This window comes from Pseudomonas sp. TE6283 (assembly GCF_054060555.1).
In genome coordinates this window covers 56,310-171,652 of sequence record NZ_JBSSDH010000008.1, presented here as the reverse complement: position 1 = coordinate 171,652, position 115,343 = coordinate 56,310, and the positions used below count along the sequence as shown (strand labels likewise).

The window sequence follows — 115,343 nt, the reverse complement described above, 5'->3', positions numbered from 1 at the left end:
TGTTCGTGATGTTCACCGGCGTGCTTGGGGCGATGTTCGGCGGCATCCTGCTGCGCTGGTTGCCACTGCGCACGCCGTTGGCGCGGGGCGCGCTGTTCGGCGTCGGCGCCCATGGCGCGGGCGTCAGCCGGGCCCAGGAGGTTGGCCGCGAGGAGGGCTCGGTGGCTGGCCTGGTCATGGTCCTGACCGGGCTGCTCAACCTGCTGGCGGCGCCGCTTCTGATGAAGTTGATCTGACCGTTCGTGCCACTGACTCGCACGGTCATCAGGCTGGCTGCCAAGGCGACTTATCACCTTCGTATAGGCTTCTAGACTGAGCCTCTACATAGAGAGCACATGTATGTGCCGAGGTGACATGCAATGAACGCAGCCTTGCCCTCTTCCGACACTTATCAACCGGGACGACCGTGATGCCACTGGCCGAGATTCCATTGTGCGTCTGGCGCACCCGGAGCCAGGGTTTCACCTTCCGGGGCCAGAGCATCCGCTACTGGACGGCAGGGCAAGGAGAGCCCCTGCTATTGCTTCACGGTTTCCCCACGGCCAGCTGGGATTGGCACTACCTGTGGGCACCCCTGGCCCAGCGTTTTCGCGTGGTGGCCTGCGACATGCTCGGCTTCGGCGATTCGGCCAAGCCCGCGGACCACGACTACAGCCTGCTCGAGCAGGCCGATCTGCAGCAGGCGTTGCTGGCGCACCTGCACATCGACCAGCCGGTGCACCTGCTGGCTCATGACTACGGTGGCAGCGTCGCCCAGGAACTGCTGGCCAGGCACCATGAGCAGCGGCTCAAGGTGGCCAGTTGCGTGTTCCTCAACAGCGGGCTGTTCCCCGAGAGCTGCGGCGTGCTGCTGGTGCAGAAGCTGCTGCTCAGCCGCCTGGGCTGGCTGGTCGGGCGCTCGTTCGGGCGCGACGACCTGGTGCGCAACGTCACCCAGGTCTACGGCCCCTGCACCCACCCCAGCGAAAGCGCCCTGGACGACTACTGGAGCCTGATTGCCTCCAATCGCGGCCCGCGCATCCTGCACCGGCTCATCAGCTTCCTGCCCGAGCGCAGGGCCCAGCGCGAACGTTGGGTCGCGGCGCTGCAACGCCCGGGCGTGCCGCTGCGCTTCATCAATGGCGCGGTGGATCCGCTGTCCGGCGCGCACATGGTCGAACGCTACCGCGAGCTGGTGCCGGAGCCGGACACCGTGGTGCTGCAGGGCATCGGCCATTACCCGCATACCGAGGCGCCGGTGCAGGTGCTGCGCCACTACCTGGCCTTTCGTGAACAACCGATGAGCTATGTGCCACTGAAGGTCGCCTGGTCCTGACCGGGCGATCATCGCCGGGCGTTATCGGGCGGCATTCGCCACGGTGCGCTTGATTGCCCGGCCCCGGCGGCTGGCGGAGACTGCGTTGCATCCTTTCATTGCCAGGAGCCTTGAGCATGAGCGAACCAGTATGTCTGCAGGATCGAGTGGTGATCGTCACGGGGGCCGGTGGCGGCCTGGGCCGGGCCCATGCGTTGCTGTTCGCCGCGCGCGGCGCGCATGTGGTGGTCAACGACCTGGGCGGGTCGACCCACGGCGAAGGTGCCAATGCCTCGGCGGCCGACCGCGTTGTGGAGGAGATCCGCGCCGCAGGCGGCTCGGCGATCGCCAACCATGACTCGGTCACCGACGGTGCGCGCATCGTCGAGCAGGCCCTGGACACCTTCGGCCGCGTCGATGTGCTGGTCAACAATGCCGGCATCCTGCGCGACAAGACCTTCCACAAGATGGAAGACAGCGACTGGGAGCTGGTCTACCGCGTGCACGTCGAGGGCGCCTACAAGGTCACCCACGCTGCCTGGCCGCACCTGCGGGCGCAGAACTGGGGGCGGGTGATCTTCACCTCGTCCACCTCGGGCATCTATGGCAATTTCGGCCAGGCCAACTACGGCATGGCCAAGCTCGGCCTCTATGGGCTGACCCGCACCCTGGCCATCGAGGGTCGCAAGCACGGCATCCTGGTCAACGCCATCGCCCCGACCGGCGGCACGCGCATGACCGAGGGGCTGATCCCGCCGCAGGTGTTCGAGCGGCTGCAGCCCGAGCTGATCAGCCCGCTGGTGGTGTACCTGGGGAGCGAACAGTGCCAGGACAGCGGCGAGCTGTTCGAGGTGGGCGGCGGCTGGGTCGGCAAGGTGCGCTGGGAGCGCAGCCAGGGCGTGGGATTTGACCCGCGCGAAGGGTTCACGCCCGAGCAGGTGGCGGACAACTGGGCGCGCATTGGCGACTTCGAGGGCGCCGGGCATCCGCAGGACAGCCTGCAGGCGTTGCAGCAGATGATGGCGAACCTGCAGAAGTATCCGTTGGGTTGAACAATGCCGGGGCCGCGCTGCGGCCCTTTCGCCGGTCTTGCGAATCCTGCACAAATAAAAAAGGCCGCTGCAATCGCAGCGGCCAATCGAGACGTTAGATCAAGGAGCTTCAAAATCAACGTCGGTGAACCTGGGCGGGCCCGAAAGGCAGGGGGGAGAGCCCTTCGTGCCGGCCAGTGAGATCAGAATAAGCGCTTGATCCCGTGGGAAAAATAGCGGCTTATGACATTCACCTTTACGTTTCGGGTAAAAGTGCCAGGCGGACTATAGCCAGCCTGCACAGTGAAAATCCGTAATGCTTTGTAAACCCTTTCACTGATCCGCGCCGTAACCCATCCGCCAGCTGGTGGCCTGGGTGGCGGCGAGCAGGCGCCGGGCGGCCGGGCCGTGCTCGTCGGCATGGAAGATCGAGGTCGGCCCGACCACGGTCATCACCGCGGCGACCTGGCCCATGGCGTTGAACACCGGCGCGGACAGCGCATCGACCCCCGGCATCAGCAACCCGTGCACATGGTGCAGGCCGCGCTGGCGGATCTGCTCCAGCAGGGGCACGTAGTCGCTCGCCTTCTGGCCGAGCGTGGCCAGTTCCTGGTCGCGCAGCTCCACGGTCTCCCGCTCGGGCAGATGCGCCGCGAACACCAGCCCGGTGGACGAACTCAGCAATGGCAGCACCGAGCCGATCTGGGTCACCACCGTCACTGCCCGCACCGCCGGCTCGATGCTCACCACGGTCGCGCCCTGGTTGCCCCACACGGCGATGAAGCAGCTTTCGTTGAGCTCGTCGCGCAGTTGCGACAGCGGCAGCGCGGCCACCTTCAGCACATCGATGCTGCCCAGTGCCGCCATCCCCACCCGCAACGCCTCGCGCCCCAGCCCGTAGTGGTTGGTGGCCGGGTCCTGTTCGGCGAAGCCGCTGGCGATCAGCGCCTGCAGGTAGCGGTGCACCTTGCTCGCCGGCATGTCCACGTGCTCGGCCAGGCGCGACAGCGAGGTGGAGGGGGAGAGTTCGGCCAGGGCCTTGAGGATGTCGGTGCCGACTTCCGCCGAGCGGACCTTCTGTTTGCCGTTGTCGGCGCTGCTGCTGGCTTTGGCCATGGGGGAGCTTCTATGCGGATTTCTTAGGATGGCGCCTTTATAGCTTGACGCCTGCGCGTGGGCAAATTACGTTATTCGTAATCTGATTACGATAAAAACAATGCAGACGCGCTGCCGCCCTTGGTGCCGGTTTCAGGATCGGGCCCGCAGCCAGCTGCCCCGCAACGGCTCCCAGCGCCCGGAGGCACCGATGACCCGCGACACTTCCCCTGAACTCGAGTACCTGAGCGGCTTCGGCAACGAATTCGCCAGCGAAGCCTTGCCCGGCGCCCTGCCGGTCGGGCAGAACTCGCCGCAGAAAGCCCCCTACGGGCTGTACGCCGAGCTGCTGTCGGGCACCGCCTTCACCATGACCCGCAGCGAACTGCGCCGTACCTGGCTGTACCGCATCCGCCCGTCGGCGCTGCACCCGCGTTTCGAGCGCCTGGAGCGCCAGCCGCTGACCGGCGCGCTGGGCGCCATCAACCCCAATCGCCTGCGCTGGAGCCCCCAGCCGATCCCGTCCGAGCCGACCGACTTCATCGATGGCTGGCTGCCGATGGTGGCCAACTCGGCATCGGAAAAGCCGGCCGGGGTGAGCATCTACATCTACCGCGCCAACCGTTCCATGGAGCGGGTGTTCTTCAATGCCGACGGCGAGCTGCTGCTGGTGCCGGAACAAGGTCGCCTGCGCATCGCCACCGAGCTGGGCGTGCTCGAAGTCGGGCCGCTGGAGATCGCGGTGATCCCGCGGGGCATGAAGTTCCGGGTCGAACTGCTCGATACCCAGGCCCGTGGCTATATCGCCGAGAACCACGGCGCGCCGCTGCGCATCCCGGACCTCGGCCCGATCGGCAGCAACGGATTGGCCAACCCGCGTGACTTCCTCACCCCGGTCGCCCATTACGAAGAGAGCAGCGGCCCGGTGCAGCTGGTGCAGAAGTTCCTCGGTGAACACTGGGCCTGCGAGCTGCAGCATTCGCCGCTGGATGTGGTCGCCTGGCACGGCAGCAACGTGCCGTACAAGTATGATCTGCGCCGCTTCAACACCATCGGCACGGTCAGTTTCGACCACCCCGACCCGTCGATCTTCACCGTGCTGACCTCGCCCACCAGCGTGCACGGCATGGCCAACATGGACTTCGTGATCTTCCCGCCGCGCTGGATGGTGGCCGAGAACACCTTCCGTCCACCGTGGTTCCACCGCAACCTGATGAACGAGTTCATGGGCCTGATCCACGGTGCCTACGACGCCAAGGCCGAAGGCTTCCTGCCCGGCGGCGCCTCGCTGCACGGGGTGATGAGCGCCCACGGCCCGGACGCCGAGACCTGCGACAAGGCCATCTCGGTGGACCTGGCGCCGCACAAGATCGACAACACCATGGCCTTCATGTTCGAGACCAGCCAGGTGCTGCGTCCGAGCCGCCAGGCCCTCGAAAGCCCGCAATTGCAGGCCGACTACGATAGTTGCTGGGCCACCTTGCCGAGCACCTTCAACCCGAACCGGAGATAACCGATGAACCACACCGCCATTGCCCGCAGCTGGGTCGAGCACGCCAACGGGCACCGCGACTTCCCGCTGCAGAACCTGCCCCTGGGCATCTTCAGCCGCCCAGGGCAGGCGCCACGTTGCGGCGTGGCCATCGGCGACGCGATCCTCGACCTCGAGGCCGTGCTGGCCGCCGGCCTGTTCGACGGCGCGGCCAAGGCCGCCGTCGAGGCCACCGTCGGCGGCGCGCTGAATGCCTTCTTCGCCCTCGGCCGTGCGGCCCGCGTGGCTCTGCGCGAGCGCCTGCTGGTACTGCTGGGCGAGGGCAGCGAGCACCAGGCTGCGCTGAAGGCTGCGCTGTACCCGGCCAGCGAATGCCAACTGCACCTGCCGGCGAAGATCGGTGACTACACCGACTTCTATGTCGGCATCGAGCATGCCAAGAACGTCGGCAAGCTGTTCCGCCCGGACAACCCGCTGCTGCCCAACTACAAGCATGTGCCGATCGGCTACCATGGCCGCGCCTCGACCATCCGTGCCTCCGGCGCCGATGTGCGCCGCCCCAAGGGCCAGACCCTGCCGGCGGGCCAGACCGAGCCGAGCTTCGGCCCTTGCGCGCGGCTGGACTACGAGCTGGAACTGGGCATCTGGATCGGCCAGGGCAACGACATGGGCCAGCCGATCCCGGTGGGCGATGCCGCCGAGCACGTGGCCGGCTTCTGCCTGCTCAACGACTGGTCGGCGCGGGACATCCAGGCCTGGGAATACCAGCCGCTGGGCCCGTTCCTGTCCAAGAGCTTCATCACCACGGTGTCGCCGTGGGTGGTAACCGCCGAAGCCCTGGAGCCGTTCCGCTGCGCCCAGCCGGCCCGTCCGGAGGGTGACCCGCAGCCGCTGTCGTACCTGCTGGACAAGCGCGACCAGGCTGCCGGCGCCTTGGATATTGAACTGGAAGTGCTGCTGCTGACCGAGCGCATGCGCGAGCAGAACCTGCCGGCGCATCGCCTGACCCTGAGCAGCACCCGCAGCATGTACTGGACCGTGGCGCAGATGGTTGCCCACCACAGCGTCAACGGCTGCCAGCTGCAACCGGGCGACCTGTTCGGTTCGGGTACCCTGTCGGGCGCCGCGCCGGGGTCGTTCGGCAGCCTGCTGGAGATCACCGAGGGCGGCAAGCACCCGGTGGAACTGGCCAGCGGCGAGGTGCGCAAGTTCCTCGAGGACGGCGACGAGATCATCCTGCGCGCCCGTTGCGTGCGCGAGGGCGTGGCCAGCATCGGCTTCGGCGAGTGCCGCGGCACCATCGTCGCGGCCAGCTGAGGGGGCAGGGCGATGGAACTGTTCACCTACTACCGCTCCACCTCGTCGTATCGGGTGCGCATCGCCCTGGCGCTCAAGGGCCTGGACTACCAGGCCCTGCCAGTGAATCTGCTCAAGGGCGAACAGCGCGGCGCGGACTACCTGGCGCTCAACCCCCAGGGCCGGGTGCCGGCCCTGCGCCTGGAGAGCGGCGAGCTGCTGGTGCAGTCGCCGGCGATCATCGAGTACCTGGAGGAAGCCTTCCCCGAAACGCCACTGCTGCCCCGTGCGCCCGAAGCCCGGGCCAGGGTGCGCGGCGTGGCGGCGATCATCGGCTGCGATGTCCATCCGTTGCACAACGTCAGCGTGCTCAACCAACTGCGTCAGCTGGGGCACGACGAGGCCCAGGTCAACCAGTGGATCGGCCACTGGATCAGCCAGGGGCTGGCGGCGGTGGAGCAACTGATCGGCGATGACGGCTTCTGCTTCGGGGCGACGCCGGGCGTGGCCGACGTCTACCTGATCCCGCAGCTGTACGCGGCCGAGCGCTTCAACATCGACCTCGGCGGCTACCCGCGCATTCGCCGGGTGGCCGCCCTGGCCGAGCAGCACCCGGCCTTCCACCAGGCCCACCCGGCGAGGCAGCCCGACACGCCCGACTGATCGCCACCGCCCGCACCTGCACTCATAACAACAAAAGACAGGGACCTTGCGATGCACAACCAGATAGCCAGCTTTCGCGCGGCGCTCGACGCGCGCCCGGTGTCACCCTACCAGTGGCGCCTGCTGCTGCTGTTGATCCTGCTGTTGGTCACCGATGGTTATGACGCCCAGGTGCTGGGCTATGTGATCCCCGCGCTGGCCCAGGACTGGGGGCTGGAGAAGGCCGCCTTCGGGCCGGTGTTCAGCGCCAACCTGCTGGGCCTGACGGTCGGCTCGCTGGCGGTGACGCCACTGGCCGACCGCTTCGGCGTGCGCCGGGTGCTGCTGTGCTGCGTGCTGCTGTACGCCAGCCTGACGGTGCTGATGGTGTTCGCCTCTTCCCTCGACAGCCTGATGCTGGCGCGCTTTCTCTGCGGCATCGGCATGGGCGGCGCCATGCCCAGCGCCATGGCGCTGATGGCCGACTATGCGCCGCCTCGGCTGCGTACCCTGATGGTCACCCTGGCGGCCTGCGGATTCTCCCTGGGCGGCGCGGCGGGCGGCTTCGTCGCCGCGGGCTTCATCGATCATCACGGTTGGCAGGCGGTGTTCCTCGCCGGCGGCGTGGCGCCCTTGCTGCTGTTCCCGTTCCTGATGCTGTTCCTGCCCGAGTCGCTGCCGCGCCTGCTGCGCGACGCCCCGCCCTATGCGCGGTTGCAGCGGGTGACTGCCCGGTTGTTGCCCGGTTGGCAGATACCAGTGGCGCGGATCGCCAGCGACGAGCCGGCGGACAGCAAGCTCACCGTGGTGGCGCTGTTCCGCGACGGCTTCGCCCGCCCGACCCTGCTGCTGTGGAGCACCTTCTTCGTCAGCCTGATCCTGCTGTACTTCATGATCAGCTGGCTGCCGTCGCTGCTGCAGGAAAGCGGGCTGGCGCTGAACCAGGCCAACCTGGTCACCTCGCTGTTCCTGTTCGCCGGCACCTTCGGCGCCGTGTGCCTGGCCTGGTGCGCCGACCGCATGGCCAACAAGGCCTATCTGCTGGCCGCCGTGCTGCTGGGGGCGGCGCTGTTCAGCGTGCTGGTCGGCCTGAACCATGATGACCCGCGCTGGCTGGTGCCCAGTGTGTTCGCCGCCGGCTTCTGCATCATCGGTGGCCAGCTGACGCTCAATGCCTTCGTCAGCAACTTCTACCCGGCCCAGGTGCGCGCCACCGGCACCGGCTGGGCCCTGGGCGTCGGGCGCTTCGGCTCGATCCTCGGGCCGCTGCTGGGCAGCCTGCTGCTGACGTTGCACATGCCGGTGGAGCAGATCTTCTTCTTCTGCGCCGTCCCGGCCGTGCTGGGGGCGTTGTTGATCAGCCGGGTGCGGGCGCCGCGGCCGCGTGAGCCGAAGGTCGCGGGCGAGGCCTTAATGGATTGAGCGCTTGGCGCTGGGCAGTTGGCCGAGGCGTTCGCTGAGTTTCAGGCGCTGCAGTGGGTCGTCGGTGAGCAACAGGGCGTGCTCCAGGTCGAAGCGTTCGGCCTGGGGGCAGTCCAGGTGCTGGTACAGCGTGGCGCGGGCCAGGTAATCGCTGACCTGCACCGGGCCCAGTTGCATGACCCGTTCGGCATCGATCAGGGCGGCCAGGTTGTTGTCGTTGCTGGTATGCAGCTGGCGCAGGTTACGCGACAGGCGCTGGAGCATCTGCCTCGGCGAAGCGCCGCGCAGGTGCTCGACGGTCAGCGGCAGCTGCGGGCCGTACTGGCGGGCGAGCAGTTCGCGGCAGTCGTTGGGGTAGAGGCGCCGGCCACCGCAGGGGTCGAGCAGGTGATCGGCGCCGGGTACGCGCAGCAGGAAATGGCCGGGGAAGTTGACGCCCTCCAGCGGGATCGACAGGCGGCGGGCCAGTTCCAGGGCGAGGATGGCCAACAGCAACGGCTGGCCTCGGCGGCGCTGCAGCACCTTGTCCATCAGGGCCGCCTGCGGTCGCAACGGGTGGTATTCGTCCTGCTGGAAGCCCAGGGCGTTGAGCTGGCGCAGCAAGGGCTGGGCCAGCTCGTTGAGCGGCAGCATCGGTAGGCTGGTGCTGACGTCGCGTTGCAGTTCGTGCAGTCGGGCCAGGCCGGCTGCGGGCTCGACACTGGCGTCATGCTCGGCGGCAATCCACAGGGCAGCTTCCAGCAGGGCGACCGGCTCGCGTTCCAGGCAGGCCAGGCAGGCTTGGCGTGGGTTCATGGGACCTCTCCATCACGCTTAACTTGTAGCCCTGGCGCGGCTTTTCGTCCAGTGGTCCGTCCGTGCGGTGTCCGGCCTCGACCTGTTTATACTGGTAGGAGCACCTCTTTGGGGAGCCCGTCTATGTTCGAGCTCATGCAAAGCACCCGCGCCCAGTCACTGCACCTGTTCATCGACCCGCCCACGGGCCTGAAGGCCGTGGTGGTGATTCACAGCGAACAACTGGGGCCGGCCATGGGCGGCTGCCGCTACCTGCCCTATGCCGACGACGAGAGCGCCATGGCCGACGCCATCCGCCTGGCCCAGGGCATGAGCTACAAGGCGGCCCTGGCCGGGCTGCCGATGGGCGGTGGCAAGGCGGTGATCGTGCGCAATCCGCACGTGGAAAACCGCGCGGCGCTGTTCGAGGCCTTCGGCCGCTTCGTCGACAGCCTCCAGGGGCGTTTCATCACGGCGGTGGACAGCGGCACCTCTACCCTCGACATGGACTGTATTGCCCAGTCCACTCCCTACGTGACCAGCACCACGGCCTCGGGCGACCCGTCGCCCCATGCGGCCATGGGTGTGTTCGCCGGCATTCGCGCCACCTCCATGGCCCGCCTGGGCAGCGACAACCTGGAGGGGCTGCGGGTGGCGGTGCAGGGCCTGGGCAATGTGGGCTACGCCCTGGCCGAGCAACTGCATGCGGCGGGCGCCGAGTTGCTGGTCAGCGACCTGGACCCGGGCAAAGTGCGCCTGGCGGTGGAGCAGTTCAGTGCCCATCCGGTGGCCCATGAGGCCTTGATCAGCACCCCGTGCGACATCTTCGCCCCCTGTGGCGTGGGGCCGGTGCTCAACGGGCAGAGCGTGATGCAACTGCGCTGTGCGGCGGTGGCGGGGTCGGCGAACAACCAGCTGACCACGTTGCAGGTGGCCGACCAGTTGGAGAGCCGGGGGATCCTGTACGCGCCGGACTACGTGATCAATGCGGGCGGGTTGATCTATGTGGCGTTGACCCATCGGGGGGAAACCGTGGGTAGCATCACCGCGCACCTGGCGCGAATTCCCACGCGGCTGACCGAGGTGTTCGCCCATGCCCAGGCGGAGAAACGGTCGCCGGCGCGGGTGGCGCAAATGTTGGCGGAGCGCTTGCTGTATGGCTGAGGGCCTGGTCGCGGGGCTTGCCCCGCGATGCGGTCATTCGGCCGCGTCACCTTCGAGCAGCTCCGCCAGCGCATCCGGCTGGCTCTTGAACGCCCGGGCGAACACGTCGCGGTTCTTGGCCATGTAGATACCGGCTTCCTCGACCTGCTGTTCGCTCAGCGACGGCACGGCCTTTTGCAGCACCTCGGCCAGGCGCTCGGCCAGTTCGAGCATCTTGTCGTGACGGTCTGCTTCGGCCTTATCCATGAACAAGCGCTCCGGGTCGCGGCTGCTGCGGTACACCACTTCGACGGCCATTCATCACCTCTGTGCCTTTTTGCTGGTTGGGTTGCGGGTAACTGTATTTTTATACAGTACATCGCCCGGCCATCATCCTGCAACCGCAATGATGGCCCGGCAAACTGAAAATCAGCGTAGCCCACAGGTGCCCTGCGGCAATCGGCCGCCTTCCAAGACAGGGGCCGTGGCCCTTTAACTGCATGGCACAAGACCTTCAGCCGTATCTAGGAATCGAACATCGTGAACATCAAATGGGCAGAAAGACTGCGCAAAGGCCTGCACGGCTCCGCCGACTCGCTGGGCAACCTGTGCGTGGAAGCCTTCCACTACCTGGCGCTGTTCGGCATCGGCGCGATCACCGCCTATGCGGCGGTGGCGACCTTCATGGACATGCTGGGCAAGGGCGGGGTCAGCGTCGATGACATCCTGCTGCTGTTCATCTACCTGGAGCTGGGGGCGATGGTGGGGATCTACTTCAAGACCAACCACATGCCAATCCGCTTCCTGCTCTATGTGGCGATCACTGCATTGACCCGCCTGCTGATCGGCGATGTCTCGCACCACAAGGCGCCGGATGTCGGGCTGCTGTACGTGTGCGGGGGCATCCTGCTGCTGGCATTCGCCATCCTGGTGGTGCGCTACGCCTCGTACCGTTACCCGTCGACCAAGGCGCTGGATGCCAGCGGCAAGGAAGTGGACGAGGGCAAGTAGCGCTTAGTTGGCACTGCCGGCGGCAGGAAAGCGCTGCTCGCCGTGCCAGGTGCGGGTCAGGGCCGCCAGCACTTCCAGTGGGTTCTGCCCCAGCTCGATGGCCAGGCCCAGGCGGATGCTGTCGATGACCCGTTGCAGGCGCACTGGGTCGTTGCGCTGGGCCTGGCTGATCAGGCGCCTGGCGACCACGCCGCTGTCGTCGGACAGGGTCAGCATGATGCTGCCGTCCAGGCGCTCGATGCTCAGGTTGACCCGGTACTCGGGGGCGAAGGCGGCGCTGATCTGATCGAAAGGGTTGTTCATGGTCGGGGTCTGCAGTGAATGACTGCAGGGGTTGACCGGAGGCGGCCGGGGTTGGTTCAGGCCCGCTGATCGGCCAACAATGAAAACGCCCGGCGCAAGGCCGGGCGTGCTTGTCTGAACCCTTGTCGGTCAGGCGTCTGGATCGCTCAGTTCCAGGGCGCCGCGCTTGCTGCGCAACTTGCCATAGAAGTGTTCCAGCGCGTGGTTAAGCTTGCTGGCGGCGCCATCGACGGCATGTTCCAGCGAAGTGGCGGTGTGGGTCACGGAGATCGGCTGGTGGCCTTTCGGGCGAGCCTCCATCTGGCAGCGTTTGTCGTGGGGACCGGGCTTGGCGCCGTTTTCGTCACGCAGGTGGACTTCAATGCGGGTGAGGTCGTCCTCGTAACGTTCGAGGCTGCTTTGCAGGGTACTGCGGACCCATTGGTCGAGACGGATGTTGCCTTCGATGTGGTTGCTGCTGTTGACCTGGATTTGCATGATTCAATCCTTATTCAGCTTGCTCGCGAGAGGCGTGCCTAGGCCACTGAGGGCGTTGGGTTTTCTGCGCCTCTTGACTCTAAAGTCAGGCAACCGACGGACGAATTCAAGCCCTTTTGCAAAATAAATTTCCTGTTGCAAATCGGTCCGCCCACAGCGATACCTGCCGATCACTGCAATCAATGATGCTGTGACACGCACCTGGCGGCCCCTAAGCTCGGGCGCATCCATTTCATCCCTCGGGAGCGCCGCATGTCCAGCAACCCTCTGTTCCAGCCCTTCACCCTCGGCTCCCTCGACCTGCCGACCCGCGTGGTCATGGCGCCGATGACCCGTACCTTCTGCCCCGGCGGCGTGCCCCACGACGGCGTGATCGAGTACTACCGCCGCCGCGCAGCCGCCGGTGTCGGCCTGATCATCACCGAGGGCACCACGGTCGGGCACAAGGCCGCCAACGGCTACCCCAACGTACCCCGCTTCCACGGTGAGGACGCCCTGGCCGGCTGGAAGCGCGTGGTCGAGGCCGTGCACGCCGAGGGCGGGCGCATCGTGCCGCAGCTGTGGCATGTGGGCAGTGTGCGGCGCCTGGGCACCGAGCCGGACGCCGCGGTCCCGGGCTATGGCCCGAGCGGCAAGGAAAAGGACGGCCAGGTGCTGGTCCACGGCATGAGCCGGGAGGATATCCGCGAGGTGATCGCCGCCTTCGCCCAGGCGGCGCGCGATGCCCAGGCCATCGGCATGGACGGCGTGGAGATCCACGGCGCCCACGGCTACCTGATCGACCAGTTCTTCTGGGAAGCCAGCAACCGTCGCGATGACGAATATGGCGGTGACCTGGCCGGGCGCTCGCGCTTCGCCATCGAACTGATCCAGGCCGTGCGCGCGGCCGTAGGCCCGGACTTCCCGATCATCCTGCGTTTCTCGCAATGGAAGCAGCAGGACTACAGCGCGCGCCTGGTGGATACCCCCGAGGCCCTGGCGGCGTTCCTCAAGCCCCTGGCCGAGGCGGGCGTGGATATCTTCCACTGCTCCACCCGGCGCTTCTGGGAGCCGGAGTTCGAGGGCAGCGAGCTGAACCTCGCCGGCTGGACCCGCCAGCTCACCGGCAAGCCGACCATCACCGTGGGCAGTGTCGGCCTGGATGGCGAGTTCCTGCAGTTCATGGTTGCCACCGACAAGGTGGCCAAGCCCGCCAGCCTCGAAGGGTTGCTGCGCCGCCTGCACGACCAGGAGTTCGACCTGGTGGCCGTGGGACGCGCTTTGCTGGTGGATGCCGAGTGGGCGCGCAAAGTGCGGGACGGGCGTGAGGACGATGTGCTGCCGTTCAGCCGTGAGGCGCTGACGACCTTGGCTTGATCACCAGTGGCGGGGCCTGCGGCTCGCGGCAGGCGCCGTACAGGTAGCCCTCGAACTGCTCGACGATCGCCGGCCAGCCCTGGCGGCTGGCGTGCTGGCGGGCGTTCAGGCGCACCCGGCGCAGGGTTTCGCCTTCCTCCAGCAACCAGCAGGCGGCGTCGATGAACGCCGCCTGGTCCCCCGGCATGGCCAAGGCGCCACTGTGGCCGTGGCGGATATGCTGGGCGGCGGCGGCTTCGTCGTAGGCGACCACGGCCAGCCCCGAGGCGAGCGCTTCGAGCACGACGTTGCCGAAGGTTTCGGTCAGGCTTGGGAAGAGGAAAAGGTCGCCGCTGGCGTAGTGCTCGGCCAGTACCTCGCCGCGCTGCGCGCCACAGAACACGGCATCGGGCAGTTGCTGTTCGAGCTGCCCACGCAGCGGCCCATCGCCGACGATCACCAGGCGCAGCCGCCGCTGCGGATAGGCCTTGCCCAGGGCCTCCATGCAAGGACGCAGCAGGGCCAGGTTCTTCTCCGCGGCCAGGCGCCCGACATGCAGCACGGCAATATCGTCCACACCCAGCCCCCACTGCTCGCGCAGGGCCTGGCTGCGGCGTGCCGGGTTGAACAGGCTGGCATCGACCCCGCGGGCCATCAGGCCGAGCCGTTCGAAGCCGCGGCGCTCCAGCTCCAGGCGCTGGCTGACGCTGGGCACCAGGGTGATGGCGGTGCGCCGATGGAACCAGCGCAGGTAGTGGGTGAGCATCCGCGACAGCAGGCCCAGGCCGTACTGCCCCGAATATTGCGGGAAGTTGGTGTGAAAGCCGCTGACCACCGCCACGCCCAGGCGCCGGGCGGCGCGCAGGGCGCTCAGGCCCAGCGGGCCTTCGGTGGCGATGTAAAGCACGTCCGGGCGTTGCCGGCGCCAGCGGCGCCACAGCTTGTGCATCGACACCTCGCCCCATTGCAGGCCTGGGTAGCCCGGCAATGGCCAACCCCGGCACAGCAGCAGGGTCTCGTCGTTGCCGGCCCCATTGTCGGTGGCCTGGCGCGGGCGGATCAGTTCCACCTGGTGGCCGCGCCGGCGCAGCCCTTCGCTGAGGCGGCCAAGGGTGTTGGCCACGCCATTGATCTCGGGTGGGAAGGTTTCGCTGACCAGGGTAATACGCAGGGACGGTGTGCTCATGGGAAAAAGTCTGGGCCGCCCCGGTTGCGCCCATGTGACGCCTTTGTGACGGGTGCATGACGCCTGATTTCCGGCACTTGCATCCGTTTGAATATTTCCTTGCAAGGTACTCAAGAACCCTCGCCACGCAGCCGATGCAGAGGCATTCGACTCTATGAATTCGCTCCGGGAGAGCGGCCATGTTCAACAGCAAATTGAAGAAAGAAATCCAGCAACTGCGTGAAGAGCTGATGTCCATCGAGCAGGTCAAGAACAGCCTCGACAGCGAGATGCTGGTGCTCCAGCTCGATCCCCAGGGGCGCATCGAGTCGGTCAACGGCAACTTCGAGGCCGAGATGGGCTATCGCGCCGAGCAACTGATCGGGCGCAACATCGAGGAGATCGTGCCCGCGCATGTGAAGAAGCTCGATTTCTACCAGCGCATGAAGCAGGCCATCACCCGCGGCGAGCACCTCAACGGCGCCTTCCGTCTGCTGCGCGGCAACGGTGACGAGGCCTGGCTGCGTTCGATCCTGCAGCCGGTCAAGAACAGCGAAGGGCGCATCAAGTACTTCTCCCTGCACTCCAGCGACCTGACCCGCACCATCGAGACCTCCCGCGAGCACGAGAGCCTGATCAAGGCGCTGATGCGCTCCACCGCAGTAATCGAGTTCAACCTCGAAGGCCAGGTACTGACTGCCAACGACCGCTTCCTGCAGACCATGGGCTACAGCCTGGAGCAGGTGCGCGGCAAGCCGCACCGTATGTTCTGCGAGCCGGAAGAAGCCAACTCGCCTGGCTACCAGGAGTTCTGGAACCGCCTGCGCCGCGGCGAGTTCGTCGCCGAGCGCTTCAAGCGTATTGATTCCCATGGCCGGGTGGTCTGGCTGGAGGCTACGTACAACCCGATCATCGACGCCCATGACGTGCTCTACAAAGTGGTCAAGTTCGCCACCGTGATCACCGACCAGGTCAACCAGGAACTGGCCGTGGCCCAGGCCGCCGACATTGCCTACACCACCTCGCTGGAGACCGACGACAGCGCGCGCAAGGCCACCGACGTGGTGACCCAGACCGTCGAGGTGATGCGCGGCCTGGAAGGTTCGATGCAGGACGCCGCCGATGGCATCCAGGCGTTGGACAAGCAGTCAAAGGTGATCGGCGCGATCATCAAGACCATCAGCGACATCGCCGGTCAGACCAACCTGCTGGCGCTCAACGCCGCCATCGAAGCCGCCCGCGCCGGCGAGCAGGGGCGCGGCTTCGCCGTGGTCGCCGATGAAGTACGTCAGTTGGCCTCGCGCACCAGCAGCGCCACCGAGGAGATCGCCAAGGTGGTGCAGCAGAACGAACAGCTGGCCCAGGCCGCGGTGGACATCATCGACACCAGCAAGCGCCAGGCCGAGCAGGGCCTGGCCCTGGCCGCCGATACCGGCGGGGTGATCGTCGAGATCCAGGAAGGGGCGAAGAAGGTGGTGGATGCGGTGGGGCAGTTTTCCAGCCAGTTGAACCACTGACCGGACTTAAGCCATCGCGGGGCAAGCCCGCTCCCACGCATTGCGCGTGGGAGCGGGCTTGCCCCGCGATGGCTTCATTCAGGTACGCTCACGCACCCAGAACAGCGTCGCCCCGGCCACCGCCGCCGGCATCATCAGCACGTTGACCCCCGGAATCATCAGCGCAAGATAAGTGATCCCGCCAAACCCCATCGATTGCCAGCGCTTCTGCCGCAGCCAGGCGAGCATGTCCTGCCAGCTCATCTTGTTGTTGTCCGCCGGGTAGTCGATGTACTGGATCGCCATCATCCAGATCCCGAACACCAGCCACAGTGGCGCGGCGATCACGTTCACCACCGGGATGAACGAGAGGATGAACAGGCCGATGGCCCGAGGCAGGAAGTAGCCCAGCTTGCGCATCTCACGGCTGAGGGTGCGTGGCACCATGGCCACCAGCTCGGCCCAGCTGAAGGGCGGGAAGTTGTCCTGGCCGCGCACCACCACCTCTACCTTTTCCGCCAGGAAGCCGTTGAACGGCGCGGCGATGACGTTGGCCAGCAGGGTGAAGGTGAAGAACACCATCAACAGCACCAGGGCAACGAACAGCGGCCACAGGATGTAGGTGAGAAAGCCCAGCCAGTCGGGCAGGGTGGGCATCAGCGCATCGACCCACAGGCTGAACTGATGGCCGGCGAAATAGATCAGGCCGCCGAACAGCAGCAGGTTGACCGCCAGGGGCAGCAGCACGAACAGGCGCAGGCTCGGGCTCAGGACCAGTTTCAGGCCTTCGCGCAGGTACTGGGGGCCGGACAGGACGGGGGCTTGCATCGGAATGCTCCGCTTGAGGAAAACGCGCTGACCTTACCGAGTTTGGCGCGCGGACGAAAGGCACCGCGCCTCTGGGAAACGGTGTGTAACAAAGCACTGGGACAATGGCTGCCGGATAGAGACTGTCTATAAGGTGGATTGTCGAAGGATATTTCCTTAATCTCTGCGGCCTCGCTACAGTGCGCTCAACTTTTTCGGTTTTGGACCAACGCGTTGTAGCCTTCCCCAAGTGCTGCGTGGGTCCTTTTTAATTCCAGCTGGCGCAACCGGCACCTAGATGCCCCGTGCGGCCCGCTCGACAGGAGTTCGACATGTCTGAAGTACGTCATTCGCGCGTCATCATTCTCGGTTCCGGCCCTGCCGGTTACAGCGCCGCGGTGTACGCCGCCCGTGCCAACCTCAAGCCACTGCTGATCACCGGCATGCAGGCCGGCGGCCAGCTGACCACCACCACCGAAGTCGACAACTGGCCGGGCGACCCCCACGGCCTGACCGGCCCGGCCCTGATGCAGCGCATGCAGGAGCACGCCGAGCGCTTCGAGACCGAGATCGTCTTCGATCACATCAACGCCGTCGACCTGGCCAACAAGCCGTTCACCCTGCGCGGTGACAGCGGCACCTACACCTGCGACGCGCTGATCGTCGCCACCGGCGCCAGCGCCCGCTACCTGGGCCTGCCGTCGGAAGAAACCTTCATGGGCAAGGGTGTGTCGGCCTGCGCCACCTGCGACGGTTTCTTCTACCGCAACAAGCCGGTCGCCGTGGTCGGTGGCGGCAACACCGCCGTGGAAGAAGCACTGTACCTGGCCAACATCGCCAGCAAGGTGACCCTGGTGCACCGCCGCGACACCTTCCGCGCCGAGAAGATCCTGATCGACAAGCTGCACGCCCGTGTCGCCGAAGGCAAGATCGAGCTCAAGCTCAATGCCACCCTGGATGAAGTGCTGGGTGACAACATGGGCGTGACCGGTGCGCGCCTGAAGAACAACGACGGCAGCTTCGACGAAATCAAGGTCGACGGCGTGTTCATCGCCATCGGCCACACCCCGAACACCTCGCTGTTCGAAGGCCAGCTGACCCTGAAGGACGGTTACCTGGTGGTCCACGGCGGCCGTGAAGGCAACGCCACCGCCACCAACGTCGAGGGCGTGTTCGCCGCTGGCGACGTGGCCGACCACGTCTACCGCCAGGCCATCACCTCGGCCGGTGCCGGCTGCATGGCGGCCCTGGACGTCGAGCGCTACCTGGACGGCCTGGCCAACGCCGCGCACTGATCCAGCCTTTGCGGGCCAGCCCCGCGATAAAAAAACCGGCCATCTGGCCGGTTTTTTTTGTACCCGCGTTTCAGCTCACAGGCTCAGGCGCATCGACAGGTCCACCGCCTTCACGTCCTTGGTCATCGCGCCGATCGAGATGTAGTCCACCCCCGTCTCGGCAATCACCCGCAGGGTGGTCTCGTTGACGCCGCCGCTGGCCTCCAGCTTGGCCTTGCCGGCGGTGATGCTTACCGCTTCGCGCATCTCATCCAGGGTCAGTTCGTCGAGCATGACGATGTCTGCCCCGGCCGCCAGCGCCTGACGCAGTTCGTCCAGGCTTTCCACCTCGATTTCCACCGGCTTGCCCGGGGCGATGCGATGCGCCGCCGCCACGGCCTCGGCCACGCCACCGCTGGCGGCGATATGGTTTTCCTTGATCAGGAAGGCGTCGTACAGGCCGATGCGGTGGTTGTGGCAGCCGCCGCAGGTGACCGCGTACTTCTGCGCCAGGCGCAGGCCGGGCAGGGTCTTGCGGGTGTCGAGCAGGCGCACCTGGGTGCCTTCCACCAGGTCGGCCAGGAAGCGCGCGCGGGTGGCCACGCCTGAAAGCATCTGCAGGAAGTTCAGCGCCGTGCGTTCGCCGCTGAGCAGCGAGCGCGCCGGGCCTTCGAGGTGGAACAGCACCTGGTTGGCCGTGGCCCGCTCGCCGTCGGCCACCTGCCAGTGCACCGCCACCCGCGGGTCGAGCTGGCGGAATACCGTATCGACCCAGGCGGTGCCGGCGATCACGCAGTCCTCGCGGGTGATGATGGTCGCCTTGGCCAGGCGCTCGGCCGGGATCAGCTGGGCGGTGATGTCGCCGCTGCCGATGTCCTCGAGCAGCGCGCGGCGCACGTTGGCTTCGATTTCGGCGGTCAGGTCGGCGAGGCGTAGGTTCGGCATGGTCGGCTCCACAAGCTAGGTGCCGCGATTATAGGGCAGGGGGGCGGCGTGTACAGCTGCCGGGCGGATGACCTTTGGTCAGGCGGGTTGAGCATTCCTGCGAACGCACTGTCAGTTGAGGCGCACGAATGGGGTGCTGGCAGCTGTCGGTATTTTCACCGATAATGGCGACCAGTATTTGGCGTCATAGCTTTGACGATTCCCTTCCAGTCGAAAAACGCAACATCCAGCAAGGAGTCCGGGATGCATGATGAAGGCAAGGTGGTGCCCCTGGCGGCCGCCATCGACCGGGGTGCGCGCGCGCCCTCGCCATGCCTTCCCGTGCTGCTCCTGCAGGTGCGCGACAAGGCCGCCCTGCAATTGCGCCAAGGCTTGCAGGCGTTGTTCGACAATGCCGATGACACCCTGTTCGAAATGGCCGACAAGGCCAGCGGCCGCCTCGACCAGAACCTGTATTTCGAAGCCATGCGCGACTTGCGCCTCAAGCGCAAGAGTATCGAGCGGGGCTTCCTCGACACGTTCTACGAGGCCTTCGCCCGCATCGGCCAGGGCGACGGGCTCGAGTCCCTGGTCAGGGCGCAGACGCAGGACAAGCCGTCGCTGGAGCGCTCGGTGGCCGTGCAGGCCATGGTCGACCGGGTGCTCTCCCGCGACGGCTTTCTGCTTGAGCAACTGAATCTGCGCTTCACCACGCTGCTGGAGCTGCCGGTGGCCAGCGCAAGCAATCCCCTGGGGCCCGGCAACCTGTGTGGCTATTTCCTGGATGCCGGGCGCAACCTGGGAGTCGGCGCCAGCGTCAAGATGGTGTTGCTCAAACTGTTCGAGCGCTACGTGCTGCGCGACCTCGACCTGCTCTACGGCGAGGCGAGCCAGTTGCTCGCCAGCGCCGGCGTGCTGCCGGAGCTGATGCCCGCCCCGCGGCGCCGCGCCGAGGACCGCCGCAGCATCGCCCGGCGCGTCCCGACCAGCCCGGCGCAGGGCGGCTTGTCCGACTCGGCCGGGCAGGCTTTCTTCGCCTCGGTGCAGGCGTTGCTGGCGCCGGTGCGTGGGCGTGTCGCGCCGCGGCTGCAGGCGGCCGGATCCGCGCAGCCGACCAGCACCGGCGACCTGCTGCGCCTGCTCACCCACCTGCAGCACTATGTGCCGGCTCCCGGCGAGCCGGATGACTTCAACCTCGGTCAGCAACTCGAGCAGCTGTTGCTGCGTGTCAGCGTGCGCAGCGGCACGCGGCGACGCATAGCCACCGACGACGAGGACACGATCAACCTGGTCGACCTGCTGTTCGACTACATCCAGGGCGACGACAACCTGCCGGCCAGCCTCCGGGCGCTGATCGTCCGCCTGCATATCCCGGTGCTCAAGGTCGCGCTGATCGACAAGGGCATGTTCAGCCGTGCCAGCCACCCGGCGCGCCGCCTGCTCAACGAGATCGCCGCCGTGGCCATCGGCTGGGAGAGCGATGCCGAGGGACTGCGCGACAACCTGCACCTGCGGGTCGAGCGTATTGTCCAGCGCCTGCTCAATGATTTCTCCGACGACTGCGCGGTATTCAACGAGCTGCTCGATGAGTTTCTGGCCTTCAGCCAGGACGAGCGCCGACGCAACGAACTGCTCGAGCAGCGCACCCGTGACGCCGAGGAGGGCCGTGCCCGCACCCTGCAGGCCCGCCAGCGGGTGCAGCAGGAGTTGAACGACCGCCTGCACGGCCGGGTGCTGCCGCAGGTGGTGGTGCAGATGCTGGTGCAGTCCTGGAGCCAGGTGCTGCTGCTGGCCTGGCTGAAGCAGGGCGAGGGCTCGGCGGCCTGGGCCGACGCCTTGGCGACGGTGGACGACCTGCTGGTCAGTATTGCCCCGTACCGTGAACCGCAGCGCCTGCTGGAGCAGGTGCCGGGCCTGCTCAAGGCCCTGCGCGACGGCCTGGCGGGGGTAGTGCTGGACTCCGCCGCCACCCGTGATTTCTTCCTGCAACTGGAGAAACTGCACCTGCGTGCCTGCGGTGGCACGCAGGAGCCGGATGCCGCGCTGGACGAGGTGTGGATTGAGGACGATATCGTGCTGGCGGTCAGCGACGAGTCCGCCCTTGCCCCTGGCCTGCCTTTCGACGATCAGGAGCCGGCATTGCGCCAGGTGCAACGCTTGCAGGTCGGTACCTGGGTCGAAGTGATGGACGACGACGAGCCGCTGCGTTGTAAGCTGGTGGCGCGCATCGACAGCAATGATCGCCTGGTCTTCACCAACCGCACCGGCATGAAAGTGCGTGAATGGAATCGCATGGGCCTGGCCCTGGCCTTGCGTCGTGGCGAGGTGCGCCTGCTGGACGGCGGCCTGCTGTTCGAGCGGGCGCTGGAGGCGGTGCTGGAGCAGTTGCGCGGACAGCAGGCGCAGTAACGCTGACTTTCCCTACACAATCATTTACATGCAAGCGTCGGCTGGTCACGGCATACTGGGTACCTGTCTCGGGCGTCATTTCAGGATCTGCACCATGCAATTGGACCGTGCGACCGGCTGGTTCACCGGCGTCAGCCACTGCCCCTCGCCGAACTTCAACGCCCGCCCCGACGGCGAGGCCATCGCGCTGCTGGTCATCCACAACATCAGCCTGCCACCGGCCTGCTTCGGTACCGGCAAGGTGCAGCAGTTCTTCCAGAACCGCCTGGACCCGAACGAGCACCCCTATTTCGCGACCATCAACCACCTGACCGTTTCGGCGCACCTGTTCGTCGAGCGCGATGGCGCGGTGACCCAGTTCGTCTCGTTGCTCGACCGCGCCTGGCATGCCGGCGTGTCGCGCTTCGGCGAGCGCGAGGGCTGCAACGATTTTTCCATCGGCATCGAGCTGGAGGGCACCGACGAGCTGCCCTACACCGATGCCCAGTACGCCACCCTGGAGCGGCTGACCCGCGAGATCCGTGCGGCCTGGCCGGTGATCGACGCCCAGCGCATCTGTGGCCACAGCGATATCGCCCCGCAGCGCAAGACCGATCCGGGGCCTGCCTTCGACTGGCCGCGCTACCGGGCCGCGCTGCAATGCAACGAGGACAAGGCATGAGTTTTCTGGTGTTGGTGCTGGCGCTGTGGGTCGAGAAGTTCTCGGCCCTGCGCCAGCGGTTGCAACGCGACGGCTTCTACCTGGGCGAACTGGTGCGCCTGGAGCGCAGCGGCAAGGTCCATCCCTGGTGGACGCTGGGCATCCTGGTCCTGGCGCCGGTGGCGCTGCTCGTGCTGCTGCTGCATGTGCTGGAACCGGTGGCCTACGGCTTGCTGGCGTTGCCGGTGCACCTGCTGGTGCTGGTCTACAGCCTGGGGCGCGGCGATGTGAAGGCGGCGCTCGGGCCGTTTCGCGACGCCTGGCGCCGCGGTGACGACCAGGCCGCGCTGCATGTGGCCGAACGCGACCTGGGGCTGGCCGCCGACGATGCCCAGAGCCTGATCAAGCGGGTTCAGGGTCACCTGCTGTGGCAGGCCTACCAGAGCTTCTTCGCGGTGATCTTCTGGTATTTCCTGCTCGGCCCGGGGGCGGCGCTGGCCTACCGCCTGCTGGCGCTGACCATGGACCACAGCCGCCAGCCGGCGCTGCAGACCCTGGCCGGGCAATTGCGCCATGCCATGGACTGGTTGCCGGTTCGGGTGATGACGGTGAGTTTCGCCCTGGTCGGCAACTTCGTCGCGGTGACCCGGGTGATGTTGCACGAGCTGCTCGACTGGCACGTCAGCGCCGGGCACCTGGTAGCCAAGGTCGGCCGGGTGGCCGACGATATTCCCGAGGAGGAGGACCGCCAGCGTGGCCTGGAGCGCCTGGACAGCCTTTGGGAGCTGCTGCTGCGTTGCGCCGTGCTGTGGTATGCCTGCTTCGCGCTGTGGACCGTGCTGGTCTGAGTCGTTCATCAACATGTTGGTTGCTTAACCATAAGTTACAAACCTTGATTCCAATCTGCGCTATACAAAGCCACTGGCCCTAGATGGCTTTGTGCTACCCCGCAGAACAACAAGAATTCAAGGAGGTGACCTGTGAAGCGTCTGCTCTATCCGGCCATCGCACTGATGAACCGGCTGAGCTTCGGCATGAAGTTCAGCCTGATCAGCGTCCTGTTCTTCCTGCCCATGCTGGTCACCAGCTTTTACCTGGTCCGCGATGCCTACAACCAACTGCAGGCCACCCGTGGCGAACTCCAGGGGCTGGCGCCGCTGTCCGAGAGCCTGGCCCTGCGCGGCGACCTCGAGACCTTGGGCAACCTGCTGCAGATCAACGCCGTGCTGGGCCAATCGGGCCAGGCCGGCGATGTGGAAAGCCGCATCGGTGCCCTTCAGGACAAGGTCCAGGCCCGGCTCGAGGGTCTCAAGGGCAGCGATCCGGCGCTCGAAGCCAAGCGTGCCGAGCTGGCCGAGGCCTTTGCCCGCGCCCGTGAGGAAAGCTCGCTGCAAAACAAGGCGGCGCTGTTCGACAAGCTGCTGGCCCAGGCCCAGGTGCTGGGCAAGCTGGTCGCCAGCCAGTCGGGCTTGAACCAGGACAGCCAGGCTTCGGTGCGCCAGCTGAGCGAGCTGGTCGGCAACGCCACGGCGCAGGTCACCCAGGTCCTGGGCGAAGGCCGGGCGATGGGCGCGGTGGCCCTCGGTCGCGGCTTCATGGATTCCTCGGGCAGCGCGCGCTTCGAAGACCTGCTGCAGCGCCTTGAGCGGCTGTCTGCCGACTATGCCATCCGTCTCGACGACGTCCTTGCCAGCGATGCCGGGCTCAAGGCCGCGCTGGCCAGCGATGCCCAGGCCAGCCAGGCCACGGTCAAGCAGGCCGCGACCCTGTTCGAGGACCAGGTGGTGGTGGCCGAGACCCTGGATGCGCCCTGGAGCGGCTTCTACCAGCAGACCAGCGACCTGATGGCGCAGACCTACCGCTTCAACGACGCTGTCCTCGCCCACCTGCATGGCCAGCTGGAAGAGCGCCTGGGCGAGCACCGCCTGCGTACGACCGCGTTGGTCGCGGCCCTGGCCATGGTGTTCGCGCTGATCCTCTACCTCTACGGCGGCTTCTACGTCTCCACCCGGGAAACCCTCGGCAACCTGGGCAACGCCATGGACAAGGTCGCCGCCGGCGACATGACCATCAGCTTCAAGGCCAACAGCCAGGACGAACTGGGCGAGCTGGGGCGTGGCTTCAACGAGACGGTGCGGCGCATTCGCGGGCTGATCGAGCAGGTCGGCAAGACCGTGACCACGGTCGAGGAACAGGCCGGGCAGGTGCTGTCGGTGTCGAGCCGCAGCAACCAGGCGGTCAGCGGCCAGCGCGAGCAGATCGAGCAGGTGGCCACGGCCATGAACCAGATGAGCGCCACCGCGCTGGAGGTCGCCCGCAGCGCCGCCCTGGCCGCCGAAGGCGCGCAGCGGGTCAACCACGAGAGCGCTTCGGGCCGCGACCTGGTGGCAAGCCAGCAGGGCAGCATCGCCCGCCTGGCCGGCGAGATCGACCAGAGCGTGGCGGCGGTGAACCAGCTGGCGGGCGACAGCCAGGCCATCGGCCGGGTGCTGGAAGTGATCCGCAGCATTGCCGAGCAGACCAACCTGCTGGCCCTCAACGCCGCCATCGAGGCAGCCCGGGCCGGCGAGCAGGGCAGGGGCTTCGCCGTGGTCGCCGACGAAGTGCGGACCTTGGCCAGGCGCACCCAGGACTCCACCGAAGAGATCGCGCAGATGATCCAGCGCCTGCAGGATGGCGTGGGCGCGGCGGTGCGGGTGATGGGCAGCAGCCACCAGATGGCCGCTGGCACCGTGGACGAGGCGCGCCAGGTGCAACAGGCCCTGGGCAACATCCTCGGCGCGGTGGGCGGGATCGTCGAGCAGAACCAGCAGATCGCCGCCGCCGTCGAGCAGCAGACTGCCGTGGCCCACGACATCGACCAGAACATCGTGGCGATCAACCGCGCGGCGCAGGACACCACCGAGGGCGCCTGCCAGACCGAGGACGCCAGCCGGGCGTTGTCGGCGCAGGTGGTGGAGCTCAAGCGGTTGATCGGGGCGTTCAGGGTGTGATCATGGCCGGCGCGAATCCGTGTCGGGTTTCCAGCCAAATACCTGGCAGGCATTGCGACTGCTGGCTTCGGCCAGTAGCTCTGGCCCGATCCCCATGACGCCGGCCAGCGCCCCGGCGATCTCGGGCAAGTGCTCGGGGCTGTTGCGCTGCCCCGGGAACATCGCCGGCGCCATGTCCGGCGCGTCGGTCTCCAGCACCACGCTGTCCAGCGGTAGCCGTGGCAGGGTCTTGCGCAGGCGCAATGCCTGCGGCCAGGTGCCGGCGCCGCCGAGTCCCAGCTTGAAGCCGAGCTTGATGTATTCCCGCGCCTCTTCGTAGCTGCCGGCAAAGGCATGGATGATCCCTGCCCGCGCCGGCTTGTAGCGTTTGAGCGTGGCGATCACCTGGGCGTGGCTGCGGCGCACGTGCAGCAGCGACGGCAGCTCGAATTCGCAGGCCAGTTGCAGCTGGGCCTCGAACAACGCCTGCTGGCGCGTCGGGTCCAGCTCGGGCAGGTAGAAATCCAGGCCGAACTCACCCACCGCGCACAGCCGCGGATCCCCGCGCAAGCGTTCCAGCCAGTCGCGCAGTTGCGCCAGGTGTCCGGGACGGTGCTGCTCGAGGTAGATCGGGTGCAGCCCCAGCGCCGCGTACACGCCTTGGTTGGCGCAGGCCAGGTCCCAGACCCGCTGGAAGTTGTCCTGGTACACCCCCAGCACCACCATGCGCTCCACCCCGCGCGCCGCCGCGTTGGCCAGCAGGCGCGGGCGGTCGGCGTCGAAATCGGGGAAGTCGAGGTGGGTGTGGGTGTCGATCAGGCGCATGTTCAGGCCTTGGCGATCCGTTGCTTGAAGGTGCGGCCGATGGCGTGCACACCGGGCTCGTAGCGCTTGTCCTCGATGGCGGCCAGGGCCAGTTCCAGCGCGGTGGCGGCGATCAGGCCGTGCTGCTGGGCCATCGCATTGACCGGCAGCGGCAGGAAGTCGAGCAACTGGTTGTCGCCGAAGGTGCCCAGTTGCAGCTCACGGGAATCCTCAGGGCGCGCCTGGAGGGTGTCGAACACGCCCTGCAGCAGCACGTAGGAGGTGGTCACCAGGGCATCCGGCAGACCGCCCAGTTCGTCGATCAGTTGCTGCATCAGGCGCTGGCCGCATTCACGGCTGAAGGCCTCGCCCTGGTAGCGCCGCACGTCGCCGTCGAAGCCTTGCAGGGCCTCGTCGAAGCCACCGGCGCGGGCCTGGCTCACCGACAGCTCGGGGCGGGCGCCGATCAGGGCGATGCTGCGCGGGCGGGTTTTCAAAAGGCTCTGGGCCAGCTGGCGGCTGGCGTCGCGGTCGTCGCTGATCACCGAGCAGAAATGCGCCGGGTCCAGGCGTCGGTCAATGGCGATCACCGGCAGGCCCTTGGCCTGCAGCTCGCGGTAGCTGTCGTCCTCCGGCGGCAGGCAGCTGGCGACGAACAGCGCATCGCAGCGGCGGGCGCGGAACAGCTGCTGCAACTGGCGTTCGCTGTCGGGCTGGTCGTCGCTGCTGGCGATCAGCAGCTGGTAGCCACGGGCACGGGCACCTTGCTCCAGTTGCTTGGCGATGCGGGCGTAGCTGGGGTTCTCCAGATCCGGGAGAATGAAGCCCAGGGTGCGCGTGTGGCGGCTGCGCAGGCCGGCGGCCTGGGGGTTGGGCGTGAAGCCGTGGGCCTCGACCACCGCACGCACGCGCTCGACGGTGCTGTTGCTGATGCGCTGCTGTTCGGCCTTGCCATTGATGACGTAGCTGGCGGTGGTCACGGACACACCGGCCAGACGGGCGATATCGCTGAGTTTCACCGAATTTTCCTTGTTGTTTCCGGGACTGGCCACGGGGCTTGACCGGCTAGTTTCACCCATCCGCGGGCCCGCGCGCAGACGACCATTGTCGCAATTGTCCGACAGGATGGGGCTTTTTCGTTGGCAGATTATCGAGTAACGTGGCCGCCTGGTCAGATTAAACGTTTCAGCAAGGCGAAATTTCCTGCCTGGAAATGTGTATTCGCCCGTTGCGCTGATCGTTTTGGCGGCTTTTGCCGTCGAATTCCACAACAATACCTCGGTAGCCAACAGGGCTGCCGCAAAAGGAGAGGGTCATGCTCGAGCTTGCCGTGGAGCAGATTGCCATGGGCCAGCGTGCCGCCGACAAGGGCGAGGCACTGGCGTTGCTGGCCGATCGACTGGTTGCCGATGGCCTGGTCGCCGAGGGCTACCTGGCGGGGCTGCAGGCCCGGGAGGCGCAGGGCTCGACCTTCCTCGGCCAGGGTATCGCCATCCCCCACGGCACGCCGCAGACCCGCGAGCGGGTGTACGCCACCGGTGTGCGCCTGCTGCAGTTCCCCGATGGCGTGGACTGGGGTGACGGCCAGATCGTCTACCTGGCCATCGGCATCGCCGCCCGCTCAGATGAACACCTGCGTCTGCTGCAGTTGCTGACCCGTGCCTTGGGCGAAACCGACCTGGCCGAGGCGCTGCGCCGGGCCAGCTCCGCCGAGGCGCTGCTCAAACTGCTGCAGGGCGCGCCGCGCGCGCTGGCGCTGGATGCCCAACTGGTCGGCCTCAACCTGGCGGCGGAAGATTTCGACGAGCTGGCCTGGCGCGGCGCCCGCCTGTTGCAACGCGGCGGCTGTGCCGACAGCGGGTTTGCCGCCGTGCTGCAGCAGACCGAGCCGCTGCCGCTGGGCGAAGGCCTGTGGTGGCTGCACAGTGAACGGGAAGTGCGTCAACCGGGCCTGGCTTTCGTCACCCCACAACAGCCACTGCGCTACCGCGACCAGCCCCTCAATGGCCTGTTTTGCCTGGCCAGCCTCGGCGCCGCCCACCAGGCCTTGCTCGAGCGCCTGTGCGAGGTGCTGATCGAGGGCCGTGGGCAGATGCTCTACCAGGCCACCAGCAGCCGCGCCGTGCTCGAAGTGCTCGGCGGCGAGGCGCCCGCCGACTGGCCCAGCGCCCGGGTGGTGCTGGCCAACGCCCATGGCCTGCATGCGCGTCCGGCCAAGGTGCTGGCGCAGTTGGCCAAGGGCTTCGAGGGCGAGATCCGCATCCGTCTGCACGATAGCGCCCAGCCCGCCGTCTCGGTGAAGAGCCTGAGCAAGCTGCTGAGCCTCGGCGCTCGCCGTGGCCAGGTGCTGGAACTGATCGCCGAACCTGGCGTTGCCGCCGATGCCTTGCCGGTGCTGCTGGCCGCCATCGAGCAGGGGTTGGGCGAGGAGGTCGAGCCCTTGCCGCAAACGGCAGCTGTGGAGCAGCCACCCATCGAAACCCTCCAGGCTCCGGCGCCCGGCAGCACCCTGCAGGGTGTCGCGGCCGCGCCGGGCATTGCCAGTGGCCCGGCCCATGTGTGCGTCGAGCGCGAGATCGACTACCCGCTGCGCGGCGAATCGCCGGGCCAGGAACGCACCCGGTTGCGAGTGGCCATCGACAAGGTGCACGCCGACCTGCAGGCCCTGGTGCAACGCAGCGACAAGGCCATCGGCGAAATCTTCGTCACCCACCAGGAAATGCTGGCCGATCCGGCCCTGACCGATGACGTCGAGGTACGCCTGGCCCAGGGCGAGAGCGCCGCCGCCGCATGGATGGCGGTGATCGAGAGCGCCGCCCGCCAGCAGGAGGCGCTGCACGACGCGCTGCTGGCCGAGCGCGCCGCCGACCTGCGGGATATCGGTCGCCGTGTGTTGGCCCAGTTGTGTGGCGTGCAGGCGGTGGTCGAGCCCGAGCAGCCCTACGTGCTGGTGATGGCCGAGGTGGGCCCGTCCGATGTGGCGCGCCTGGACCCGGCGCGGGTCGCCGGCATCGTCACCGCCCAGGGCGGCGCCACGGCCCACAGCGCCATCGTCGCCCGGGCGCTGGGCATCCCGGCGGTGGTCGGGGCCGGCGCAGCCGTGCTGCTGCTGGAGAACGGCACGCCACTGCTGCTCGATGGCCAGCGCGGGCAGGTCGAGGTCGCGCCGCCCGAGGCCCGCTTGCAAAGGGCGCTGGCCGAGCGTGATGCCCGCGAGCGGCGCTTGCAGATCGCCTGGGCCAACCGCCATGAGCCGGCCCTGACCCGCGACGGCCACGCCGTCGAAGTGTTCGCCAACATCGGCGAAAGCAGCGGCATAGGCAAAGTCGTCGAGCAGGGCGCCGAAGGCGTCGGCCTGCTGCGCACCGAGCTGATTTTCATGGCCCACCCGCAACTGCCCGATGTGGCCACCCAGGAGGCCGAGTACCGCCGGGTGCTCGACGGCCTGGGCGGGCGCCCACTGGTGGTGCGTACCCTTGATGTGGGCGGCGACAAGCCCTTGCCGTACTGGCCGATCGCGACGGAAGAGAACCCGTTCCTCGGCGTGCGCGGCGTGCGCCTGACCCTGCAACGCCCGCAAGTGATGGAAGACCAGCTGCGGGCCCTGCTGCGCGCAGCGGACAATCGCCCGCTGCGCATCATGTTCCCCATGGTCGGCCAGCTCCATGAATGGCGTGCCGCCAAGGCCATGGTCGAGCGGCTGCGCCAGGAGGTTCCGGTGGCCGACCTGCAGGTGGGCATCATGGTCGAGGTACCGTCGGCCGCCCTGCTGGCGCCGCAGTTGGCCCGCGAGGTGGACTTCTTCAGCATCGGCACCAACGACCTGACCCAGTACACCCTGGCCATCGACCGTGGCCACCCGAGCCTCTCGGCCCAGGCCGACGGCCTGCACCCGGCGGTGCTCAACCTGATCGACATGACCGTGCGCGCCGCCCATGCCCAGGGCAAGTGGGTGGGCGTGTGCGGCGAACTGGCGGCCGATCCGCAGGCCGTCCCCGTGCTGCTGGGCCTGGAGGTGGACGAACTGAGCGTCGCCGCCCGCAGCATTCCTGAAGTCAAGGCACTGGTGCGCCAGGCCGACCTTTCGACGGCCCGCGCCCTGGCGCGCGAGGCCCTGCAACAAGACAGCGCCGAGGCAGTCCGGGCGCTGGTGGAGCGTTACTGATGGCCAAGATCCTCACCCTCACCCTCAACCCGGCGCTGGATATCACCATCAGCCTCGAGCGCCTGCGCCCCGGCGCGGTCAACCGCAGCCTGGCCCAGCACAGCCATGCCGCCGGCAAGGGGCTGAACGTCGCCCAGGTGCTGGCCGACCTGGGCCACAGCGTGACCGTCGGCGGTTTTCTCGGGCTCGACAACCTGGCGCCGTTCGAGGCGCTGATCGCCTGGCGTGGGTTCGCCGACTGCTTCGTCCGCGTGCCCGGCGAGACCCGCAGCAACATCAAGCTGGTCGAGGCCGATGGCCAGGTCACCGATATCAACGGGCCGGGGCCGCAGGTCGACGAGGCCGCCCGCGACGCCTTGCTGCGCCGCCTGGCCGAGGTGGCCCCGGGGCATGACGCCGTGGTGGTGGCCGGCAGCCTGCCGCGGGGGATCAGCCCCGAATGGCTGCGCGAGTTGCTGCTGATGCTCAAGTCGCATGGATTGAAGGTGGCCCTGGACAGCAGCGGCGAAGCCTTGCGTGCCGGCCTCGAGGCCGCGCCCTGGCTGGTCAAGCCCAACACCGAGGAGCTGGGCGAGGTGCTTGGGCAGCCCGTGCTTGACCCGGCCGGCCGGCGCGCCGCTGCGCAGCGCTTGCTGGCCAGCGGTGTCGAGCATGTGGTGGTGTCCCAGGGCGAGCAGGGCGTGACCTGGTTCGCCACCGGCCTGGCGCTGCATGCGCAGCCGTCGAAGGTGCACATCGCCAGCACCGTCGGCGCCGGTGATTCGCTGGTCGCCGGCATGGTCCATGGCCTGCTCCAGGCCGAGGCGCCCGCCGCCACCTTGCGCCGTGCCACCGCCATCGCCGCCCAGGCGGTCACCCAGGTTGGTTTTGGTATCCAGGACCGCGAGCAACTGGCCCGCCTGGAGGCCGCCGTGCACCTGGCAGAACAACAAGAAGAGGGTTGCTGATGAACATTGCCATTGTCACCGCCTGCCCCAACGGGCAGGTGTCCAGCGTGCTCAGCGCCCGCCTGCTGGCCGCCGCGGCCCAGCGTCGGGGCTGGAGCACCAGTGTCGAGGTGCAGGATGCCGGGCACCCCGAGCGCCGCCTGACCACGGCGCAGATTGCACAGGCCGACTGGGTGCTGGTGGTCAGCACCGGGGCGGTGGACCTGGCGCGCTTCGCGGGCAAGCGCGTGTACCAGAGCACGCCGGCCCAGGCACTGGCGGACCGCGAGGGGTTTCTTGACCAAGCCGCCGCCGAGGCTCGGGTGCACGAGGCGGCAGCGGCTCCACAGGGCAGCGCGCCGAAAATCGTCGCGGTGACCGCCTGTCCGACCGGCGTGGCCCATACCTTCATGGCCGCCGAAGCGCTGCAACAGGCGGCGCAGGCCATGGGCTACCAGCTCACCGTGGAGACCCAGGGCTCGGTCGGCGCGCGTAACCCGCTGCCGGCCGAGGCCATCGCCGAGGCCGACGTGGTGCTGTTGGCCGCCGATATCGAAGTGCCGGCTGCGCGTTTCGCCGGCAAGCGCATCTACCGCTGCGGTACCGGCATCGCCCTCAAGCAGTCTCGTGCCACGCTGGACAAGGCACTGGCCGAGGGCAAGGTAGAGACTGCGGGGGATGCGCCTGGCGCGGTGCAGCAGGCCGAGAAGACTGGCGTCTACAAACACCTGCTGACCGGGGTGTCGTTCATGCTGCCGATGGTGGTGGCCGGCGGCCTGCTGATCGCGCTGTCGTTCGTGTTCGGCATCGAGGCCTACAAGGAGCCCGGTACGTTGCCCGCCGCGCTGATGCAGATCGGCGGCGAGGCGGCGTTCAAGCTGATGGTGCCTCTGCTCGCCGGCTACATCGCCTGGTCCATCGCCGACCGCCCGGGCCTGGCGCCCGGGATGATCGGCGGCCTGCTGGCGAGCACGCTGGGGGCGGGGTTCATCGGCGGCATCGTCGCCGGCTTCCTGGCCGGCTACAGCGCCAAGGCCATCGCCCGCTGGGTGCGCCTGCCCAGCAGCCTCGACGCACTAAAGCCGATCCTCATCATCCCGCTGCTGGCCAGTCTGTTCACCGGCCTGGTGATGATCTACGTGGTTGGCCAGCCCGTGGCCGCCATGCTTGAAGGGCTGACCCACTTCCTCGACAGCATGGGCACCACCAACGCGATTCTGCTCGGGCTGCTGCTCGGCGGCATGATGTGTGTCGACCTGGGCGGACCGATCAACAAGGCCGCCTATGCGTTCTCGGTAGGGCTGCTGGCGTCGTCGAGCTATGCGCCGATGGCCGCGACCATGGCCGCCGGCATGGTGCCGCCGATCGGCCTGGGCATTGCCACCTTTCTGGCCCGGCGCAAATTTGCCCAGAGCGAGCGCGAGGCCGGCAAGGCCGCGCTGGCGCTGGGGCTGTGTTTCATCTCTGAAGGGGCGATTCCGTTCGCCGCCAAGGATCCGTTGCGGGTGATCCCGGCGAGCATCGCCGGTGGCGCGCTGACCGGGGCCTTGTCGATGTACTTCGGCTGCAAGCTGATGGCGCCCCATGGCGGCCTGTTCGTGCTGCTGATCCCCAATGCGATCAACCATGCGCTGCTGTACCTGCTGGCGATCGTGGCCGGCAGCCTGCTGACGGCGGTGGTGTATGCCGTGATCAAGAAGAGCGAACAGGTGGAGATGGTGGTGGCGCCCGCCAAGGGGTAGGTACGCCCGCCCGGGCCCTGTGCTGTCCCTGTAGGAGCGGCCGTCACCCCCGGGGCTTGCCCCGCAACGGTTTCAGCAGATCACCCAACCCGTTGTGGTCGATCTCATGCATCAACGCCAGCAACCCGCCCAGCTCTCCGGGCGGGAAGCCCTTGCGGGCGAACCACGCCAGGTAGTCGCCCGGCAGGTCAGCGATGATACGGCCCTGGTACTTGCCGAAGGGCATGGTGCGGGTGACCAGCAGTTGCAGGGATTCAGGTTTCATCGGGCATCGGCCTGTGGCGGGTTGAGCGCGGACCATACTGCAAACTGCACGACGACCCAAGCGGCGATCATGCAGAACGCCGTTTTCAGACTTTTGATTGTTTGTTTTAACTATTTGATTTTTATAGTTATTTTCCTGTTTATCAGCCTGGCACGAAGTCTGCTCCGGTAAAGGTGACTATCACCTGCCAAGGAGTTTGTTGCCATGAGCAATTCCAACAAAGACACGATTGACGTACTCAACGACCTGATCGAGTACAGCAAGGATGGTGAGAAAGGCTTCAAGACCTCCGCCGACGATGTGAAGAATCCCGAGCTCAAAGCCTTCTTCGTGCAGCGCGCCAGCGAGTGCGCCAGTGCCGCCGCCGAGCTGCAGAGCGAAGTGCGCCGGCTGGGTGGTGACCCGGAGACCAGCACCAGCATCAGCGGCGACCTGCACCGTGGCTGGGTCAACCTCAAGTCAATGGTCACCGGCAAGGACGAAGAGGCGGTGCTCAACGAGGTGGAGCGCGGTGAAGACCATGCGCTCAAAGCCTACAAAGAGGCCCGTGAGAAGCTGGTCAAGCTGGGGCGCTCGGTCAATGACCAGAGCTATAAACTGGTAGAGACGCAATTGCAGGGTGTGCAGCGTAATCATGACCAGGTGAAGGCGTTGCGTAACGCGGCTCGCGCCCGGTCTTGAGATCTTTGGGGCCGCTCTGCGGCCCTTTTCTGATTTGACTGGAACATCGTGGGAGCGGGCTTGCCCCGCGATGCAGTGTATGGCACCGGCTTCGCCGGTGATCGCGGGGCAAGCCCGCTCCCACGCTAACCCAGTTGGATCAAAGAATTACATTCAGGCCTGAGGCCCTTCCACCCGATTCCTGCCATTGGCCTTGGCGCGGTACAACGCCTCATCCGCATCGGCCAACAGCGCTGACAGATCCTGCGCGGTGCCCGGTACATGCAGGCCGATCCCCACACTGACCGTCACTGATCGTTCATCATCGCCAAACGGCGGCATCGCCTCGACGCTGGCGCGAATGCGCTCGGCCAGCAGCCGTGCACCCGCCAGGCCGGTCTCCGGCAACACCACCTGGAACTCCTCCCCGCCATAGCGCGCCGCCAGGTCCGCCGGGCGCCGGATGCACAGCTCCAGGGTCGTTGCCACCTCGCGCAGCACATGGTCGCCGCCAGCATGGCCGTGGCGTTGGTTGAATGCCTTGAAGTGATCCACATCCACCATCAGCACCGCCAGTGGTTTGCGGTTTCGCTGCGCCCGCGCCCATTCCTGACGCAGCACCTGATCCAGGCGGCGGCGGTTGGCAAGGCCCGTGAGGCTGTCGGTGGCGGCGAGGGTGGCCAGGCCTTGCTCGGCATCGTGGCGACGGCGCAGTTCACGACCCAGCAGCAGGGTCAGCCAGAGGATGCCGATGCACAGCACGCCGGTGGCTACGCTGACCACGATCGCGGTGCGCCGCCACGACTGGAACACCTCGTCGGCCGAGTGCGCCACCAGCACGATCAGCGGCAGGTCGGCGACCCGGGCGAAGGTGTAGATACGCAGGCCTTCATAGACCGTCGAGCGGGCGGTGAAGCTGCCGCTGCGCTCCTCGAGGATGCGCTTGAAGTTGGGGCGCTCGCTGAAGCTGGTGCCGATCAACGGATCCTGCGGCCGGGTCGGCTGGCGCGCCAGTAGCTGGCCGTCGGTGTTGAGCAGGTTGATGCTGCTGTCCACGCCGATGTCCAGGCGCTGGAACAGTTCGTTGAAGTAGGACAGGCGCAGGGCCCCGGCGGCCAGGCCCTGGAATTCGCCGTTGGCGCCGGAGATGCGCCGGCTGAAGCTGATGCACCAGTCCAGGTCGCCCAGACGCGCCTTGAACGGCGGGCTGATCAGCAGGCCCAGGCCCGGACGGTCGCGGTGGGCCTGGAAGGCCACGGTGTCGGCGAAGTTGGCCTGGCGCGGCACCGCGCTGGTGGAGTCGCCGAGCACGTCGCCCTTGGCGTCGAGCCAGAGGATGTCGCCGCGCACCGGGGCGGAGAAGGCCTGGTTGAAGAGGATCTGCTGGCGCAGCTTGGCGGGCACGTTGAGCAGCTCGGGGTGCTGCACGGCCCAGATCAGGCCCTTGAGCGACTGGTCGTAGAGTTCGACGTTGCGCAGGATGTCGCTTTCGATCAGTTGCACGATGTTGCTCGACGAGCGCATCGCCGACTGCTCGACGCTGTCGCGCTCGCGGGCCAGCAGGTAGCTGACAATGGCCACGATGGCGAGCACGGCAAGGCAGCTGCCCAGGTTGAGGACCAGCTCGGGGTGTGACTTGTACAGGGCGGATCGTGGTGATCGGGTGGGCAACGTCATGCTCGCAACTGCATAAGCCCCGGGATCCATGGGGAGTGGGCCGGAAAGCGGCGGCGGTATTTTAGGCAAGGCGGGATTGTCGGACAAGATCAAAGCTGATTTGGCCGACGGAAATGATTCAGTGGGTGTTTTTTTTGGGGTATCAGAGGCCGCTTTGCGGCCTATCGCCGGCAAGCCGGTTCCCACGAGATGTACGACATTTCCGAATCTGAGACCAAATGCTTCAGTCGGGCTGAGCTTGGGACCTATCCTACGCGTCTGCCGGAAGGGTCTGGATAGGCCGGGAAATACATCAGGGCTAAGGTCGTCGGGTCGCCAGATTTGGTGACCGGGTGTGAGAACCTGACGATATGTCTTTCGGCCACTTCAATGGCAGCCGTGTTCGGGCAGACCTCTGGTCTGGCCGGGTTTCATGTCCTCGGTTTCTCACCCCGTGCACGGTTGCCACCTAATCCCGTGAGAAAGGTTCAAGTGGCGATTTCTTCAATCGACATGAGCGATTCGGAATGAAAAAGCTAGTACCTGACCCACCCATCCCTTACATCTCCATCATCGACCACCTGCCGCTGGCCGAAGTCTGGGAGCATGCCGCCGTCCTGATGACCATGATGACCCGTACCTGCGACGTCTACATGGCCTTTCCCGTGGATGAGCGTCCCGAGATCCTGGTGGATAACATTTCCATCCTCAGCCGGCTGCTGAGCTGCCTGATGGCCCACGCCAGGTCGCTGGAGGTGCAGCCATGAGCGAGCAGCCCGAACCTTGTACCACTGCTGGCGTTTCGACGTTGCTGGAGTGTTTTCGTGTTGAGCCCGATGTGCCTTTCAGCCTGGCGTTCAACGAACTGTCGGTGCTGCAGGGTTGCATCCTGCACCTGACCACGGAGGCGGAAATGGAAGGGGATTTGAAAGCGGGGAGTGCGGCGCGGATTCTCAGCGCCATGGCCAAGGCGCTGATCAATGACCTGGAGATCGGCTTGAACCGTAGCCGTTGAAGCAGTGAGCGCTGTTCATGTGGGAGCGGCCTTGTGTCGCGAAAGGGCCGCAAAGCGGCCCCAGGTTCTGGGCCGTGATGCAGAGATTGCTGGGGCTGCTCTGCAGCCCTTTCGCGACACAAGGCCGCTCCCACAGGGGGGCTGCGTTAGAACACGTTCAACGGATAATCCACGATCACGCGGAATTCGTCATTGTCCTGGATGTCCGAGTACGCCGCGTTGGCCCGGTGCGTGGCATAGCGCAGCAGCACCGACAGGTCCTTCAGCTGGCCTTGCTGGAACACGTACTTCACGTCGAAGTCGCGCTCCCAGTGCCGGGCATTCTCGCCGTCGGCGTTATAGAAGGCGTAGTACTGGGTGTCCTGGCTGGCCTTGGTCAGGTCGGCCTTGCCACGCGAGTACGACAGCGAGGTGCTCAGGCCCGGCATGCCGAGGCCGGCGAAGTCATAGTCGTACTGCAGTTTCCAGGAACGCTCGTTCGGTGCGTTGAAGTCCGAGTACATGCGCGAGTTGTCGAGGAAGATGCTGTCGCCCAGGTTGATGTAGTCGAACGGCGTGTCGCCGTTGACCCGCTGGTAGGCGGCGGTGACGCTGTGGTACCCGGCGGCCACGGTGAAGTGCACGCTCCAGGTGTTGTTGTCGATGTCGCCCAGCTTCGACTGGCCGGTGTCCTGGGTGTGGTAGAAGTGCACGCCCGGGTTCAGGCTGACCAGGTCGTTGACCTGGTAGGTGTAGTCGAAGTCGGCGTAGTACTGGTTCCAGATGTCCTTCAGCTCGGCGGCGTAGATGTTGGCGGTGACGCCTTCGGTGCCGCTCCAGGACGCACCGGCCCAGCTCAGGTTCTGGCTGTCCTGCTCGGGCGTCTGGTTGCTGTAGTAGGTGTTGATGCGGCGGTGGCCGCTCTGGTTGTACGGCTTGGTGAAGCTGACCTTGCCGCCTTCGAGCATCAGCCCGTCGATGCTGCGGTTGGTCACGGCGACGCCGCGGAAGGTCTGCGGCAGCATGCGGCTTTCGCCACCGGCGATCACCGGGTTGGTGAGGAACAGGTCACCGGCCTTGAACTCGGTGTCGAAGCCCTTGAGCTTGATCGCGCCGCCGGCGGTGGAGAAGGCATGGCGTGCCTTGTCTTCTGGCGCGCTCGGCAGGATCGAAGTGCCGGCACGACCGCCGCCGCCGTCCAGCTTCAGGCCGACCATGGCGTGGGCGTCGAGGCCGAAGCCGATCACGCCGGGCGTGTAGCCGGACTCGAAGCGGGCGACGGCGCCCTGGCCCCACTCGCGCTTGTCCTTGATCGAGGCATTCTTCTCGTTGCGGTTGAAGTAGGCATTTCTGAAATGCAGGTTCAGCGTGGAACCCTCGATGAAGCCATCAGCCTTGGCTTCATCGGCCTGTGCGGCCATGGGCATCGTTGCGGCCAATGCAACGAACAGCGGGGTGAAACGAAACGCAAAAGACACCGGTACAAACTCCTTTGGTCAAGCGATGGGGCAGTTTTTTATTGTCGTGTCTGCAAGTTCTTATTAGAGACGTAACAGCCAGGCTGATATTTTCGACGCATAAAAAAAGCCGCTGAAAGGCAGCGGCTTTGAAAGGCTAACATATCGTCACGGGCACTGCCCATGGTGTAGCCAAGGGAAAACTGGAAACCGGCGTGGGGCCGATCAGCTGTCGGCATCGGTGTCGACAGAGACTTTGGAAGCGGTCTGCCGTGCGTCTTTTACCGCATCGGCCTGTTGCGCGGCGTAGGCTTCGCGAGCCTCTTGGTGAACTGCGGCAAATTCTGCGTTACGGGCGACGAAGGCCGGGGATTCTTCCGCCATGGCCAGGGGCGACAACAACAGGGAAGACAGGACGAACACGCTGGCAATACCCATACTGTTGGACATTTGATGCAACCTTCTTGCGCGGCAAGTGCTAATGGAGACAGGGCTAAAGTTAGTCCTGTAAACAGCGGGGAAACAGAGGCTGTTCAGATAAGCACTGTTGCGCAAAAAGTAATGATCGCGGCAAAAATACTCAGACTTTTACCGCAAACCCGCGTAGTTGAGCGTTCGGCAGGTTGATACCGAAGGTATTGGCCCCGGCTTCGCTGTGCACGAAAACACTGCCGCCGTGCATCAGGGCGATCGCCTTGACGATGGCCAGGCCCAGTCCGTGGTTGCCGCCGCTGCTGTTGGCGCGGGCCGCATCCACCCGGTAGAAGCGCTCGAACAGCATCGGCAGGTGCTCGTCGGCAATTGCCGGCCCCGGGTTGCTCACCGCGATGCTGACCTGTTCCTCGCCCGCCTCGATGCGCACCTGGATCACCTGGTGCGGCGCGGTGTGCTGCACGGCGTTGTTGAGCAAGTTGATCAGCGCCCGGCGCAGCTGGGCCTTTTCGAAGCAGGCTTGGGCGTCGCCGCTGACGCTGACGCTGACCTGGGCGTCCTCGAGGATGTAGTCGAGGTAGTCGAGGGTGGTGGCCACTTCCTCGGCCAGTGAGGCGCTGGTCAGCGAGGTGGCCTTGCTGCCCTGGTCGGCACTGGCCAGGAACAACATGTCGTTGATGATGCTGCGCAGGCGCTCCAGCTCCTCGAGGTTCGATTGCAGCACCTCGAAGTAGTGCTCGGCGCTGCGCCCGCGGGTCAGGGCGACCTGGGTCTGGCCGATCAGGTTGGTCAGCGGCGAGCGCAGTTCGTGGGCGACGTCGGCGTTGAAGGCCTCGAGTTGCGAATAGGCCTGGCTGACCCGGTCGAGGGCGGCGTTGAAGGCACCGGCGAACTGCGCCAGCTCCGGCGGCAGATCGCGGGTCTGCAGGCGGCCATCCAGGCGTGGCGGGGCCAGGGCCTGGGCCTCGTCCGACAGCGCCAGCAGGGGCTTGAGGCCGATGCGCGCGACCCAGTAGCCGAGCAGCGAGGCCAGCAGCACGCCGAAGGCGGCCAGGCCGACGATGGCCAACAGCAGGCTGTGCTGGGCCTGCCAGAAGGTCTCGGTGTCGATGCCGATCAGAAAGCGCAGCGGCGGGCGCTCACCCAGCGCCGGCAGTTCGCTGACCAGCACCTTGTACGGGTAGGGGCTGTCGCTCAGGCGCAGGTCGCGCATGCCCGGCGCGCCCTCGGCGAAGCCGCGCACCTGCTCGGTGGGATGGCCGTACTCGAAGGCCGGGTTGCTGCTCACCACCCAGAAACGGATGCGTCGGTCTTCCTCGCTGAGCAGGTTGAGCTTGTTGTTGATCTTGGTCCAGTGCTCGGGGGTGCCGTAGCGGTTGAGGGTGGATTCGAGCACGCTGAAGCGCGCGTCCAGTTCGGCGGCCGGCAGCAGATCGAGGCTGCGGTCGACCTGGCGGTACAGGGCGCTGCCGATCAGCACGAACACGGCCAGGGCCACCAGGGTGAACAGGGCCGAGAGGCGCAGGGCAATGGAGTTGCCGGGTTTGCTTCGGAGAAGGGTCATGGGCTGTCGCACCCTGGGGCTGCTCTGCAGCCCTTTCGCGACACAAGGCCGCTCCCACAAGAGACCGCGAGCCCCTGTGGGAGCGGCCTTGCGCCGCGAAAGGGGCGCGCAGCGCCCCCCGGGCTATCCACGGTGCTCCAGGACATAACCCATGCCTCGAATGGTATGCAGCAGCTTGTTGTCGAACGGCCCGTCGAGCTTGGCGCGCAGGCGCTTGATGGCCACCTCGACGACATTGGCGTCGCTGTCGAAATTGATGTCCCAGACCAGCTCGGCGATGGCTGTCTTGGACAGGATCTCGCCCTGGCGCCGGGCCAGCACGCTGAGTAGCGAGAACTCCTTGGCGGTGAGATCCAGGCGCGACCCCGCGCGAGTGGCCTTGCGCGCCATCAGGTCGATCCACAGGTCCGCCACCTGGATCTGCAAGGGCTCATGAATGGCGCTGCGTCGCGTCAAGGCCTGCAGGCGGGCGACCAGTTCGAGGAACGAAAACGGCTTGCCCAAGTAGTCGTCGGCACCTTCGCGCAGGCCATGGATACGGTCCTCGACCCGCTCACGGGCGGTCAGCATGATCACCGGCGTCTGCTTGCGCGCCCGCAGTGCGCGCAGCACGCCGTAGCCATCCAGGCCCGGCAGCATCACGTCGAGCACGATCACCGCGTAGTCGCCTTCCAGGGCCAGGTGCAGGCCGTCGATGCCGTCGCGGGCCAGGTCGACGGTGAAGCCCTGCTCGGTGAGGCCGCGATGCAGGTAGTCGGCGGTTTTCTCTTCGTCTTCGATGATCAGCACACGCATGGTCTTGTCTCAACTGGCGGTCGGCGCGGGGGCGGCAGCGGCCCGGCGGCGGTGGAACAGGCGCTCCAGGGCCAAGTATATGACCGGGGTGGTGAACAGCGTCAGCGCCTGGCTTACCAGCAGGCCGCCGACCACGGCGATGCCCAGCGGCTGGCGCAGTTCGGCGCCGGTGCCGAAGCCGAACATCAGCGGCACCGCGCCGAGCAGCGCGGCCAGGGTGGTCATGATGATCGGACGGAAGCGCACCAGGCATGCCTGGCGAATCGCCTGCTCGGGCGTCATGCCCTGGTGGCGCTGGGCGTCGAGGGCGAAGTCGATGAGCAGGATGCCGTTCTTCTTGACGATGCCGATCAGCAGCACCACGCCGATCAGGCCCATGATGGTGAAGTCCTGGCCCATCAGCCACAGCAGGATCAGCGCGCCCAGGCCCGCCGAGGGCAGGGTGGAGATGATGGTCAGCGGGTGCACGAAGCTCTCGTAGAGCACGCCGAGGATGATGTACACCGCCACCAGCGCGGCGAGGATCAGGTACGGCTGGCTCGACAGCGAGCTCTGGAACGCCTGGGCCGCGCCCTGGAAGTTGCCGGCGATGGAGTCGGGCATGCCCAGCTCGCGCTGGGTGCGTTCGAGGATCTGCACCGCTTCGCCCAGGGCCACGCCGGGAGCCAGGTTGAACGACAGGTTGGCCGCTGGGAACAGGCCGTCGTGGCTGATCGACAGGGGGCCGGTGCTGGGCGGCGCGACATGGGCCAGGGCCGACAGCGGCACCATCTCGCCGGACAGCGGCGAGCGCAGGTAGAAGTAGTTGAGGCTCTCGGCCTTGCCACGCTGGCGGGCGTCCAGCTCGAGGATCACCTTGTACTGGTTGGTCTCGGTCTGGAACTCGCTGATTTGTCGCTGGCCGAAGGCGTCGTACAGCGCCTGGTCGACGTCGGTGGTGGTCAGGCCGAAGCGCGCCGCGGCCTGGCGGTCGATGTCGATGCGGGTGACGCTGGCGCCCAGCTGCAGGTCGTTGGACAGGTCGCGAAACGCCGGGTTTTCGCGCAGGCGCCCGGTCAGGCGCTGGGTCCACAGGTTCAGCGCCACGCCGTCGTTGCTCTTGAGCACGTACTGGTACTGGGTGCGCGAGGGACCGGAGCTGAGGTTGATGTCCTGCCCGGCGCGCAGGTACAGGACGATGCCGGGGATCTGCATCAGTCTCGGGCGCATGCGGTCGATCCACTCACTGGCCGAGACGTCGCGTTCGCCACGGGGCTTGAGGGAGATCCAGAAGCGGCCGTTGGCGATGGTCTGGTTGCTGCCGGTGACGCCGACCGAGTGGGAGAAGGCGCGCACCGCAGGGTCGGCCTCGATGATCTTTGCCAGGGCCTGGTGTTTCTCGATCATCGCCGGGTAGGAGACATCCGCCGCCGCCTCGGTGGTGCCGAGGATGAAGCCGGTGTCCTGCAATGGGAAGAAGCCCTTGGGGATGGCCACGTAGCCGGCCACCGCCAGCGCCAGGGTCAGGCCGAACACGCCGAGGGTGACGCGCCGGTGCGCCAGGGCCCGGTCCAGGCCCTTTTCGTACCAGCGCACCAGGCGCTGGCCGAGGCCGCCGTGCTGCTCCTCGGGCGGGCGGCGCATGCACAGCGCGGCCAGGGTCGGCGCCAGGGTCAGCGAGACCACCACCGAAATCAGGATGGTCGCGGTGGCGGTCAGGGCGAACTCCTTGAACAGCCGGCCGACCACGCCGCCCATGAACAGCAGGGGGATGAACGCGGCGATCAGCGAGAAGCTGATCGACACCACGGTGAAGCCGATCTCGCCGGCGCCCTTGAGCGCGGCGGTACGGCTGTCGTCGCCGGCCTCCAGGTGGCGGTGGATGTTCTCCACCACGACGATGGCGTCATCCACCACGAAGCCCACGGCGATGACGATGGCCACCAGGGTCAGGTTGTTGAGGCTGAAACCGAACACGTACATCAGCGCGCAACTGGCGATCAGCGACACGCCGAGCACGCTGGAGACGATGAAGGTCGCCGACCACTGGCGCAGGAACAGCGCCATCACCCCGATCACCAGGGCCACGGCGACCATCAGGGTCAGCTCCACCTCGTGCAGCGAGGCGCGGATGGTCTGGGTGCGGTCCTGCAGCACCGAGACATCGACCGCCGCCGGCAGCATCTCCTGCAAGCGCGGCAGGGCGTCGAGCACCCGGTCCACGGTGTCGACGATGTTGGCGCCGGGCTGGCGGAAGATCACCAGGTTGAGCCCCGGCCGGTCGCCGGACCAGGCCTTCACGTAGGCGTTCTCGGCGCCATCGATCACCTTGGCCACATCGGCCAGGTGTACCGGCGCGCCGTTGCGGTAGCTGACGATCAGCCTGGCGTAGTCCTCGGGGTGGAACAGCTGGTCGTTGGCGGCAAGGGTCGACACGCTGTGCTCGCCGTACAACGCACCCTTGGCCAGGTTGAGGCTGGTCTGCTGGATGGCCAGGCGGATGTCGGCCAGGGTCAGGCCGATGGCGGCGAGCTTCTCGGGCTGGGCCTGCACACGGATGGCCGGGCGCAGCTGGCCGGTGATGTTGATCAGGCCGACCCCGTCGATCTGGCTGAGCTGGCGGGCCAGCAGGGTCTCGGCGTAGTCGCTCAGTTGGTTGCCGGGCATCTGCGTCGAGCTGACGGTGAGGATCAGCACCGGGCTGTCGGCCGGGTTGACCTTGCGCCAGGTCGGCGGGCTGGGCATGTCCTGGGGCAGGCGCGCGGTGGCGGTGTTGATCGCCGCCTGGACTTCCTGGGCGGCGGTGTCGATGTTCTTGTCGAGGGTGAACTGCAGGATCAGGTTGGTCGAGCCCAGGGCGCTGCTGCTGGTCATCTGGGTCATGCCGGGGATGGCGCTGAACTGCACCTCCAGGGGCGTCGCCACCGACGAGGCCATGGTTTCCGGGCTGGCGCCGGGCAACTGGGCGGTGACCTGGATGGTCGGGAAGTCGGCCTCGGGCAGGGGCGCCACCGGCAGGCGCGGGAAGGCGATGGCGCCCAGCAGCACCAGGGCGAAGGTCAGCAGCAGGGTGGCGATGGGGTGGTCGATGCACCAGGCCGAGACGCCGTTGCGGGTGTTCATGGGTGGCTCCTGCGGTCGGCCATCTCCGCCGGGCCGGGGGCGTCGGGCGTGACCTCGACGGTGCTGCCGGGCTTGAGCCGCGACTGGCCGTCCAGCACCAGACGGTCGCCGGCCTTGACCCCGGCGATGACGTTCAGCGTGCTGTCCTGGTACACCACCTTGATCGGCACGGCGCTGACCTTGTCGCCGTCCAGGCGGTAGACGAAGTGGCCGTCGAGGCTGCGTTGCACCACTGGCGGCGGCACCACCAGGGCGTCCTCGTCCACTGCCGTGCGCAGGCGCACGGTGACCAGCTGGCCGGGCCACAGGCGGCCGTCCTGGTTGTCGAACTCGGCCTTGACCCGCACCGTGCCGGTGGTGGCCGAGACCTGGTTGTCGATCAGCATCAGGTGGCCCCTGGCGAGCAGGCTGCGTTCGCCGTCGGCGTCCATGTACGCCTCGACCTCAGCGGGCGTGGGCGATTTCAGCAAGCTCTGCAGGACGGGGAGCTGCTGCTGGGGCAGGGCGAACTCCACGGCGATCGGGTCGATCTGGGTGACGCTGAACAGGCTCTGGGTGTCGCTGGTGCGCACCAGGTTGCCGGGGTCGACGTTGCGGATGCCGACGCGGCCGGTGACCGGCGAGCGGATCTGCGTATAGCTGAGCTGCACCGCTGCATTGTCGATGGCCGCCTGGTTGCCCTTGAGGGTCGCCTGCAACTGGTTTACCAGGGCTTGCTGCTGGTCGAGGGTCTGCTTCGACACGCCGTCGTCGGTGCTCAGCAGCTGGTAGCGCTTGAGGTTGACGTTGCCGACCTGCAACTGCGCCTGGGTCTGGCCGAGCTGGGCGCGGGCCTGGTCCAGGTTCGCGCGGATCGCCCGGTCGTCGAGGGTGGCCAGCAGGTCGCCCTGGCTGACCCACTGGCCTTCCTTGACCAACACCTGGGTCAGCACGCCCTCGACCTGGGGGCGGACCTCGACGCTGTGCAGCGACAGCACAGAGCCGATGGCGCTGAGGTAGCGCGGCACGTCCTGCTGGGCCACCGCAACCACCCGCACCGGGATCGCGCTGGCGGTACGGTTGGCCGGGGCCTCTTGGCGTACACCCAGCCAAGTGCCAACGGCGGCCAGCAGGACCAGGGCCAGGGCGGCGAGAACGAGGGAGCGGGACGGACGTCGCATCGGAGCGGGCACCTTGGCCAAGGGGCTGGGGAAAAGATTCGGCTATTGCAGGGTTATAGCGCGCCGAGCGGGTCGGCAGCGTGACGCCTGGCTGTCATGGCTGTCAGTTTCGGCGGGTTGATGGCCAAGTGCCAATACCCTGTCGTGGATCAATATTGCACCGACGTTTGCCCCTAAAGTCGTACGCCCTGCCGAATTCCCGTACAACAACGAGAGCCTCCGATGAAGTGCAATATGCCTGTTACCGGTCGCGAAGTGGATTACCCCGGCGACGCCAACATCCTGTCCACCACCGACCTGGACAGCCGCATTACCTATGCCAATGATGATTTCCTGCGGATCAGTGGTTTCTCCCGCGAGGAACTGCTGGGCAACGCCCATCACATCGTCCGCCATCCCGACATGCCGCCCCAGGCGTTTGCCCAGATGTGGCAGGCGCTCAAGGCCGGGCGTTCGTGGATGGGGCTGGTGAAGAACCGCTGCAAGAACGGCGACCACTACTGGGTGAGCGCCTTCGTCTCGCCGATCAGCAGCGGCGGGCAGGCGCTGGAGTACCAGTCGGTGCGGACCAAGCCCGGTGCCGAGCAGGTCGCGGCGGCCGAGCGCTGCTATGCGCGCCTGCGCGAAGGCCGACGTGGCTGGCGCGAGCGCTTGCCGGTACTGGGATTGGGCACACGTTTGTCGCTGGCGGTCGGTGCCGTGCTGGCGCTGGTAGTGGGTGCCGGGCAGTGGTGGCTGGGGGCGCCGTTGCTGGAATCGCTGGTGGAAGTGGCTGCGGCGGCAGGTTTGAGCAGCCTGGCGATCCTGGTGCTGTTGCGCCCTTACGAGCGGTTGCGCCAGCAGGCCCAGGCGATCGCCGACAACCCGCTGAGCCAGCAGTTGTATACCGGCCGGCGTGACGGCCTGGGGCAGATCGAGTTCGCCATGCGCATGCTCAAGGCGCAACTGGGAGCAGTGGTCGGGCGTATCGGCGATACTTCGTCACGCCTGGCCGGACACTCCGGCTCGCTGGTCGAGGCCCTGCACAGCAGTCACGCCAACAGCCTGGAGCAGCAGAGCGAAGCCGACCAGGTGGCCACGGCGATCCACCAGATGAGCGCCAGCGTCGCCCAGGTGGCCAGCAGTGCGCAGATGGCGGCGATGGCGGCCGACCAGGCCGAGGACGAGACCCAGTCCGGCCACCAGCTGGTCGACCGCAACCGCTGCGCGATCCAGGACCTGGCCGGCTCGCTGGTGGAAGCCAGCGAGGTGATCCAGCAACTGGAGAACCACAGCAGCGAGATTTCCGGGGTGCTCGATGTGATTCGCGGCATTGCCGAGCAGACCAACCTGCTGGCGCTCAATGCCGCCATCGAGGCGGCGCGTGCCGGTGACCAGGGGCGTGGCTTCGCGGTGGTCGCCGACGAGGTGCGCGGCCTGGCCCAGCGCACCGCGCAGTCGACCCACGATATCCAGCGCATGATCGCCGCCCTGCAGGAGGGTGCCCGCGCGGCGGTGCAGGTGATGCAGCAGAGCAGCGCCCATGCCGGGCACAGCGTCGAGCAGGCGCAACTGGCCAGCGACGCGCTGGACAGCATCAGCGTGCGGGTCAACCAGATCAACGAGATGAGCCTGCAGATCGCCGCGGCGGTGGAGCAGCAGAGCCAGGTCAGCGAGAACATCAACCGCAATATCACCAGCATCCGCCAGGCCAGCGAGGCCACGGTCAGCGTCGGGCAGCGCAGCCACAGCAGCGCCAGTGACGTGGCGGACCTGGCCAAGGACCTGCGGCGGCTGGCGGATGAGTTCTGGCGGCGGTGTCAGTGATTGACTGAGTTGTCAGTGCCGGCCTATCGCTGGCAAGCCAGCTCCCACGGGGTGACACAATTGCTTGAGGTTGGCGCGGACAATGTGGGAGCCGGCTTGCCGGCGATGCGCCGCGTCAGCGGCGCCCTACAGTCACCGAGTCTTCATCGTGGGCCTAGAACCCGATGAAGGCGTAATAAAGCGGTGTCTCAGCGGTAATCTGCAATCCATGACCGTGCAACTGGGCCGTCAGCCCGCTGTCCTGCACATGCAGTGACCAAGGGGCGTCGACCGCCATTGGCGACTGTTCCAGCACCGCAGCGAACGCCGCCATGTCCGGCAACCACGCGGTAAACCCGTTGCCCTTCAGCGCGCTGGTGGTCATCCCCAGCGCCTGGCAGATCGCAACCTTGGCGGCGATATCGTCCCGGTCCGCCTGGCGCGAGGCCTCAATCAAGGCGCGCAGCACCTCGTCCACCGGCAGGCTGCCATGAATCAGCTCCGGCCCCTGCTCCCAAGCCTCGGGTGGGCAGTCCTTGTTTTCCGGCCGCAGCGGCAGGTGCGGGTTGATTTCCGCCGGGTAGATGCGACAGACCAGCGGCCGGCTTTCATAGATGCCGCACAAGTCGTTGTCGTCGAGGTTGCGACAACGCCCCGGGTTGAACGCGGCGAAGGTGACCGACACCTGCAGTTGCCCGGCACCACAGGGCACCGGGAATGATCGGCGCAGCACATGCTCGCGCTGGTCCGCCGGCATGCCAGGGCCATCGGCGAGGAACCCTTCGATCAGCACCACCACCTGACCGCCGGAAACCGCCCACTGGTGGGCCTCGGCAAGGGTCAGCGGCACATGATGGCCCGTGCAGCATTTGCCGCAGCCGGTGCAGGCGAAGCGAATACTGTCGCTCATCGCTTGCCGGCTTCCCATTCGGTGGTGAAGGCTTGCTGGCGTTGGCGGTCGTAGAGGCACAGCTCGGTGCCGGTGCGGTTCTGCATGTGCTTCTGGGGGTAGGTGCCCTCGACCAGCAGCACGCTGTAACCGACCCGGTCGTCGAACTCGGCGGGCTTGCCCAAGGCGTGGGCATCCTTGAACTGGCTGGCGGCCAGGCAGGCCTTGAGCATGTGCTGGCGCTGGTCGCTCCAGGCCTGGTTGCTCGAGGCGTGGGCTACGCCGCTGGCAACGGCGCAGAGAATGAGGAACGAACTGAGGTATTTCATACGCGACACCGCCAATGAATCTGCGAAGGGCGCGAATTATGCCCGAACGTTTTCCTTCATCAAGTCAGGAAAATCCTGACTTGATGTGTCAGCGCTCCTCGAACACCACCGTCCGCGCCGCCGTCACCAGGCAGTTGGTCAGCTCCGGCGAGGAGAACTTGGTCAGGATCGCATTGGCCCCCGCCAGCTTGGCCTTGTCGCCGCTCATCGCGCTGTCCAGCGAGGTGTGCAGCAGGATGTACAGGTGTTGGAAGTCGGGTGTTTCACGCAGGGTGCGGGTGAAGGCGAAGCCATCCATCTCTGACATCTCGATGTCGGAGACGATGATGTTGATTTCCCGCTCGGTGCCTTGCAGCTCCAGCAGCACGTTGATCGCATCCTTGGCGCTGCGCGCGGTGTGGCACTCGATGCCGAGGTTGCGCAGGGTGTGCACCGACTGCTGCAGCGCGACCTGGCTGTCGTCCACCACCAGGATGTTGGCGGCGGCCAGCAGGCTGGCGTCTTCCTCGCTGACTTCGCCCGGGTGCGGCTCGTGGGCCGGCGGGGCGATGCCGTGGATGACTTTCTCGATGTCCAGCACCTGCACCAGGGTGTTGTCGACCCGGGTCACGCCGGTGATGAACGAGCGGTTGCCCGATCCGTAGGGCGGCGGCTTGATGTCGGTGCTCAGGCAATGGACGATGCGGCTTACCGCCTGCACGTGCAGGCCCTGGCGCGAGCGGCTGATCTCGGTGACGATCAGGCAGCCGCCGTCGGGGTCGGCCAGGGGCATTTCGCCGATGGCGCGGGACAGGTCGATCACCGACAGCGAGTTGCCGCGCAGGGTGGCGACGCCTTTGACATGCGGGTGGGACTCCGGCAGCTTGGTCAGCGGCGGGCAGGGGATGATCTCGCTGACCTTGAGCAGGTTGATAGCCATCAGCTTGCCGCTGCGCAGGGTGAACAGCAGCAGGGACAGCGAGTCCGCGCGGGCTTTTTGCGTGGCCATGGGCAACCTTCGGTTCGAAATGGGGGAGGATGCCGGGTTATCGGCTTTTTGGCGTCAGGCTTTAGCGTAGTTTGCTATTTGCGATGGTGTATTCAGCGCAAGCCCAGTCGCTTGGCCAGCCGGCTCAGGTTGGCCCGGTCCAGCCCCAGCTCCCGCGCGGCGGCGGCCCAGTTGTCATGGTGGCGATTCAGGCAGGCTTCGACGACCTGCCGCTGATAATCATCCACCGCTTCACGCAGCCCGCCCTCGGGCAACGGCACATCGGCCGACGGCGCTTCGGCTACTACCGGCATGGCCGGCGCCAGGTTGCGCAGGTCGAGGTCGGCCGCTTCCAGGGTGAGGATCTTCGGCCGCTGCCCGTGTTGCCCCAGTGCCTTGAGCGCCGAACGGCCGATCAAGTGCTCCAGCTCGCGCACATTGCCCGGCCAGCCGTAGGCCAGCAGCGCGGCCTGGGCGTCCGCGGACAGCCGCAGGCTGCCCAGCCCCAGGCGCGAGCGGTTCTGTTCGAGAAAATAGCCCGCCAGCAACAGCACGTCGCGACCCCTTTCGCGTAGCGGTGGCACGTGCAACGGATAGACGCTCAGGCGGTGATAGAAGTCGGCGCGGAAGTGGCCACTGCGCACTTCCTCGGCCAGGTCGCGGTTGGTCGCGGCGATCAGACGGACATCCACGCGGTGCTCGCGATCCGAGCCCAGCCGCTGCAGTTGCCCGCTCTGCAGTACCCGCAGCAGCTTGGCCTGTACCGCCAGGGGCAGTTCGCCAACCTCGTCGAGGAACAGCGTGCCGCCGTTGGCCAGCTCGAACTTGCCTCGGCGTTCGCCGTGGGCGCCGGTGAAGGCGCCGCGCACGTGGCCGAACAGTTCGCTCTCCACCAGGGTGTCGGGCAGCGCGGCGCAGTTGAGGCTGACCATCGGTTTGTCGGCGCGCTGGCTGGCGCGGTGCAGGGCCTGGGCCACCAGTTCCTTGCCGACGCCGGTCTCGCCGGTGATCAGCACGGTCAGGTCGCTGCCGCCGACCAGGCGGATCTCCTCGACCAGGCGCTTGTGCGCCTTGCTCTGGCCAATCAGTTCCCGGTCCTGGCCGCTGGCCTGGCGGTACACCTCGGCGCGCTGGTGTTCGTCCTCGGCGCGCGAGGCCAGGTGCTCGATGCGCTCGGCCACGGTCACCGTGGCGGCGGCCAGGCTGGCGAAGGCCTGCAGGGCGTCGAGCTCCAGGCTCTGGAACTGGCCGGGGGTCAGGGCGTCGAGGGTCAGCAGGCCCCAGGGGCGCTCGTCGACCATCAACGGGCAGCCCATACAGTCGTGGACTTCTAGGTCGACATGCTCGGCATTGACCAGGCCGTCATAAGGGTCGGGCAACTGGCTGTCACTGGCGAAGCGGGTCGGCTCCGGGCGACTCAGGAGCACCTGGAAGCGCGGATGCTCGCTGACCTTGAAGCGCCGGCCCAAGGTGTCTGGCGACAGCCCGTCCACCGCCAGCGGCACCAGCCACTCACCGTCCAGGCGCAGCAGTGCCGCGGCATCGCAAGGCAGCAGGCCGCGCATGGCACCGAGCAGGCGGCGGTAGCGCTCCTGGTCGGGCAGGTCGCAGGAGAGGTCGCTGACCAGAGGGAGAAGGGCGGTGAGCAGGGGCTTTGCAGTCATATGGACTCCTGTTGGTCGTAATGACTATACGCCTGAGTGTGTCTTTATGACACTGATGTGCTCAAGAGCCTGATTTTATTGGTATTTAAAGTTGGCACGATTGCTGAAATACCCCAGGCAACCATTCGAAGCCAAAGGCTCAGGAGTTGTCGCAATGCTCAATGCCGAACAACGTGCAATCATCAAGGCCACTGTCCCCCTGCTGGAAAGCGGTGGCGAGGCCCTGACCACCCACTTCTACAAACTGATGCTCAGCGAGTACCCCGAGGTGCGTCCGCTGTTCAACCAGGCCCACCAGGCCAGCGGCGACCAGCCGCGCGCCCTGGCCAACGGCGTGCTGATGTACGCCCGTCACATCGACCGGCTCGAGCAGCTGGGCGGCCTGGTCGGGCAGATCATCAACAAGCATGTGGCCCTGCAGATTCTCCCTGAACACTATCCGATCGTCGGCAGCTGCCTGCTGCGCGCCATCGAGCAAGTGCTGGGCAAGGACATCGCCACCGCTGAAGTGATCGCCGCCTGGGCGGCCGCCTATGGCCAACTGGCCGACATCCTGATTGGCGCGGAAGAAAACCTCTATAAAGAGAAGGAGCAGGCTGCTGGCGGCTGGCGCGGTACCCGTGAATTCCGCCTGGTGCGCCGCGAGCAGGAAAGCCGCGAGATCGTCTCGTTCTACTTCGCACCGCTCGATGGCAAGCCGGTGCTCAAGGCCGAGCCGGGCCAGTACATCGGCTTGCAGGTGTTCATCGATGGCCAGGAGCAGCGCCGCAACTACTCGCTATCGGCCCTGTGCGACGGCGAGCAGTACCGCATCAGCGTCAAGCGCGAAGCGGGTGGCAAGGTCTCCAACTACTTGCATGACGGCTTGATGGTCGGCGATACCCTGCAACTGTTCCCGCCATCCGGTGACTTCACCCTCGCCGCCAGCGACAAGCCGCTGGTGCTGATCAGTGGCGGGGTGGGCATCACCCCGACCCTGGCGATGCTCGAGGCGGCGCTCAAGACCGAGCGACCGGTGCACTTCATCCACTGCGCGCGAAATGGCGCGGTGCACGCCTTCCGCGACTGGATCGACGGGCTGGCGGCGCGCCACCCGCAGCTCAAGCGCTTCTATTGCTACGCCGAGGAAGATGGCAGCCAGGCCGCCGACGCCGTGGGCCTGCTGGACCAGGCGCTGCTGGGCGAGTGGCTGCCGCGTGAGCGTGACATCGACGCCTACTTCCTCGGGCCAAAGGGCTTCATGGCCGCGATCAAGCGCCAGCTCAAGGGCCTGGGCGTGCCGGAAGGGCAAGCGCGCTACGAGTTCTTCGGACCGGCGGCGGCGTTGGAGTGAAACGCTGAGCCCATCGCGGGGCAAGCCCGCTTCCACGCTGAACCAGGTGGCGCTGGCGTGGGAGCGGGCTTGCCCCGCGATTCATCCCAATCGCTGCTGTTCGGCGTTCTGTCGCGCCGACAGCACCCGGATGCTCCCGGCCGTGGGTAATCGAGAACGAAACGGACGATGACATTCGCCGCTATCGATGTGGCCGAGCGCCGAACCGCAGCGATTGGGCCTGTCCCTTCTCTATATAGAAAGAGATGAACGCCTCCACACCGGCGTTCATCTTTAATCCTCCTTTAATCACGGTATCCTTCACTCCCGGGTGTCGAGGGGCCTGCCCCTGTCCGGTGCTCAAGCTGGCACATTTTTCATGTTGGCCAGTGAACCGAAACCGACCCGCTCGGTCCTAGGTCATCAGTGGATAGCCACGCACGCCCCTCCTCGATGCATTCAAAGGTCATCTCCAGCGTGTAGACTGGGCGCCCCTCGGGCGGCCCACGCTGCCACTCTCCATCGAAGGAATCGGCAATGAACGAACTCTCATCGCGCCTGAACCGGGAACGGCGCTTTCTGGTGCTCCTCGGCGTGATCTGCCTGGCGCTGATCGGCGGCGCCCTGTACATGCAGGTGGTGCTGGGCGAGGCGCCGTGCCCGCTGTGCATCCTGCAGCGTTATGCCCTGCTGTTCATCGCGATCTTCGCCTTCATCGCCGCGGCCATGCCCGGGCGCCGTAGCCTGACCTTCTTCGAGGCGCTGGTGGTGCTCAGCGCCATCGGCGGGATCGTTGCGGCGGGCAACCATGTGTATATACTCGCCAACCCGATGGTGAGCTGTGGCATCGACACCCTGCAGCCCATCGTCGACGACCTGCCGCTGGCCAAGCTCTGGCCCCTGGCCTTCCAGGTCGACGGTTTCTGCTCCACCCCGTATCCGCCGATCCTCGGCTTGTCGCTGGCGCAATGGGCGCTGGTGGCCTTCGTCCTGACGGCGCTGCTGGTGCCCCTGGGAATCTACCGAAACCGACGTCGCGGTTAGACCAAAGTCCCGAATTGACCTGGGTCTATTGCACAGCAAGATAAGCCGCAAAGTGCGCCGCACGATTGATCCAGGTCAGCCATCAGACCTTGCGCGGCAAGGGTTTCAGGGCTACTGGAAGGGGTGCGACAAACTGTCGCGAAGTTGATTTTTTGACCAGTATTGTTACGTATTCTGTAAAAGACTGTTGCTCAATAAGTCATAGTCATCGTGGGGCGACCTATCTACAATCGCCCCCAATTTCCGTTCGGCACTGCTTGCAAGTCGCAGGATTGATGGAAGCCGCAGCGCTTTCCATTTGCTGACTTCGTCAAGTTTCGCCCAACGGCGATACCGGGCGGACCCCCCTCCGCGTTTTCCGCACCAAATGGACTTGGTCTGAAGTACAGGCCTGTTGCCTACGAAACCATAAGCACCGCACACCCGCTTGACGCCAAGATCCTGCAGTCGGATCCCTGGCAGGGGCGAGTACGGGCGCCAATTGCCGCACTTGGCAGGACGAAGTGTTGGCTACCAAAACACAAATTGCATTGAAGCAAGCTGATCTAGAGGTCGTGAGATGAGTAAAAAGCGTTACCCCAGACTGTTTGGCATATTGCCCTTTTTAGGCATGCTTTTACTCAGTGGGTGCAACTGGACCCTGCTCGACCCCAAGGGCCAGGTCGGCATTGAGCAGAAGAACCTGATCCTGATCGCCACCGGCCTGATGCTGCTGGTGGTCGTGCCCGTGATCATCATGACCCTGGCGTTCGCCTGGAAGTACCGTGCTTCCAACAAGGCCGCCACCTACACCCCCGACTGGTCGCACTCGACCAAGATCGAGGCCGCGGTGTGGATCATCCCGATCCTGATCATCATCGCCCTGGGTTACTTCACCTACCACTCCACCCACAAGCTGGACCCGTACCGTCCACTGGATTCCGATGTGAAGCCGGTGCAGATCGACGTGGTCGCGCTGGACTGGAAGTGGCTGTTCATCTACCCGGAGCAGGGCATCGCCACGGTCAACAAGATCGTCTTCCCGGCCAACACCCCGGTCAACTTCCGTGTCACCTCCGACGCCGTGATGAACTCCTTCTTCATCCCGGGCCTGGGCGGCCAGATCTACGCCATGGCCGGCATGACCACCAAACTGCACCTGATCGCCAACGAGAACGGTGTGTTTGACGGTATCTCCGCCAACTACAGCGGCGCCGGCTTCACCGGTATGAAATTCAAGGCTGTTGCCACTTCGCAAGCTGACTTCGATGCATGGGTCGCTGAAGTGAAGGCATCGCCGAAGAAACTGGACCAGGCCGAATATGACGCCTTGGCCAAAGCTAGCGAAAACAACCCAGTCGCGCTGTACAGCGAGGCCCCGGCTGACCAGTTCCAGCGCATCGTCGACAAGTACGAAGGCATGAACCGCGGTCGTCCGAACCACGAAGAAGCAGGCAGCAAAGACCTGGCCACCACCAAGGGTGTGGAATCGAGTATGCAACCAGCTGCCGGTGCAGAGGAGTAAGAGATGTTCGGTAAATTAACTCTGGAGGCGATACCGTATCACGAGCCGATAGTCATGGTGACGCTTGCCATGATCGCGCTCGGTGGTATCGCTGTCGTTGGTGCCATCACCTATTTCCGCAAGTGGACCTACTTGTGGACCGAGTGGCTGACCACGGTCGACCACAAGAAAATCGGCGTGATGTACATCATCGTCGCTATGGTCATGCTGCTGCGCGGCTTCGCCGACGCCATCATGATGCGTACCCAGCTGGCCGCCGCCACCGGTGGCTCGGAAGGCTACCTGCCGCCTGAACACTATGACCAGATCTTCACCGCCCACGGTGTGATCATGATCATCTTCATGGCGATGCCGTTCTTCACCGGCCTGATGAACCTCGCGGTTCCGCTGCAGATCGGTGCGCGTGACGTTGCCTTCCCGTTCCTGAACTCCCTGAGCTTCTACCTGCTGCTGGCAGGCGTGCTGCTGGTCAACATCTCGCTGGGCGTTGGTGAATTCGCCAAGACCGGCTGGGTTGCCTATCCGCCGCTCGCGGGTATCCAGTACAGCCCTGGGGTGGGTGTCGACTACTACATCTGGGCGCTACAGCTCTCAGGCTTGGGTACGACACTGACAGGCGTGAACTTCCTCGTCACCGTGATGAAGATGCGCGCCCCTGGCATGAAGCTGATGGACATGCCGATCTTCACCTGGACCTGCACCTGGGCCAACGTGCTGATCGTCGCTTCCTTCCCGATCCTGACCGCCGCACTCGCCCTGCTGACCGTTGACCGTTATCTGGACTTCCACATCTTCACCAACGAGCTTGGTGGGAACCCGATGATGTACGTCAACCTGTTCTGGGCGTGGGGTCACCCTGAGGTCTACATCCTGATCCTGCCGGCCTTCGGCGTGTTCTCGGAAGTCACCTCGACCTTCGCAGGCAAGCGCCTGTTCGGTCACCACTCGATGATCTACGCTTCGGGCGCGATCGCCATCCTGGGCTTTGCGGTCTGGCTGCACCACTTCTTCACCATGGGTGCCGGCGCCAGCGTCAACACCTTCTTCGGCCTGGCGACGATGCTGATCTCCATTCCGACCGGTGTGAAGCTGTTCAACTGGCTGTTCACCATCTACCAGGGCCGTCTGCGCTTCACCGCGCCGATCATGTGGACCCTGGGCTTCATGGTCACCTTCTCCATCGGTGGCATGACCGGCGTTCTGCTGGCTGTTCCAGGTGCCGACTTCGTTCTGCACAACAGCCTGTTCGTGATCGCCCACTTCCACAACGTGATCATCGGTGGCGCGGTATTCGGCTACATCGCCGGCTTCGCCTTCTGGTTCCCGAAAGCCTTCGGTTTCACCCTGAACGAGAAGTGGGGCAAGGCTGCCTTCTGGTTCTGGATCTCCGGCTTCTACGTAGCGTTCATGCCGCTGTACGCCCTGGGCTTCATGGGCATGACCCGTCGTCTGAACCACTCCGACAACCCGCTGTGGGAACCCTACCTGTACGTGGCCGTGGTCGGCGCCGTGCTGATCCTGTTCGGTATCGCTTGCCAGCTGATCCAGATCTACGTCTCGGTTCGCGACCGCAAGGACAACATGGACGTCACTGGCGACCCATGGGGCGGCCGTACCCTGGAGTGGTCGACTTCGTCGCCACCTCCGTTCTACAACTTCGCTCACATGCCTGAGCATGTTGGCCTGGACGCCTGGCACGAAGCCAAGCAAGCCGGTGCCGCGTACAAAGCTCCGGCCAAGTACGAAGCGATCCACATGCCGAGCAACACTTCCACCGGTCTGTTCATGGGTCTGTTCCTGACCGTGTTCGGCTTCGCCTTCATCTGGCACATCTGGTGGCTGGTGGGTGCGAGCCTGGTTGCGACCATCGCCGTCTTCGTTCGCCACGCCGCGCGTGACGACCAGGGCTACATGGTGCCGGCCGAAGAAGTGGCGCGCATCGAAGGCGAGCGCATGAAAGCGCTGGCCAACGCTGGTGCACTGCCTGCCGGCGGCGCACGTGTCGAATCGTTTGAACGGGTGTAATCAATGTCCAGTCAAGTAATCCACGGTGGCGCGCATGGTCATGACCATGCGCACGATGACCACCACCACGACTCGGGCCAGATGACCGTCCTCGGTTTCTGGCTGTACCTGATGACCGACTGCATCCTGTTTGCGTCGCTCTTCGCCACCTACGCGGTGCTGTCCGGCAGTTTTGCCGGCGGCCCGTCGGGCCACGACATCTTCCAGCTCGACTTCGTGCTGGTTGAAACCGCGTTCCTGCTGCTGTCCTCGATCACCTTCGGCTTCGCCATGCTGAAGATGTTCGACGGCAAGAAGGCCGGCGTACTGGGCTGGTTGGCCGTGACCTTCCTGTTCGGTGCAGGCTTCATCGCGATGGAAATCTATGAATTCCATCACCTGATCGCCGAAGGTTTCGGCCCGCAGCGCAGCGGCTTCCTGTCGGGCTTCTTCGCCCTGGTGGGCACCCACGGTCTGCACGTGACCGCTGGCCTGATCTGGATGGCGATCATGATGTATCAGATCAACAAGCACGGCATCACGCCGACCGCCAAGACTCGCATGAGCTGCCTGAGCCTGTTCTGGCACTTCCTGGATGTGGTCTGGATCTGCGTGTTCACCGTCGTCTACCTGCTGGGAGTTCTGTAATGGCTAGCGCACACGACACTCATCACGAGGGTAACCACGGTAGCGTGAAGTCGTACATGATCGGCTTCGTCCTCTCGATCATCCTGACCGCGATTCCGTTCGGCCTGGTGATGTTCCCGAGCCTGCCGAAGAACCTGACCGTCCTGATCGTGGTGGCCATGGCCGTCATCCAGGTGGTTGTGCACCTGGTGTACTTCCTGCACATGGACCGCTCGAAAGAGCAGCGTTCCAACGTGTCGACGTTCCTGTTCACTACCCTGGTGATCGCTCTGCTGGTCGGCCTGTCGCTGTGGATCATGTTCAGCATCCACTTCGAAATGTTGGCCAAGTGAGGTAAGACTGCATGTCCGTGAAGCACTTTATCCAAATCACCAAACCGGGGATCATTTTCGGTAACGTGCTTTCCGTGGCAGGCGGTTTCTTCCTTGCCGCTAAGGGGCATGTGGATTTCGCCCTGTTCCTGGCGGTGGTGATCGGTACTTCCCTGGTGGTCGCATCCGGATGCGTGTTCAACAACTGCATCGACCGTGACATCGACCACAAGATGGAACGTACCAAGAACCGCGTCATGGTCCAGGGCGGCATGTCGCTGCCCCTGGCGCTGATCTACGCCACCCTGCTCGGGGTGGCGGGTTTCAGCCTGCTGTATGTGCAAGCCAACCCGCTGGCGGCGTTCTGCGCCCTGGTTGGTTTCGTTGTGTACGTCGGTTTCTACAGCCTGTGGCTGAAGCGCAAATCGGTGCACGGCACCTTGGTCGGCAGCCTGTCCGGTGCCATGCCTCCGGTGATCGGCTACTGCGCCGTGAGCAACAGCTTCGACCTGGCCGCGGTGACCCTGCTGGTAATGTTCAGCCTGTGGCAGATGCCGCACAGCTTTGCCATCGCCATCTTCCGTTTCAAGGACTACAGCGCCGCCAACATTCCGGTCCTGCCGGTGGCACGCGGTATCCTCGCGGCGAAGAAGCAGATCGTGCTGTATGTGCTGGCCTTCGTGCTCGCCACCCTGATGCTGACCCTCGGCGGCTACGCCGGCCTGGGTTACCTCGCCGTGGCGGCGGCCATGGGCCTGTACTGGCTGTACATGGCCTGGGGCGGCTACAAGGCCGAGGACGACAGCAAGTGGGCTCGCAAGGTGTTTGGCTTCTCCATCCTCACCGTTACCGCCCTGAGCGTGATGATGGGCGTGGACAGCCAGACCGCGGCTGATGTGCTGATGACCTACGCGCGCTGATACAGCAGCCTGTTACACCAAGAACCCCGGCCATGTGCCGGGGTTTTTTTATGTCTTTTTTCCTGTGTTTGCCCGCGAAGGGCCAGTGCTGGAAACATAAATCTCAAATTTTCAAAAAAATAGTCTGAAAAAATCAAACAAAACAGGAAATTATCTTTTGCATTAACTGTGTTTCGGCACTATCTTCTGCTTCAGGCCGCCGCAGCGGCCAGCGTCGCTCGGACGGTTCCGGGCGCTTACGTCTGCAGAGGAACACATGGCCAACCCAGGTTCGCCGCGCCGCTTCGCGCGCATCGATCGTCTCCCCCCGTACGTCTTCAACATCACCGCCGAGCTCAAGATGGCCGCCCGCCGCCGTGGCGAGGACATCATTGACCTGAGCATGGGCAACCCCGATGGCGCCACGCCGCCGCACATCGTCGAGAAGCTGGTGCAGGTCGCCCAGCGCGAGGACACCCACGGCTATTCCACCTCCCGTGGCATCCCGCGCCTGCGCCGGGCCATTTCCAACTGGTACAAGGAACGCTACGACGTCGCCATTGACCCTGAAAGCGAGGCCATCGTCACCATCGGCTCGAAAGAGGGCCTGGCGCACCTGATGCTCGGCACCCTCGACCATGGCGATACGGTGCTGGTGCCCAACCCCAGCTACCCGATCCACATCTACGGCGCGGTGATCGCCGGCGCCCAGGTGCGCTCCGTGCCGCTGGTGCCGGGGGTGGATTTTTTCAACGAGCTGGAGCGGGCGATCCGCGAGTCGATCCCCAAGCCGAAGATGATGATCCTGGGCTTTCCGTCCAACCCCACCGCCCAGTGCGTCGAGCTGGACTTCTTCGAGCGCGTGGTGGCCCTGGCCAAGCAGTACGATGTGTTGGTGGTGCACGACCTGGCCTACGCCGACATCGTCTACGACGGATGGAAGGCGCCGTCGATCATGCAGGTGCCGGGCGCCAAGGACATCGCCGTGGAGTTCTTCACCCTGTCCAAGAGCTACAACATGGCGGGCTGGCGGATCGGCTTCATGGTCGGCAACCCCGAGCTGGTCAGTGCCCTGGCGCGGATCAAGAGCTACCACGACTACGGCACCTTCACCCCGCTGCAGGTGGCCGCCATCGCCGCCCTGGAAGGCGACCAGCAGTGCGTGCGCGATATCGCCGAGCAGTACCGTCAGCGCCGCAACCTGCTGGTCAAGGGCCTGCACGAGATGGGCTGGATGGTCGAGAACCCCAAGGCCTCGATGTATGTCTGGGCCAAGATCCCCGAGGCCTATGCGCACCTGGGGTCGCTGGAGTTCGCCAAGAAACTGCTGGCCGAGGCCAAGGTCTGCGTGTCGCCGGGGATCGGCTTCGGTGACTACGGCGACGATCATGTGCGCTTTGCCCTGATCGAGAACCAGGACCGGATTCGCCAGGCCATTCGCGGCATTCGCCAGATGTTCCGGGCCGATGGGGTGACCCGCAAGTAAGTAGTTCAGCCTGATCGCGGGGCAAGCCCGCTCCCACGCCATTCAGTGGGAGCGGGCTTGCCCCGCGATGCGTTTGCGCCGATCAGCGGCGATCTTTTTTTGCGTGCCCCCTCTTCTCAGCCGTTCGCGCCTGGATTACAAATAGCGCCGCGGGCGCTCGCCCCGATAACAACAACCTCCTTCCCTGGCCATCATGTCCGATCAGAACCCTTGCCTGACCTGCGGCGCCTGCTGCGGCTACTTTCGTGTGTCTTTCTTCTGGGGTGAATGCCAGTCCGCCGGTGGCGTGGTGCCCGACGATCTGGTGGTGCAGATCAATCCGACCCGGGTCGCCATGATCGGCACCGACGCCAAGCCTTGCCGCTGCGTCAGCCTGGGCGGCGAGATCGGCACGCAAGTGGCGTGCTCCATTTATGAGAACCGCTCCAGCCCCTGCCGCGAGTTCGAGGCCTCGTGGGAAAACGGTGTGCACAACCCCAGCTGTGACGACGCACGGGCGGCCTATGGTCTGCCACCGCTGACACCACCGGGCGCCAATGAGCCGCATTGGCCGGAAGAGGGAGCGGAGGTCGCCTGAAAGACGACCTGCCTTCCGAGCGACGGTACGCCGATGGGAATTGCCCCGTGATGGCCGTATGGCCTTATCGCGGGTAGGCTTGCTTTCACACACCGCCGCACATTTTGGCCTCCGCCATTACCGCTCGTCGGTTGGATCCAATGCTCGGGTGGCTGAAACCCGCGAAACACGTGCCGCCTCGACAAAGTATTAACACCATTTGACCGTCCCCTGCGCCGTACCGCCCGCGCCTGAGCGGCTACACATTCCTCAAAGGATATTCGTAGCCATAGATCAGGCGTTTCGGCCGTCGCGTGTTCCACTGCTCTTTACTGCCCTGCTGTGCACGCATTCAAGGACTGAAGTGCCTGATCCACGAAGGAGCTCTCCGTGGACAGACGTGCCGCCCCCCGTTCACCCGCCCGTTTCTCGCAACTGTCGCTGGCTGTCAGCCTGGCTGTCGGTGCGATGGCATTTGGTCTGTCCAGCGAACAGGCGCTGGCCGTCTGCAGCGCGGCCGGTTCCACGATCACCTGCAGCGGCGCGGCCAACCCGCTGGCGCCCAGCTATACCAATGGCGGCAGTGGCCTCACTGTCAACGTCAACCCGGGCGCGAGCCTGGGCACCTTGCTGGGCGTGGGCGGCACCTCGCTGTCGCTGGCCGGCAACAACAACACCCTGAACAACTCCGGCACCATCGACCCGACGTTGCTCGGGCTGCTGAGCATCCAGTCCTCCGCCGTGCTGATCGGCAACACCGGCACCGGCAGCATCCTCAACATCAACAACAACGCCACGGGCGTGATCAAGGGCACCGGCGCCTTGCTCGGCGCCAACCTGCTGAACCTCACCGGCATGGCGCTGGACGCGCGCAACGGCGCCGGCGGCACCACCACCATCAGCAACGCCGGCAGTATCGGCTCCTCGGCGCTGGCCAGCCTCACGCTGGTGAGCGAGGACACGCCGGTCATCGCCGTGACCGGCGGCAGCACGGTGAACTTCACCAACACCGGCACCATCCTTGGCCGTGCCGCGTTCGAGGCTTCCGCGGCGGGCAACACCTTCACCAACGCCGGGACCCTGACCGGCAGCCTGTCGATGGGGGCCAACAGCACCAACCGCTTCAACGCCATCACCGGCTCCAGCGTCGGGGCAGGGCTTGGCGTCAGCGTGGCCTTGCTGGTCACCAGCAACCCGAACCTTGCCTTTGCCGCGGCCGGCAAGATCGACGGTGGCGCCGGTGGCACCAACACCCTGGCACTGCAAAACGCCATTGGTGGCGGCAGTGGGACCAGTGGCAGCGGTACGATCAACGCCACCAACTACATCAACTTCAGCCGCCTGATTGTCGACGCCGGCACCTGGAGCCTGATCGGCCAGGTGCTCAACGGCACCACCCAGACCACCCTCAACGGTGGCCAGCTCAACTTCGACAACGCCAGTGCCTTCGGCAGTGGCGCCATCACTGTCAACGGCGGCGGGCTGGCGGGCACCGTCGGTGGCCTGAGCCTGGCCAACAACTTCACCCTCAACGCCGGCCTGAACGTCGGCGGCGCCACCGACATGGCCCTCAATGGCGTGGTCTCGGGTGTCGGCGGCCTGACCAAGACCGGTACGGGGCTGCTCACCCTCGGCGCCACCAACACCTACAGCGGCGGTACCACCCTGGCGGCCGGCGGTCTCAACCTGACCAGTGCCGCGGCGCTGGGCAGTGGCGGCCTTACGGTCAGCGGCGCCAGCAGCCTGCAGGGCAGCGTGCCGCTGGTGTTGAACACCGCCGTGGCGCTGAACGCGGCGCTGACCCTGCCTGGTAGCAACGCCCTGACCCTGGGTGGCGTGCTCAGCGGCACTGGTTCACTGGTCAAGAGCGGCAGCGGTGGCTTGACGCTGAACGGCGTCAACACCTACAGCGGCGGCACGACCTTGGGCAGCGGTACCCTCACTCTCGGCAACGCCAGCGCCCTGGGCAGCGGCGCGTTGGCACTGAGCGGCAACGGCACCCTGGACACCACGGCGACCATGGTCCTTGGCAATGCCATCAATCTGGGCAGCAGTACCCTGACCTTGCCGGGCAATAACGCCTTGACGCTCAACGGCGTGATTGGCGGCAGCGGCAGCCTGACCAAGAATGGCACCGCCGACCTCACTCTCAACGGCGTCAACACCTACAGCGGCACCACCACCCTGGGCGGTGGCAAGCTCACCGTCGGCAACAGCGCGGCGCTGGGCACCAGCAGCCTGGCCCTGGGCGGCAATGCCAGCCTGGACGCCAGCAGCGCGGTCAGCCTGGGCAATGCGATCAACCTGGGGGCCAACACCCTTGACCTGCTGGGCACCAGCGCCACCACCCTGGGCGGTGTCATCAGCGGGACTGGCGCGCTGGTCAAGAATGGCGCCGGCGACCTGACCCTCAATGGCAACAACACCTTCAGCGGCGGCCTGACGCTCAACACCGGCAAGCTCACCGTCGGGCACAGCAATGCGCTGGGCAGCGGTGCGCTGACCCTGGGCGGCAACGTCAGTCTCGACGCCGGTACCGCGGTCAACCTGGGCAACGCGGTCAACCTCGGCGCCAACACCCTCAACCTGCTGGGCACCAGTGCCACGACCCTGGGTGGTGTCATCAGCGGTACCGGCGCGCTGGTCAAGAACGGCAGCGCCGGCCTGACCCTCAACGGCAGCAATACCTTCAGCGGCGGCACCACCCTCAATGGTGGCGTGCTGACCGTGGGCAACAACAATGCCCTGGGCACCGGCGCGCTGTCCCTGGGCGGCAATGCCAACCTCGATGCGGGCGTGGCGGTCAACCTGGGCAACGCCATCAACCTGGGTGGCAACACACTCACTCTGCCGGGCACGAGTGCCACCACCCTGGGTGGCGTGATCAGCGGCACCGGGGCGCTGGTCAAGAATGGCAGCAGCAACCTGACCCTGGGTGGCGCCAACACCTTCAGCGGCGGGCTGACCCTCAATGCCGGTACCCTGACCCTGGCCACCGCGGCGGCCCTGGGCACGGGCGGCTTGACCGTCGGTGGGGCCTCGACCCTGACCAACACGGCAGCGATGACCCTGAACAATGGCGTCAATCTCGGCGCCGACCTGACCCTCGCCGGCGCCAACAATCTCACGCTGGCCGGCAACCTCGGCGGCAGCGGCGGCCTGATCAAGAACGGCAGCGCCAGCCTGACCCTGAGTGGCAACAACACCCAGAACGGCGCCACGGCGCTGAACGCCGGCACCCTGGTGCTCGGCAGCAACACCGCGCTGGGCACCGGCGCGCTCAATGCCGCAGCCAACACCACCCTGGATACCAGTGTCGCCGGGCTGAACATCGGTAACGCCCTCAACCTGGCCGGCAACCTGAACCTGCCCGGCAGCAACGACCTGACCCTGAGCGGCGTCATTGCCGGCGCCGGCGGCATCACCAAGGGCGGCAACACCACCTTGACCCTGACCGGTGCCAACACCAACAGCGGCTCCACCTTCCTCAACGCCGGCACCCTGGTGGTCGGCAACAACACCGCGCTGGGCAGCGGAACCCTCAACACCGCCGCCGGCGCCCACCTGGACGCCAGCACGGCCGTGAGCCTGGCCAACGACGCCATCATCGCCGGCCCCCTGACCATCGACGGCACCGCCAACCTGGGCTTGAGCGGCGTGCTCAGCGGCATCGGCTCGCTGGTCAAGAACGGCAACGCCAGCCTGACCCTGAGCGGCAACAACGTCTTCACCAACGGCACCCAGCTCAACGCCGGTACGCTGGTCCTGGGCAGCAACACGGCATTGGGCATCGGTAGCCTGACCCTGGGTGGCAACGCCAACCTCGACACCAGCAGCGCTGTCGCGGCCACCAACACCATCAGCCTCGGCGCCAACACCCTGACCGTGCTGGGCAGCAACGCCACCACCCTGACCGGGCAGATCAGCGGTACCGGCGCGCTGGTCAAGAGCGGCAGCGCCGCCCTGACCCTCAACGGCAACAACACCTACAGCGGCGGCACCACCCTCAACGGTGGGTTGCTGACCCTGGGCAACAACAACGCCCTGGGCACCGGCGGCTTGACCCTGGGTGGCAACGCCAGCCTCGACAGCAGCGGCACCCTCAACCTAGGCAACGCCATCAACCTCGCCGGCAATACCCTGACCCTGGCAGGCAGCAATGCCACCACCCTCGGCGGCGTGATCAGTGGCACTGGCGCACTGACCAAGAACGGCAGCACCAACCTGACCCTGTCAGGCGCCAACACCTTCAGCGGTGGTCTCAACCTCAATGCCGGGACCTTGACCCTGGCCAGCGCCGCCGCGCTGGGAACCGGCGCGCTGAACGTCGGCGGCGCCGCCACCCTGGCCAACGCCACGGCCATGACCCTGAACAACGCCATCAACCTCGCAGCCGACCTGTCGCTGCCCACCACCAGCAACCTCACCCTGGCCGGCAACCTCAGTGGCACCGGCGGCCTGGTCAAGAGCGGCAGCGCCACCCTGACCCTGAGCGGCAACAACACCCACAGCGGCGCCACCGCGCTCAACGCCGGCACCCTGGTACTCGGCAGCAACACCGCCCTGGGCACTGGCGCGCTGAATGCCGCCAACAACACCACCCTGGACACCAGCGTCGCCGGCCTGAACATCGGCAACGCGCTGAACCTGGCCGGCAACTTCATCCTGCCCGGCAGCAACGACCTGACCCTGAGCGGCACCATCGCCGGCGCCGGCGGCATCACCAAGAACGGCGCCACCCGCCTGACCCTGACCGGCAACAACAGCAACAGCGGCATCACCCGTCTGAACGCCGGTACCCTGGTGGTCGGCAGCAATACCGCGCTGGGCACCGGCACCCTCAACACCCTGGCCGGCACCCACCTGGATGCCAGCACCGCGGTCAGCCTGGCCAACGACGTCACCATCGCCGGCCCCCTGACCATCGACGGCAGCGCCGACCTGGGCCTGAGCGGCGTGGTCAGCGGCATCGGTTCGCTGGTCAAGAACGGCAACGCCAACCTGACCCTGAGTGGCAACAACCTCTACACCAACGGCACCCAGCTCAATGCCGGCACGCTCACCCTGGGCAGCAACACCGCGCTGGGGATCGGCGCCCTGACCCTGGGCGGCAACGCCAACCTCGACGCCAGCACCGCCGTGGCGGTGACCAACGGCATCAGCCTGGGCAGCAACACCCTGAGCGTGCTGGGCAGCAATGCCACCACCCTCGGTGGCCTGATCAGCGGCAGTGGCGCGCTGGTCAAGAATGGCAGCGCCGGGCTGACCCTCAACGGCAACAACACCTACAGCGGCGGCACCACCCTCAATGCCGGGCTGCTGACCCTGGGCAACAACAACGCCATCGGCAGCGGCGCCCTGAGCGTGGGCGGCAATGCCAGCCTCGAGGGCAGCGCCGCGCTCAACCTGGGCAACGCCATCAACCTCGCCACCGGCGCCACCCTAACCTTGCCGGGCAGCAATACCACCACCCTCGCTGGCGTGATCAGCGGCACTGGCGCGCTGACCAAGAACGGCAGCACCAACCTGACCTTGTCGGGGGCCAACACCTTCAGCGGGGGGCTCAACCTCAACGCCGGCACCCTGACCCTGGCCAATGCCGCGGCGCTGGGGATCGGCGCGCTGAACGTCGGGGGGGCCGCGACCCTGGTCAACAGCGTGGCGATGACCCTGGGCAACGATGTCAACCTCGGCGCCAACCTGACCCTCGGCGGCAGCAACAACCTGACCCTCGGCGGCGTGCTCGCAGGCACCGGCGGCTTGATCAAGAACGGTGTGTCCGACCTGACGCTGACCGGCAACAACACCTTCAGCGGTGCCATCGACCTGCTCGGCGGCAGCATCACCACGGTCGGTACCACGGCCCTGGGCAATACCTCGGCGGTCAGTGTCGGTGCCGGCACCAGCCTCAACCTCGGCGCCAGCGCCACCATCGGTGGCCTGAGCGGTGCCGGTACGGTGAACATCGCTGGCGGCGGCAACCTGACCCTGGGCGGCAACAACCTCAACAGCGTGTTCAGCGGTGCATTGGCCGGCAGCGGTGGGTTGGTCAAGACCGGCACTGGCAGCTTCGAGCTGTCCGGGGTCAACGTGCTAGGTGGCAACACCACGGTCAATGCCGGCCTGCTCAATGTCACCGGCTCGCTGGCCAGCCCCGGCGTGCAGGTCAACAGTGGTGCCAGCCTCGGCGGCACCGGCAGCTTGCTGGGGGCGGTCGACATCGCCAACGGCGCGCACCTGCTGGCCAACAGCGGTGCGACCCTCAGTACCGGCGCGCTGACCCTGCACAGTGGCTCGATCCTCGACTTCGGCCTGGGCTCGCCGGCCACTGGCGGTACCGCGCTGGTCAACGTCAACGGCAACCTGACGCTGGACGGCACCCTCAACGTCACCGACGTCGGCGGTTTCGGCACCGGTATCTACCGGCTGTTCGACTACACCGGCGCGCTGGTCGACAACGGCCTGCTGGTCGGCAACGTGCCAGGCGCCATGCTGCCTGGCGACCTGCAGGTGCAGACCTCGATCGGTAGCCAGGTCAACCTGCTGGTCGGCGGCGCCTCCGGCACCGTGCAGTTCTGGGATGGCGGCCAAAGCGTGCCCAATGGCGTGATCGACGGCGGCACCGGCACCTGGAATGGCAGCAACACCAACTGGACCGATGTCAACGGTGTGCTCAACGGCAGCTGGGCCAGCGACTTCGCGGTGTTCCAGGGCACTGCAGGGGATGTCACCGTGGTCGGCACCCAGGCCGCCACTGGCCTGCAGTTCGTCACCAACGGCTACCGACTGATCGGCGCCGGTGGGCTGGATCTGGTCAACGGCAGCAATGGCGCCTTCGCCGTGCGTGTCGACCCTGGCGTCACCGCGACCCTCAACGTTGGCCTCTCGGGCAGCGGCCAACTGGCCAAGCTCGACAGCGGCACCTTGGTGCTCAATGGCGCCAACAGCTACACCGGCGGCACCCTGCTCAACGGCGGCACGATCGTGGTCGGCAACAACACCGCTTTGGGTAGCGGTTCTGTCAGTACCGCCAACGGCACCACCCTGGACAGCAACACCGCCGTGACCCTTGGCAACGCCTTCAATCTCAGCGGTGTCCTGACCGTCGCGGGCTCCGCCGACCTGGGGCTGTCCGGCGTGGTCTCCGGCCTTGGCAGCCTGGTCAAGGCCGGCGGCGCCAACCTGACCCTGGGTAACGCCAACACCTACAGTGGCGGCACCAGCCTGGGTGCCGGTACCCTGACCCTCGGCAACGCCCAGGCGTTGGGTACTGGCGGCCTGACCGTCACCGGCGCCGCCAGCCTGGACACCTCCGGTAACCTGGCACTGGGCAATACCGTCGCCCTGAATGCCAACCTCACGCTGCCGGGAACAAACGACCTCAGCTTCAACGGAGCGCTCAGTGGCACCGGGGGCCTGGTCAAGACAGGTTCCGGCACGCTCACCCTCAACGGCAGCAACAGCCAGCAGGGCAGCACCAGCCTGAACGGCGGCACCCTCGTGGTAGGCAGCAACACCGCGCTGGGCACCGGTGCGCTGAACGCAGTCGGTGGCACCACCCTGAGCAGCAATGCCAACGTCAACCTGGCCAACCAGCTCAACCTGGCCGGCAACCTGACCATCGCCGGGGCGCAGAACCTGACCCTGGGCGGCAACGTCAACGGCGTCGGCGGCCTGACCAAGACCGGCAGCGGCACCCTGACCCTGAACGGCACCAATGGCAACCTGGGCAACACCAACCTCAATGCCGGTACCCTGGTGCTCGGTAGCGCCAGCGCCCTCGGCCTTGGCCAGCTCAACGCGGCGGCCGGCACCACGCTGGACAGCGCTGCGGCGATCAACATCGGCAACACCGTCAACCTGGGCGGCGACCTCACCATCACCGGCAGCAACGACCTGGGGCTGGGCGGGCTGGTCACCGGTGCCGGTAGCCTGATCAAGAACGGTGCCAGCAACCTTACCCTCAGTGGCGCCAACACCCTGATCGGCGGCGTGACCCTCAATGCCGGCACGCTTACCCTGGGCAACAACCAGGCGCTGGGCACTGGCACCCTGACTGTCGGTGGCGACAGCAACCTGGCCACCACCGGCGCCCTGACCCTGGCCAATCAGGTGACGCTCAACAGCACCCTGAACCTGACCGGCAACAACAACCTGGCCCTCAATGGCGTGATCAGCGGCACCGGCGGCCTGAGCAAGACCGGCAGCGGCAACCTGACCCTCGGCGCCGCCAACACCTACCAGGGCACCACCACCCTTGGCGGCGGCACCCTGACCCTGGGCAACAACGCCGCCCTGGGCACGGGCAACCTGGCGGTGACCGGCAACAGCACCCTGGCCACCAACGGCGTACTGCAGGTGGCCAACGCCATTGGCCTTGGTGCCGGCACCACCCTCGGTATCAACAACACCCAGACCCTGACCCTCGATGGCGTCATCAGCGGTGCCGGGGCGTTGAACAAACTGGGTGCCGGGCAACTGGTGCTCAATGGCAGCAACACCTACGCCGGCGGCACCTCGCTGCAGGCCGGCAGCCTGCTGCTGGGCAATGCCGGCGCCCTGGGCAGCGGAGCACTGACCGTCAACGGCGCCGCCAGCCTCGATGCCAGCCAGGCGCTGGCGCTGGTGAACGCCATCAACCTCGCCGGTGGCAACCTGACCCTTGGCGGCAGCCAGGCGCTGACCCTCAACGGCGTGGTCTCCGGCAACAACGGCCTGGTCAAGAATGGCGCGGCCACCCTCACCCTCAACGGCAACAACACCTACAGCGGCGGCACCACCCTCAACGCCGGCACCCTGGTGGTCGGCAGCGACACCGGGCTGGGCAGCGGTGACCTCAGCACCGGCGCCAACACCAGCCTCGATGCCAGCGGCGCGGGCGTCACCCTGGCCAACAATGTGCATCTGGGCGGTACCCTCAACCTGCCGGGCAGCGTCGACCTGACCCTCAACGGCGTGGTGGATGGCGTCGGCGGCCTGAACAAGTCGGGCGCCGCGACCCTTACCCTCAACGGCGCCAACAACTACCTGGGCGGCACCACCCTCAATGCCGGCCGGTTGGTGGTCGGCAACGACAACGCGCTGGGGCAGGGCGCCCTGACCGTCGCCGGGGCCTCGACCCTGAGCAGCGGCGCCAGTACCATCCTGGCCAACAACGTCACCCTCAACGCCGGCCTGACCGTCGATGGCGGCAACGACCTGACCCTCAACGGCGTGATCAACGGCACCGCCGGCCTGACCAAGATCGGCAGCGGCAACCTGACCCTCAATGGCAACAACGGCTTCCAGGGCGGCACCCAGCTCAACGCCGGGCGCCTGACGGTAGGCAACAGTGGTGCGTTGGGTACCGGCACCCTGTCGGTCACCGCCGATGCCACCCTGGCCAACAGCGCGCCCATGGCCCTGGGCAACACCATTGCCCTGAGCAACGGCGCCAACCTGACCGTTGAAGCCGCCAACGCGCTGATCCTCAGCGGCGACCTCGGCGGCAGCGGCAACCTGGTCAAGACCGGTGTCGACGACCTGACCCTGGTCGGCGTCAAGACCTTCACCGGCAACGTCGACATCCAGGCCGGCTCCCTCACCACCCTCGGCAGCGGTGTGCTGGCCAACGTCGACACCCTCAACGTCGGCGCCAGCGGCCAGCTCAACCTCAACGGCAACGCCAGCCTCGGCAGCCTGACCGGCAGCGGCCAGGTCGATGTCGGCATCGGCAGCGTCCTGAGCCTGGGCGGCAACAACCTCAGCAGCACCTTTGCCGGCGGCCTCAACGGCCTGGGCGGCCTGACCAAGGTCGGCAGTGGCACCCTGACCCTGGCCGGCACCAGCAACCTGGCCGACAACACCCTGGTCAACGCCGGCACCTTGAAAGTCGACGGCACATTGGGCAGCAACCTGCTGACCGTTGCCAGTGGCGCCACCCTGGCGGGTAGCGGCACCGCCAACGCCACGGTGGTGATCAGCAACGGCGGCCACCTGGCCGGGCAGAGCGGTGCCACCCTGGGCCTCGGCAGCCTGGTGCTCGACAATGGCTCGATCGTCGATGTCGGCCTGGCTTCACCGTCCACTGGCGGTACCGCGCTGTTCAACGTCGGCGGCAACCTGACCCTCGACGGTACCCTCAATGTCAGCAGCATCGGCGGCTTCGGCAACGGTGTGTACCGCATCTTCGACTACACCGGCGCCTTGACCGACAACGGCCTGGACTTCGGCACTCTGCCGCTGGGTGTGGGCCTGGGCGACGTGACCCTGCAGACCGCACTGGCCAACCAGGTCAACCTGCTGGTCAGCGCTGCCGGCCTGAACATCCAGTTCTGGGACGGCAGCCAGAGCGTGGCCAACGGCCAAGTCGATGGCGGCACTGGCGTGTGGAACGCCGGCAACACCAACTGGACCGACCTCAACGGCGTGCTCAACACCACCTGGGGCAGCACCTTCGCGGTGTTCCAGGGCACGGCGGGCGACGTCACCGTCGATGGCAGCCAGACCGTCAATGGCCTGCAATTCGTCACCGATGGCTACCGTTTGCTGGCCGGCACCGGCGGTGCGCTCGACCTGATCAATGGCACGAGTGGCGACACCAGCGTGCGGGTCGATCCAGGTGCCACGGCAACCCTCGATGTCGGCCTGACCGGCGTCGGCAAGCTCAACAAGCTCGACAGCGGCACCCTGGTGCTCAATGGCAGCAACAGCTACAGCGGCGGCACCCTGCTCAGTGGCGGTACCTTGATTGTCGGCAGCAACACGGCCCTGGGCGGCGGCGCGCTCGACACCACGGCGGGCACCACCCTCGACAGCAACGCCTCGGTAGCGCTGGGCAATGCCATCACCCTGGCCGGCCCGCTGAACATCGCCGGTAGCAATGACCTGGCCCTCAACGGCAACATCGGCGGCGCCGGTGGCCTGGTCAAGGCCGGCAGCGCGCGGCTGGCGCTGGCCGGCAACAACACCTATGCCGGCAATACCGCGCTCAATGGCGGCACCCTGGTGCTGGGCTCCAACACCGCGCTCGGCACCGGCACCCTGACCACCGCACCTGGCACCAGCCTGGACAGCAGCCAGGCGGTCACCCTGGCCAACAACGTCACCACCATGGGCGACCTCACCGTGCTGGGCAGCAACGACCTGACCCTGGGCGGCACCGTCGGCGGCACCGGCCGCCTGCTCAAGGCTGGCCTGGCCCGCTTCGCGCTGATGGGGGCCAACACCTACAGCGGTGGCACCGAGTTGCAGGCCGGTACGCTGGTGGTCGGCAACAACGCGGCGCTGGGCACTGGTGGCCTGGAGGTAACCGGTAACGCCAACCTCGACAGCGCCAGCGCCGTCACCCTGGCCAACCCGGTCAATGTCAGCGGTGTGCTCAACGTGCTTGGCACCAACGACCTGCACCTGGCCGGCGTGCTCAGCGGCGCGGGCGAGCTGAACAAGAGCGGCCTGGCCGACCTGACCCTGTCGGGCAACAACACCTTCAGCGGCATCCTCAACATCCTCTCTGGCAGCCTGAGCACCCTCGGCACCACTGCCCTGGGTACCCAGAGCCAGTTGAACGTCAGCACCGGCGCCAGCCTCAACCTCGACGGCAACACCAGCCTTGGCGACATCGGCGGCACCGGCGCGATCCAGATCGCCGCCGGCAACAGCCTGACGGTCGAAGGCGGCGTGTTCGGCGGCAATATCAGCGGCACCGGTACCTTGAACAAGCTCGGCAGCGCCACCCTGGCGCTGAACAGCGCCAACAGCCATACCGGCACCACCAACGTCCAGGCAGGCGGTCTGAAAGTGGACGGCTCCCTGGCCAGCGGCGCGGTCAACGTGGCCAGCGGCGCCAGCCTCAGCGGTGCCGGCAGCCTCGGCGGGGCGGTGACGGTGGCCAACGGCGGCAATCTCGCGGCCACCAGTGGCAGCACGCTGAACGCCGGCAACCTGGTGCTCGACAGCGGCGCCAACTTCAACGCTTCACTGGGCACGCCCTCGGGCGGCGGCAGCCCGCTGGTCAACGTCGCCAACAACCTGACCCTGGGCGGCACCCTCAACGTCACCGACATCGGCGGCTTCGGCGCCGGGGTCTACCGGTTGTTCGCCTACGGCGGCAGCCTCACCAACAACGGCATGAGCTTCGGCACCACGCCGGTACCGATCACCGACCTGACCGTGCAGACCGCCGTGGCCAACCAGGTCAACCTGGTGGTCGGCGGTGCCAGCAACGTACTGTTCTGGGACGGCAGCCAGAGCGTCGCCAACGGCCAGATCGACGGTGGCAGCGGCACCTGGGACGCCATCAACACCAACTGGACCGACGTCAACGGCGTGTTGAACAGCACCTGGAACGACACCTTCGCGGTGTTCCAGGGCGCTCCCGGCACCGTCACCGTGAACGGCAGCCACAGCATCACCGGCCTGCAGTTCGTCACCGATGGCTATGTGCTCAACGCCGGTACCGCCGGTGAGTTGCTGGGCAATGGCACCACCAACCTGCGTGTCGACAACGGCGTCACCGCCACCCTCAACGTCGCCCTCAACGGCACCGGCAGCGTCGCCAAGCAAGACGGCGGCACCCTGGTGCTCAACGCCGCCAACGGCTACAGCGGCGGCACCGCCCTCAACGGCGGCACCTTGGTGCTGGGCAACAACAGCGCGCTGGGCAGTGGCACCCTGACGGCCGCGGGCGGCACCACGCTGGACAGCAACACCGCCGTCACCCTGGCCAATACCACCGTGCTCAACGGTGCCCTGGCCATCGCCGGCAGCAATGACCTGACACTCAATGGCGTAGTCAGCGGCACAGGCGGGCTGATCAAGAACGGTGCCGGCCTGCTGACCCTGAACGGGGCCAACACCTACAGCGGCGGCACCCAGATCAATGCCGGCGGCGTAGTGGGCAACAGCACCAGCCTGCAAGGCGCGATCCTCAACAACGGAGCCCTGACCTTCGCGCAGAACGCCAACGGCAGCTACACCGGCAACCTCAGCGGCAACGGCACCCTGGCCAAGAACGGCACTGGCGAGCTGCTGCTGACCGGGGTCAACACCTTCACCGGCGCCACCAGCGTCAACGCCGGCACCTTGCTGGTCAACGGCCGTCTCGACAGCACCAGCGTGCAGGTCGCCACCGGCGCCCGCCTGGGCGGCAGCGGCACCTACGGCGGTGCCGTGCAGATCGCCAACGGCGCCACCCTGGCTGCTGGCCAGAGCGCCACGCCGCTGACCGTCGGCAGCCTCGACCTGGCGTCGGGCAGCGCCCTGGACTTCAGCCTCGGCGCTCCGGCCGCCTCCACCACCGTGGTCAGGGTCAACGGCAACCTGGTGCTCGACGGCATGCTGAACATCACCGATGCCGGCGGTTTCGGCACCGGTGTCTACCAACTGTTCAGCTACGGCGGCACGCTCACCGACAACGGCCTGGTGTTCGGCGCCATTCCGGGCAGCGTGGTCCTGGGCGACCTCAGCCTGCAGACCGCCATCGCCAACCAGATCAACCTGGTGGTGCAGAACTACGGCGAGGAGCTGCAATTCTGGAATGGCGGCAAGACCAATCCCGACGGCAGCATCGGCGGCGGCAGCGGCACCTGGGGCTCGAACACTGGCTGGACCAATGCCGGCGGGACTTCCAGCGAAGGCTGGAGCGGCGGCTACGCGGTCTTCGGCGGTACGCCGGGCACTGTCACCGTGGTCGGCAACCAGTCGTTCGACGGGCTGCAGTTCCTCAGCAGTGGTTACCAGGTGGTCCCGGGAGCCGGCGGCAGCCTGACCCCGGTCAACGATACCGACGGCAGCCTGGCGTCGGTGCGTGTCAACGCCGGCGCCACGGCCACCATCAGCGCGCCGCTGGTCGGCACCGGCGGTATTGAGAAACTCGACGCCGGCACCTTGATCCTCTCAGGCGCCAACACCTACAGCGGCGGCACTACCGTCAGCGGAGGTACCCTGGTCGGCAACACCACCAGCCTGCAGGGCAACATCCTCAACAATGCCAACCTGGTGTTTGCCCAAGGTAGCAATGGCACCTTCAACGGCACCCTAAGCGGAACCGGCACCACCACCAAGCAGGGCGGTGGCACCCTGCTGCTGACCGGTAACCAGCCGTTCAGCGGCGCCTTCAACGTCAACCAGGGCCTGCTCCAGGTGGGCGATGCCGCCCACCCGGGCAGCACCCTCGGCGCCCAGGTCACGGTAGCCAACGGCGCCGCGCTGACCGGCAACGGCACCGTCGCCGGGCTGACCAACAACGGTACCGTGCTGCCGGGGCCGGCCGGCAACCTGAACGTTTCGGGGAACTTCACCAACGGCGCCACCGGCACCCTGGTAATCGACCTTGCCACCTCGCCGGTGAACTACTTGAACGTGGGCGGCACGGCCAACCTCGGCGGCAGCCTGATGGTGGCCAACCTCGCCAGCGGCAACGGCCAGTACACCGTGGTCAGCGCGGCGGGCGGTGTCACCGGCACCTTCGCCACCACCAACCTGGCAAACTCGGCGTTCCTCAACAGCTCGCTGAACTATGGCGCCAACCAGGTGACCTTGTCGGTCAGCCGCAACGGCACCTCCTTCGCCGATGTCGCCGCCACCGGCAACCAGCGTGGCGTGGCCACCGCCCTCAGCAGTGCCGGGGCCCCGGCCGAGCTGGTCAACAACGTGCTGCCGCTTGACCGCCAGGCTGCCCAGGCGGCATTCGACAGCCTGTCCGGCGAGATCCACGCCAGCACCGCGACCGTGCTGATCGAGGATTCGCGCTACGTCCGCGACGCGGTCAACGACCGCCTGCGCCAGGCTGACTGCAGCAACCAGGACGATCCGCGTCGCACCTTGGCGCCGACCGCCAACCAGCAACTGACCAGCGAAGGCTGCCAGGGCCAGGCCGTGGGCTGGATCCGCGCCATCGGCGGCTGGGGCACCTACGACGGCAGCAGCAGCCATGCCAGCGTCGACCGTGACCTGTCGGGCTTCATGCTTGGCGTCGACCGTGCCCTGGATGACCAGTGGAAAGTCGGCGCCGCCGCCGGCTACACCCGCTCGAGCATCGATGCGCACCGTCGCCGCTCCGACGCCACGGTGGACAGCTACCACCTGACCACCTACCTCGGCTACCAGCTGGACGCCTTCGCCGCCCGCATGGGCGTGGCCTACAGCTGGCACGACATCGACACCAAGCGTGATGTCACCGTGGGCAGCTACGACGACCGCCTCAAGGCCAAGTACAAGGCGCGTAGCGCCCAGGTGTTCGGCGAGGTGGGCTACGCCATCGATGCCGGCGGTATCGCTCTGGAGCCGTTCGCCGGGCTGGCCTACGTCAACTACGACAGCGACACCGCCCACGAGAAGGGCGGGGCAGGGCGGCTGGAAGGCAAGGTCGACCAGGACGTGACCTTCTCCACACTGGGCGTGCGGGCCGGCAAGCGCATTCTGCTCGATAATGGCAGCACCGTTACGCCGCGGCTGTCGGTGGGCTGGCGCCATGCCTTCGGTGACGACAAGCCTGATGCCGATCTGCGCTTCGTCGGTGGCGGCGCCGGGTTCAGCACCGAGGGCGTGCCGATCGCCAAGGACGCGGCGGTGGTCGAGGCCGGGTTGGACCTGTCGGTGGGCGCGAGCGGCAAGCTGGGGGTCGGGTATTCCGGACAGCTGTCGAGCGAGAACCGCGACCATGGTGTGGTGGTGAGCTTCAGCATGGGGTTCTGAGGTAGATCGCCGGGGCTGCTTTGCAGCCCTTTCGCGACACAAGGCCGCTCCCACATCTATTTCGGGCCAATTTTTCCTGTGAATGAGGCGGCGCCCGCCTTGGTGCACGCCTCAAGTCGTGCGGGGCGGCAGTGGTACCCATGCTGAAGTTGCGTCGGACCAACAAGGCGGACCAGGTAATGGCACAGGACTGACTGGCCCGAAACAGATGTGGGAGCGGCCTTGCGTCGCGATGCGCCGCGCGGGCGGCGCTCGATCTTGCAGGCGCTGCAAGGCCATCGCCAAGCACCTGGTGGCCATGACGCGATCAAAACCTCGCCCCAAACCCCGTAAGACATTTCCGAATTTGAAACCAAATCCTTCAGCCAGCCAGCGCTTCGGACCTATCCTACGCGCCTGCCGGAAGGCTCTGAATTGGCCGGGAAATACATCAGGGGTACCGTCACGGGGTCGTCACATTTTGGCGACCGGGTGTGAGAAGCCCGTTGTGTGAACCATGTCGATTCCGTCAATGGCGGTCGTGCGCGTGCAGGCTTTGGCCTGACCGTGGATTCATGGTTACACACGGGCTTCTCACCATGCGTACGACTGCCACCCTAATCTGTGAGAAGGATCGAGGTGGTTGTTCCTGAATATCAATTTCGAGGAGTAACCATGAAAAAACTTGTACCTGACCCACCCTACCCAATCCCCTTCGTCACCATCATCAGCGACCTCGACCCCGAGGAAGCCATGGCCCACGCCAACAAGCTGATGCACACCCTCAGCGACACCGTCCATGCCTACACCGTCTGCCAGCGCGATGCGCGCCTCGACGTGATGATGGACAGCGTAGAGATCCTCGGCCAACTGGTCATCTCGCTGGTCCGCCACGCCCGGGCCAAGGGGGCGCCGGTATGAGCGACGACAGCAAGCCCGGCCCGACCCAGGGCAAGACCACCTGCCTCGAGATCTTCTGCATCCAGCCCGGCATCCCGTTCGACCACGCGTTCAGCGACCTGTCGGTGCTGCTCGGCTGTGTGGCGCATTTCACCACCGAGGCCGAGATGGAGGGTGACCTCATGGCCGCCAGTGCGGCGCGGATTCTCAGCGGGCTGGCCAAGGGGCTGATCGATGACATGGAGCTGGGGTTGAACCGGTAGCGCTGAAAGGGGCCGCAAAGCGGCCCCAGGGATGCCAGACCGAGCCACTGTCGTTAGACTGTCATCTCCTCACCACCGGACAGGAGTCCCGGCGTGCCCGACCCCCGCAGTTTCCCCAGCGACCTGTGCCTCGACAGCCCACGCCTGCAGCTGCGCCCCATGCGCCATGGCGACGCGCAGCAGTGGCTGACCATCATGGCCGACCCGGAAGTGATGCGTTACTGGTACCACGCCCCCTGGCAGACCCTGGCCGAGGCCGAAAGCGCCCTGGCCGCCGACCGCGAAGCCTACGCCGCCGGACAGTTGCTCAAGCTGGGCATGTACCGCCGCGACAACGGCGAGCTGATCGGCATGGTCCAGCTGTTCAACCTCGAGGAGGGGTCACGCCGTGGCGAGATCGGCTACTGCCTGGCCAAATCCGCCCAGGGCCGGGGCTACATGGACGAGGCGCTGACCTGCTTCATCGACTACCTCGCCCACACCCTGCACCTGCGTCGCCTGGAGGCGGAAATCGATCCGCGCAACCAGGGCTCGGCGCGTACACTGGAACGCCAGGGCTTCGTCCTTGAGGGCACCTTGCGCGCCCGCTGGTGTGTCGCCGGCGAGCTCTCCGATTCGGGCTTGTACGGGCTGCTGCTCGAACTGCCTGTCGCCTGAGGCACAGGTACGCTATGGTCGGGTTTTGCCGATGATCGACGGAGTCTGTGTTTGCCAGCCTTCTATCTGACCTTCAGCTTGCTGCTGTACCTGCTGAGCCTGGCTTTCGATGGCGCCCTGATGGGGGCGGGCCGGCATATGCCGGCGTTGCAGATGCTGCTCTACGGCCCCTGGGGCATCGCCTTCGGTCTGTACCAGTGGTTCGCCAACCCGCTGCTGGCGCTGGCAGTCCTCGCCCATCGCCGGTTCCGCCGCCTGGCGCTGGTATGCGGCCTGGTGGCGTTGTACCTGGCGGCCAGCAGCTTCGCCATCACCCGCTTGCCGGACAACCAGAGCTACGCCTTCCAGGATGTGAGCGGTTTTGGCGCGGGCTTCTACCTATGGCTGCTGGCGATCCTGGTGTTCTGCCTGGGCCAGTTATGGTGGTGCTGGAAGGCGCGCTCGGCGACCCAGGTGCCGGGCTGGGGCTGGCTCGATGTGGCGCTGGTCGCTGCCCTGAGCGTGGCGCTGTATGCCGGTACGCAGATGCCCTCGCTGCGCTTCGAGCCGCACAAGGTGGTCGTGCCGCCGGAGCAGCCGCAGACCTTGTGAGGGTGCATCGCGGGGCAAGCGCTCAACGCGCCGTGCCCCACTGCACCACGATCATCCCGATCACGATCATCCCCACCCCCGCCAGCCGCAACAGGTTCACCGGCCGTTCCGGCAACCCCATCAGGCCAAACTGGTCCATCAGCAGCGACGACAGCACCTGCCCGGCCACCACGCAGACGATGAACCCCGCCGCCCCCAGGCGCGGCGTCAGCACCAGCGCGGCGGTGATGTACAGCACCCCGGCGACGCCCCCGAACCAGGCCCACCAGGGCGCATGGGCCAGTTGCTGCACCTGTGGCAGTGGCGCGCGCATCAGCAGCAGGGCCGGCACCAGCATCAGCAGGCTGACCAGCAACGACACCCCGGCGGCCCACAGCGGATGGCCGAGCAGGCGCCCGAGCGCGGCGTTGCTGCCGGCCTGGAACGGCACGGCGGCCCCGGCGAGCAGGGCGATGAACAAGGGGAGGGCGGCGAAGAGGCTGGCGGGCATGGTGTCTACTCCAGATAAGAACACTGGCCTCAGTCTCGATCATGCATTTCAATGATGGAAATTCGAACTTCGCACAGGGTGTATTCGTACCATGGATGATCTGCGCCGCATCGACCTGAACCTGCTGCTGACCTTGCACGCCTTGCTCAGCGAGCAACATGTCTCGCGCGCGGCCCTGCGCCTGCATCGCAGCCAGCCGGCGGTCAGCCATGCCCTGGCGCAGTTGCGCGAGCTTTTCGCCGATCCGTTGCTGGTGCGGCGCGGTGGCCGCCTGCAACTGACAGCCCGCGCCGAGGCTCTGCAAGCGCCGTTGCAGGAGGCGTTGCAGCAACTCGACGGACTGCTCGGCACGCCGGGCTTCGAGCCGGCGCGGGCACGGCGCACGTTTCGCCTGGCCATGTCCGACTACGGCGCCCGCGTGGTGCTGCCTGCGTTGATGCGCCTGTTGCGGCGCGAAGCGCCGGGCATCGACCTGGTGGTGTCCCAAGGCAGCCGCGAGGCGATGCTCGGCCAGTTGATCGACGGCGAGGCAGACCTGGCGCTGGGCGTGTTCCCGGAACTGCCGACGGAAATGGCCCAGCAGGTGCTGTTCGAGGAATCCTTCGTCTGCCTGGCCGACCGCGCCAGCCTGCCGCCCCGCGGCGGCCTGGCGCTCGAGCCGTGGCTGGCGCGGCCCCATGTGCTGGTGGCGGTGCGCCCCGGCATCGACAACGAGATCGACCAGGCCCTGGCCAGCTTGGGCGCACGCCGACGCATCGCCCTGACCTTGCCGCATTGGGGGGTGGCCCAAAGTGTCATTGCCGGGACCGACCTGGTGCTCACCGTGGCCCGGCGCAGCCTTGCCGGTGCCCGGCTGGACCCGGCGCTGCGCCGGTTCGCGCCGCCCCTGGCGATCTCACCGTTCGCCTTTGCCCAGGCCTGGCACTCGCGGCGTGACGGCGATGCCGGGCACCGCTGGCTGCGGGCGCGGATCCAGGCGCTGTGCGTGAACGAAGGCGGGGCAGGGTGCTAGGCTGTGCCGCATTCATCTGCGAAAAGGAAAGCCCATGTTCAAGCATTGCCTGGTCGGCGCCGCCGCCCTGCTGATCGCCGCCGGCGCCCAGGCCGAGGACTATTCGCCCACCTACACCCAGTGCATGGACAAGGCCTCCAGCACCCTGGCCATGGGCGCTTGCATCCAGGCCGAGACCCAGCTGCAGGATGACCGGCTGAACCGGGTCTACAAGCAGCTGATGGCCAAGCTCGACAGCCAGCAGCAGAAGGACCTGCGCGAAGTCCAGCGCACCTGGATGAAGTACCGCGACGGCAACTGCGCCTTCCACGGCAAGTTGAGCAACGGCAGCATCTACCGCATCGAAGGCGCCATGTGCGAGATGGACATGAGCAAGGACCGCGCGGCGGAGCTGGAGCGGGTGCTCAGTCCGGGGCAGTGATGCGGCATCCGCGAATCAGGCGCCGCGTTGCTCACGCAGTGCCCGGGCCTTCAGGTACTCGCGCACCTCCACCCCGTCTCCGGCGAATTCGATCCGCTGCGCCTTGGCCGCACGCTGGTAGGCGTACATGGGGTCGTAGTACTCCTTGAGCAGCCCTTCGATCCACCCCCGGTGCAGGCTCACGTCGCCGCTGCGCAGCTGCTCCTCCAGCGCCTGGTCGAGCAACGTCGACAGCCGCTGGAAGCGTTCGCCGCCCAGGCGCTTGTAGATGTTGATCATGCTCTGGCGCATGCGCTCGGCGAACAGCTGGCCGCCGGCCTCGGCACCGTGCACGGCGATGAACTCGGCGCACAGGTTGATCACGTAGTCGCGCAGGATGCGTTCCACGCGATGCTCGAAGCTGTCTTCCAGCCACACCAGCGGATAGCGCTGCATGCCCTGGTACAGCTCCAGCGGCACCGCGCAGCTGCCGACCACGCGGCCTTCGTCCTCAAGCACGAACTGGCCGATGCCACGCTCGCGTTTCTTGAGGATGTCGATGGCCAGCGCATTCTCGAAATCGATCTGCGCCGGCTGCGCCGTGGCGCGCTTGCCGAAGCTGGAGCCACGGTGATTGGCGTGGCCTTCCAGATCGAGCACGTTGTCCAGCTGGTGCAGCACATCGGTCTTGCCGGTGCCGGTCAGGCCGCCCACCAGCACGAAGTCGCAGTGCTGCACCGCCTGCAGCGTGGTATCCATCAGCAGGGTGCGCATGGCCTTGTAGCCGCCCACCACCTTCGGATACTGGATGCCGGCGTCCTTGAGCCAGCCCTGGACGATCTGCGAGCGCAGGCCGCCACGGAAGCAGTAGAGGTAGCCGTCGGGATGGGCCTGGGTGAACGCGGCCCAGGCTTCCAGGCGCTGTTGCTTGAGCGCGCCGTTGACCAACTGGTGGCCCAGGGCGATGGCGGCAGCCTGGCCCTGCTGCTTGTAGCAGGTGCCGACCTTCTGCCGCTCCTGGTCGTTCATCAGCGGCAGGTTGACCGCGCCGGGGAAGGCGCCCTTGGTGAATTCGATCGGCGCGCGCATGTCCATCATCGGCACGTCGTCGAGGAACAGCTGCTTCAGCTCGGTGCAGTCGGGGCGCATCAGATCACCTCGACTGCGTGGCTCTGTCGCTCGACCAGCTCGCCGATCGGCGCCAGTTCGAGCCCGAGCTCCCGCGCCACGGCGAGGAATTCCGCCTCGCCTTGCGGGGTGACCGCCACCAGCAGGCCGCCGCTGGTCTGCGGGTCGCACAGCAGGTGCTTCTGCTCGTCGCTCAGCGCGCCGATCTTGTGGCCGTAGCTGTCGAAGTTGCGCAGGGTGCCGCCGGGGATGCAGCCCTCGGCCAGGTAATGCTCGACGCTGGGCAGGCGCGGCACCGCGGCGTACTGCAGGCGGGCGGTGAGGCCGCTGCCCTCGGCGACTTCGACCAGGTGGCCGAGCAAGCCGAAACCGGTGACGTCGGTCATCGCCTGTACGCCGTCGAGCTTGCCGAAGCGGCTGCCCGGGGTGTTGAGGGTGCACATCCAGTCACGGGCCAGGCCCTGGTCCTGTTCGCGCAGCTTGGCCTTCTTCTCGGCGGTGGTGAGAATGCCGATGCCCAGCGGCTTGGTCAGGTACAGGCGGCAGCCGACGCTGGCGGTGTCGTTGCGCTTGAGGTGGCGCTTGCTCACCACGCCGGTCACGGCCAGGCCGAAGATCGGCTCGGGGGCGTCGATGGAGTGGCCGCCGGCCAGCGGGATGCCGGCTTCGGCGCACACGGCGCGGCCGCCGCGGATCACCTCGCGGGCGACCTCCGGCGGCAGCACGTTGACCGGCCAGCCGAGGATGGCGATGGCCATCAGAGGGTCGCCGCCCATGGCGTAGATGTCGCTGATGGCGTTGGTGGCGGCGATGCGGCCGAAGTCGTACGGGTCGTCGACGATGGGCATGAAGAAGTCGGTGGTCGAGACCACGCCGCGCTCGTCATCCAGGGCGTAGACGGCGGCGTCGTCGCGCGAGGCGTTGCCGACCCAGAGTTTCGGGTCGAGGGCCTGCGTGCCGCTCTCGGCGAGGATCACATCCAGGACCTTGGGAGAAATCTTGCAGCCACAGCCAGCGCCGTGGCTGTACTGTGTCAGACGAATCGGCTCGCTCATGTGCACCTCGACTTTTCGTGATGCGCGATTGTAGCAAAGCTGGCCTTTGTGCCTGCGGCTCTTATACTTCCCGCGATGCAACACCGACTCATACCCCGCGATCGAACCGGAGAATCCCCATGCTCAAACGTCCCCTGGCACTGTTTGCCGGCCTCGCGCTGTCCTGCTGCGCGGTGTTCGCCCAGGCCGCCGATGTGCTGCGCGTCAGCGCCATCCCCGACGAGGCGCCAACCGAGCTGCTGCGCAAGTTCAAGCCGCTGGGCGAGTACCTCGAGCAGCAGCTGGGCATGAAGGTGCAGTTCGTGCCGGTGGCCGACTACCCGGCGGTGGTCGAGTCGCTGGCCAGCGATCGCCTGGACCTGGCCTGGCTGGGGGGCTTCACCTTCGTCCAGGTGCACCTGAAGGACCCCAAGGCCACGCCGCTGGTGCAGCGTGAGCAGGATGCCAAGTTCACCAGCAAGTTCATCACCGCCAACCCGGACGTGAAGAGCCTCAAGGACCTCAAGGGCAAGACCTTCGCCTTCGGTTCGATTTCGTCCACCTCGGGCAGCCTGATGCCGCGTTACTTCATGCTCAAGAACGACAACATCAAGCCCGAGGAGTACTTCAGCCGCGTTGCCTATTCCGGCGCCCACGATGCCACCGCCGCCTGGGTCCAGGCCGGCAAGGCCGATGCCGGCGTGCTCAACGCCAGCGTCTGGGACAAGCTGGTCGCGGCCGGCAAGGTCGACACCAGCAAGGTGAAGGTGTTCGCCACCACGCCGGAGTACTTCGACTACAACTGGACCGTGCGCGGCAACATGGACCCGGCGCTGAAAGAAAAGATCAAGCAGGCCTTCCTCGCCCTTGACCCGGCCAAGCCCGCGGACAAGGCGATCCTCGACCTGCAGGCCGCCAGCCGCTTCATCGAGACCAAGCCCGAGAACTACGCGGGCACCGAGCAAGCCGCGCGTGAGGCCGGTCTGCTCAAGTGAGTATCCGTGTTCAGGGCGCCAGTGTGCGCCATGGTCAGGTCCAGGCCTTGAGCGCGGTGGACCTGCTGATCGGCCAGGGCGAGCGGGTGGCGATCATCGGTCCTTCCGGGGCCGGCAAATCCAGCCTGCTGCACCTGATGGGCACCGCCGTGCCGCCCAGTGGCGGGCGGCTGGAGTTGTTGGGCGAGCAGCCCTGGGCATTGTCTGCCCGGGCCCGCCAGCGCTTGCGCGCACGGCTTGGCCTGGTACACCAGGCGCCGCCCCTGCCGCTGCGCCAGCGGGTGGTCACCGCCGTGTTGGCGGGGCGCCTGGGGCAGTGGGGCACGTTGCGCGGGCTGCTCAACCTGATCCACCCCGGCGATGTACCCGGTGCCCGTGCGGCGCTGGCCGAGCTGGGCATGGCCGACAAACTGTTCGCCCAGTGCGGGCAGTTGTCCGGTGGCCAGTTGCAGCGGGTCGGCATTGCCCGTGCCTTGTACCAGCGACCTGAAGTGCTGCTGGCCGACGAACCGGTTTCGGCCATGGACCCGGTGCTGGCCGACCATAGCCTGGCGCTGCTCAATCGCCATGCCCAGGCCCATGGCGTGACCCTGGTCGCCAGCCTGCACGCGGTGGAGCTCGCCTTGGCGCATTTTCCGCGCATTGTCGGCATTCGTGCCGGGCAGGTAGCGTTCGACTGCCCGGCAGAAGCGGTCAGCGAAGCGATGCTCGATGCCTTGTACGCCAACGAGCAACTGGCCTCGCCTGTTGCCGCGACGGCGAGCCTGCAGGTGCAGATCCCGCGATGCTGAGCACTGACCAGCGCGATCCCGCTGCCATCCCTCGTTTGCTGTTGACCCTGTTGTGCCTGGCGCTGCTGTGGCCGGGCCTGCGCTTGAGCGAACTCGACCCCGGCGTGCTGTTGCAGGCCGAGAACCGTCAGCAGATGGCCAGCTTCGTCAGCGCATTCTGGCCCCCGGCCCACGACGCCGGCTTTCTGCATCTGCTGCTCAGCGCCACGGTGCAGACCCTGGCCGTGGCCACGGCGGGCATGACCCTGGCGCTGCTGCTGGCGGTGCCGGCCAGCCTGCTGGCCAGCCGGGCGCTGTCGCTGCGGGCAGCTTCCAATGGTGGACGTCTGGGACCATGGTCACGCGCTGCGCGCCTGCCGGTGCGTGGCGTGCTGATCTTCCTGCGCAGTGTGCCCGAGATCGTCTGGGCCTTGCTGTTCGTCCGTGCCGTAGGCCTGGGCCCGACCGCCGGGGTGCTGGCCATCGCCATTACCTACAGCGGCATGCTCGGCAAGGTCTACGCGGAAATCTTCGAATCGGTGGACCAGCGCCCGGCCCATGCCTTGCTCCAGGCCGGCAGCAGCCGCCTGTCGGCGTTTCTCTATGGCACCCTGCCCGAGGCCGCAAGCGAGGTGGTGTCCTACACCGTGTACCGCTGGGAATGCGCGGTGCGCGCCTCGGTGGTGATGGGCTTCGTCGGCGCTGGTGGCCTGGGCCAGCAGATCGACTTGTCGATGCGCATGTTCGCCGGGGCCGAGGTGGCGAGCATGCTGCTGACCTTCCTGTTGCTGGTGGTGTTGGCCGACCTGCTCAGCCGCTTCCTGCGTGGGAGGCTGGCATGAGGCGGGTGACCAATGGGCTGGTGATCGTCGCGATCCTGGCGGCGGTGCTGGCGTCGTTCGCCTACCTGGAGCTGGACCTGGCAGCGCTCGTTGGCAGCGGCGGACCGGCGCAGATGGGCGAATACGCGGCGCGCTTCCTGCACCCGGACCTTTCCCTGACGCACCTGCGGGCGGTGGGGCAGGGCGCCCTGGAAACGCTGGCGATGTCCGGGATGGGGACGCTCTCGGCGATGCTGCTCGGCCTGTTGCTGGCGCTGCCGGCCGCCGGCCGCTTCGGTTGGCCGTTGCAGGGCGCGGCGCGCCTGCTGCTCAATGCGTTGCGGGCGATTCCGGAGCTGGTCTGGGCGGCGTTGACCGTGCTGGCGGCGGGCCTGGGGCCGAATGCCGGCACCCTGGCGCTGGCGCTGCACACCGCCGGGGTGCTGGGGCGGCTGTTCGCCGAGGCGCTTGAAAATGCGCCGCCGGAGCCGGCGGCGGCGATCCGACTGCAGGGCGGCAGCCAGCTGGCGGCGTTCTGTTTCGGCACGCTGCCCAACTTGTGGCCGCAACTGCTGGCGTACAGCCTGTATCGCTGGGAGAACAACATCCGCATGGCCAGCGTGCTGGGGTTCGTGGGGGCAGGCGGTCTGGGGCAGATGCTCTACGCGACCCTGAGCCTGTTCCAGGAGGCCCAGGCCAGCACGGTGATCATCGCCATGCTGTTGCTGGTGCTGCTGGTGGACGCCCTGAGCGATGTGCTGCGCCAGCGTTTCGTGCGCGCCTGAACGGGCTTGAAGCGGTACCTGATCCTTGACTGTAGTCCCGCTCAGGCCCCACGCCAAGCCCTGTTCGTCAATCCGAAAAATAAACTTCACCGGAGCGTAAAAAGACTTTTTTCGGTCATGGTTTTTGCGGTATCAAGGAACCAGACAGCCGAACCCTGCAGCACAGGTGGCGTCATCCACGCCCCTTTTGCCAGGTGAGCTTCCCGCCCGTAACGACGCGGATACGGGAAGAACGGCAGTCACTCTGCGGCGCAGCCGTTCGCGCCGTGTGGCTTTCACATAAGGTGAACGAGTATGGATGACCAAGGACGCACCCCTTCCTCCAACCAGCCAATCCTGTATGTGCTCGATACCAACGTCCTGATTCACGACCCCAACGCCCTGCTCAACTTCGAGGAGCACCACGTCGCCATACCGATGACGGTGCTGGAGGAACTCGACAAGCTCAAGACCGGCAAACACACCATCGCCGCCGAATGTCGCCAGGCCATCCGCCTGATCGACCAGACCTTGGGCGACGCCTCGCCCAGCGATGTCGAGCAAGGCGTGCCGATCCAGCGCGGCAAGAGCGGGCCCAAGGGCTTCCTGTCCATCCTCATGAGCACGCGCAACGAGCCGAACCGCCTGCTCCCCGAAAACCTCGCCGACAACATCATCATCAACCAACTGCTGGACCTGCGCGCCAAGCGTAAGGACCTCGACGTGGTGCTGGTGACCAAGGACATCAACATGCGCCTGAAGGCGCGTGCCTGCGGGATCGCCGCCGAGGACTACAGCACCGACCAACTGGTCGACGACGTGTCCTTGCTGTCCAAGGGCTACCACTCGGTCACGGGGTCGTTCTGGGACCGTGTGAGCAAGGTCGACACCCGCCAGGAACGTGGCCGTACCTGGCACCGGGTGCAGCTGATCGACAACCTGCCGGCGGTACACATCAACGAGTTCATCATCGATGAGCAGGGCTTTGTCGGCTGGATCAAGGGCATCCGCGACAGCGAACTGCTGCTGCTCGACCTGCACCAGGAGCCACTGTTGCACCAGGAAGCCTGGGGCCTCAAGCCACGGGACATCCACCAGAGCCTGGCGCTGTTCGCCCTGCTCGACCCGGATATCCACCTGGTCAACCTGACCGGCGCCGCCGGTTCCGGCAAGACCATCCTGGCGCTGGCCGCGGCCATCGAGCAGACCATGGTCAGCAAGCGCTACCGGCGCATCATCGCCACCCGCAGCGTGCAGGGGCTGGACCAGGAGATCGGCTTCCTGCCGGGCACCGAGGCGGAGAAGATGGAGCCCTGGCTGGGCGCCATTACCGACAACCTCGAAGCGCTGCACATGGACGACGAGAGCACCCACGGCAGCGTCGAGTACATCCTCGAGCGGGTGCCGTTGCAGTTCAAGTCGCTGAACTACATCCGCGGTCGCAGCTTCCAGCAGAGCCTGATCCTCATCGACGAGTGCCAGAACCTCACGCCGCACCAGATCAAGACCATCATCACCCGCGCGGGGAACGGGTCCAAGGTGGTCTGCCTGGGCAACCTGGCGCAGATCGACACGCCGTACCTGTCGGCCACCAGCTCCGGGCTGACCTACCTGACCGAACGCTTCAAGGACTTCCCCCACGGCGTTCACATCACCCTGCAGGGCGTGCCGCGCTCGGTGCTGGCCGAGTACGCCGAGTCGCACCTGTAAACGTCAGCGCACAGCCTGTTCGTCGGTATTGCCGGCGAACAGGCCGGTGCGTCGATACACCCTCTGCGCAAACCTGACCTACGGGTTTACACTCTGCATTCCCTTCCCAGGAGCAGAGCAGTGCTGACTCATCTTGATTCCCAGGGGCGCGCCAACATGGTCGACGTCACTGAAAAGGCCGTGACCGCGCGCGAGGCGATTGCCGAGGCACGGGTGCGCATGTTGCCGGACACCCTGCGCATGATCGTCGATGGCCAACACCCCAAGGGCGACGTGTTCGCCGTGGCGCGCATCGCCGGCATCCAGGCGGCGAAGAAGACCAGCGACCTGATCCCGCTGTGCCATCCGCTGATGCTCACCGGCGTCAAGGTCGAGCTGGCCGCCGAAGGCGAGGACGTGGTGCATATCGTCGCCCGCTGCAAGCTGGCCGGGCAGACCGGCGTCGAGATGGAAGCCCTGACCGCCGCCAGCGTCGCCGCGCTGACGATCTACGACATGTGCAAGGCGGTGGACAAGGGCATGGTCATCGAGCAGGTGCGCCTGTTGGAGAAGACCGGCGGCAAGAGCGGCCACTACAAGGTGGAGGGGTGATGAAGGTCAAGGTCATGTATTTCGCCCGCTACCGTGAGTTGCTGGGCGTCGACGCCGAGCGCCTGGAAGGCGACTTCAAGGTGCTGGACGATGTGCGCCAGACCCTGGTGGGCAAGGGCGGGCACTACGCGGTGCTGGCCGAGCAGAACCTGATGTGCGCCCGCAACGAAGAGCTGTGCCGGCTCGATGAGCCATTGGACGAGGGTGACGAAATCGCGTTCTTCCCACCCGTGACCGGAGGTTGACCGTGGCCGTACGTGTTCAGCAGGCGGCCTTCGACCCGGGCACCGAGGTCAACGCCATGCACGCCGCCAATGTCGGCGTGGGCGCGGTGGTCGGTTTTGTCGGCTACGTGCGCGACTTCAACGATGGCCTGGACGTGGCCGGGATGTTCCTCGAGCACTACCCGGGGATGACCGAGAAGGCCCTGGCCAAGATCGTGGTCGAGGCCGAGCAGCGCTGGCCGTTGCTCAAGGTCGAGGTGCTGCACCGCATCGGCGCCCTGGAGCCGGGCGAGCCGATCGTCTTCGTCGGTGTGGCCAGCGCGCACCGGCAGGCAGCGTTCGATGCCTGCAACTTCATCATGGATTACCTGAAGACCCGGGCGCCGTTCTGGAAGAAGGAGAACACCCAGGAAGGGCCGCGCTGGGTGGAAGGGAAGCAGAGCGACCAGGATGCGGCGGGGCGCTGGTAAATCCAGGCTCAGATCGCTTTTGTGGGAGCGACACAAGGCCGCTCCTACAGGGAGGTGCGCGGCCTTGAAGATCAGTGATGCTTGCGTGGCACCGGCTTCAACAGCTCGTCCGGCGGCATCTCGCACTTGATCTTGCGCCCCAGCAGCTCCTCGATCGCCGGCAGCTGGTACGAATCGTCCTCACCGGCAAAGCTGATCGATACCCCGCTGCTGCCCGCACGACCGGTACGACCGATACGGTGCACGTAGTCATCCGGATCTTCCGGCAGGGTGAAGTTGATCACGTGGCTGATGCCGTCGATATGGATGCCGCGGCCGGCCACGTCGGTGGCCACCAGCACGCTGATGCGCCCTTCACGGAAGTTCTCCAGGGTGCGGATGCGCTTGTGCTGCGGCACGTCGCCCGACAGCTGGGCGGCGTTGATGCCGTCGCGCACCAGTTTTTCCTCGATGCGCCGCACCTCGTCCTTGCGGTTGGCGAACACCATCACCCGTTCCCACTTGTTCTGCGTGACCAGGTTGTACAGCAGCTTGTACTTGTCGCTGCCAGCCACGGCATAGACGTGCTGCTCGACGGTCTCGCTGGCCACGTTCTCCGGCTCGATCTCGACGATGGCCGGGTTGGTGGTCCACTGCTTGGCCAGGTTCATCACGTCGTCGGTGAAGGTGGCGGAGAACAGCAGGGTCTGGCGTTCGCTCTTGGGCGGGGTCTGGCGGATGATCTGGCGGACCTGGGGGATGAAGCCCATGTCGAGCATGCGGTCGGCCTCGTCCAGTACCAGCACCTCGACCATGTCCAGGTGCACCTCGCCGCGCTGGTTGAAGTCCAGCAGGCGGCCGGGGGTGGCCACCAGGATGTCGCAGTGGCGGGCTTCCAGCGATTTCAGCTGCTTGTCGAAGTCCATGCCGCCGACGAAGCTCATCACGTTCAGGCCGCTGTACTTGGTCAGGGCCTGGGCATCCTTGGCGATCTGCACCACCAGCTCGCGGGTCGGGGCGATGATCAGCGCCCGCGGCTCGCCCATGTAGCGCTCCTTGGGCGGCGGCACCTGCTGCAGCTGCGAGATGATCGAGATCAGGAACGCGGCAGTCTTGCCGGTGCCGGTCTGGGCCCGGCCGATGGCGTCCTGGCCACGCAGGGTGTGGCCCAGGACCTGGGCCTGGATCGGCGTGCAGTAGGGGAAGCCAAGGTCGTGGATGGCGTGCATCAGCTCGTTGGAGAGCTTGAAGTCGTGGAAGCGGGTCTTGCCTTCCTGCGGCTCGACCACGAAGTCCTCGGGTTTCCACAGGCTGGCCTGGGGCTTGGGCTTGCGTTCGCGGCGCGGCTTGTCCCGGGCGGGCTGTTCGGCGCGCGGCTGGTGGGCGGGTTGGGGTTCGGCCTGTGGTTTTGCCGCGGCCCTGGGCTTGGCGTGCTGGCGCGCTGGCGCCTTTTCGACAGGCGGTTGTGCGGTCGGCGCGGCCGGGGTCACGGCGACGGGCTCGGCGGCCTGCGGCGCGGCGTCTCCCTTGGCGAATATTTTCTTGAGTGCCTTGAGCACGGTCGTCTCGTCAACTGGTTAAGGAATGTACGCCGGGCAGTGTAATGCAAGAATCGGGCGCGGCGTAGTGCAATGCATGGCGGGCTACAGGGCTACTGCAGCTGACGGCTCAGCCATTCGTGAATGTCGTTGAGCTCCTCGACCACCACTTCGTGCTCCATCGGGTACTCGTACCAGCGAGCGGCGACGCCCCAGGTATCGAGGTACTCGAAGGCGGTACGGCCCATCGAGGGGATCACCACCGGGTCGTGCACCCCGTGCAGGCACAGCGCCGGGGTGCGCTGCTGGCAAGCGCTCAACTGCTGGGCGTCGGTGAAGGTCGGTGCGTAGGTGGACAGGGCGATCACTCCGCCCAGGGCTTCCTGCCACTTTATATAGGCGGTGTGCAGTACCACCGCGCCGCCCTGTGAGAAACCGGCGAGGAAGATGCGCGACAGGTTGATGCCCTTGGCCTGTTCCGCCTTGATCAGGGCAATGACCTGATCGGCCGATTCTGCCAACTGCGTTTCGTCGATGGCCCGCGCCGGGGTCATGGCCTTGATGTCGTACCAGCTGGGCATCTCGTAGCCACCGTTGATGGTCACCGGGCGGGTGGGGGCCTGGGGCATGATGAAGCGGGTGCTCAGCAGGCGTTCCTGGAGAAATTCCGCCACAGGTAGGAAGTCGTAACGGTCGGCCCCCAGGCCGTGCAACCAGATCACACAGGCGTCGGCGGTTTTCTGAGGTTCGAGGATCAGCGGGTTGGTCATGACTGCTCCAAAAGAGTGCTTGCGAACTTATGTAGTGCGTAAAAAGAAGGCATTGGAGGTTAATGCCAGAAAAAGATGTCGCAACTCTACAACTTTTACTACTTGACTACCGCTTAATCGCTTAAGCCTTCGACTGTGGTACGCCCTTTGCTATGTCCTTGCCATGCGAAGAGGTGGACCGATCGCGGTAACACCCCTCGTGTGGATCGAAGGCTGTCACAGAACAGCCCATTGCGCCAATTGACCCAAAAACAAGCCAACAAGGGTCGGATGCGCCTCATAAGGGTGCGGTGCAATTCCGGCTCATACAACAAGAGCGATTTGGAGGTTGTTGATGAAGATGTTGAAAACCACCCTGGCAGTCCTGACCGCCGCCGCCGCGCTGGGCGCCACCAGCTTCGCCCAGGCCGGCGCCACCCTCGACGCGGTGAAGAAGAAGGGCTTCGTCCAGTGTGGCGTGAGCGATGGTCTTCCAGGCTTCTCCGTACCGGACGCGCAAGGCAAGATCGTCGGCATCGACGCCGATGTGTGCCGCGCCGTGGCCGCCGCGGTCTTTGGTGACGCGACCAAGGTCAAGTTCAGCCAGCTCAACGCCAAGGAGCGCTTCACCGCGCTGCAGTCCGGTGAAGTCGACGTGCTGTCGCGCAACACCACCTGGACCAGCTCGCGCGATGCCGGCATGGGCCTGGTGTTCGCCGGCGTCACCTACTACGACGGCGTCGGCTTCCTTGCCAACAAGAAGCTCGGTGTCTCCAGCGCCAAGGAGCTCGACGGCGCGACCATCTGCATCCAGGCCGGTACCACCACCGAGCTGAACGTTTCCGACTACTTCCGCGCCAATGGCCTGAAGTACACCCCGATCACCTTCGACACCTCCGACGAAAGCGCCAAGTCGCTGGAGTCCGGCCGTTGCGACGTGCTGACCTCGGACAAGTCGCAGCTGTTCGCCCAGCGCTCCAAGCTGGCCGCGCCGACCGAGTACGTGGTGCTGCCGGAAACCATCTCCAAGGAGCCGCTCGGCCCGGTGGTACGCAAGGGCGACGAGGAATGGTTCAGCATCGTCAAGTGGACCCTGTTCGCCATGCTCAATGCCGAAGAGGCCGGCGTCACCTCGAAGAACGTCGAGGCCGAGGCCAAGTCCACCAAGAACCCTGACGTCGCCCGCCTGCTGGGCGCCGATGGCGAGTATGGCAAGGACCTCAAGCTGCCCAAGGACTGGGTAGTGCAGATCGTCAAGCAAGTCGGCAACTATGGCGAAGTGTTCGAGAAGAACCTGGGCCAGAGCACCGACCTGAAGATCGACCGTGGCATGAACGCCCTGTGGAACAACGGCGGCATCCAGTACGCGCCACCGGTGCGCTGATGGTTGCACCCCGCGGCGGCATCCTGCCGCCGCGGGTCGTTCGAATCCCTTCTTTTCGGGGCACTTCATGCAAAATCAAATCGGCGCACGGAAAGGGTTTTCCCTTAGTGATCCACGTGTGCGCGCGTGGCTGTTCCAGATCCTCACGGTGGTCTTCGTGGTGGGCCTGGGCTGGTACCTGTTCCACAATACGCAGACCAACCTGCAGCACCGGGGCATCACCTCGGGCTTCGATTTCCTCGAGCGCAGCGCCGGCTTCGGCATCGCCCAGCACCTGATCCCCTACGTGGAATCGGACAGCTACGCCCGTGTGTTCGTCATCGGCCTGCTCAACACCCTGCTGGTGACCTTCATCGGCATCATCCTGGCGACACTGCTGGGCTTCATCATCGGCGTGGCGCGGCTGTCGCCGAACTGGATGATCAACAAGCTGGCGACGGTGTACGTGGAGACCTTCCGCAATATTCCACCGCTGCTGCAGATCCTGTTCTGGTACTTCGCCGTGTTCCTGACCCTGCCGGGGCCACGGGGCAGCATCAACATCGACGACACCTTCTTCATCAGCAACCGCGGCCTGAACATGCCCGGCGCCTCGATGGCCGAGGGTTTCTGGCCGTTCGTCATCGCGCTGGCGCTGGCGATCGTCGCCATCGTGGTGATGGTGCGCTTTGCCAACAAGCGTTTCGATGAAACTGGCGAGCCGTTCCACAAGTTCTGGGTCGGCCTGCTGCTGTTCATCGGCATCCCCGGCGTGTGCGCGCTGCTGTTCGGCAGCCCGGTGCACTGGGAAATGCCGCAACTCAAGGGCTTCAACTTCGTCGGTGGCTGGGTGCTGATCCCCGAACTGCTGGCGCTGACCTTGGCGCTGACTATCTACACCGCGGCGTTCATCGCCGAGATCGTGCGTTCCGGCATCCGTTCGGTCAGCCATGGCCAGACCGAGGCGGCCCGCTCGCTGGGCCTGCGCGAAGGCCCGACGCTGCGCAAGGTGATCATTCCCCAGGCGTTGCGGGTGATCATTCCGCCGCTGACCAGCCAGTACCTGAACCTGGCGAAGAACTCGTCGCTGGCCGCCGGTATCGGCTACCCGGAGATGGTCTCGCTGTTCGCCGGTACCGTGCTCAACCAGACCGGCCAGGCCATCGAGGTGATCGCCATCACCATGAGCGTCTATCTCGCCATCAGCATCAGCATTTCGCTGTTGATGAACTGGTACAACAAGCGCATTGCGCTGATCGAACGGTGAGGGTGCATCCGTGACAGCCCATGTTTTCAAACCCGACATGCCGCCACCGGTGAAGACCGTTGGCGTGCTCGCCTGGATGCGGTCCAACCTGTTCTCCAGCTGGCTCAACACCCTGCTGACATTGTTCGCCCTGTACCTGGTCTGGCTGATCGTGCCACCGCTGGTGCAGTGGGCGTTCATCGACGCCAACTGGGTCGGCACCACCCGCGCCGACTGCACCAAGGAGGGCGCCTGCTGGGTGTTCATCCAGCAGCGCTTCGGCCAGTTCATGTACGGCTACTACCCGGCGGAACTGCGCTGGCGCGTCGACCTGACCGTGTGGCTCGCCGTGCTCGGTGCCGCGCCCTTGTTCATCAAGCGCTTCCCGCGCAAGGCGGTCTACGGCCTGGGCTTCCTCGTGCTGTACCCGATCCTCGCCTACATCCTGTTGCACGGCGGCGCGCTGGGCCTGGACACGGTGCCCACCAGCCAATGGGGCGGGCTGATGCTGACCCTGGTGATCGCCACGGTCGGTATCGTCGGCGCCTTGCCGCTGGGCATCCTGCTGGCGCTGGGGCGTCGCTCGAACATGCCGGCGGTGAAGGTGGTCTGCGTGACCTTCATCGAGTTCTGGCGCGGCGTGCCGCTGATCACCGTGCTGTTCATGTCGTCGGTGATGCTGCCGCTGTTCCTGCCCGAGGGCATGAGCTTCGACAAGCTGCTGCGGGCGATGATCGGCGTGATCCTGTTCCAGTCGGCGTACATCGCCGAGGTGGTGCGTGGCGGCCTGCAGGCCATCCCCAAGGGCCAGTACGAAGCCGCCGCGGCCATGGGCCTGGGCTACTGGCGGGCGATGGGCCTGGTGATCCTGCCCCAGGCGCTCAAGCTGGTGATCCCCGGCATCGTCAACACCTTCATCGCCCTGTTCAAGGACACCAGCCTTGTGATCATCATCGGCCTGTTCGACCTGCTCAACAGCGTCAAGCAGGCGGCGGCTGACCCGGCCTGGCTGGGCATGGCCACCGAGGGCTACGTGTTCGCCGCCCTGGTGTTCTGGATTTTCTGTTTCGGTATGTCCCGCTACTCCATGCACCTGGAGCGCAAGCTGGACACTGGCCACAAGCGTTAGGAGTTTCGAAATGAGTGAAGCGATCAAGCAGCCTGCCGGCCCCGAAGGCATCATCCAGATGCAAGGCGTTAACAAGTGGTACGGCCAGTTCCATGTGCTCAAGGACATCAACCTGAACGTGCGCCAGGGCGAGCGCATCGTGCTGTGCGGGCCGTCCGGCTCGGGCAAGTCGACCACCATCCGCTGCCTCAACCGCCTGGAGGAGCACCAGCAGGGGCGTATCGTCGTTGATGGCGTGGAGCTGACCAACGACCTCAAGCAGATCGAGGCGATCCGCCGCGAGGTGGGCATGGTGTTCCAGCACTTCAACCTGTTCCCGCACCTGACCATCCTGGAGAACTGCACCCTGGCGCCAATGTGGGTGCGCAAGATGCCGCGGCGCAAGGCCGAGGAAATCGCCATGCACTTCCTCGAGCGCGTGCGCATTCCGGAGCAGGCGCACAAGTACCCGGGGCAGTTGTCCGGTGGTCAGCAGCAGCGGGTGGCGATTGCCCGGGCGCTGTGCATGAAGCCGAAGATCATGCTGTTCGACGAGCCGACCTCGGCGCTGGACCCGGAGATGGTCAAGGAGGTGCTCGACACCATGGTCAGCCTGGCCGAAGACGGCATGACCATGCTCTGCGTGACCCACGAAATGGGCTTTGCCCGCACCGTGGCGAACCGGGTGATCTTCATGGACAAGGGGGAGATCGTCGAGCAGGCCGCGCCGGATGACTTCTTCGACCGGCCGCGCAGTGATCGGACCAAGCTGTTCCTGAGCCAGATCCTGCATTGATGCAATCGGGGCCGCCCCACCGGGGCGGCTGACGCGGTCCCTGTAGGAGCGGCCTTGCGTCGCGATGGGCCGCGTAGCGGCCCCGGGGACATGTGCTGCGAAGCTGAAAACCTCGGCCCGCTTAGGCGCCCCATCGCGACGCAAGGCCGCTCCTACAGGGATCGCGCAAGTGTTGGTTTACTTCTCTTCCTTCGTGGCCACCGGCGCCGGCGGCGGCCGCAGCCCCACCTCGGCCACCAGCTTGAGCTGCTGCCCATTGCGCACCACCTCGATGGTGATCTTCTCGTTGGGCTTGATCCTTGCCACCTGGTTCATCGACTTGCGCCCGTCACCGGCCGGTTCGCCGTTGATGCTCAAGATCACATCACCCAGTTGCAGCCCCGCGCGCGCCGCCGGGCCATCGCGGAAGATACCTGCCACTACAATGCCCGGGCGGCCCTGCATGCCGAACGACTCAGCCAGCTCCTGGCTCAGCGGCTGCACTTCGATGCCCAGCCAGCCACGGATCACCTGGCCGTGCTCGACGATCGACTTCATCACCTCCAGTGCCAGCTTGACCGGAATGGCGAAGCCTATGCCCTGGGATCCGCCGGACTTGGAGAAGATCGCCGTGTTGATGCCCACCAGGTTGCCGTTGGCATCCACCAGCGCGCCGCCGGAGTTGCCCGGGTTGATCGCAGCGTCAGTCTGGATGAAGTCTTCGTAGTTGTTCAGGCCCAGCTGGTTGCGGCCGGTGGCGCTGATGATGCCCATGGTCACGGTCTGGCCGACGCCGAACGGGTTGCCGATGGCCAGGGTCACGTCACCGATGTGGATATTGTCGGAGCGGCCGATGGTGATCGCCGGCAGGCTGTTGAGGTCGATCTTGAGCACCGCCAGGTCGGTTTCCGGGTCGCTGCCAATCACCCGGGCGAGGGTCTCGCGGCCGTCCTTGAGGGCCACGACGATCTGGTCGGCGCCGCTGGTGACGTGGTTGTTGGTCAGCAGGTAGCCTTCCGGGCTCATGATCACCGCCGAGCCCAGGCTCGACTCCCAGCGCCGCTGCTTGGGCAGGTTGTCGCCGAAGAACCGGCGGAATTGCGGGTCTTCGAACAGCGGGTGGGCGCTCTTGTTCACCACCTTGGTGGTGTACAGGTTGACCACCGCCGGCGCGGCCAGGGTCACGGCATCGGCGTAGGACACCGGGCCCTGCATGATTTTCGTGGTTTGCGGGGCCTGCTGCAGGTTGACGTCCTGGCTGGGCAGGCCGACCCATTGCGGGAAGCGCTGGATGATCAGGATGGCGATCAGCACACCGGTGAGCAGGGGCCAGCCGAAGTAACGCAGAGCCTTGAACATGAATGAATCCTGGGAGTAGGGCGGGGGCCTTTCAGTTCGGCCCGGGGCGAGCGCGCGCGATCATACACGTGAACACAACGATCAGCGATGGCCGGAATCCCCTGGCGACTGTCGCCGGTTCCCCCGAAACCGGCGACGGCCCATAATGGCGGCCATTATAGGGCCTCGCGCCCTGTCGCAACGCCGAATTCGAGGAGATTTTTCATGGCCGTCGCCCTCAATACACTGGTCGAGGAAGCCGAGCGCTACCTGGGCAGCGCGAAGATCCAGGACTACTGCCCCAATGGCCTGCAGGTCGAGGGGCGCCCCCAGGTCAGCCGTATCGTCAGCGGCGTCACCGCCAGCCAGGCGCTGCTGGACGCGGCGGTCGAGGCCGAGGCAGACCTGGTGCTGGTGCACCATGGCTACTTCTGGAAGGGCGAGAACCCGTGCATCACCGGGATCAAGCAGCGGCGCCTGAAGACCCTGCTCAAGCACGATATCAGCCTGCTGGCCTTCCACCTGCCGCTGGACGTGCACCCGGAAGTGGGCAACAACGTGCAGCTGGCGCGCCAGCTCGACATTACCGTCGAAGGCCCTCTGGACCCGAACAATCCCAAGGTGGTCGGCCTGGTCGGGTCGCTGGCGGAACCGGTGTCGGCGAGGGACTTCGCCCGTCGGGTACGCGAGGCGCTGGGGCGTGAGCCGTTGGTCGTCGAGGGCGAGCAGATGATCCGCCGGGTCGGCTGGTGCACCGGCGGCGGGCAAGGCTACATCGACACCGCCATCGCCGCCGGGGTCGACTTGTTCATCAGTGGCGAGGCGTCCGAGCAGACGTTCCACAGTGCCCGCGAGAACGGCGTGAGCTTCATCGCCGCCGGGCATCACGCTACCGAGCGCTATGGCGTGCAGGCGTTGGGGGATTACCTGGCGCGACGGTTCGCGGTCGAGCACCTGTTCATCGATTGCCCGAATCCGATCTGACGGCCAGCAGCAAGAATGCGGTTTCCTGTGGGAGCGGCCTCGTGTCGCGAAAGGGCCGCAAAGCGGCCCCAAGATTTATGCGCCAACGCAAAAATTCTGGGTCTGCTACGCAGCCCTTTCGCGACACTAGGCCGCTCCTACAGGGACCTCGCATGGCCCAAACCCCCAGTCATATCGTTAGATTGTTTCGATCTAGGCAGCCTCCTAAATAGAATCAGGTGCTGTGATAAAGTGGCTCGCTCGAACACGGCCCGCAGGCCGTCCATAAGATCGTTTTTCGTGAGTAGCCATGGTCGACAATCTGACGCACTTGAAACAGCTGGAGGCGGAGAGCATCCACATCATCCGCGAGGTGGCCGCCGAGTTCGACAACCCGGTGATGCTGTACTCGATCGGCAAGGATTCCGCGGTCATGCTGCACCTGGCGCGCAAGGCGTTCTTCCCGGGCAAGCTGCCGTTCCCGGTGATGCACGTCGACACCCAGTGGAAGTTCCAGGAGATGTACCGCTTCCGCGACAAGATGGTCGAAGAGATGGGCCTGGAGCTGATCACCCACGTCAACCCCGAGGGTGTGGCGCAGGGCATCAACCCGTTCACCCATGGCAGCTCCAAGCACACCGATATCATGAAGACCCAGGGCCTGAAGCAGGCGCTGGACAAGCATGGTTTCGACGCCGCCTTCGGTGGCGCGCGCCGCGACGAAGAGAAGTCGCGGGCCAAGGAGCGCGTCTACTCGTTCCGTGACAGCAAGCACCGCTGGGACCCGAAGAACCAGCGCCCGGAGCTGTGGAACATCTACAACGGCAAGGTCAACAAGGGCGAGTCGATCCGCGTGTTCCCGCTGTCGAACTGGACCGAGCTGGACATCTGGCAGTACATCTACCTCGAAGGCATTCCGATCGTGCCGCTGTACTTCGCCGCCGAGCGTGAAGTGATCGAGAAGAACGGCACCCTGATCATGATCGACGACGAGCGCATCCTCGAGCACCTGAGCGACGAGGAAAAAGCCCGCATCGTCAAGAAGAAGGTCCGTTTCCGCACCCTTGGCTGCTATCCGTTGACGGGGGCAGTCGAGTCCGAAGCCGAAACGCTGACCGACATCATTCAGGAAATGCTTCTGACGCGTACTTCCGAGCGTCAGGGCCGGGTCATCGACCACGATGGCGCAGGCTCCATGGAAGACAAGAAACGTCAGGGCTACTTCTAATTTTCAGGGTTACTCCATGTCGCACCAATCCGATTTGATCAGCGAAGACATCCTCGCTTATCTGGCTCAGCACGAGCGCAAAGAACTGCTGCGTTTCCTCACCTGCGGCAACGTGGACGATGGCAAGAGCACCCTGATCGGGCGCCTGCTGCACGACTCGAAGATGATCTACGAGGACCACCTCGAGGCCATCACCCGCGACTCGAAAAAATCCGGCACCACCGGTGAGGAAGTCGACCTGGCGCTGCTGGTGGACGGCCTGCAGGCCGAGCGCGAGCAGGGCATCACCATCGATGTCGCCTACCGCTACTTCTCCACCGCCAAGCGCAAGTTCATCATTGCCGACACCCCGGGCCACGAGCAGTACACCCGCAACATGGCCACTGGCGCGTCCACCTGCGACCTGGCGATTATCCTGGTCGATGCCCGCTACGGCGTGCAGACCCAGACCCGCCGACACAGCTACATCGCCTCGTTGCTGGGCATCAAGCACATCGTCGTCGCGGTCAACAAGATGGACCTCAAGGGCTTCGACGAGCAGGTCTTCGAGTCGATCAAGGCCGACTACCTGAAGTTCGCCGAGGGCATCAACCTCAAGCCGAGCAGCCTGCACTTCGTGCCGATGTCGGCGCTCAAGGGCGACAACGTGGTCAACCGCAGCGAGCGCTCGCCATGGTACACGGGCCCGGCGCTGATGGAGATCCTCGAGACCGTCGAGATCGCCGCCGACCGCAACGTCACCGACCTGCGTTTCCCGGTGCAGTACGTCAACCGTCCGAACCTGAACTTCCGTGGCTTCGCCGGTACCATCGCCGGTGGCGTGGTGCACAAGGGTGACGAGATCGTCGTGCTGCCGTCGGGCAAGAGCAGCCGGGTCAAGTCCATCGTCACCTATGAAGGCGAGTTGGAGAACGCCGGCCCCGGCCAGGCCGTGACCCTGACCATGGAAGACGAGATCGACATCTCCCGTGGCGACCTGCTGGTGCATGCCGACAACGTACCGCCGGTCACCGACCAGTTCGATGCCATGCTGGTGTGGATGGCCGAGGAGCCAATGCTCCCGGGCAAGAAGTACGACATCAAGCGCGCCACCAGCTACGTGCCGGGCTCGATTGCCAGCATCACCCACAAGGTCGATGTGAACACTTTGGAGCAGGGCGCCGCCAGCGCGCTGCAGCTCAACGAGATCGGCCGGGTCAAGGTCGCGCTGGACAGCGCCATCGCCCTGGACGGCTACGAGAGCAACCGCACCACCGGCGCGTTCATCGTCATCGATCGCCTGACCAACGGCACGGTCGGTGCCGGCATGATCATCGCCCCGCCGGTACTGCCGCACGGCAGCACCGGCCAGCACGGCAAGCTGGCCCATGTGTCCACCGAGGAGCGCGCCCTGCGCTTCGGCCAGCAGCCGGCCACCGTGCTGTTCAGCGGCCTGTCCGGCGCCGGCAAGAGCACCCTGGCCTATGCCGTGGAGCGCAAGCTGTTCGACATGGGCCGCGCGGTCTATGTGCTCGATGGCCAGAACCTGCGCCACGACCTGAACAAGGGCCTGCCGCAGGACCGCGCCGGCCGCACCGAGAACTGGCGTCGCGCCGCCCATGTGGCGCGCCAGTTCAACGAAGCCGGCCTGCTGACCCTGGCAGCGTTCGTTGCCCCGGATGCCGAAGGCCGCGAGCAGGCCAGGGCGCTGATCGGCAAGGAGCGTCTGGTCACCGTCTATGTGCAGGCGTCGCCGCTGGCGTGCCGTGAGCGTGATCCGCAAGGGCTGTACGCGGCCGGTGGCGACAATATTCCGGGCGAGAGCTTCCCGTTCGACGTGCCGCTGGATGCGGACCTGGTGATCGACACCCAGTCGGTCAGTGTCGATGAAGGTGTGAAACTGGTGCTGGATGTGCTGCGTCAGCGTGGTGCGATCTGATCTTCACCCTGCATGAAAAACCCCGCTTCGGCGGGGTTTTTTGTTTGCTTCGGGAGAGCTGGGGCGCAAAGCGCCCCCGGCATTGCTAGATATGTTTCTCGGTAACGGGAATCACCCGCCGCTCCTTCACCGCCTTGTACGAAAAGCTCGAATAGATCTCCTTCACCCCCGGCAACCGTTGCAGCACTTCCCGGGTGAATTCGCCAAACGACTCCAGGTCCCGCGCCAGGATCTCCAGCAAAAAGTCATAGCGCCCGGAGATGTTGTGGCAGGCGACGATCTCGGGAATCTCCATCAGCCGCTGCTCGAACGCCAGGGCCATCTCCTTGGTGTGCGAGTCCATCATGATGCTGACGAACGCGGTCACTCCGAAGCCCAGTGACTTGGGCGAGAGAATGGCCTGGTAGCCGGTGATGTAGCCGTTGTCCTCCAGCAGTTTGACCCGCCGCCAGCAGGGCGAAGTGGTCAAGGCGACCAGGTCGGCGAGATCGGAAACGGTCAGGCGGGCGTTGTCCTGCAGGGCGGCGAGCAGGGCGCGGTCGGTACGGTCGAGAGCTGAAGGCATATCTTGCCCTCCTGATTCTATTTTTGTTGTTTTTCTTTCAAAACTTGCGCAATTGCGTGGGCAAGTTTGGAAAAAGCGCGGCAGCTTGGTGGCATAAGCTTATAACAAACCACAAGAGGCTGTTGCCATGCGCGACTCCAACAAAAACACCGGTTTCTCCACGCGTGCCATCCACCATGGCTATGACCCGCTGTCCCACGGCGGTGCCCTGGTGCCGCCGGTGTACCAGACCGCCACCTATGCCTTCCCCACCGTCGAGTACGGCGCCGCCTGCTTCGCGGGTGAGGAACCGGGGCATTTCTATAGCCGAATTTCCAATCCGACCCTGGCCCTGCTGGAGCAGCGCATGGCGTCCCTGGAGGGGGGCGAGGCCGGGCTGGCGCTGGCCTCCGGCATGGGCGCCATCACCGCCACGCTATGGACGCTGCTGCGTCCGGGTGACGAGCTGATCGTTGGCAGTACCCTGTACGGCTGCACCTTCGCCTACCTGCACCACGGTATCGGCGAGTTCGGCGTGAAGATCCGCCATGTCGACCTCAACGACATCCCGGCACTGCGGGCCGCGATCACCCCGAAGACGCGGATGATCTATTTCGAGACCCCGGCCAACCCCAACATGCAGCTGGTGGACATTGCCGCGGTGGTCGATGCCGCCCGTGGCCACGACCTGAGCATCGTGGTCGACAACACCTACTGCACACCTTACCTGCAACGCCCGCTGGAACTGGGTGTGGACCTGGTGGTGCATTCGGCCACCAAGTACCTGTCCGGGCATGGCGACATCACCGCCGGGCTGGTGGTCGGGCGCAAGGCACTGGTCGACCGTATCCGCCTGGAAGGGCTCAAGGACATGACCGGCGCGGTGCTGTCGCCCCATGACGCGGCGCTGCTGATGCGCGGCCTCAAGACCCTGGCCCTGCGCATGGACCGTCACTGCGCCAATGCCCGGCAGGTGGCCGAGTTCCTCGCCGAACAATCACAGGTCGAGCTGCTGCACTACCCGGGCCTGCCATCCTTCCCGCAGTACGCGCTGGCCCAGCGGCAAATGCGCCTGCCGGGCGGCATGATCGCCTTCGAGCTCAAGGGCGGGATCGAGGCCGGTCGTCGCTTCATGAACGCCCTGCAGCTGTTCAGCCGCGCGGTGAGCCTGGGCGATGCCGAGTCGCTGGCCCAGCACCCGGCGAGCATGACGCACTCCAGCTATACCCAGCAGGAGCGTGCGGAGCATGGCATCTCGGAAGGGCTGGTGCGCTTGTCGGTGGGGCTGGAAGACATCGACGACCTGCTCGCCGACATTGCCCAGGCCTTGAAGGCCTGCGCCTGAACCGCCACGGACGAGGCCTGCGCGATGGTAGCAATGATGAACCCGAACGAGCCGTTGACGGCCCTGGAAACCGCGCTGGACAGTGACCCCGGGGAAACCGCCGAGTGGTGCGAGGCGCTGTCCTCGACCCTGGCCCACTGCGGGCCGGCACGGGCGCGCTACCTGCTGCAGCGCCTGCAGGCCCATGCCCTGGAACTGGGCCTGGAGCGTGAGGCCCAGGCCTTCTCGGCCTACCGCAACACCTTGCCGGTGGAGCAGCAGGGCAGCTATCCGGGCGATCTGGAACTGGACGAGCGAATCACCGGCATCCTGCGCTGGAACGCCCTGGCCATGGTGGTACGGGCCAACCATGCCTACGGCGAGCTGGGCGGGCATATCGCCAGCTATGCCTCGGCGGCGGAAATCTTCGAGGTCGGTTTCCAGCACTTTTTCCGGGGCGAGGGCGGCGGCGCGCAGCGCAGTGGCGACCTGGTGTTCTTCCAGCCGCACTCGGCGCCGGGTATCTATGCCCGCGCCTTCCTTGAAGGGCGCCTGAGCGAGGCGCAACTGGCCAACTACCGCCAGGAGGTTGCGGGAAACGGCTTGTGCTCCTATCCGCATCCCTGGCTGATGCCTGACTTCTGGCAGTTCCCTACCGGCTCCATGGGCATCGGCCCGCTCAATGCCATCTACCAGGCGCGGTTCATGCGCTACCTGCAGCACCGCGGCCTGCTCGATACTTCGGCGCGGCATGTGTGGGGCGTGTTCGGCGATGGCGAGATGGACGAGCCGGAATCGATCGCCGGCCTGACCCTGGCTGCTCGTGAAGGCCTGGACAACCTGACCTTCATCGTCAACTGCAATCTGCAGCGCCTGGACGGCCCGGTGCGTGGCAACGGCCAGATCATCCAGGAGCTCGAAGCGCTGTTCAGCGGCGCCGGCTGGAACGTGATCAAGGTGCTCTGGGGCTCGGAGTGGGACGCGCTGTTCGCCCGGGATCATGAGCATGCGCTGCTGCGCCAGCTGGCGGCGACACCCGACGGGCAATTCCAGACCCTCGGCGCCAAGGACGGCAGCTACAACCTCGAGCACTTCTTCAAGCAGAACCCGGCCCTGCAGCGCCTGGTGGCGCACATGAGCGCCGACGAGATCAACGCCCTCAAGCGCGGTGGCCACGATTTTCGCAAGCTGCATGCCGCCTATGCCGCGGCCAAGGCCTGCAAGGGCCGGCCGACGGTGATCCTGGCCAAGACCAAGAAAGGCTACGGCATGAGCAGTGCCGGTGAGTCGCGGATGACCGCGCACCAGGCCAAGAAGCTCGATGTGCAGGCACTGCTGGCCTTCCGCGACCGCTTCCACCTGCCGCTGTCGGACGAGGAAGTGGAGCAGTTGCGCTTCTACCGTCCGGCCGCCGACAGCCCGGAGATGATCTACCTGCGCCAGCGCCGCGAGGCCCTGGGCGGGCCGCTGCCGGTGCGGCGCAGCGACTGCGCCGGCCTGCCCGTGCCGGACCTGGACAGCTTCGCCGGCTTTGCCCTGCGCGCCGAGGGCAAGGAGATGTCCACCACCATGGCTGCCGTGCGCCTGCTTGGCAACTGGCTCAAGGTGCCGGGGCTGGGGCCGCGGGTGGTGCCGATCGTTGCCGACGAGGCACGCACCTTCGGCATGGCCAGCCTGTTCCGCCAGATCGGCATCTACTCGCCCCAGGGGCAACGATACGAGCCGGAGGACGCCGGCTCGCTGCTGGTCTACAAGGAAGCGCGCGACGGCCAGTTGCTGGAGGAGGGCATCACCGAGGCCGGGGCGATCTCTTCGTGGATCGCGGCGGCGACTGCCTATGCCGTGCATGGCGAGGCGATGCTGCCGGTGTACATCTATTACTCGATGTTCGGCTTCCAGCGGGTCGGCGACCTGATCTGGGCCGCCGCCGACCAGCGCGCCCGCGGCCTGTTGCTTGGCGCCACCGCGGGGCGTACCACGCTGGGTGGCGAGGGGCTGCAGCACCAGGACGGCTCGAGCCTGGTCATGGCTTCCATGGTGCCCAATTGCCGTGCCTGGGACCCGTGCTTTGCCGGCGAGCTGGCGGTGATCCTCGCCCATGCCGCGCGGCGCATGCTGGTGGAGCAGCGGGACGAGTTCCACTACGTGGCAGTGATGAATGAAAACTACCCGCAGCCGTCATTGCCCGAGGACGTGCACGAGGATGTGTTGCGAGGGATGTACCGGTTTGCCCGGCATGCGTCGGCAGCGTCCCGTGGCCAGGTACGGCTGTTGGGTTCGGGCACCATCCTGCGCGAGGTGATCGCCGCCGGCGAGTTGTTGGCCAGCGACTGGCAGGTCGACAGCGAGGTGTTCAGCGTCACCAGCTTCAGCGAGCTGGCGCGTGGGGCCAGGGATGAGCAACGCCTGGCGATGGCCGGGGAGCAGGCGGATTGTCACGTGCGTCATTGCCTGCCCGGTGATGCTCCGGTGATCGCGGCCAGCGACTATGTACGAGCCTGGCCGCAACTGATTGCCGAGTATGTGCAGGCGCCCTATATCACCCTGGGCACCGATGGTTTCGGGCGCAGCGACACGCGTCAGCAACTGCGGCGGTTCTTCGAGGTGGATCGGCATGCCGTGGTGCTGGCGGCTTTGTACGGGCTGGTGTGCCAGGGCGTGCTGGCGGCGGATGTGCTGGGGGAGGCGAGGGTGCGGTATGGGATTGGCGAGGAGGGGGCGGCCTGGTATCGGTGAGGGATCTGGGCGGCCCTGTCGTGGGACAAGCCCGCTCCCTCTAAGGTAGATCCCGCCCACAAAAAAGGCCTCTTTCGAGGCCTTCTTCCTGTCATCGACTCAACGCTTGAGCCCGTAGCTCTCGTCGAGCATGCCCGGCGAGTTCGGGGCCTTCGGTGCGTAGTCGCGCGGCACCTCGGCGGTGTCCTTCGGCGGGGTCAGGCGATCACGCGGGCCTTGCGCGGCTTCCGAGTGCAGCGCGGCCAGCAGGCGCTGGCGGGTCAGCTCGTCCAGGGCCAAGCGGTTGGCGCCGTCGGCCAGGTGATCCTGGACGTCCTGGTAGCTCTGGGTCAGTTTCTTGACCAGCGAAGCGGTGCTGTTGAAGTGGGTCACCACTTCATTCTGGTAATTGTCGAAGCGCTGCTGGATGTCATCCAGCTGGCGTTGGGTGTTGCTCGGTGCCGCGTTGGGCAGCAGGCGGGCCAGCGCGAAACCGACGACGACGCCGACAACCAGGGCCAGGGTCGGCAGCAACCAAACAAGGAGCGAGTGTTCCACGAGTCCTTCCTCTATAAACGGCTTTGCTTTACGTTAACGGCTCAGACCTGCGCTGTATACCGCGAGCGATCGCAAATCAGAACAGAATTCCTCAGCTAGACGAGTCGACCCTCCTCGAGGTCACGGAGTAGTGCCTTGCTTATCCGCGAAACACCCTTGTTCATCGATGGCCCGTGCGGCCAGCTGGAAGCCTTGTACCTGGACGTGGCCGACGCCCGTGGCGCTGTGCTGATCTGCCACCCCAACCCGGTCCAGGGCGGCACCATGCTCAACAAGGTGGTGTCGACCCTGCAACGCACTGCCCGCGACGCCGGTTACATCACGTTGCGCTTCAACTATCGGGGCGTCGGTCAGAGCGCCGGCAGCCACGACATGGGCGCCGGTGAAGTGGCCGACGCCGAGGCCGCCGCGGCCTGGCTGCGCGCGCAGCATCCCGAACTGCCGCTGGTGCTGATGGGCTTCTCCTTCGGTGGTTTCGTCGCCGCCAGCCTGGCCGGTCGCCTGGAGGCCGGGGGCGTGGCCCTGCAGCAGCTGTTCATGATTGCCCCGGCGGTGATGCGGCTGAACGAACAGTTCCCGTTGCCCGAGCGCGTCGCCCTCACAGTGGTGCAGCCGGACACCGACGAAGTGGTCGATCCGCAACTGGTCTACGACTGGTCGAATGACCTGTCGCGCCCCCATGAGCTGCTGAAAGTGGCAGAATGCGGACACTTCTTCCATGGCAAGCTGACCGATCTGAAGGATCTGCTGCTGCCGCGCCTTTCGAACTGAGCCAAGCCTGAATAAGCGAACACCCATGACCACGCGCATCCTCACCGGTATCACCACCACCGGCACCCCGCACCTGGGCAACTACGCCGGCGCCATCCGCCCGGCCATCCTCGCCAGCCAGCAGCCCGGCGTCGACTCGTTCTACTTCCTGGCCGACTACCACGCCCTGATCAAGTGCGACGACCCGCAGCGCATCCAGCGCTCGCGCCTGGAAATCGCCGCCACCTGGCTGGCCGGTGGCCTGGATCCGGACAAGGTGACCTTCTACCGCCAGTCGGACATCCCCGAAATCCCCGAGCTGACCTGGCTGCTGACCTGCGTCGCCGCCAAGGGCCTGCTCAACCGCGCCCACGCCTACAAGGCTTCGGTGGACAAGAACGTCGAGGCCGGCGAAGACCCGGACGCCGGCGTGACCATGGGCCTGTTCAGCTACCCGGTGCTGATGGCCGCCGACATCCTGATGTTCAACGCCAACAAGGTGCCGGTCGGCCGCGACCAGATCCAGCACGTGGAAATGGCCCGCGACATCGGCCAGCGCTTCAACCACCTGTTCGGCCAGGGCAAGGACTTCTTCGCCCTGCCGGAAGCGGTGATCGAGGAGAGCGTGGCGACCCTGCCAGGCCTGGACGGGCGCAAGATGTCCAAGAGCTACGACAACACCATCCCGTTGTTCACCAGCGCCAAGGACATGAAAGACGCCATCTCGCGCATCGTCACCGACTCCAAGGCGCCGGGCGAGGCCAAGGATCCGGACAATTCGCACCTGTTCACCCTGTTCCAGGCCTTTTCCACGCCAGCGCAATGCGCCGCGTTCCGTGAAGAGCTGGTGCAGGGCCTGGGCTGGGGCGAAGCCAAGCAGCGCCTGTTCCAGCTGCTCGACGGCCAGCTGGCGGAAAAGCGCGAGCACTACCACCAGCTGATCTCGCGCCCGTCGGACCTGGAGGACATTCTCCTTGCCGGTGCCGCCAAGGCCCGCAAGATTGCCACGCCATTCCTCGAACAGTTGCGTGAAGCGGTTGGCCTGCGTTCGTTCCGCACCACCGTGCAAGCCACCACTGAAGTGAAGAAGAAGGCCGCCAAGACCGCCCGCTTCGTCAGCTTCCGCGATGAAGACGGCAGCTTCCGCTTCCGACTGCTGGCCGCCGATGGCGAGCAACTGCTGCTGTCGCGCAGCTTCGCCGATGGCAAGAGCGCGGGTGCGGTGAGCAAGCAACTGCAGCAAGGTGGCGAGGCCGATGTGCGGGTCGAGGGCCTGAGCTTCAGCCTGTGGCTGGAGGGCGAGCAGGTTGCCGACGGGCCGCAGTTCGAGGCCGCCGAGGCCCGTGATGCGGCCATCGTGAGCTTGCGCGAGGCCCTGTCGCCACAGCAGGACTGATACGCCTACGCTCCCACTAGGCAGGTAATGAGGCAAGTGGTCGCATGTATCATTGCCATCAGGCGGGCCGGTCGCTACAGTGACGGCCCGTTTTTTGTTGCCTCGCTAACGAAATCATGACTCCTCTAGAACGCTATCAAGCAGATCTGAAACGTCCCGACTTCTTCCATGATGCGGCGCAGGAAACTGCGGTGCGTCACCTGCAGCGCCTGTACGACGACCTGGTGCGCGCGCAGAACAACAAGCCGGGCGTGTTCGGCAAGCTGTTCGGCAAGAAGGAGCAGACGCCGGTCAAGGGTCTGTACTTCTGGGGCGGGGTGGGGCGAGGCAAGACCTACCTGGTCGACACCTTCTATGAAGCGCTGCCGTTCAAGCAGAAGATGCGCACGCACTTCCACCGCTTCATGAAGCGCGTCCACGAGGAGATGAAGACCCTCAAGGGCGAGAAAAACCCGCTGACCATCATCGCCAAACGCTTCAGCGAAGAGGCCAAGGTGATCTGCTTCGACGAGTTCTTCGTCTCCGACATCACCGATGCGATGATCCTCGGCACCCTGATGGAAGAGCTGTTCAAGAACGGCGTGTCGCTGGTGGCCACCTCCAACATCGTCCCCGACGGCCTGTACAAGGACGGCCTGCAGCGGGCGCGCTTCCTGCCGGCCATCGCCATGATCAAGCAGTACACCGACGTGGTGAACGTCGACAGCGGCGTCGACTACCGCCTGCGTCACCTGGAACAGGCCGAGCTGTACCACTTCCCGCTCAACGAGGCGGCCCACGAGAGCCTGCGGGCGAGCTTCAAGGCGCTGACCCCGGAATGCACCCAGGCCGTCGACAATGACGTGCTGATGATCGAGAACCGCCCGATCCATGCCCTGCGCACCTGCGACGACGTTGCCTGGTTCGACTTCCGCGCCCTGTGCGACGGGCCGCGCAGCCAGAACGACTACATCGAGCTGGGCAAGATCTTCCATGCCGTGCTGCTGAGCAACGTCGAGCAGATGGGCGTGACCACCGACGACATCGCCCGGCGCTTCATCAACATGGTCGACGAGTTCTACGACCGCAACGTGAAGCTGATCATCTCGGCCGAGGTGGAGCTCAAGGATCTGTATACCGGCGGGCGCCTGAGCTTCGAGTTCCAGCGCACGCTCAGCCGCTTGCTGGAAATGCAGTCCCACGAGTTCCTGTCGCGGGCGCACAAGCCGTAAGAATCCGGGGCTGCAAGGCAGCCCCGGCGATTTTCAGGCCTCCTGCATGAACTGCTGCCGATACTGGTTCGGCGATAGCTCCGTATGCTGGCGGAACAACCGTGCGAAGAAGCTCGCGTCGTCGTACCCCACCTCATAGCTGATGGTCTTGATGCTCTTGCGCGTGCTCGACAGCAGGCCCTTGGCCGTCTCGATCCGTAGCCGCTGCAGGTAGTGCAGGGGCTTGTCGCCGGTGGCGCTCTGGAAGCGGCGCATGAAGTTGCGGATGCTCATGCCGTGGTTGCGGGCCACGTCCTCGAAGCGGAACTTGTCGGCGAAGTGCTCCTCGAGCCAGTGCTGGATCTGCAGGATTATCAGGTCCTGGTGCAGCTTCTGGCCGCCGAAGCCCATGCGCCCCGGGGTGTAGCTGCGCTGCACCTCGTAGAGGATGTCGCGGGCCACGGCGCGGGCCACGTTGGCGCCGCAGAAACGCTCGATCAGGTAGATGTACAGGTCGCAGGCCGAGGTGGTGCCGCCGGCGCAGTACAGGTTGTCGGCGTCGGTCAGGTGCTTGTCCTGGTTCAGGCGGATCTTCGGGAAGCGCTCGGCGAAGCTGGCGAAGAAGCGCCAGTAGGTGGTCGCCTCCTTGCCATCGAGCAGCCCGGATTCGGCCAGCCAGAACACGCCGCTGGCCTCGGCGCACAGCACCGCGCCGCGGGCATGCTGCTCGCGCAGCCAGGGCAGGACCTGGGGGTAACGTTGCAGCAGGTTGTCGAAGTCGTCCCAGAAGGCCGGCAGGATGATCACGTCGGCGTCGTTCAGGCCGCTGTCGACCGGCAGTTGCACGTTGCTGAAGCTGTCCACGGGCAAGCCGTCCGGGCTCACCAGGCCGATCTCGAACATCGGTTGCAGGCCCAGCCCCAGCTGCTTGCTGTAGCGCAGGCTGGCCAGGTGGAAGAAATCCTTGGCCTGCATCAGTGTCGAAGCGAACACTTTGTCCACGGCCAGGATGCTGACGCGCCGCAAGGACGCGGAGGGTTGGGTAAACATCATTGTCATTGTTCTTATAGGGTAGAGTGGTCAATCACCGGCTGGATCGTCTTATTTTTTGGCGATTGTGTCTACCCCGCCAAAGTACGATCTCTCTCGCCGGGGCAAGCCCGCTCCCACGCATCCACGCCGGGCTTGCCTGGTGACTCGGTAGCCGCTCAAGGCGCCGGGTTCGGCTGCTCCTGATGCACCGCCTCGATCGCTGCCAGCAGCTCATCGCCCAGGTTCAGCGCCTGGCTGTCGATATTGCTGCGCAACTGATCGAGGCTGGTGGCGCCGATGATGTTGCTGGTCACGAACGGCTGGCGCGTCACGAACGCCAGCGCCATCTGCGCCGGGTCCAGGCCGTGCTCGCGGGCCAGTTGCACGTAGCGGCCGCAGGCGGCCACGGTCTGCGGGTTGGAGTAGCGGGCGAAGCGGCTGAACAGGGTGAGGCGGGCGTTCGCCGGGCGGTTGCCATTTTCGTACTTGCCCGAGAGCATGCCGAAGGCCAGCGGTGAATAGGCCAGCAGACCGCATTGCTCGCGGATCGCCACCTCTGCCAGGCCCACCTCGAAGCTGCGATTGAGCAGGTTGTAGGGGTTCTGGATCGACACCGCCCGCGGCCAGCCGCGGGTCTCGGCCAGGTGCAGGAACTTCAGGGTACCCCATGGGGTTTCGTTGGACAGGCCGACATGGCGGATCTTGCCGGCGCGGACCTGCTCGTCGAGTACCTCCAGGGTTTCCTCCAGCGGGGTGAAGATGTCCTGGGGCAGGTGCTGGTAACCGAGTTTGCCGAAGAAGTTGGTGCTGCGTTCGGGCCAGTGCAGCTGGTACAGGTCGATGCGGTCGGTCTGCAGGCGCTTGAGACTCTCGTCCAGGGCGGCGACGATGTGCTGGCGATTGTGTTTGAGCTGGCCGTCGCGGATGTGGCTGATACCGTTGCCGGGGCCGGCGACCTTGCTGGCCAGGATCCAGTCGTCGCGGTCGCCGTTGGCGGCGAACCAGTTGCCGATGATGCGCTCGGTGGCGGCGTAGGTTTCCGGGCGCGGTGGCACCGGGTACATCTCGGCGGTGTCGATGAAGTTGATGCCCCGTGCCTTGGCCAGGGCGATCTGGGCGAAGGCTTGGTCCTGGGTGTTCTGCTCGCCCCAGGTCATGGTGCCCAGGCACAGGGCGCTGACGTTGAGGTCGGTACGGCCGAGCTTGCGGTATTCCATCGGGAAGACGCTCCATGGCAAAGAGGCCCATAAAAGCAGGTTGAAATTTTTCCTGCAATCTGGATAATTCGGCCCCTCTCCGTGTGGCGGAAGTGATGCACCACCATGCAGGGGAACCCTTGTCGAACATTGGCGTGCCCGACCCGAGCCCCCAAAAGCGTCAGCGTTCGGCTGCGCGCTTGCCCTTGGCAAGTTGTGCACTATCCAGTAAGATTCGCCGTCTATTTTTCGCTGGGCGGCCTCTGAGGCTTTAGAGAATGAAAACTTTTACTGCTAAACCGGAAACAGTAAAGCGCGAGTGGTTCGTAGTCGACGCCGCTGGTCAGACCCTGGGTCGTCTGGCTACCGAAATCGCTAGCCGCCTGCGTGGCAAGCACAAGCCAGAATACACCCCTCACGTTGACACCGGCGACTACATCGTCGTCATCAACGCCGAGCAAATCCGTGTGACTGGTGCCAAGTCTTCCGACAAGATGTACTACTCCCACTCCGGCTTCCCGGGCGGTATCAAGGAAATCAACTTCGAGAAGTTGATCGCCAAGGCCCCTGAGCGTGTTATCGAAACCGCGGTCAAAGGCATGCTGCCGAAGAACCCGCTGGGTCGCGACATGTACCGCAAGCTGAAAGTGTACGCGGGTGCAGCTCACCCACACACTGCTCAGCAGCCTCAAGAACTGAAGATCTAACGGGATAGTTCATTATGTCGGCGACTCAAAACTACGGCACTGGCCGTCGCAAGACCGCAACCGCACGTGTATTCCTGCGTCCGGGCACTGGCAACATTTCCATCAACAACCGTTCTCTGGACGTGTTCTTCGGCCGCGAAACCGCTCGCATGGTTGTTCGCCAGCCGCTGGAACTGACCGAGACCGTTGAGAAGTTCGACATCTACGTCACCGTTTCCGGTGGTGGTGTCAGCGGTCAAGCCGGTGCAATCCGCCACGGCATCACCCGCGCCCTGATGGAATACGACGAAACCCTGCGTGGCGCCCTGCGTCGTGCTGGCTACGTCACCCGCGACGCTCGTGAAGTCGAGCGTAAGAAAGTGGGTCTGCGTAAAGCGCGTAAGCGTCCTCAGTACTCCAAGCGTTAATACCGCTTCGGCAGTCGAAAAAAGCCCGGTTCCTTTTTGGAACCGGGCTTTTTTTATGTCTTGAACTAACCTCTCTGTCAGTCCGTGGCCGTTTGTCGCATAGACACAGATCAAGCAAAGCGAGGGTTGTAGCCCGACGAGCGGGTAATCACCTTGTCAGCGTGTGGATTTGTTCCTTACCATTGCGGCCAATTTTTAGTGCCACAGACATACCTAAGTAGATGCCTGTTAGAGCAGGCCAAGCAAGCTGATGGGAGAGGACTGAATGAGCAATGACGGCGTCAACGCAGGCCGGCGCCGCTTCCTCGTAGCCGCGACATCCGTGGTCGGGGCAGCGGGGGCAGTGGGGGCTGCGGTACCGTTCGTGGGGTCATGGTTTCCCAGTGCCAAGGCGAAAGCCGCAGGGGCACCGGTGAAGGTCAATATCGCCAAGGTCGAGCCCGGCCAGCAGATGGTGGCCGAGTGGCGCGGTCAACCTGTATTCATCGTGCGGCGAACGGAAGAGATCCTCGGCAATCTGAAAAAGATCACCGGTGAGCTGTCCGACCCCGAGTCCAAGGCGTCGGTGCAGCCGACCTACGTCGATCCGCAAGTTCGCTCGATCAAGCCCGAGATCCTCATCCTGGTCGGCCTGTGCACCCACCTGGGTTGCTCGCCGACGTTCCGTCCTGAAGTCGCTCCCGCCGACCTCGGCCCGAAGTGGGTCGGTGGCTATTTTTGCCCGTGCCACGGCTCGCACTATGACCTGGCTGGCCGGGTCTACAAGTCCCAGCCTGCCCCTCTCAACCTGCCAGTGCCACCGCACTCGTACGAGTCGGACGAAATCATCGTCATCGGCGTCGATCAGGAGAACGCATGATGAGCAAGTTCATGGAGTGGATCGATGCGCGCTTCCCCGCGACGAAGATGTGGGAAGACCATCTGAGCAAGTATTACGCGCCCAAGAACTTCAACTTCCTGTACTTCTTCGGCTCCCTGGCACTGCTGGTGCTGGTCAACCAGATCGTTACCGGCGTGTGGCTGACCATGAGTTTCACCCCCTCGGCGGAAGAGGCCTTCGCCTCGGTCGAGTACATCATGCGCGACGTCGAGTACGGCTGGATCCTGCGCTACCTGCACTCCACCGGCGCCTCGGCGTTCTTCATCGTGGTCTACCTGCACATGTTCCGCGGGCTGCTTTATGGCTCCTACCAGAAGCCACGCGAGCTGGTCTGGCTGTTCGGCATGCTGATCTACCTGGCGCTGATGGCCGAGGCGTTCATGGGCTACCTGCTGCCATGGGGCCAGATGTCCTATTGGGGCGCCCAGGTGATCATCTCGCTGTTCGGCGCGATCCCGGTCATCGGTGATGACCTGACCCAGTGGATTCGTGGTGACTACCTGATCTCCGGCATCACCCTGAACCGCTTCTTCGCCCTGCATGTGGTGGCCCTGCCGATCGTGATCCTCGGCCTGGTGGTGCTGCACATCCTGGCGCTGCACGAAGTGGGGTCGAACAACCCCGATGGCGTGGACATCAAGAAGAAAAAGGACGAGAACGGCATCCCGCTGGATGGCATCCCGTTCCACCCTTACTACACCGTCAAGGATATCGTCGGCGTGGTGGTGTTCCTCTTCGTGTTCTGCGCGGTGGTGTTCTTCTTCCCGGAAATGGGTGGCTATTTCCTGGAAAAACCGAACTTCGAGCAGGCCAACGCCTTCAAGACCCCTGAGCACATCGCGCCGGTGTGGTACTTCACGCCGTTCTACGCGATCCTCCGTGCGGTACCCGACAAGCTGTTCGGGGTCATCGCCATGGGTGCGGCGATCGCCGTGCTGTTCGTGTTGCCCTGGCTCGACCGCAGTCCGGTGCGCTCCATGCGCTACAAAGGCTGGCTGAGCAAGATCTTCCTGCTGGTGTTCTGCGTGGCCTTCATCATCCTTGGTGTACTGGGCGTGCTGGCGCCGACACCAGGGCGTACCTTGCTGTCGCAGGTGTGCACGGTGCTGTATTTCGCGTACTTCCTGCTGATGCCGTTCTACACAAGGCTCGAGAAGACCAAACCGGTTCCGGAAAGGGTGACTGGCTGATGAAAAAGTTTATTGCAGTATGCTTGCTGGCACTGATGCCTGGCCTTTCCTTCGCCGCCGAGCATGGCCTGGAGCTGGACAAGGTCGATATCGACCTGACCGACAAGGCCGCGATGCAGGATGGCGCGCGTACTTTCGCCAACTATTGCATGGGGTGCCACAGCGCCAAGTTCCAGCGGTACGAGCGAGTCGCCGACGACCTGGGGATCCCGCATGAGGTGATGCTCGAGAACCTGGTGTTCACCGGCGCCAAGATCGGCGACCACATGAAGATCGGCATGCAGCCCAGCGATGCCAAGACCTGGTTCGGCGCCGCGCCGCCCGACCTGACCCTGGTCGCCCGGGTGCGTGGCAGCGACTGGCTGTACACCTACCTGCGCAGCTTCTACGAGGACAAGACGCGGCCATACGGGGTGAACAACAAGGTCTTCCCCAACGTCGGCATGCCCAACGTGCTGGTGGGCCTGCAGGGCAACCAGGTGATCGGTTGCAAGCAGGTGCAGACCGAGGTCGATGGCAAGAAGCAGTTCGACCCGCTGACCGGCAGCCCGCTGACCCATGAGGCGTGCGACCAGCTGACCGTGGAGGAGAAATCCGGTACCCTGACAGCCGAGCAGTTCGACGAGAAGGTCAAGAACCTGGTGACCTTCCTG

At 65.7% G+C, this 115,343-nt stretch carries 96 protein-coding genes and 2 pseudogenes (2 of these 98 cut by a window edge); 66 read left to right on the top strand and 32 right to left on the bottom strand.

The genetic code is table 11. The features are described 5' to 3' along the window. The 3 genes from ACVWZ5_RS13615 to ACVWZ5_RS13605 form a co-directional block, all read left to right on the top strand. Positions 1-236: the end of an LrgB family protein gene (locus tag ACVWZ5_RS13615; protein ID WP_028689844.1), read on the top strand. 451 nt of this gene lie to the left of the window's left edge; only the last 236 of its 687 coding nucleotides appear in the window; its start codon lies off the left edge, out of view; the stop codon is at positions 234-236. Between the two features lie 173 nt (positions 237-409). Further along, on the top strand, positions 410-1,315 hold the full coding sequence (locus tag ACVWZ5_RS13610; protein WP_084941636.1) for an alpha/beta fold hydrolase: 906 nt from the start codon (positions 410-412) through the stop codon (positions 1,313-1,315). 116 nt (positions 1,316-1,431) lie between these two features. After that, positions 1,432-2,346: an SDR family oxidoreductase gene (locus ACVWZ5_RS13605; protein ID WP_096049363.1), complete on the top strand. Its 915-nt coding sequence runs from the start codon at positions 1,432-1,434 to the stop codon at positions 2,344-2,346. 312 nt (positions 2,347-2,658) lie between these two features. Here ACVWZ5_RS13605 and ACVWZ5_RS13600 read toward each other — a convergent pair whose 3' ends face one another. Further along, positions 2,659-3,441 (bottom strand): IclR family transcriptional regulator, encoded by a 783-nt coding sequence (locus tag ACVWZ5_RS13600; RefSeq protein ID WP_062575131.1) that lies wholly within the window; start codon positions 3,439-3,441, stop codon positions 2,659-2,661. A gap of 190 nt (positions 3,442-3,631) precedes the next feature. Here ACVWZ5_RS13600 and hmgA point away from each other — a divergent pair, with 190 nt between their 5' ends. From hmgA to ACVWZ5_RS13580, 4 genes are read left to right on the top strand one after another with little or no spacing between them, the layout of a single operon-like run. Then, entirely contained in the window at positions 3,632-4,933 is a 1,302-nt protein-coding gene (gene hmgA, locus ACVWZ5_RS13595; RefSeq protein ID WP_258800475.1) for a homogentisate 1,2-dioxygenase, read from the top strand. Between the two features lie 3 nt (positions 4,934-4,936). After that, positions 4,937-6,229: a fumarylacetoacetase gene (gene fahA / locus ACVWZ5_RS13590; RefSeq protein WP_062575129.1), complete on the top strand. Its 1,293-nt coding sequence runs from the start codon at positions 4,937-4,939 to the stop codon at positions 6,227-6,229. 12 nt (positions 6,230-6,241) lie between these two features. Continuing rightward, a complete protein-coding gene (gene maiA / locus ACVWZ5_RS13585) occupies positions 6,242-6,871 on the top strand; it encodes a maleylacetoacetate isomerase (protein ID WP_028689838.1) in 630 nt (209 codons plus the stop codon). A 51-nt stretch (positions 6,872-6,922) separates the two neighbouring features. Next, complete coding sequence (locus ACVWZ5_RS13580) at positions 6,923-8,272, top strand: MFS transporter (RefSeq protein WP_062575128.1); 1,350 nt, start codon at positions 6,923-6,925, stop codon at positions 8,270-8,272. On the opposite strand, the gene ACVWZ5_RS13575 is transcribed toward ACVWZ5_RS13580, so the two are convergent. Continuing rightward, positions 8,261-9,067, bottom strand: coding sequence for a SirB1 family protein (locus tag ACVWZ5_RS13575; protein ID WP_062575127.1), 807 nt, complete (start codon positions 9,065-9,067; stop codon positions 8,261-8,263). The genes ACVWZ5_RS13580 and ACVWZ5_RS13575 overlap by 12 nt on opposite strands. Positions 9,068-9,190: 123 nt before the next feature. Here ACVWZ5_RS13575 and ACVWZ5_RS13570 point away from each other — a divergent pair, with 123 nt between their 5' ends. Further along, positions 9,191-10,210 carry a Leu/Phe/Val dehydrogenase gene (locus tag ACVWZ5_RS13570; RefSeq protein WP_028689836.1) on the top strand — a complete coding sequence of 340 codons (1,020 nt, stop codon included), beginning with the start codon at positions 9,191-9,193 and terminating at the stop codon, positions 10,208-10,210. Positions 10,211-10,243: 33 nt separating this feature from the next. Here ACVWZ5_RS13570 and ACVWZ5_RS13565 read toward each other — a convergent pair whose 3' ends face one another. Next, positions 10,244-10,507 carry a YebG family protein gene (locus ACVWZ5_RS13565; protein ID WP_096049367.1) on the bottom strand — a complete coding sequence of 88 codons (264 nt, stop codon included), beginning with the start codon at positions 10,505-10,507 and terminating at the stop codon, positions 10,244-10,246. Between the two features lie 222 nt (positions 10,508-10,729). Between ACVWZ5_RS13565 and ACVWZ5_RS13560 the strand changes: the two genes are divergently transcribed. Further along, complete coding sequence (locus tag ACVWZ5_RS13560; RefSeq protein WP_028689834.1) at positions 10,730-11,200, top strand: phosphate-starvation-inducible protein PsiE; 471 nt, start codon at positions 10,730-10,732, stop codon at positions 11,198-11,200. 3 nt (positions 11,201-11,203) lie between these two features. On the opposite strand, the gene ACVWZ5_RS13555 is transcribed toward ACVWZ5_RS13560, so the two are convergent. Together ACVWZ5_RS13555 and ACVWZ5_RS13550 are read right to left on the bottom strand one after the other, a co-directional pair. Continuing rightward, positions 11,204-11,503: a DUF3509 domain-containing protein gene (locus ACVWZ5_RS13555; protein WP_051555641.1), complete on the bottom strand. Its 300-nt coding sequence runs from the start codon at positions 11,501-11,503 to the stop codon at positions 11,204-11,206. 129 nt (positions 11,504-11,632) lie between these two features. Next, positions 11,633-11,980, bottom strand: a complete 348-nt coding sequence (locus tag ACVWZ5_RS13550) for an HPF/RaiA family ribosome-associated protein (protein ID WP_023630676.1) — start codon at positions 11,978-11,980, stop codon at positions 11,633-11,635. Between the two features lie 252 nt (positions 11,981-12,232). On the opposite strand from ACVWZ5_RS13550, the gene ACVWZ5_RS13545 reads away from it, so the two are divergent. Continuing rightward, positions 12,233-13,336: an NADH:flavin oxidoreductase gene (locus tag ACVWZ5_RS13545; RefSeq protein WP_096049368.1), complete on the top strand. Its 1,104-nt coding sequence runs from the start codon at positions 12,233-12,235 to the stop codon at positions 13,334-13,336. Here ACVWZ5_RS13545 and ACVWZ5_RS13540 read toward each other — a convergent pair. Continuing rightward, positions 13,305-14,501 carry a glycosyltransferase family 4 protein gene (locus ACVWZ5_RS13540; protein ID WP_062575124.1) on the bottom strand — a complete coding sequence of 399 codons (1,197 nt, stop codon included), beginning with the start codon at positions 14,499-14,501 and terminating at the stop codon, positions 13,305-13,307. The two genes, ACVWZ5_RS13545 and ACVWZ5_RS13540, sit on opposite strands and share 32 nt — an antisense overlap. Positions 14,502-14,680: 179 nt before the next feature. On the opposite strand from ACVWZ5_RS13540, the pseudogene ACVWZ5_RS13535 reads away from it, so the two are divergent. Further along, positions 14,681-15,403: pseudogene (locus ACVWZ5_RS13535) on the top strand (PAS domain-containing protein); the annotation flags it as partial. A 162-nt stretch (positions 15,404-15,565) separates the two neighbouring features. Then, entirely contained in the window at positions 15,566-15,997 is a 432-nt protein-coding gene (locus ACVWZ5_RS13530; RefSeq protein ID WP_374119879.1) for a methyl-accepting chemotaxis protein, read from the top strand. A gap of 78 nt (positions 15,998-16,075) precedes the next feature. On the opposite strand, the gene cysZ is transcribed toward ACVWZ5_RS13530, so the two are convergent. Then, complete coding sequence (gene cysZ, locus ACVWZ5_RS13525; RefSeq protein ID WP_028689830.1) at positions 16,076-16,804, bottom strand: sulfate transporter CysZ; 729 nt, start codon at positions 16,802-16,804, stop codon at positions 16,076-16,078. 311 nt (positions 16,805-17,115) lie between these two features. Here cysZ and trxB point away from each other — a divergent pair, with 311 nt between their 5' ends. Next, positions 17,116-18,078: a thioredoxin-disulfide reductase gene (gene trxB / locus ACVWZ5_RS13520; RefSeq protein ID WP_028689829.1), complete on the top strand. Its 963-nt coding sequence runs from the start codon at positions 17,116-17,118 to the stop codon at positions 18,076-18,078. Positions 18,079-18,153: 75 nt separating this feature from the next. On the opposite strand, the gene nadC is transcribed toward trxB, so the two are convergent. Then, entirely contained in the window at positions 18,154-19,002 is an 849-nt protein-coding gene (gene nadC, locus ACVWZ5_RS13515; RefSeq protein ID WP_028689828.1) for a carboxylating nicotinate-nucleotide diphosphorylase, read from the bottom strand. A 243-nt stretch (positions 19,003-19,245) separates the two neighbouring features. Between nadC and ACVWZ5_RS13510 the strand changes: the two genes are divergently transcribed. The 5 genes and pseudogenes from ACVWZ5_RS13510 (at position 19,246) to ACVWZ5_RS13490 (ending at position 25,023) form a co-directional block, all read left to right on the top strand. Beyond that, on the top strand, positions 19,246-21,390 hold the full coding sequence (locus ACVWZ5_RS13510) for a DUF1631 domain-containing protein (protein ID WP_062575122.1): 2,145 nt from the start codon (positions 19,246-19,248) through the stop codon (positions 21,388-21,390). 94 nt (positions 21,391-21,484) lie between these two features. Then, positions 21,485-22,051 carry a 1,6-anhydro-N-acetylmuramyl-L-alanine amidase AmpD gene (gene ampD, locus ACVWZ5_RS13505; protein ID WP_062575121.1) on the top strand — a complete coding sequence of 189 codons (567 nt, stop codon included), beginning with the start codon at positions 21,485-21,487 and terminating at the stop codon, positions 22,049-22,051. Then, positions 22,048-22,878 (top strand): regulatory signaling modulator protein AmpE, encoded by an 831-nt coding sequence (gene ampE / locus ACVWZ5_RS13500; protein WP_084941644.1) that lies wholly within the window; start codon positions 22,048-22,050, stop codon positions 22,876-22,878. Before ampD ends, ampE begins: the two co-directional genes overlap by 4 nt. 165 nt (positions 22,879-23,043) lie before the next feature. After that, positions 23,044-24,165 (top strand): annotated as a pseudogene (locus ACVWZ5_RS13495) (HAMP domain-containing protein); the annotation flags it as partial. Between the two features lie 144 nt (positions 24,166-24,309). After that, positions 24,310-25,023 (top strand): methyl-accepting chemotaxis protein, encoded by a 714-nt coding sequence (locus tag ACVWZ5_RS13490; RefSeq protein WP_374119878.1) that lies wholly within the window; start codon positions 24,310-24,312, stop codon positions 25,021-25,023. Here ACVWZ5_RS13490 and ACVWZ5_RS13485 read toward each other — a convergent pair whose 3' ends face one another. Beyond that, positions 25,024-25,827 (bottom strand): TatD family hydrolase, encoded by an 804-nt coding sequence (locus tag ACVWZ5_RS13485; RefSeq protein ID WP_062575118.1) that lies wholly within the window; start codon positions 25,825-25,827, stop codon positions 25,024-25,026. Between the two features lie 2 nt (positions 25,828-25,829). Beyond that, on the bottom strand, positions 25,830-26,825 hold the full coding sequence (gene cra / locus ACVWZ5_RS13480) for a catabolite repressor/activator (RefSeq protein ID WP_028689822.1): 996 nt from the start codon (positions 26,823-26,825) through the stop codon (positions 25,830-25,832). A 296-nt stretch (positions 26,826-27,121) separates the two neighbouring features. Between cra and ptsP the strand changes: the two genes are divergently transcribed. From ptsP to ACVWZ5_RS13465, 3 genes are read left to right on the top strand one after another with little or no spacing between them, the layout of a single operon-like run. Next, entirely contained in the window at positions 27,122-29,971 is a 2,850-nt protein-coding gene (gene ptsP / locus ACVWZ5_RS13475; RefSeq protein WP_457340673.1) for a phosphoenolpyruvate--protein phosphotransferase, read from the top strand. Beyond that, complete coding sequence (gene pfkB, locus ACVWZ5_RS13470; RefSeq protein WP_084941647.1) at positions 29,971-30,918, top strand: 1-phosphofructokinase; 948 nt, start codon at positions 29,971-29,973, stop codon at positions 30,916-30,918. Before ptsP ends, pfkB begins: the two co-directional genes overlap by 1 nt. Then, positions 30,918-32,639 carry a PTS fructose-like transporter subunit IIB gene (locus ACVWZ5_RS13465; RefSeq protein ID WP_084941648.1) on the top strand — a complete coding sequence of 574 codons (1,722 nt, stop codon included), beginning with the start codon at positions 30,918-30,920 and terminating at the stop codon, positions 32,637-32,639. The genes pfkB and ACVWZ5_RS13465 overlap by 1 nt, the downstream gene beginning before the upstream one ends. Before the next feature lie 43 nt (positions 32,640-32,682). Here ACVWZ5_RS13465 and ACVWZ5_RS13460 read toward each other — a convergent pair whose 3' ends face one another. Next, complete coding sequence (locus ACVWZ5_RS13460; protein ID WP_050703784.1) at positions 32,683-32,904, bottom strand: DUF3820 family protein; 222 nt, start codon at positions 32,902-32,904, stop codon at positions 32,683-32,685. A gap of 204 nt (positions 32,905-33,108) precedes the next feature. On the opposite strand from ACVWZ5_RS13460, the gene ACVWZ5_RS13455 reads away from it, so the two are divergent. After that, complete coding sequence (locus ACVWZ5_RS13455) at positions 33,109-33,585, top strand: ferritin-like domain-containing protein (RefSeq protein ID WP_084941650.1); 477 nt, start codon at positions 33,109-33,111, stop codon at positions 33,583-33,585. A 153-nt stretch (positions 33,586-33,738) separates the two neighbouring features. On the opposite strand, the gene ACVWZ5_RS13450 is transcribed toward ACVWZ5_RS13455, so the two are convergent. Beyond that, positions 33,739-35,235: a GGDEF domain-containing protein gene (locus ACVWZ5_RS13450; RefSeq protein WP_084941702.1), complete on the bottom strand. Its 1,497-nt coding sequence runs from the start codon at positions 35,233-35,235 to the stop codon at positions 33,739-33,741. 512 nt (positions 35,236-35,747) lie between these two features. On the opposite strand from ACVWZ5_RS13450, the gene ACVWZ5_RS13445 reads away from it, so the two are divergent. Further along, positions 35,748-35,987, top strand: coding sequence for a hypothetical protein (locus tag ACVWZ5_RS13445; protein ID WP_062575113.1), 240 nt, complete (start codon positions 35,748-35,750; stop codon positions 35,985-35,987). Beyond that, complete coding sequence (locus ACVWZ5_RS13440) at positions 35,984-36,235, top strand: DUF3077 domain-containing protein (RefSeq protein WP_084941652.1); 252 nt, start codon at positions 35,984-35,986, stop codon at positions 36,233-36,235. Before ACVWZ5_RS13445 ends, ACVWZ5_RS13440 begins: the two co-directional genes overlap by 4 nt. Positions 36,236-36,381: 146 nt before the next feature. Here the strand turns inward: ACVWZ5_RS13440 and ACVWZ5_RS13435 are convergent, their stop codons facing one another. The 6 genes from ACVWZ5_RS13435 to ACVWZ5_RS13410 form a co-directional block, all read right to left on the bottom strand. After that, the gene (locus ACVWZ5_RS13435; RefSeq protein WP_143514895.1) at positions 36,382-37,692 is read right to left on the bottom strand and encodes an OprD family porin; all 1,311 of its coding nucleotides are present in this window, start codon (positions 37,690-37,692) and stop codon (positions 36,382-36,384) included. 204 nt (positions 37,693-37,896) lie between these two features. Further along, the gene (locus ACVWZ5_RS13430; RefSeq protein ID WP_050703787.1) at positions 37,897-38,121 is read right to left on the bottom strand and encodes a hypothetical protein; all 225 of its coding nucleotides are present in this window, start codon (positions 38,119-38,121) and stop codon (positions 37,897-37,899) included. Between the two features lie 130 nt (positions 38,122-38,251). Then, a complete protein-coding gene (locus tag ACVWZ5_RS13425; RefSeq protein WP_084941654.1) occupies positions 38,252-39,667 on the bottom strand; it encodes a heavy metal sensor histidine kinase in 1,416 nt (471 codons plus the stop codon). 123 nt (positions 39,668-39,790) lie between these two features. Then, positions 39,791-40,462 carry a heavy metal response regulator transcription factor gene (locus ACVWZ5_RS13420; RefSeq protein WP_028689812.1) on the bottom strand — a complete coding sequence of 224 codons (672 nt, stop codon included), beginning with the start codon at positions 40,460-40,462 and terminating at the stop codon, positions 39,791-39,793. Positions 40,463-40,471: 9 nt separating this feature from the next. Further along, a complete protein-coding gene (locus ACVWZ5_RS13415) occupies positions 40,472-43,564 on the bottom strand; it encodes a multidrug efflux RND transporter permease subunit (RefSeq protein WP_084941656.1) in 3,093 nt (1,030 codons plus the stop codon). Continuing rightward, the gene (locus ACVWZ5_RS13410) at positions 43,561-44,724 is read right to left on the bottom strand and encodes an efflux RND transporter periplasmic adaptor subunit (RefSeq protein ID WP_457340672.1); all 1,164 of its coding nucleotides are present in this window, start codon (positions 44,722-44,724) and stop codon (positions 43,561-43,563) included. The genes ACVWZ5_RS13415 and ACVWZ5_RS13410 overlap by 4 nt, the downstream gene beginning before the upstream one ends. 222 nt (positions 44,725-44,946) lie before the next feature. On the opposite strand from ACVWZ5_RS13410, the gene ACVWZ5_RS13405 reads away from it, so the two are divergent. Then, positions 44,947-46,530: a methyl-accepting chemotaxis protein gene (locus ACVWZ5_RS13405; RefSeq protein ID WP_280071003.1), complete on the top strand. Its 1,584-nt coding sequence runs from the start codon at positions 44,947-44,949 to the stop codon at positions 46,528-46,530. Between the two features lie 154 nt (positions 46,531-46,684). Here the strand turns inward: ACVWZ5_RS13405 and ACVWZ5_RS13400 are convergent, their stop codons facing one another. The 4 genes from ACVWZ5_RS13400 to norR form a co-directional block, all read right to left on the bottom strand. Further along, positions 46,685-47,419, bottom strand: a complete 735-nt coding sequence (locus ACVWZ5_RS13400) for a YkgJ family cysteine cluster protein (protein WP_084941660.1) — start codon at positions 47,417-47,419, stop codon at positions 46,685-46,687. Continuing rightward, a complete protein-coding gene (locus ACVWZ5_RS13395; protein WP_084941662.1) occupies positions 47,416-47,727 on the bottom strand; it encodes a hypothetical protein in 312 nt (103 codons plus the stop codon). Before ACVWZ5_RS13395 ends, ACVWZ5_RS13400 begins: the two co-directional genes overlap by 4 nt. An 88-nt stretch (positions 47,728-47,815) precedes the next feature. After that, positions 47,816-48,715 (bottom strand): chemotaxis protein, encoded by a 900-nt coding sequence (locus ACVWZ5_RS13390; RefSeq protein ID WP_028689806.1) that lies wholly within the window; start codon positions 48,713-48,715, stop codon positions 47,816-47,818. 92 nt (positions 48,716-48,807) lie between these two features. Beyond that, positions 48,808-50,358 carry a nitric oxide reductase transcriptional regulator NorR gene (gene norR / locus ACVWZ5_RS13385; RefSeq protein ID WP_084941665.1) on the bottom strand — a complete coding sequence of 517 codons (1,551 nt, stop codon included), beginning with the start codon at positions 50,356-50,358 and terminating at the stop codon, positions 48,808-48,810. Positions 50,359-50,512: 154 nt separating this feature from the next. Here norR and hmpA point away from each other — a divergent pair, with 154 nt between their 5' ends. The 14 genes from hmpA (at position 50,513) to ACVWZ5_RS13315 (ending at position 78,187) form a co-directional block, all read left to right on the top strand. Beyond that, positions 50,513-51,691 (top strand): NO-inducible flavohemoprotein, encoded by a 1,179-nt coding sequence (hmpA, locus tag ACVWZ5_RS13380; RefSeq protein WP_084941668.1) that lies wholly within the window; start codon positions 50,513-50,515, stop codon positions 51,689-51,691. 516 nt (positions 51,692-52,207) lie between these two features. Continuing rightward, positions 52,208-52,714 (top strand): disulfide bond formation protein B, encoded by a 507-nt coding sequence (locus ACVWZ5_RS13375; protein WP_028689803.1) that lies wholly within the window; start codon positions 52,208-52,210, stop codon positions 52,712-52,714. A 559-nt stretch (positions 52,715-53,273) separates the two neighbouring features. Next, a complete protein-coding gene (cyoA, locus tag ACVWZ5_RS13370) occupies positions 53,274-54,218 on the top strand; it encodes a ubiquinol oxidase subunit II (protein ID WP_028689802.1) in 945 nt (314 codons plus the stop codon). 3 nt (positions 54,219-54,221) lie between these two features. Beyond that, positions 54,222-56,243 carry a cytochrome o ubiquinol oxidase subunit I gene (cyoB, locus tag ACVWZ5_RS13365; RefSeq protein WP_028689801.1) on the top strand — a complete coding sequence of 674 codons (2,022 nt, stop codon included), beginning with the start codon at positions 54,222-54,224 and terminating at the stop codon, positions 56,241-56,243. A gap of 3 nt (positions 56,244-56,246) precedes the next feature. Further along, positions 56,247-56,870 (top strand): cytochrome o ubiquinol oxidase subunit III, encoded by a 624-nt coding sequence (gene cyoC / locus ACVWZ5_RS13360; RefSeq protein ID WP_028689800.1) that lies wholly within the window; start codon positions 56,247-56,249, stop codon positions 56,868-56,870. Continuing rightward, the gene (gene cyoD / locus ACVWZ5_RS13355; protein WP_028689799.1) at positions 56,870-57,202 is read left to right on the top strand and encodes a cytochrome o ubiquinol oxidase subunit IV; all 333 of its coding nucleotides are present in this window, start codon (positions 56,870-56,872) and stop codon (positions 57,200-57,202) included. Before cyoC ends, cyoD begins: the two co-directional genes overlap by 1 nt. 11 nt (positions 57,203-57,213) lie before the next feature. Next, entirely contained in the window at positions 57,214-58,101 is an 888-nt protein-coding gene (gene cyoE / locus ACVWZ5_RS13350) for a heme o synthase (protein WP_028689798.1), read from the top strand. 256 nt (positions 58,102-58,357) lie between these two features. Next, positions 58,358-59,566, top strand: coding sequence for an alanine transaminase (alaC, locus tag ACVWZ5_RS13345; protein ID WP_028689797.1), 1,209 nt, complete (start codon positions 58,358-58,360; stop codon positions 59,564-59,566). Between the two features lie 193 nt (positions 59,567-59,759). Beyond that, the gene (locus ACVWZ5_RS13340; protein WP_028689796.1) at positions 59,760-60,143 is read left to right on the top strand and encodes a YkgJ family cysteine cluster protein; all 384 of its coding nucleotides are present in this window, start codon (positions 59,760-59,762) and stop codon (positions 60,141-60,143) included. A gap of 447 nt (positions 60,144-60,590) precedes the next feature. Continuing rightward, positions 60,591-75,797, top strand: a complete 15,207-nt coding sequence (locus ACVWZ5_RS13335; protein ID WP_457340691.1) for an autotransporter-associated beta strand repeat-containing protein — start codon at positions 60,591-60,593, stop codon at positions 75,795-75,797. A 654-nt stretch (positions 75,798-76,451) separates the two neighbouring features. Continuing rightward, a complete protein-coding gene (locus ACVWZ5_RS13330) occupies positions 76,452-76,697 on the top strand; it encodes a hypothetical protein (protein ID WP_046857050.1) in 246 nt (81 codons plus the stop codon). After that, positions 76,694-76,939, top strand: a complete 246-nt coding sequence (locus ACVWZ5_RS13325; RefSeq protein ID WP_325925856.1) for a DUF3077 domain-containing protein — start codon at positions 76,694-76,696, stop codon at positions 76,937-76,939. The genes ACVWZ5_RS13330 and ACVWZ5_RS13325 overlap by 4 nt, the downstream gene beginning before the upstream one ends. A gap of 93 nt (positions 76,940-77,032) precedes the next feature. Then, on the top strand, positions 77,033-77,596 hold the full coding sequence (locus ACVWZ5_RS13320; protein WP_051555640.1) for a GNAT family N-acetyltransferase: 564 nt from the start codon (positions 77,033-77,035) through the stop codon (positions 77,594-77,596). Positions 77,597-77,647: 51 nt separating this feature from the next. Beyond that, positions 77,648-78,187 (top strand): hypothetical protein, encoded by a 540-nt coding sequence (locus tag ACVWZ5_RS13315; RefSeq protein WP_457340671.1) that lies wholly within the window; start codon positions 77,648-77,650, stop codon positions 78,185-78,187. Between the two features lie 22 nt (positions 78,188-78,209). Here ACVWZ5_RS13315 and ACVWZ5_RS13310 read toward each other — a convergent pair whose 3' ends face one another. Beyond that, a complete protein-coding gene (locus ACVWZ5_RS13310; RefSeq protein WP_062575098.1) occupies positions 78,210-78,677 on the bottom strand; it encodes a DMT family transporter in 468 nt (155 codons plus the stop codon). 91 nt (positions 78,678-78,768) lie between these two features. On the opposite strand from ACVWZ5_RS13310, the gene ACVWZ5_RS13305 reads away from it, so the two are divergent. Both ACVWZ5_RS13305 and ACVWZ5_RS13300 read left to right on the top strand, forming a co-directional pair. Further along, on the top strand, positions 78,769-79,689 hold the full coding sequence (locus tag ACVWZ5_RS13305; protein WP_084941674.1) for a LysR family transcriptional regulator: 921 nt from the start codon (positions 78,769-78,771) through the stop codon (positions 79,687-79,689). Between the two features lie 34 nt (positions 79,690-79,723). Then, the gene (locus ACVWZ5_RS13300) at positions 79,724-80,110 is read left to right on the top strand and encodes a lysozyme inhibitor LprI family protein (RefSeq protein ID WP_084941676.1); all 387 of its coding nucleotides are present in this window, start codon (positions 79,724-79,726) and stop codon (positions 80,108-80,110) included. Between the two features lie 15 nt (positions 80,111-80,125). On the opposite strand, the gene mnmH is transcribed toward ACVWZ5_RS13300, so the two are convergent. Then, the gene (gene mnmH, locus ACVWZ5_RS13295; RefSeq protein ID WP_084941678.1) at positions 80,126-81,238 is read right to left on the bottom strand and encodes a tRNA 2-selenouridine(34) synthase MnmH; all 1,113 of its coding nucleotides are present in this window, start codon (positions 81,236-81,238) and stop codon (positions 80,126-80,128) included. Then, on the bottom strand, positions 81,238-82,272 hold the full coding sequence (gene selD / locus ACVWZ5_RS13290) for a selenide, water dikinase SelD (protein ID WP_028689787.1): 1,035 nt from the start codon (positions 82,270-82,272) through the stop codon (positions 81,238-81,240). Before selD ends, mnmH begins: the two co-directional genes overlap by 1 nt. Positions 82,273-82,391: 119 nt before the next feature. Here selD and ACVWZ5_RS13285 point away from each other — a divergent pair, with 119 nt between their 5' ends. From ACVWZ5_RS13285 to moaE, 8 genes are all read left to right on the top strand, one after another. Next, entirely contained in the window at positions 82,392-83,246 is an 855-nt protein-coding gene (locus tag ACVWZ5_RS13285; RefSeq protein WP_062364031.1) for a putative selenate ABC transporter substrate-binding protein, read from the top strand. After that, positions 83,243-84,037, top strand: coding sequence for an ATP-binding cassette domain-containing protein (locus ACVWZ5_RS13280; RefSeq protein ID WP_435767510.1), 795 nt, complete (start codon positions 83,243-83,245; stop codon positions 84,035-84,037). Before ACVWZ5_RS13285 ends, ACVWZ5_RS13280 begins: the two co-directional genes overlap by 4 nt. Then, the gene (locus ACVWZ5_RS13275) at positions 84,031-84,858 is read left to right on the top strand and encodes a PhnE/PtxC family ABC transporter permease (protein WP_062575093.1); all 828 of its coding nucleotides are present in this window, start codon (positions 84,031-84,033) and stop codon (positions 84,856-84,858) included. Before ACVWZ5_RS13280 ends, ACVWZ5_RS13275 begins: the two co-directional genes overlap by 7 nt. Then, positions 84,855-85,622, top strand: a complete 768-nt coding sequence (gene phnE, locus ACVWZ5_RS13270) for a phosphonate ABC transporter, permease protein PhnE (protein WP_457340670.1) — start codon at positions 84,855-84,857, stop codon at positions 85,620-85,622. The genes ACVWZ5_RS13275 and phnE overlap by 4 nt, the downstream gene beginning before the upstream one ends. A gap of 294 nt (positions 85,623-85,916) precedes the next feature. Then, on the top strand, positions 85,917-87,311 hold the full coding sequence (locus tag ACVWZ5_RS13265; protein ID WP_084941689.1) for a PhoH family protein: 1,395 nt from the start codon (positions 85,917-85,919) through the stop codon (positions 87,309-87,311). A gap of 120 nt (positions 87,312-87,431) precedes the next feature. Continuing rightward, positions 87,432-87,902 (top strand): cyclic pyranopterin monophosphate synthase MoaC, encoded by a 471-nt coding sequence (moaC, locus tag ACVWZ5_RS13260; RefSeq protein WP_046857035.1) that lies wholly within the window; start codon positions 87,432-87,434, stop codon positions 87,900-87,902. Further along, the gene (gene moaD, locus ACVWZ5_RS13255; protein ID WP_028689780.1) at positions 87,902-88,147 is read left to right on the top strand and encodes a molybdopterin converting factor subunit 1; all 246 of its coding nucleotides are present in this window, start codon (positions 87,902-87,904) and stop codon (positions 88,145-88,147) included. Before moaC ends, moaD begins: the two co-directional genes overlap by 1 nt. Positions 88,148-88,149: 2 nt before the next feature. After that, a complete protein-coding gene (gene moaE / locus ACVWZ5_RS13250) occupies positions 88,150-88,596 on the top strand; it encodes a molybdopterin synthase catalytic subunit MoaE (RefSeq protein WP_062575091.1) in 447 nt (148 codons plus the stop codon). Between the two features lie 71 nt (positions 88,597-88,667). Here moaE and rhlB read toward each other — a convergent pair whose 3' ends face one another. Both rhlB and ACVWZ5_RS13240 read right to left on the bottom strand, forming a co-directional pair. Next, positions 88,668-90,134, bottom strand: coding sequence for an ATP-dependent RNA helicase RhlB (gene rhlB, locus ACVWZ5_RS13245; protein WP_084941690.1), 1,467 nt, complete (start codon positions 90,132-90,134; stop codon positions 88,668-88,670). A gap of 92 nt (positions 90,135-90,226) precedes the next feature. Further along, positions 90,227-90,883, bottom strand: coding sequence for an alpha/beta hydrolase (locus ACVWZ5_RS13240; protein ID WP_084941691.1), 657 nt, complete (start codon positions 90,881-90,883; stop codon positions 90,227-90,229). A 334-nt stretch (positions 90,884-91,217) separates the two neighbouring features. Between ACVWZ5_RS13240 and ACVWZ5_RS13235 the strand changes: the two genes are divergently transcribed. From ACVWZ5_RS13235 to ACVWZ5_RS13220, 4 genes are all read left to right on the top strand, one after another. After that, on the top strand, positions 91,218-92,246 hold the full coding sequence (locus ACVWZ5_RS13235; protein WP_023629381.1) for an amino acid ABC transporter substrate-binding protein: 1,029 nt from the start codon (positions 91,218-91,220) through the stop codon (positions 92,244-92,246). Positions 92,247-92,313: 67 nt separating this feature from the next. After that, positions 92,314-93,492 (top strand): amino acid ABC transporter permease, encoded by a 1,179-nt coding sequence (locus tag ACVWZ5_RS13230; protein ID WP_062364047.1) that lies wholly within the window; start codon positions 92,314-92,316, stop codon positions 93,490-93,492. Between the two features lie 10 nt (positions 93,493-93,502). Continuing rightward, positions 93,503-94,600, top strand: coding sequence for an amino acid ABC transporter permease (locus tag ACVWZ5_RS13225; RefSeq protein WP_062575088.1), 1,098 nt, complete (start codon positions 93,503-93,505; stop codon positions 94,598-94,600). A gap of 10 nt (positions 94,601-94,610) precedes the next feature. Next, a complete protein-coding gene (locus ACVWZ5_RS13220) occupies positions 94,611-95,375 on the top strand; it encodes an amino acid ABC transporter ATP-binding protein (protein ID WP_028689773.1) in 765 nt (254 codons plus the stop codon). 177 nt (positions 95,376-95,552) lie between these two features. On the opposite strand, the gene algW is transcribed toward ACVWZ5_RS13220, so the two are convergent. Continuing rightward, positions 95,553-96,713 carry a Do family serine endopeptidase AlgW gene (gene algW / locus ACVWZ5_RS13215; protein WP_062575087.1) on the bottom strand — a complete coding sequence of 387 codons (1,161 nt, stop codon included), beginning with the start codon at positions 96,711-96,713 and terminating at the stop codon, positions 95,553-95,555. A gap of 204 nt (positions 96,714-96,917) precedes the next feature. Between algW and ACVWZ5_RS13210 the strand changes: the two genes are divergently transcribed. From ACVWZ5_RS13210 to cysN, 3 genes are all read left to right on the top strand, one after another. Beyond that, positions 96,918-97,676, top strand: a complete 759-nt coding sequence (locus tag ACVWZ5_RS13210; protein WP_028689771.1) for a Nif3-like dinuclear metal center hexameric protein — start codon at positions 96,918-96,920, stop codon at positions 97,674-97,676. 289 nt (positions 97,677-97,965) lie between these two features. Then, positions 97,966-98,883, top strand: a complete 918-nt coding sequence (gene cysD, locus ACVWZ5_RS13205) for a sulfate adenylyltransferase subunit CysD (RefSeq protein WP_011535568.1) — start codon at positions 97,966-97,968, stop codon at positions 98,881-98,883. Positions 98,884-98,899: 16 nt separating this feature from the next. Further along, the gene (gene cysN / locus ACVWZ5_RS13200; protein ID WP_062575086.1) at positions 98,900-100,801 is read left to right on the top strand and encodes a sulfate adenylyltransferase subunit CysN; all 1,902 of its coding nucleotides are present in this window, start codon (positions 98,900-98,902) and stop codon (positions 100,799-100,801) included. Between the two features lie 85 nt (positions 100,802-100,886). Here cysN and ACVWZ5_RS13195 read toward each other — a convergent pair whose 3' ends face one another. Further along, positions 100,887-101,366, bottom strand: coding sequence for an Lrp/AsnC family transcriptional regulator (locus ACVWZ5_RS13195; protein ID WP_457340669.1), 480 nt, complete (start codon positions 101,364-101,366; stop codon positions 100,887-100,889). Positions 101,367-101,493: 127 nt separating this feature from the next. Here ACVWZ5_RS13195 and ACVWZ5_RS13190 point away from each other — a divergent pair, with 127 nt between their 5' ends. Then, entirely contained in the window at positions 101,494-102,690 is a 1,197-nt protein-coding gene (locus ACVWZ5_RS13190; RefSeq protein WP_062575084.1) for a methionine gamma-lyase, read from the top strand. Positions 102,691-102,726: 36 nt separating this feature from the next. After that, positions 102,727-105,405: an alpha-ketoglutarate dehydrogenase gene (mdeB, locus tag ACVWZ5_RS13185; protein ID WP_457340668.1), complete on the top strand. Its 2,679-nt coding sequence runs from the start codon at positions 102,727-102,729 to the stop codon at positions 105,403-105,405. A gap of 99 nt (positions 105,406-105,504) precedes the next feature. On the opposite strand, the gene ACVWZ5_RS13180 is transcribed toward mdeB, so the two are convergent. Beyond that, positions 105,505-105,942, bottom strand: coding sequence for a YhcB family protein (locus ACVWZ5_RS13180; protein WP_028689766.1), 438 nt, complete (start codon positions 105,940-105,942; stop codon positions 105,505-105,507). 135 nt (positions 105,943-106,077) lie between these two features. Between ACVWZ5_RS13180 and ACVWZ5_RS13175 the strand changes: the two genes are divergently transcribed. From ACVWZ5_RS13175 to zapE, 3 genes are all read left to right on the top strand, one after another. After that, complete coding sequence (locus tag ACVWZ5_RS13175; RefSeq protein ID WP_258800463.1) at positions 106,078-106,713, top strand: alpha/beta hydrolase; 636 nt, start codon at positions 106,078-106,080, stop codon at positions 106,711-106,713. A gap of 25 nt (positions 106,714-106,738) precedes the next feature. Continuing rightward, on the top strand, positions 106,739-108,088 hold the full coding sequence (locus tag ACVWZ5_RS13170; protein ID WP_062575081.1) for a tryptophan--tRNA ligase: 1,350 nt from the start codon (positions 106,739-106,741) through the stop codon (positions 108,086-108,088). 116 nt (positions 108,089-108,204) lie between these two features. Continuing rightward, entirely contained in the window at positions 108,205-109,299 is a 1,095-nt protein-coding gene (zapE, locus tag ACVWZ5_RS13165) for a cell division protein ZapE (RefSeq protein WP_028689763.1), read from the top strand. A gap of 33 nt (positions 109,300-109,332) precedes the next feature. Here zapE and ACVWZ5_RS13160 read toward each other — a convergent pair whose 3' ends face one another. Together ACVWZ5_RS13160 and ACVWZ5_RS13155 are read right to left on the bottom strand one after the other, a co-directional pair. Further along, positions 109,333-110,229, bottom strand: a complete 897-nt coding sequence (locus ACVWZ5_RS13160) for a GlxA family transcriptional regulator (protein WP_167388431.1) — start codon at positions 110,227-110,229, stop codon at positions 109,333-109,335. A gap of 257 nt (positions 110,230-110,486) precedes the next feature. Then, positions 110,487-111,527, bottom strand: coding sequence for an NADP(H)-dependent aldo-keto reductase (locus tag ACVWZ5_RS13155; protein ID WP_062575080.1), 1,041 nt, complete (start codon positions 111,525-111,527; stop codon positions 110,487-110,489). Positions 111,528-111,784: 257 nt separating this feature from the next. Here ACVWZ5_RS13155 and rplM point away from each other — a divergent pair, with 257 nt between their 5' ends. From rplM to ACVWZ5_RS13130, 5 genes are all read left to right on the top strand, one after another. After that, positions 111,785-112,213, top strand: a complete 429-nt coding sequence (gene rplM / locus ACVWZ5_RS13150) for a 50S ribosomal protein L13 (RefSeq protein WP_008097538.1) — start codon at positions 111,785-111,787, stop codon at positions 112,211-112,213. Positions 112,214-112,227: 14 nt separating this feature from the next. Continuing rightward, positions 112,228-112,620, top strand: a complete 393-nt coding sequence (gene rpsI, locus ACVWZ5_RS13145; RefSeq protein WP_003260797.1) for a 30S ribosomal protein S9 — start codon at positions 112,228-112,230, stop codon at positions 112,618-112,620. Positions 112,621-112,885: 265 nt separating this feature from the next. Continuing rightward, the gene (gene petA, locus ACVWZ5_RS13140) at positions 112,886-113,479 is read left to right on the top strand and encodes a ubiquinol-cytochrome c reductase iron-sulfur subunit (protein ID WP_023628711.1); all 594 of its coding nucleotides are present in this window, start codon (positions 112,886-112,888) and stop codon (positions 113,477-113,479) included. Continuing rightward, positions 113,479-114,690 (top strand): cytochrome b, encoded by a 1,212-nt coding sequence (locus ACVWZ5_RS13135; RefSeq protein WP_028689760.1) that lies wholly within the window; start codon positions 113,479-113,481, stop codon positions 114,688-114,690. The genes petA and ACVWZ5_RS13135 overlap by 1 nt, the downstream gene beginning before the upstream one ends. After that, positions 114,690-115,343: the 5' portion of a cytochrome c1 gene (locus tag ACVWZ5_RS13130; protein WP_028689759.1), read on the top strand. It continues 126 nt past the right edge of the window; only the first 654 of its 780 coding nucleotides appear in the window; its start codon is at positions 114,690-114,692; the stop codon falls past the right edge of the window. The genes ACVWZ5_RS13135 and ACVWZ5_RS13130 overlap by 1 nt, the downstream gene beginning before the upstream one ends.

Bases quoted from the DNA above. Each gene is read 5' to 3' on its own strand.
- rplM (WP_008097538.1), top strand. From the start codon at position 111,785: ATGAAAACTTTTACTGCTAAACCGGAAACAGTAAAGCGCGAGTGGTTC.
- rpsI (WP_003260797.1), top strand. From the start codon at position 112,228: ATGTCGGCGACTCAAAACTACGGCACTGGCCGTCGCAAGACCGCAACC.
- ACVWZ5_RS13300 (WP_084941676.1), top strand. From the start codon at position 79,724: ATGTTCAAGCATTGCCTGGTCGGCGCCGCCGCCCTGCTGATCGCCGCC.
- ACVWZ5_RS13265 (WP_084941689.1), top strand. From the start codon at position 85,917: ATGGATGACCAAGGACGCACCCCTTCCTCCAACCAGCCAATCCTGTAT.
- ACVWZ5_RS13405 (WP_280071003.1), top strand. From the start codon at position 44,947: ATGAAGTGCAATATGCCTGTTACCGGTCGCGAAGTGGATTACCCCGGC.
- ACVWZ5_RS13335 (WP_457340691.1), top strand. From the start codon at position 60,591: ATGGCATTTGGTCTGTCCAGCGAACAGGCGCTGGCCGTCTGCAGCGCG.
- ACVWZ5_RS13330 (WP_046857050.1), top strand. From the start codon at position 76,452: ATGAAAAAACTTGTACCTGACCCACCCTACCCAATCCCCTTCGTCACC.
- ACVWZ5_RS13400 (WP_084941660.1), bottom strand. From the start codon at position 47,419: ATGAGCGACAGTATTCGCTTCGCCTGCACCGGCTGCGGCAAATGCTGC.
- cysZ (WP_028689830.1), bottom strand. From the start codon at position 16,804: ATGCAAGCCCCCGTCCTGTCCGGCCCCCAGTACCTGCGCGAAGGCCTG.
- ACVWZ5_RS13235 (WP_023629381.1), top strand. From the start codon at position 91,218: ATGAAGATGTTGAAAACCACCCTGGCAGTCCTGACCGCCGCCGCCGCG.
- ampD (WP_062575121.1), top strand. From the start codon at position 21,485: ATGCAATTGGACCGTGCGACCGGCTGGTTCACCGGCGTCAGCCACTGC.
- ACVWZ5_RS13395 (WP_084941662.1), bottom strand. From the start codon at position 47,727: ATGAAATACCTCAGTTCGTTCCTCATTCTCTGCGCCGTTGCCAGCGGC.
- nadC (WP_028689828.1), bottom strand. From the start codon at position 19,002: ATGCCGAACCTACGCCTCGCCGACCTGACCGCCGAAATCGAAGCCAAC.
- ACVWZ5_RS13545 (WP_096049368.1), top strand. From the start codon at position 12,233: ATGTCCAGCAACCCTCTGTTCCAGCCCTTCACCCTCGGCTCCCTCGAC.
- ACVWZ5_RS13455 (WP_084941650.1), top strand. From the start codon at position 33,109: ATGAGCAATTCCAACAAAGACACGATTGACGTACTCAACGACCTGATC.
- cysN (WP_062575086.1), top strand. From the start codon at position 98,900: ATGTCGCACCAATCCGATTTGATCAGCGAAGACATCCTCGCTTATCTG.
- ACVWZ5_RS13375 (WP_028689803.1), top strand. From the start codon at position 52,208: ATGAACGAACTCTCATCGCGCCTGAACCGGGAACGGCGCTTTCTGGTG.
- selD (WP_028689787.1), bottom strand. From the start codon at position 82,272: ATGAGCGAGCCGATTCGTCTGACACAGTACAGCCACGGCGCTGGCTGT.
- ACVWZ5_RS13340 (WP_028689796.1), top strand. From the start codon at position 59,760: ATGTCCGATCAGAACCCTTGCCTGACCTGCGGCGCCTGCTGCGGCTAC.
- moaD (WP_028689780.1), top strand. From the start codon at position 87,902: ATGAAGGTCAAGGTCATGTATTTCGCCCGCTACCGTGAGTTGCTGGGC.
- ACVWZ5_RS13305 (WP_084941674.1), top strand. From the start codon at position 78,769: ATGGATGATCTGCGCCGCATCGACCTGAACCTGCTGCTGACCTTGCAC.
- ACVWZ5_RS13230 (WP_062364047.1), top strand. From the start codon at position 92,314: ATGCAAAATCAAATCGGCGCACGGAAAGGGTTTTCCCTTAGTGATCCA.
- ACVWZ5_RS13600 (WP_062575131.1), bottom strand. From the start codon at position 3,441: ATGGCCAAAGCCAGCAGCAGCGCCGACAACGGCAAACAGAAGGTCCGC.
- cyoE (WP_028689798.1), top strand. From the start codon at position 57,214: ATGTCCGTGAAGCACTTTATCCAAATCACCAAACCGGGGATCATTTTC.
- ACVWZ5_RS13425 (WP_084941654.1), bottom strand. From the start codon at position 39,667: ATGACCCTTCTCCGAAGCAAACCCGGCAACTCCATTGCCCTGCGCCTC.
- ACVWZ5_RS13445 (WP_062575113.1), top strand. From the start codon at position 35,748: ATGAAAAAGCTAGTACCTGACCCACCCATCCCTTACATCTCCATCATC.
- mnmH (WP_084941678.1), bottom strand. From the start codon at position 81,238: ATGCGCCCCGACTGCACCGAGCTGAAGCAGCTGTTCCTCGACGACGTG.
- ACVWZ5_RS13285 (WP_062364031.1), top strand. From the start codon at position 82,392: ATGCTCAAACGTCCCCTGGCACTGTTTGCCGGCCTCGCGCTGTCCTGC.
- cyoA (WP_028689802.1), top strand. From the start codon at position 53,274: ATGAGTAAAAAGCGTTACCCCAGACTGTTTGGCATATTGCCCTTTTTA.
- ampE (WP_084941644.1), top strand. From the start codon at position 22,048: ATGAGTTTTCTGGTGTTGGTGCTGGCGCTGTGGGTCGAGAAGTTCTCG.
- ACVWZ5_RS13310 (WP_062575098.1), bottom strand. From the start codon at position 78,677: ATGCCCGCCAGCCTCTTCGCCGCCCTCCCCTTGTTCATCGCCCTGCTC.
- phnE (WP_457340670.1), top strand. From the start codon at position 84,855: ATGAGGCGGGTGACCAATGGGCTGGTGATCGTCGCGATCCTGGCGGCG.
- alaC (WP_028689797.1), top strand. From the start codon at position 58,358: ATGGCCAACCCAGGTTCGCCGCGCCGCTTCGCGCGCATCGATCGTCTC.
- ACVWZ5_RS13410 (WP_457340672.1), bottom strand. From the start codon at position 44,724: ATGCGACGTCCGTCCCGCTCCCTCGTTCTCGCCGCCCTGGCCCTGGTC.
- ACVWZ5_RS13430 (WP_050703787.1), bottom strand. From the start codon at position 38,121: ATGTCCAACAGTATGGGTATTGCCAGCGTGTTCGTCCTGTCTTCCCTG.
- ACVWZ5_RS13415 (WP_084941656.1), bottom strand. From the start codon at position 43,564: ATGAACACCCGCAACGGCGTCTCGGCCTGGTGCATCGACCACCCCATC.
- ACVWZ5_RS13460 (WP_050703784.1), bottom strand. From the start codon at position 32,904: ATGAAACCTGAATCCCTGCAACTGCTGGTCACCCGCACCATGCCCTTC.
- ACVWZ5_RS13465 (WP_084941648.1), top strand. From the start codon at position 30,918: ATGAACATTGCCATTGTCACCGCCTGCCCCAACGGGCAGGTGTCCAGC.
- ACVWZ5_RS13605 (WP_096049363.1), top strand. From the start codon at position 1,432: ATGAGCGAACCAGTATGTCTGCAGGATCGAGTGGTGATCGTCACGGGG.
- ACVWZ5_RS13170 (WP_062575081.1), top strand. From the start codon at position 106,739: ATGACCACGCGCATCCTCACCGGTATCACCACCACCGGCACCCCGCAC.
- ACVWZ5_RS13565 (WP_096049367.1), bottom strand. From the start codon at position 10,507: ATGGCCGTCGAAGTGGTGTACCGCAGCAGCCGCGACCCGGAGCGCTTG.
- ACVWZ5_RS13220 (WP_028689773.1), top strand. From the start codon at position 94,611: ATGAGTGAAGCGATCAAGCAGCCTGCCGGCCCCGAAGGCATCATCCAG.
- cysD (WP_011535568.1), top strand. From the start codon at position 97,966: ATGGTCGACAATCTGACGCACTTGAAACAGCTGGAGGCGGAGAGCATC.
- ACVWZ5_RS13550 (WP_023630676.1), bottom strand. From the start codon at position 11,980: ATGCAAATCCAGGTCAACAGCAGCAACCACATCGAAGGCAACATCCGT.
- mdeB (WP_457340668.1), top strand. From the start codon at position 102,727: ATGAACCCGAACGAGCCGTTGACGGCCCTGGAAACCGCGCTGGACAGT.
- ACVWZ5_RS13490 (WP_374119878.1), top strand. From the start codon at position 24,310: ATGAACCAGATGAGCGCCACCGCGCTGGAGGTCGCCCGCAGCGCCGCC.
- ACVWZ5_RS13610 (WP_084941636.1), top strand. From the start codon at position 410: ATGCCACTGGCCGAGATTCCATTGTGCGTCTGGCGCACCCGGAGCCAG.
- hmgA (WP_258800475.1), top strand. From the start codon at position 3,632: ATGACCCGCGACACTTCCCCTGAACTCGAGTACCTGAGCGGCTTCGGC.
- ACVWZ5_RS13530 (WP_374119879.1), top strand. From the start codon at position 15,566: ATGCGCGGCCTGGAAGGTTCGATGCAGGACGCCGCCGATGGCATCCAG.
- ACVWZ5_RS13580 (WP_062575128.1), top strand. From the start codon at position 6,923: ATGCACAACCAGATAGCCAGCTTTCGCGCGGCGCTCGACGCGCGCCCG.
- algW (WP_062575087.1), bottom strand. From the start codon at position 96,713: ATGTTCAAGGCTCTGCGTTACTTCGGCTGGCCCCTGCTCACCGGTGTG.
- petA (WP_023628711.1), top strand. From the start codon at position 112,886: ATGAGCAATGACGGCGTCAACGCAGGCCGGCGCCGCTTCCTCGTAGCC.
- hmpA (WP_084941668.1), top strand. From the start codon at position 50,513: ATGCTCAATGCCGAACAACGTGCAATCATCAAGGCCACTGTCCCCCTG.
- ACVWZ5_RS13420 (WP_028689812.1), bottom strand. From the start codon at position 40,462: ATGCGTGTGCTGATCATCGAAGACGAAGAGAAAACCGCCGACTACCTG.
- ACVWZ5_RS13390 (WP_028689806.1), bottom strand. From the start codon at position 48,715: ATGGCCACGCAAAAAGCCCGCGCGGACTCGCTGTCCCTGCTGCTGTTC.
- pfkB (WP_084941647.1), top strand. From the start codon at position 29,971: ATGGCCAAGATCCTCACCCTCACCCTCAACCCGGCGCTGGATATCACC.
- ACVWZ5_RS13485 (WP_062575118.1), bottom strand. From the start codon at position 25,827: ATGCGCCTGATCGACACCCACACCCACCTCGACTTCCCCGATTTCGAC.
- ACVWZ5_RS13575 (WP_062575127.1), bottom strand. From the start codon at position 9,067: ATGAACCCACGCCAAGCCTGCCTGGCCTGCCTGGAACGCGAGCCGGTC.
- ACVWZ5_RS13540 (WP_062575124.1), bottom strand. From the start codon at position 14,501: ATGAGCACACCGTCCCTGCGTATTACCCTGGTCAGCGAAACCTTCCCA.
- ACVWZ5_RS13325 (WP_325925856.1), top strand. From the start codon at position 76,694: ATGAGCGACGACAGCAAGCCCGGCCCGACCCAGGGCAAGACCACCTGC.
- zapE (WP_028689763.1), top strand. From the start codon at position 108,205: ATGACTCCTCTAGAACGCTATCAAGCAGATCTGAAACGTCCCGACTTC.
- ptsP (WP_457340673.1), top strand. From the start codon at position 27,122: ATGCTCGAGCTTGCCGTGGAGCAGATTGCCATGGGCCAGCGTGCCGCC.
- cyoD (WP_028689799.1), top strand. From the start codon at position 56,870: ATGGCTAGCGCACACGACACTCATCACGAGGGTAACCACGGTAGCGTG.
- maiA (WP_028689838.1), top strand. From the start codon at position 6,242: ATGGAACTGTTCACCTACTACCGCTCCACCTCGTCGTATCGGGTGCGC.
- ACVWZ5_RS13135 (WP_028689760.1), top strand. From the start codon at position 113,479: ATGAGCAAGTTCATGGAGTGGATCGATGCGCGCTTCCCCGCGACGAAG.
- ACVWZ5_RS13240 (WP_084941691.1), bottom strand. From the start codon at position 90,883: ATGACCAACCCGCTGATCCTCGAACCTCAGAAAACCGCCGACGCCTGT.
- trxB (WP_028689829.1), top strand. From the start codon at position 17,116: ATGTCTGAAGTACGTCATTCGCGCGTCATCATTCTCGGTTCCGGCCCT.
- ACVWZ5_RS13155 (WP_062575080.1), bottom strand. From the start codon at position 111,527: ATGGAATACCGCAAGCTCGGCCGTACCGACCTCAACGTCAGCGCCCTG.
- cyoC (WP_028689800.1), top strand. From the start codon at position 56,247: ATGTCCAGTCAAGTAATCCACGGTGGCGCGCATGGTCATGACCATGCG.
- ACVWZ5_RS13275 (WP_062575093.1), top strand. From the start codon at position 84,031: ATGCTGAGCACTGACCAGCGCGATCCCGCTGCCATCCCTCGTTTGCTG.
- ACVWZ5_RS13510 (WP_062575122.1), top strand. From the start codon at position 19,246: ATGCATGATGAAGGCAAGGTGGTGCCCCTGGCGGCCGCCATCGACCGG.
- cyoB (WP_028689801.1), top strand. From the start codon at position 54,222: ATGTTCGGTAAATTAACTCTGGAGGCGATACCGTATCACGAGCCGATA.
- norR (WP_084941665.1), bottom strand. From the start codon at position 50,358: ATGACTGCAAAGCCCCTGCTCACCGCCCTTCTCCCTCTGGTCAGCGAC.
- ACVWZ5_RS13195 (WP_457340669.1), bottom strand. From the start codon at position 101,366: ATGCCTTCAGCTCTCGACCGTACCGACCGCGCCCTGCTCGCCGCCCTG.
- ACVWZ5_RS13210 (WP_028689771.1), top strand. From the start codon at position 96,918: ATGGCCGTCGCCCTCAATACACTGGTCGAGGAAGCCGAGCGCTACCTG.
- ACVWZ5_RS13190 (WP_062575084.1), top strand. From the start codon at position 101,494: ATGCGCGACTCCAACAAAAACACCGGTTTCTCCACGCGTGCCATCCAC.
- ACVWZ5_RS13570 (WP_028689836.1), top strand. From the start codon at position 9,191: ATGTTCGAGCTCATGCAAAGCACCCGCGCCCAGTCACTGCACCTGTTC.
- ACVWZ5_RS13440 (WP_084941652.1), top strand. From the start codon at position 35,984: ATGAGCGAGCAGCCCGAACCTTGTACCACTGCTGGCGTTTCGACGTTG.
- ACVWZ5_RS13555 (WP_051555641.1), bottom strand. From the start codon at position 11,503: ATGAACAACCCTTTCGATCAGATCAGCGCCGCCTTCGCCCCCGAGTAC.
- fahA (WP_062575129.1), top strand. From the start codon at position 4,937: ATGAACCACACCGCCATTGCCCGCAGCTGGGTCGAGCACGCCAACGGG.